The 115,343-nt window shown below is 60.8% G+C and carries 98 protein-coding genes and 4 tRNA genes (2 of these 102 running past the window's edge); 48 read left to right on the top strand and 54 right to left on the bottom strand.

Going from position 1 to position 115,343, the window contains the following annotated elements:
* From VCJ09_RS11160 to VCJ09_RS11150, 3 genes are all read right to left on the bottom strand, one after another.
* Positions 1–381 carry the 5' end (the start) of a ferrous iron transporter B gene (locus tag VCJ09_RS11160; RefSeq protein ID WP_324734364.1) on the bottom strand. The gene continues 1,299 nt to the left of window position 1, outside the view, so 381 of the gene's 1,680 nt are visible here — the first part of the coding sequence; the start codon lies at positions 379–381; its stop codon lies beyond the left edge, outside the window.
* A gap of 50 nt (positions 382–431) precedes the next feature.
* Positions 432–1,244 (bottom strand): crotonase/enoyl-CoA hydratase family protein, encoded by an 813-nt coding sequence (locus VCJ09_RS11155; RefSeq protein WP_079201876.1) that lies wholly within the window; start codon positions 1,242–1,244, stop codon positions 432–434.
* Positions 1,245–1,483: 239 nt separating this feature from the next.
* The gene (locus VCJ09_RS11150) at positions 1,484–3,754 is read right to left on the bottom strand and encodes an Orn/Lys/Arg family decarboxylase (protein WP_324734363.1); all 2,271 of its coding nucleotides are present in this window, start codon (positions 3,752–3,754) and stop codon (positions 1,484–1,486) included.
* A 368-nt stretch (positions 3,755–4,122) separates the two neighbouring features.
* Between VCJ09_RS11150 and VCJ09_RS11145 the strand changes: the two genes are divergently transcribed.
* The 6 genes from VCJ09_RS11145 to VCJ09_RS11120 all read left to right on the top strand — a co-directional run bounded on the left by VCJ09_RS11145 (position 4,123) and on the right by VCJ09_RS11120 (position 9,179).
* Positions 4,123–5,220, top strand: a complete 1,098-nt coding sequence (locus tag VCJ09_RS11145) for a saccharopine dehydrogenase family protein (protein WP_324734362.1) — start codon at positions 4,123–4,125, stop codon at positions 5,218–5,220.
* 389 nt (positions 5,221–5,609) lie between these two features.
* Positions 5,610–6,383, top strand: coding sequence for an ABC transporter ATP-binding protein (locus tag VCJ09_RS11140; protein ID WP_324734361.1), 774 nt, complete (start codon positions 5,610–5,612; stop codon positions 6,381–6,383).
* A gap of 14 nt (positions 6,384–6,397) precedes the next feature.
* Positions 6,398–7,150 carry an ABC transporter substrate-binding protein gene (locus VCJ09_RS11135; protein ID WP_324734360.1) on the top strand — a complete coding sequence of 251 codons (753 nt, stop codon included), beginning with the start codon at positions 6,398–6,400 and terminating at the stop codon, positions 7,148–7,150.
* Between the two features lie 58 nt (positions 7,151–7,208).
* Positions 7,209–7,904, top strand: a complete 696-nt coding sequence (locus VCJ09_RS11130; RefSeq protein WP_324734359.1) for an ABC transporter permease — start codon at positions 7,209–7,211, stop codon at positions 7,902–7,904.
* The gene (locus VCJ09_RS11125; RefSeq protein ID WP_324734358.1) at positions 7,901–8,590 is read left to right on the top strand and encodes an ABC transporter permease; all 690 of its coding nucleotides are present in this window, start codon (positions 7,901–7,903) and stop codon (positions 8,588–8,590) included. The genes VCJ09_RS11130 and VCJ09_RS11125 overlap by 4 nt, the downstream gene beginning before the upstream one ends.
* Positions 8,591–8,717: 127 nt before the next feature.
* Positions 8,718–9,179 carry an Lrp/AsnC family transcriptional regulator gene (locus VCJ09_RS11120; RefSeq protein WP_079201870.1) on the top strand — a complete coding sequence of 154 codons (462 nt, stop codon included), beginning with the start codon at positions 8,718–8,720 and terminating at the stop codon, positions 9,177–9,179.
* A gap of 384 nt (positions 9,180–9,563) precedes the next feature.
* On the opposite strand, the gene VCJ09_RS11115 is transcribed toward VCJ09_RS11120, so the two are convergent.
* From VCJ09_RS11115 to VCJ09_RS11095, 5 genes are all read right to left on the bottom strand, one after another.
* Positions 9,564–11,246, bottom strand: a complete 1,683-nt coding sequence (locus VCJ09_RS11115; RefSeq protein WP_324734357.1) for a thiamine pyrophosphate-binding protein — start codon at positions 11,244–11,246, stop codon at positions 9,564–9,566.
* Between the two features lie 78 nt (positions 11,247–11,324).
* On the bottom strand, positions 11,325–12,725 hold the full coding sequence (hglS, locus tag VCJ09_RS11110) for a 2-oxoadipate dioxygenase/decarboxylase HglS (protein ID WP_324734356.1): 1,401 nt from the start codon (positions 12,723–12,725) through the stop codon (positions 11,325–11,327).
* 161 nt (positions 12,726–12,886) lie between these two features.
* Positions 12,887–14,119, bottom strand: a complete 1,233-nt coding sequence (locus tag VCJ09_RS11105; protein ID WP_324734355.1) for a DUF3422 domain-containing protein — start codon at positions 14,117–14,119, stop codon at positions 12,887–12,889.
* A 110-nt stretch (positions 14,120–14,229) separates the two neighbouring features.
* Entirely contained in the window at positions 14,230–15,480 is a 1,251-nt protein-coding gene (locus VCJ09_RS11100) for a 2-aminoadipate transaminase (RefSeq protein ID WP_324734354.1), read from the bottom strand.
* Positions 15,481–15,664: 184 nt separating this feature from the next.
* The gene (locus VCJ09_RS11095) at positions 15,665–16,567 is read right to left on the bottom strand and encodes a LysR family transcriptional regulator (RefSeq protein ID WP_324734353.1); all 903 of its coding nucleotides are present in this window, start codon (positions 16,565–16,567) and stop codon (positions 15,665–15,667) included.
* Between the two features lie 145 nt (positions 16,568–16,712).
* Between VCJ09_RS11095 and amaB the strand changes: the two genes are divergently transcribed.
* Positions 16,713–18,203 carry an L-piperidine-6-carboxylate dehydrogenase gene (gene amaB / locus VCJ09_RS11090; RefSeq protein ID WP_324734352.1) on the top strand — a complete coding sequence of 497 codons (1,491 nt, stop codon included), beginning with the start codon at positions 16,713–16,715 and terminating at the stop codon, positions 18,201–18,203.
* Positions 18,204–18,334: 131 nt separating this feature from the next.
* Here the strand turns inward: amaB and dnaQ are convergent, their stop codons facing one another.
* The 3 genes from dnaQ to VCJ09_RS11075 form a co-directional block, all read right to left on the bottom strand.
* Positions 18,335–19,063 carry a DNA polymerase III subunit epsilon gene (gene dnaQ, locus VCJ09_RS11085; protein WP_324734351.1) on the bottom strand — a complete coding sequence of 243 codons (729 nt, stop codon included), beginning with the start codon at positions 19,061–19,063 and terminating at the stop codon, positions 18,335–18,337.
* On the bottom strand, positions 19,056–19,508 hold the full coding sequence (rnhA, locus tag VCJ09_RS11080) for a ribonuclease HI (protein ID WP_079204910.1): 453 nt from the start codon (positions 19,506–19,508) through the stop codon (positions 19,056–19,058). Before rnhA ends, dnaQ begins: the two co-directional genes overlap by 8 nt.
* A 187-nt stretch (positions 19,509–19,695) precedes the next feature.
* Positions 19,696–20,454 carry a class I SAM-dependent methyltransferase gene (locus VCJ09_RS11075; protein WP_324734350.1) on the bottom strand — a complete coding sequence of 253 codons (759 nt, stop codon included), beginning with the start codon at positions 20,452–20,454 and terminating at the stop codon, positions 19,696–19,698.
* Positions 20,455–20,530: 76 nt separating this feature from the next.
* Here VCJ09_RS11075 and gloB point away from each other — a divergent pair, with 76 nt between their 5' ends.
* Positions 20,531–21,304 carry a hydroxyacylglutathione hydrolase gene (gloB, locus tag VCJ09_RS11070; RefSeq protein ID WP_324734649.1) on the top strand — a complete coding sequence of 258 codons (774 nt, stop codon included), beginning with the start codon at positions 20,531–20,533 and terminating at the stop codon, positions 21,302–21,304.
* Between the two features lie 100 nt (positions 21,305–21,404).
* Positions 21,405–22,964, top strand: coding sequence for a lytic transglycosylase domain-containing protein (locus VCJ09_RS11065; RefSeq protein WP_324734349.1), 1,560 nt, complete (start codon positions 21,405–21,407; stop codon positions 22,962–22,964).
* Between the two features lie 9 nt (positions 22,965–22,973).
* Here the strand turns inward: VCJ09_RS11065 and VCJ09_RS11060 are convergent, their stop codons facing one another.
* Positions 22,974–24,419, bottom strand: coding sequence for an HDOD domain-containing protein (locus VCJ09_RS11060; RefSeq protein ID WP_324734348.1), 1,446 nt, complete (start codon positions 24,417–24,419; stop codon positions 22,974–22,976).
* Between the two features lie 146 nt (positions 24,420–24,565).
* On the opposite strand from VCJ09_RS11060, the gene VCJ09_RS11055 reads away from it, so the two are divergent.
* From VCJ09_RS11055 to fabI, 6 genes are read left to right on the top strand one after another with little or no spacing between them, the layout of a single operon-like run.
* A complete protein-coding gene (locus VCJ09_RS11055; protein ID WP_324734648.1) occupies positions 24,566–26,395 on the top strand; it encodes an extracellular solute-binding protein in 1,830 nt (609 codons plus the stop codon).
* Positions 26,392–28,236, top strand: coding sequence for an extracellular solute-binding protein (locus VCJ09_RS11050; protein WP_324734347.1), 1,845 nt, complete (start codon positions 26,392–26,394; stop codon positions 28,234–28,236). Before VCJ09_RS11055 ends, VCJ09_RS11050 begins: the two co-directional genes overlap by 4 nt.
* Before the next feature lies 1 nt (position 28,237).
* The gene (locus VCJ09_RS11045) at positions 28,238–29,311 is read left to right on the top strand and encodes a microcin C ABC transporter permease YejB (RefSeq protein ID WP_324734346.1); all 1,074 of its coding nucleotides are present in this window, start codon (positions 28,238–28,240) and stop codon (positions 29,309–29,311) included.
* A gap of 1 nt (position 29,312) precedes the next feature.
* Positions 29,313–30,332 (top strand): ABC transporter permease, encoded by a 1,020-nt coding sequence (locus tag VCJ09_RS11040; RefSeq protein ID WP_324734345.1) that lies wholly within the window; start codon positions 29,313–29,315, stop codon positions 30,330–30,332.
* Position 30,333: 1 nt separating this feature from the next.
* On the top strand, positions 30,334–31,947 hold the full coding sequence (locus VCJ09_RS11035; RefSeq protein ID WP_324734344.1) for an ABC transporter ATP-binding protein: 1,614 nt from the start codon (positions 30,334–30,336) through the stop codon (positions 31,945–31,947).
* A 31-nt stretch (positions 31,948–31,978) separates the two neighbouring features.
* Positions 31,979–32,773, top strand: coding sequence for an enoyl-ACP reductase FabI (gene fabI / locus VCJ09_RS11030; protein WP_079201859.1), 795 nt, complete (start codon positions 31,979–31,981; stop codon positions 32,771–32,773).
* 62 nt (positions 32,774–32,835) lie between these two features.
* Here the strand turns inward: fabI and VCJ09_RS11025 are convergent, their stop codons facing one another.
* The 10 genes from VCJ09_RS11025 to VCJ09_RS10980 all read right to left on the bottom strand — a co-directional run bounded on the left by VCJ09_RS11025 (position 32,836) and on the right by VCJ09_RS10980 (position 41,777).
* Positions 32,836–34,710, bottom strand: coding sequence for a SurA N-terminal domain-containing protein (locus VCJ09_RS11025; protein ID WP_324734343.1), 1,875 nt, complete (start codon positions 34,708–34,710; stop codon positions 32,836–32,838).
* 97 nt (positions 34,711–34,807) lie between these two features.
* Positions 34,808–34,884: transfer RNA gene (locus tag VCJ09_RS11020), tRNA-Asp, on the bottom strand.
* A gap of 49 nt (positions 34,885–34,933) precedes the next feature.
* Positions 34,934–35,206, bottom strand: a complete 273-nt coding sequence (locus tag VCJ09_RS11015) for an HU family DNA-binding protein (protein WP_079201857.1) — start codon at positions 35,204–35,206, stop codon at positions 34,934–34,936.
* A 136-nt stretch (positions 35,207–35,342) separates the two neighbouring features.
* Positions 35,343–37,739, bottom strand: coding sequence for an endopeptidase La (lon, locus tag VCJ09_RS11010; RefSeq protein ID WP_324734342.1), 2,397 nt, complete (start codon positions 37,737–37,739; stop codon positions 35,343–35,345).
* Positions 37,740–37,891: 152 nt separating this feature from the next.
* The gene (gene clpX / locus VCJ09_RS11005) at positions 37,892–39,172 is read right to left on the bottom strand and encodes an ATP-dependent Clp protease ATP-binding subunit ClpX (RefSeq protein WP_324734341.1); all 1,281 of its coding nucleotides are present in this window, start codon (positions 39,170–39,172) and stop codon (positions 37,892–37,894) included.
* Positions 39,173–39,281: 109 nt separating this feature from the next.
* The gene (clpP, locus tag VCJ09_RS11000) at positions 39,282–39,923 is read right to left on the bottom strand and encodes an ATP-dependent Clp endopeptidase proteolytic subunit ClpP (RefSeq protein WP_079201854.1); all 642 of its coding nucleotides are present in this window, start codon (positions 39,921–39,923) and stop codon (positions 39,282–39,284) included.
* A 92-nt stretch (positions 39,924–40,015) separates the two neighbouring features.
* Positions 40,016–41,326, bottom strand: coding sequence for a trigger factor (gene tig, locus VCJ09_RS10995; protein ID WP_324734340.1), 1,311 nt, complete (start codon positions 41,324–41,326; stop codon positions 40,016–40,018).
* Between the two features lie 126 nt (positions 41,327–41,452).
* Positions 41,453–41,537: transfer RNA gene (locus VCJ09_RS10990), tRNA-Leu, on the bottom strand.
* Positions 41,538–41,591: 54 nt separating this feature from the next.
* Positions 41,592–41,667: transfer RNA gene (locus VCJ09_RS10985), tRNA-His, on the bottom strand.
* Positions 41,668–41,700: 33 nt separating this feature from the next.
* A tRNA-Arg gene (locus VCJ09_RS10980) sits at positions 41,701–41,777 on the bottom strand.
* A 270-nt stretch (positions 41,778–42,047) separates the two neighbouring features.
* Between VCJ09_RS10980 and folD the strand changes: the two genes are divergently transcribed.
* The gene (folD, locus tag VCJ09_RS10975) at positions 42,048–42,902 is read left to right on the top strand and encodes a bifunctional methylenetetrahydrofolate dehydrogenase/methenyltetrahydrofolate cyclohydrolase FolD (protein ID WP_324734339.1); all 855 of its coding nucleotides are present in this window, start codon (positions 42,048–42,050) and stop codon (positions 42,900–42,902) included.
* A 61-nt stretch (positions 42,903–42,963) separates the two neighbouring features.
* Here folD and VCJ09_RS10970 read toward each other — a convergent pair whose 3' ends face one another.
* The 6 genes from VCJ09_RS10970 to VCJ09_RS10945 form a co-directional block, all read right to left on the bottom strand.
* Entirely contained in the window at positions 42,964–44,706 is a 1,743-nt protein-coding gene (locus VCJ09_RS10970; protein WP_324734338.1) for an ABC transporter substrate-binding protein, read from the bottom strand.
* An 83-nt stretch (positions 44,707–44,789) separates the two neighbouring features.
* Entirely contained in the window at positions 44,790–45,062 is a 273-nt protein-coding gene (locus tag VCJ09_RS10965; RefSeq protein ID WP_324734337.1) for a DUF2160 domain-containing protein, read from the bottom strand.
* Positions 45,063–45,074: 12 nt separating this feature from the next.
* The gene (locus VCJ09_RS10960; RefSeq protein ID WP_079201849.1) at positions 45,075–45,875 is read right to left on the bottom strand and encodes a carbohydrate ABC transporter permease; all 801 of its coding nucleotides are present in this window, start codon (positions 45,873–45,875) and stop codon (positions 45,075–45,077) included.
* 8 nt (positions 45,876–45,883) lie between these two features.
* Positions 45,884–46,747 carry a carbohydrate ABC transporter permease gene (locus VCJ09_RS10955; RefSeq protein ID WP_324734336.1) on the bottom strand — a complete coding sequence of 288 codons (864 nt, stop codon included), beginning with the start codon at positions 46,745–46,747 and terminating at the stop codon, positions 45,884–45,886.
* Positions 46,744–47,877 (bottom strand): ABC transporter ATP-binding protein, encoded by a 1,134-nt coding sequence (locus VCJ09_RS10950; protein WP_324734335.1) that lies wholly within the window; start codon positions 47,875–47,877, stop codon positions 46,744–46,746. The genes VCJ09_RS10955 and VCJ09_RS10950 overlap by 4 nt, the downstream gene beginning before the upstream one ends.
* Entirely contained in the window at positions 47,877–48,971 is a 1,095-nt protein-coding gene (locus VCJ09_RS10945; protein WP_324734334.1) for an ABC transporter ATP-binding protein, read from the bottom strand. Before VCJ09_RS10945 ends, VCJ09_RS10950 begins: the two co-directional genes overlap by 1 nt.
* Positions 48,972–49,246: 275 nt before the next feature.
* Here VCJ09_RS10945 and VCJ09_RS10940 point away from each other — a divergent pair, with 275 nt between their 5' ends.
* On the top strand, positions 49,247–51,103 hold the full coding sequence (locus VCJ09_RS10940; protein ID WP_324734333.1) for a sigma-54-dependent Fis family transcriptional regulator: 1,857 nt from the start codon (positions 49,247–49,249) through the stop codon (positions 51,101–51,103).
* A gap of 381 nt (positions 51,104–51,484) precedes the next feature.
* Complete coding sequence (locus VCJ09_RS10935; protein WP_407693025.1) at positions 51,485–52,306, top strand: polysaccharide deacetylase family protein; 822 nt, start codon at positions 51,485–51,487, stop codon at positions 52,304–52,306.
* Between the two features lie 424 nt (positions 52,307–52,730).
* Here VCJ09_RS10935 and cysS read toward each other — a convergent pair whose 3' ends face one another.
* Both cysS and VCJ09_RS10925 read right to left on the bottom strand, forming a co-directional pair.
* On the bottom strand, positions 52,731–54,113 hold the full coding sequence (gene cysS, locus VCJ09_RS10930) for a cysteine--tRNA ligase (RefSeq protein ID WP_324734332.1): 1,383 nt from the start codon (positions 54,111–54,113) through the stop codon (positions 52,731–52,733).
* Positions 54,114–54,176: 63 nt separating this feature from the next.
* Positions 54,177–55,841, bottom strand: a complete 1,665-nt coding sequence (locus VCJ09_RS10925; RefSeq protein WP_324734646.1) for a glutamine--tRNA ligase/YqeY domain fusion protein — start codon at positions 55,839–55,841, stop codon at positions 54,177–54,179.
* 186 nt (positions 55,842–56,027) lie between these two features.
* On the opposite strand from VCJ09_RS10925, the gene VCJ09_RS10920 reads away from it, so the two are divergent.
* Complete coding sequence (locus VCJ09_RS10920; RefSeq protein WP_324734331.1) at positions 56,028–56,522, top strand: peptidylprolyl isomerase; 495 nt, start codon at positions 56,028–56,030, stop codon at positions 56,520–56,522.
* Positions 56,519–57,241: a UDP-2,3-diacylglucosamine diphosphatase gene (gene lpxH, locus VCJ09_RS10915; protein WP_324734330.1), complete on the top strand. Its 723-nt coding sequence runs from the start codon at positions 56,519–56,521 to the stop codon at positions 57,239–57,241. The genes VCJ09_RS10920 and lpxH overlap by 4 nt, the downstream gene beginning before the upstream one ends.
* Before the next feature lie 17 nt (positions 57,242–57,258).
* On the opposite strand, the gene VCJ09_RS10910 is transcribed toward lpxH, so the two are convergent.
* Positions 57,259–58,137: a LysR substrate-binding domain-containing protein gene (locus tag VCJ09_RS10910; protein ID WP_324734329.1), complete on the bottom strand. Its 879-nt coding sequence runs from the start codon at positions 58,135–58,137 to the stop codon at positions 57,259–57,261.
* A gap of 126 nt (positions 58,138–58,263) precedes the next feature.
* Here VCJ09_RS10910 and VCJ09_RS10905 point away from each other — a divergent pair, with 126 nt between their 5' ends.
* Complete coding sequence (locus tag VCJ09_RS10905; RefSeq protein ID WP_324734328.1) at positions 58,264–59,472, top strand: MFS transporter; 1,209 nt, start codon at positions 58,264–58,266, stop codon at positions 59,470–59,472.
* A gap of 33 nt (positions 59,473–59,505) precedes the next feature.
* Here the strand turns inward: VCJ09_RS10905 and miaE are convergent, their stop codons facing one another.
* The gene (gene miaE, locus VCJ09_RS10900) at positions 59,506–60,108 is read right to left on the bottom strand and encodes a tRNA-(ms[2]io[6]A)-hydroxylase (protein ID WP_324734327.1); all 603 of its coding nucleotides are present in this window, start codon (positions 60,106–60,108) and stop codon (positions 59,506–59,508) included.
* A 177-nt stretch (positions 60,109–60,285) separates the two neighbouring features.
* Between miaE and VCJ09_RS10895 the strand changes: the two genes are divergently transcribed.
* Together VCJ09_RS10895 and VCJ09_RS10890 are read left to right on the top strand one after the other, a co-directional pair.
* Positions 60,286–61,149 (top strand): universal stress protein, encoded by an 864-nt coding sequence (locus tag VCJ09_RS10895; RefSeq protein WP_079201836.1) that lies wholly within the window; start codon positions 60,286–60,288, stop codon positions 61,147–61,149.
* 248 nt (positions 61,150–61,397) lie between these two features.
* Positions 61,398–62,342, top strand: coding sequence for a universal stress protein (locus VCJ09_RS10890; RefSeq protein ID WP_324734326.1), 945 nt, complete (start codon positions 61,398–61,400; stop codon positions 62,340–62,342).
* A gap of 13 nt (positions 62,343–62,355) precedes the next feature.
* Here the strand turns inward: VCJ09_RS10890 and VCJ09_RS10885 are convergent, their stop codons facing one another.
* Positions 62,356–62,832 carry a DUF1289 domain-containing protein gene (locus tag VCJ09_RS10885; RefSeq protein ID WP_324734325.1) on the bottom strand — a complete coding sequence of 159 codons (477 nt, stop codon included), beginning with the start codon at positions 62,830–62,832 and terminating at the stop codon, positions 62,356–62,358.
* Between the two features lie 550 nt (positions 62,833–63,382).
* Here VCJ09_RS10885 and acnB point away from each other — a divergent pair.
* From acnB to alaC, 6 genes are all read left to right on the top strand, one after another.
* A complete protein-coding gene (gene acnB, locus VCJ09_RS10880; protein WP_079201833.1) occupies positions 63,383–65,992 on the top strand; it encodes a bifunctional aconitate hydratase 2/2-methylisocitrate dehydratase in 2,610 nt (869 codons plus the stop codon).
* Between the two features lie 136 nt (positions 65,993–66,128).
* On the top strand, positions 66,129–66,338 hold the full coding sequence (locus VCJ09_RS10875; protein ID WP_324734324.1) for a YgdI/YgdR family lipoprotein: 210 nt from the start codon (positions 66,129–66,131) through the stop codon (positions 66,336–66,338).
* Between the two features lie 200 nt (positions 66,339–66,538).
* Positions 66,539–67,750 (top strand): CmpA/NrtA family ABC transporter substrate-binding protein, encoded by a 1,212-nt coding sequence (locus VCJ09_RS10870; protein ID WP_324734323.1) that lies wholly within the window; start codon positions 66,539–66,541, stop codon positions 67,748–67,750.
* Positions 67,751–67,770: 20 nt separating this feature from the next.
* Complete coding sequence (locus tag VCJ09_RS10865; RefSeq protein WP_079201830.1) at positions 67,771–68,349, top strand: ANTAR domain-containing response regulator; 579 nt, start codon at positions 67,771–67,773, stop codon at positions 68,347–68,349.
* Positions 68,350–68,532: 183 nt separating this feature from the next.
* On the top strand, positions 68,533–69,894 hold the full coding sequence (locus VCJ09_RS10860) for a pyridoxal phosphate-dependent decarboxylase family protein (protein ID WP_324734322.1): 1,362 nt from the start codon (positions 68,533–68,535) through the stop codon (positions 69,892–69,894).
* Between the two features lie 216 nt (positions 69,895–70,110).
* A complete protein-coding gene (alaC, locus tag VCJ09_RS10855; RefSeq protein WP_324734321.1) occupies positions 70,111–71,355 on the top strand; it encodes an alanine transaminase in 1,245 nt (414 codons plus the stop codon).
* A gap of 71 nt (positions 71,356–71,426) precedes the next feature.
* On the opposite strand, the gene VCJ09_RS10850 is transcribed toward alaC, so the two are convergent.
* Positions 71,427–71,819 carry a hypothetical protein gene (locus tag VCJ09_RS10850; RefSeq protein WP_324734320.1) on the bottom strand — a complete coding sequence of 131 codons (393 nt, stop codon included), beginning with the start codon at positions 71,817–71,819 and terminating at the stop codon, positions 71,427–71,429.
* Positions 71,820–72,032: 213 nt separating this feature from the next.
* Here VCJ09_RS10850 and VCJ09_RS10845 point away from each other — a divergent pair, with 213 nt between their 5' ends.
* Positions 72,033–72,350 (top strand): transcriptional regulator, encoded by a 318-nt coding sequence (locus VCJ09_RS10845; RefSeq protein WP_324734319.1) that lies wholly within the window; start codon positions 72,033–72,035, stop codon positions 72,348–72,350.
* A gap of 552 nt (positions 72,351–72,902) precedes the next feature.
* On the opposite strand, the gene VCJ09_RS10840 is transcribed toward VCJ09_RS10845, so the two are convergent.
* The 10 genes from VCJ09_RS10840 to VCJ09_RS10795 form a co-directional block, all read right to left on the bottom strand.
* A complete protein-coding gene (locus VCJ09_RS10840) occupies positions 72,903–73,373 on the bottom strand; it encodes a DUF411 domain-containing protein (protein ID WP_324734318.1) in 471 nt (156 codons plus the stop codon).
* Positions 73,363–74,301, bottom strand: a complete 939-nt coding sequence (locus VCJ09_RS10835; protein ID WP_324734317.1) for a c-type cytochrome — start codon at positions 74,299–74,301, stop codon at positions 73,363–73,365. Before VCJ09_RS10835 ends, VCJ09_RS10840 begins: the two co-directional genes overlap by 11 nt.
* Before the next feature lie 9 nt (positions 74,302–74,310).
* Positions 74,311–75,399, bottom strand: a complete 1,089-nt coding sequence (locus tag VCJ09_RS10830; RefSeq protein WP_324734316.1) for a copper resistance protein B — start codon at positions 75,397–75,399, stop codon at positions 74,311–74,313.
* Positions 75,389–75,703, bottom strand: coding sequence for a hypothetical protein (locus VCJ09_RS10825; protein WP_324734315.1), 315 nt, complete (start codon positions 75,701–75,703; stop codon positions 75,389–75,391). The genes VCJ09_RS10830 and VCJ09_RS10825 overlap by 11 nt, the downstream gene beginning before the upstream one ends.
* Before the next feature lie 15 nt (positions 75,704–75,718).
* Positions 75,719–77,602, bottom strand: coding sequence for a copper resistance system multicopper oxidase (locus tag VCJ09_RS10820; RefSeq protein ID WP_324734314.1), 1,884 nt, complete (start codon positions 77,600–77,602; stop codon positions 75,719–75,721).
* Between the two features lie 211 nt (positions 77,603–77,813).
* The gene (locus VCJ09_RS10815; RefSeq protein ID WP_324734313.1) at positions 77,814–78,020 is read right to left on the bottom strand and encodes a co-regulatory protein PtrA N-terminal domain-containing protein; all 207 of its coding nucleotides are present in this window, start codon (positions 78,018–78,020) and stop codon (positions 77,814–77,816) included.
* A gap of 367 nt (positions 78,021–78,387) precedes the next feature.
* Positions 78,388–79,203, bottom strand: a complete 816-nt coding sequence (locus VCJ09_RS10810) for a TlpA family protein disulfide reductase (protein ID WP_324734312.1) — start codon at positions 79,201–79,203, stop codon at positions 78,388–78,390.
* Between the two features lie 136 nt (positions 79,204–79,339).
* Positions 79,340–79,897, bottom strand: a complete 558-nt coding sequence (locus VCJ09_RS10805; protein WP_324734311.1) for a carboxymuconolactone decarboxylase family protein — start codon at positions 79,895–79,897, stop codon at positions 79,340–79,342.
* Between the two features lie 370 nt (positions 79,898–80,267).
* The gene (locus tag VCJ09_RS10800; RefSeq protein ID WP_324734310.1) at positions 80,268–82,634 is read right to left on the bottom strand and encodes a heavy metal translocating P-type ATPase; all 2,367 of its coding nucleotides are present in this window, start codon (positions 82,632–82,634) and stop codon (positions 80,268–80,270) included.
* Positions 82,635–82,637: 3 nt separating this feature from the next.
* Positions 82,638–82,898: a DUF2933 domain-containing protein gene (locus VCJ09_RS10795; protein WP_324734309.1), complete on the bottom strand. Its 261-nt coding sequence runs from the start codon at positions 82,896–82,898 to the stop codon at positions 82,638–82,640.
* Positions 82,899–83,639: 741 nt separating this feature from the next.
* On the opposite strand from VCJ09_RS10795, the gene VCJ09_RS10790 reads away from it, so the two are divergent.
* From VCJ09_RS10790 to VCJ09_RS10760, 7 genes are all read left to right on the top strand, one after another.
* On the top strand, positions 83,640–84,323 hold the full coding sequence (locus tag VCJ09_RS10790; RefSeq protein WP_324734308.1) for a heavy metal response regulator transcription factor: 684 nt from the start codon (positions 83,640–83,642) through the stop codon (positions 84,321–84,323).
* Positions 84,320–85,714, top strand: coding sequence for a heavy metal sensor histidine kinase (locus VCJ09_RS10785; protein ID WP_324734307.1), 1,395 nt, complete (start codon positions 84,320–84,322; stop codon positions 85,712–85,714). The genes VCJ09_RS10790 and VCJ09_RS10785 overlap by 4 nt, the downstream gene beginning before the upstream one ends.
* A 487-nt stretch (positions 85,715–86,201) precedes the next feature.
* Positions 86,202–87,590, top strand: a complete 1,389-nt coding sequence (locus VCJ09_RS10780) for a CmpA/NrtA family ABC transporter substrate-binding protein (RefSeq protein ID WP_324734306.1) — start codon at positions 86,202–86,204, stop codon at positions 87,588–87,590.
* A gap of 59 nt (positions 87,591–87,649) precedes the next feature.
* Positions 87,650–88,639, top strand: coding sequence for an ABC transporter permease (locus VCJ09_RS10775; RefSeq protein ID WP_324734305.1), 990 nt, complete (start codon positions 87,650–87,652; stop codon positions 88,637–88,639).
* A 22-nt stretch (positions 88,640–88,661) separates the two neighbouring features.
* On the top strand, positions 88,662–89,456 hold the full coding sequence (locus VCJ09_RS10770; protein WP_324734304.1) for an ABC transporter ATP-binding protein: 795 nt from the start codon (positions 88,662–88,664) through the stop codon (positions 89,454–89,456).
* A 241-nt stretch (positions 89,457–89,697) separates the two neighbouring features.
* Entirely contained in the window at positions 89,698–90,387 is a 690-nt protein-coding gene (locus tag VCJ09_RS10765; RefSeq protein WP_079201811.1) for a polysaccharide lyase family 7 protein, read from the top strand.
* A 119-nt stretch (positions 90,388–90,506) separates the two neighbouring features.
* Positions 90,507–90,950: a thioesterase family protein gene (locus VCJ09_RS10760; RefSeq protein WP_324734303.1), complete on the top strand. Its 444-nt coding sequence runs from the start codon at positions 90,507–90,509 to the stop codon at positions 90,948–90,950.
* Positions 90,951–90,998: 48 nt separating this feature from the next.
* On the opposite strand, the gene VCJ09_RS10755 is transcribed toward VCJ09_RS10760, so the two are convergent.
* Positions 90,999–92,156 (bottom strand): trans-sulfuration enzyme family protein, encoded by a 1,158-nt coding sequence (locus tag VCJ09_RS10755; protein ID WP_324734302.1) that lies wholly within the window; start codon positions 92,154–92,156, stop codon positions 90,999–91,001.
* 195 nt (positions 92,157–92,351) lie between these two features.
* Positions 92,352–93,716 (bottom strand): pyridoxal-phosphate dependent enzyme, encoded by a 1,365-nt coding sequence (locus tag VCJ09_RS10750; protein ID WP_324734301.1) that lies wholly within the window; start codon positions 93,714–93,716, stop codon positions 92,352–92,354.
* Positions 93,717–94,014: 298 nt separating this feature from the next.
* On the opposite strand from VCJ09_RS10750, the gene VCJ09_RS10745 reads away from it, so the two are divergent.
* The 5 genes from VCJ09_RS10745 (at position 94,015) to VCJ09_RS10725 (ending at position 99,090) form a co-directional block, all read left to right on the top strand.
* Complete coding sequence (locus VCJ09_RS10745) at positions 94,015–95,463, top strand: c-type cytochrome (RefSeq protein WP_324734300.1); 1,449 nt, start codon at positions 94,015–94,017, stop codon at positions 95,461–95,463.
* Positions 95,464–95,559: 96 nt separating this feature from the next.
* Positions 95,560–97,335: a cytochrome c oxidase subunit I gene (gene ctaD / locus VCJ09_RS10740; RefSeq protein WP_324734299.1), complete on the top strand. Its 1,776-nt coding sequence runs from the start codon at positions 95,560–95,562 to the stop codon at positions 97,333–97,335.
* Positions 97,332–98,021 (top strand): cytochrome c oxidase subunit 3, encoded by a 690-nt coding sequence (locus VCJ09_RS10735; protein WP_324734298.1) that lies wholly within the window; start codon positions 97,332–97,334, stop codon positions 98,019–98,021. The genes ctaD and VCJ09_RS10735 overlap by 4 nt, the downstream gene beginning before the upstream one ends.
* Positions 98,022–98,025: 4 nt before the next feature.
* Complete coding sequence (locus VCJ09_RS10730) at positions 98,026–98,733, top strand: heme-copper oxidase subunit III family protein (protein ID WP_324734297.1); 708 nt, start codon at positions 98,026–98,028, stop codon at positions 98,731–98,733.
* 21 nt (positions 98,734–98,754) lie between these two features.
* Entirely contained in the window at positions 98,755–99,090 is a 336-nt protein-coding gene (locus VCJ09_RS10725) for a cytochrome C oxidase subunit IV family protein (RefSeq protein WP_324734296.1), read from the top strand.
* 29 nt (positions 99,091–99,119) lie between these two features.
* On the opposite strand, the gene VCJ09_RS10720 is transcribed toward VCJ09_RS10725, so the two are convergent.
* On the bottom strand, positions 99,120–99,674 hold the full coding sequence (locus VCJ09_RS10720; protein ID WP_324734295.1) for a magnesium transporter: 555 nt from the start codon (positions 99,672–99,674) through the stop codon (positions 99,120–99,122).
* Positions 99,675–100,406: 732 nt separating this feature from the next.
* Between VCJ09_RS10720 and VCJ09_RS10715 the strand changes: the two genes are divergently transcribed.
* The 6 genes from VCJ09_RS10715 (at position 100,407) to cobA (ending at position 110,174) form a co-directional block, all read left to right on the top strand.
* Entirely contained in the window at positions 100,407–101,618 is a 1,212-nt protein-coding gene (locus VCJ09_RS10715; protein WP_324734294.1) for a nitrate/nitrite transporter, read from the top strand.
* A 193-nt stretch (positions 101,619–101,811) separates the two neighbouring features.
* Positions 101,812–103,479, top strand: coding sequence for a bifunctional protein-serine/threonine kinase/phosphatase (locus tag VCJ09_RS10710; protein WP_324734293.1), 1,668 nt, complete (start codon positions 101,812–101,814; stop codon positions 103,477–103,479).
* A gap of 273 nt (positions 103,480–103,752) precedes the next feature.
* On the top strand, positions 103,753–106,206 hold the full coding sequence (gene nirB / locus VCJ09_RS10705) for a nitrite reductase large subunit NirB (RefSeq protein ID WP_324734292.1): 2,454 nt from the start codon (positions 103,753–103,755) through the stop codon (positions 106,204–106,206).
* Positions 106,203–106,529, top strand: coding sequence for a nitrite reductase small subunit NirD (nirD, locus tag VCJ09_RS10700; RefSeq protein ID WP_324734291.1), 327 nt, complete (start codon positions 106,203–106,205; stop codon positions 106,527–106,529). Before nirB ends, nirD begins: the two co-directional genes overlap by 4 nt.
* A 64-nt stretch (positions 106,530–106,593) precedes the next feature.
* Complete coding sequence (locus VCJ09_RS10695; RefSeq protein WP_324734290.1) at positions 106,594–109,311, top strand: nitrate reductase; 2,718 nt, start codon at positions 106,594–106,596, stop codon at positions 109,309–109,311.
* Between the two features lie 125 nt (positions 109,312–109,436).
* A complete protein-coding gene (gene cobA / locus VCJ09_RS10690) occupies positions 109,437–110,174 on the top strand; it encodes a uroporphyrinogen-III C-methyltransferase (protein ID WP_324734289.1) in 738 nt (245 codons plus the stop codon).
* 231 nt (positions 110,175–110,405) lie between these two features.
* Here the strand turns inward: cobA and VCJ09_RS10685 are convergent, their stop codons facing one another.
* The 7 genes from VCJ09_RS10685 to VCJ09_RS10655 form a co-directional block, all read right to left on the bottom strand.
* A complete protein-coding gene (locus VCJ09_RS10685) occupies positions 110,406–111,374 on the bottom strand; it encodes an OmpA family protein (protein WP_324734288.1) in 969 nt (322 codons plus the stop codon).
* A gap of 105 nt (positions 111,375–111,479) precedes the next feature.
* Positions 111,480–112,070, bottom strand: a complete 591-nt coding sequence (sigX, locus tag VCJ09_RS10680; RefSeq protein WP_079201794.1) for an RNA polymerase sigma factor SigX — start codon at positions 112,068–112,070, stop codon at positions 111,480–111,482.
* 90 nt (positions 112,071–112,160) lie between these two features.
* The gene (locus VCJ09_RS10675) at positions 112,161–112,985 is read right to left on the bottom strand and encodes a mechanosensitive ion channel family protein (protein ID WP_079201793.1); all 825 of its coding nucleotides are present in this window, start codon (positions 112,983–112,985) and stop codon (positions 112,161–112,163) included.
* A 1-nt stretch (position 112,986) separates the two neighbouring features.
* A complete protein-coding gene (locus VCJ09_RS10670) occupies positions 112,987–113,244 on the bottom strand; it encodes a CrfX protein (RefSeq protein ID WP_079201792.1) in 258 nt (85 codons plus the stop codon).
* Positions 113,245–113,298: 54 nt separating this feature from the next.
* Positions 113,299–114,294, bottom strand: coding sequence for a zinc transporter ZntB (locus VCJ09_RS10665; RefSeq protein WP_324734287.1), 996 nt, complete (start codon positions 114,292–114,294; stop codon positions 113,299–113,301).
* 18 nt (positions 114,295–114,312) lie between these two features.
* Positions 114,313–114,801 carry a ribonuclease E activity regulator RraA gene (rraA, locus tag VCJ09_RS10660; protein ID WP_079201790.1) on the bottom strand — a complete coding sequence of 163 codons (489 nt, stop codon included), beginning with the start codon at positions 114,799–114,801 and terminating at the stop codon, positions 114,313–114,315.
* A gap of 224 nt (positions 114,802–115,025) precedes the next feature.
* Positions 115,026–115,343 carry the 3' end of an alpha/beta fold hydrolase gene (locus tag VCJ09_RS10655; protein ID WP_324734286.1) on the bottom strand. It continues 681 nt past the right edge of the window, so only the last 318 of its 999 coding nucleotides appear in the window; its start codon lies beyond the right edge, outside the window — the gene reads right to left on this strand; it ends in the stop codon at positions 115,026–115,028.

Here is a 115,343-nt window from a genome sequence, read left to right as displayed (position 1 = left end):
GCCCCCCGCTTGGCGCAGATCATTGATCGCCGGCAGCAGCAACTCGGGCATTTCCTGTCGGTGCACGTCGACGTTTTCCAGATAGCGGCGCAATACATGCAGCGCATTGCTCAGCGCCGAGAGCTGCACATCGCGCTCCTCGCCGGCGCCGGCGGGAATATCGGTGGCCTGCTCAAGCACTTCCTGAGCGAGCAACTCGGCACCGGTCAACTCGACCACATTGAGCGTGCCGCGGACTTGATGAAGGCTTTCCACCGCCTGTTGCAGCAAGCTGCCGTTAAGCCGCTCGGCAATGAAATGCTCGAGGCTCGACTCGGCCTCCTCCATGGTGGCGAACAGTTCTTTACGCACCAAACTCAGTGACGTGGCTCCAGAAACCATGCGCTAGTGCGCCTCCCGCGCCGGTAGAGAAGACAGTGGCATCGCTCGCATCAGTCGGCGAACTCCGGCTTCTGCTTGCTCATGTGTGCGGCCATGGCCACGCGCAAGTCAACCGATTGCAACATCGCGGCATTCCAGGTGGCGATGTACTCGAGGCCATCGTCAACCCGATGGTCGCGCATGTAGCGAAGCATTTCCTTGGTGCCGCGTACTGCGATCGGCGATTTCGCGGCGATTTCACGGGCAATGCCCATCACCCCGTCGAGCAAGGCGGGCATGTCAGCGAAAGTGCGATTGACCAGGCCGATGCTGCGCGCTTCTTCACCGTCGATGGTACGCCCGGTGAACGCCAGCTCACGCATCATGCCGTCGCCAATGATCCGCGGCAGGCGCTGCAAGGTGCCAACATCGGCGGCCATGCCAATATCGATTTCCTTGATCGAGAACTGCGCGTCGACCGTCGAGTAGCGCATGTCGCAGGCCGAGACCAGGTCGATGGCGCCGCCCAGACAATAACCCTGGATCGCCGCCAATACCGGCTTGCGACACTGGTCGACAGCATTGAACGAGGCTTGCAGCTCGAGGATTTTACGCCGCAGTTTTTCCGCGTTGCGGCCGACATCCGGGCCCATCTGGCTGCCGAGTTGGGCCAACATCATCAGGTCGATACCGGAGGAAAAATGCTTGCCGGCCCCCGACAGCACCACCACCCGCACCTCGTCCGTGGTGTCGATCCAGCGAAAGATCTCGATGATCTCCGTCCAGAAGTCGGCACTCATGGCGTTGATTTTTTCCGGGCGGTTGATCACCACGTGGGCGATCTTATCTGCCAACTCGACACTAAAGGCTTTGTAGTCGGACACGGCAGTCATCCTCAGCAACAAAAGGCGCGAACGCGCACAGAGACATTCTTGTGGTTACAACCGGGCAACTATAACAAGCACGGCATAAATGTCGATGCCGGCCTCTGTGACGCAGAACACGCCATTGGACTTAAGCAGCGTTTCGACTGTTGATGGTAACCACTTGATCTAGCGGAAATAGTCCGGCAAGGCCGCTGACGACTGACGCAGTCGCCCAGCCGCCCAGCCGTCAACGCGCCCTAGAGTTTGATGCAGTCCACCGTGTAGGCGTTGCCGTCCGGCCCTTCATTGCGTTGCAAGCCATGCACGTCGACGTCGAAGCCGGGGAAGCTACGGTCGAAGGTGCGGGCGAACTCCAGATAATCGATGATCGAGCGAGTCGCCGGGGTAAAGCGTTCGCCCGGCATGATCAGCGGAATACCCGGTGGATAGGGCACCAACATGACCGCGGCGATCCGTCCGTCGAGCTGATCGATAGGCACGGCTTCGACTTCGCCGCGTACCAGCTGGTTATAGGCATCGGCGGGTTTGAGCGCGACTTCCGGCAGCTCCGTGTACATCCGTTTCATCGCCTTGGCCGTGGCGTTTTCGCCGTAGCAACGGTGCAGCGCATCGCACAGGTCGCGCAGGCCCATACCGTGGTAGTGGGCGCCGCCCGCTTTGGCGATCGAGGGCAAGGCGACCGTTAACGCCAGGTTGACGTCATAACTGCGCTTGAACTCCAGCAACTCGGTGAGCAAGGTGCTCCACTTGCCCTTGGTAATGCCCATGGAGAACAGCACCAGGAAGGAATACAGGCCGGTTTTCTCGACCACCAGGCCGCGCTCCCAGAGGAATTTGCTGACCACCGCCGCCGGAATCCCGCACTCATCGAGCTTGCCGCCAGCGGTCAGGCCGGGGGTCACCAGGGTGACCTTGATCGGGTCGAGCAGCACGTAATCCTCGGCCACCTCGCCAAATCCATGCCACTCGGCTTGCGGCTGCAACAACCAGCTCTCGGTCGCCACCTCGTCGACGCCCTCGGCCTGGGGCGGCTGCCAGATGCTGAACCACCAATCGTCGGCGCTGAGATTCTGCCGCAGATTGGCCAGGGCACGGCGAAAGCTCAGCGCCTCGTCGAAGGTTTCCTGGATCAGCGAACGGCCCGCCGGGCCTTCCATCATCGCCGAGGCCACATCCAGCGAAGCGATGATGCCGTACTGCGGCGAGGTCGAGATATGCATCATGAAGGCTTCGTTGAAGCGGTCGCGATCGAGTTGACGCGCACCGCCATCCTGCACATGGATCATCGAGGCCTGACTGAACGCCGCCAACAGTTTGTGCGTGGAGTGAGTACTGAACACCAGCGGCGTATTGGCTGTGCGGGTCGTGCCCATGCCATAGCGCCCGGCATAGAACTCGTGGAACGCCGCATAGGCATACCAGGCCTCGTCGAAATGCAGCACCTCGACGCTGTCGCCCAGGGTCTGTTTGATCAGTTCGGCGTTGTAGCACAGGCCGTCGTAAGTCGAGTTGGTCACCACCACCAGCTTGACCATGGCCCCACTGCTGCTGGGCACGCGACCGCGTGCCAGCGGGCTGGCATCAATCTTCGCCTGGATCGACTCGCGACTGAACTCGGACAGTGGAATCGGCCCGATGATGCCCAATTCGTTGCGCTCCGGACACAGATACAGCGGAATTGCGCCGGTCATGATGATCGAATGGAGGATCGACTTGTGGCAATTGCGATCGACCAGTACCAGGTCGTCGCGCCCGACCATGCCGTGCCAGACGATCTTGTTGGCCGTCGAGGTGCCGTTGATCACGAAGTAGGTGTGATCGGCACCGAAGTTGCGTGCGGCGCGGGCCTCGGCCTCGGCCAAGGGGCCGGTGTGATCGAGCAGCGAACCCAGCTCCGGCACCGACACCGAGAGGTCGGAGCGCAGGGTGTTCTCGCCGAAGAACTGGTGGAACGCCTGGCCGACCGGACTCTTGCGGTAAGCCACGCCGCCGCCATGGCCGGGCGTGTGCCAGGAGTAGTTGGATTGCGCGGTGTGCTGCACCAGCGCCTTGAAGAATGGCGGCAGCAGGCAGTCCAGATAATTGCGTGCGGCGCGGGCAACCTGGCGGGCGAGGAACGGCACCGTGTCCTCGAACAGATAGAGGATACCGCGCAGCTGGTTGAGGTCGGCCATGGCTTCGGCCGGCGCGTTCTCGATAGTCACCTGCTCGCCAAGGGCGAAGATCGGCAACTGCGGCGCCCGTCGCCGGGCGATGCGGATCAACTCGACCATGTCCTGCAACAGGTGCTTGTTCTCCCCCGCGCCCTCGGCGGTCACCAGAATGCAGGCGAGGCCGTGATGGGTCGAAGCGACGATCCGCCCCTCGGCGGAGCTGGCGGTGGACAGGATGCTGAAACCGTCCTGCTCCAGTTCGTGGGCGATGGCACGCACCCGATCGCCGGCCACGGTGTCGGCCTTGATGTCGCGGTGCACGATCAGCACGGGAAACTTGAGGTCTTTATACATTGGGGTAATCCGGTGCTCACGGAGCGATTTGATAATTGCCGTCAGTAAACACCATGCAATGGCCTTTTAGGAAACCGCGCGACTCGGCGTCGGCAAGGCATCGCGCAGGCGAAGCACTAAAGAGCGCAGCGGTAGTTCGTCATTTAGCCGTGCCAATGATGGAGTAGCAGATCAAGTGGGCCGTTTCCTCAAATCCATGCTCACCCTCACTTGCCTCGCGACGCGCCGATGTAGATTCGACTAAACGCACTCGCAGCACGTCAAAACGTAGGATTTTTTCATCTTATCGATGGTTTATGAGTCTTATTGTCATACCAGGTGCTCTTTAGACTGAACCGGTCCGAAATAAACCCCTGGAGAAAATAACAATGAATGTCCTCCTGCTTGGCGCCGGCCACATCGGTTTCACCATCGCTCAACTGCTGCACAACACCGGCGACTACAAGGTGCTGGTGGCTGATCGCGAGGCCAGTTCGCTGAAGGCGATCAATGCCCTCGGCATCGCCACCCAGCTGCTCGATTCGGCCGATGCCGGCGCCCTCGAAGCACTGATGCACGGTTACGACGCGGTGCTCAATGCCCTGCCGTACCACATGGCCATTACCGTCGCCCAGGCGGCCAAGAACAGTGGCACCCACTACTTCGACCTGACCGAAGACGTCCACGCAACCAGGGCCATCATGGAGCTGGCCAAAGACGCCAAGACCGCCTTCATGCCGCAGTGCGGCCTGGCGCCTGGCTTCATCGGCATTGCCGCGCACTCCCTGGCCCGCGATTTCGACAGCGTGCGCGAGGTCAAGATGCGCGTCGGCGCCCTGCCGGAGTTCCCCACCAACGCCCTCAAGTACAACCTGACCTGGAGCGTCGACGGCCTGGTCAACGAGTACTGCCACCCTTGCGAAGCGATCCGCAACGGCAAACTGCAGATGGTCCAGCCCCTGGAAGGCCTGGAACACTTCTCCCTGGACGGCGTCGAGTACGAGGCGTTCAACACCTCCGGCGGTCTGGGCACCCTGTGTGAAACCCTGCAAGGCAAGGTCGAAGTACTGGACTACAAGACCGTGCGTTACCCGGGTCACCGCGACCTGATGAAGTTTCTCCTGGAAGACCTGCGCCTGGCCGGCCATCAGGAAAAGCTCAAGGACATCCTGCGCGGCGCCGTGCCGAGCACCATGCAGGACGTGGTGCTGGTGTTCGTCACCGTCAATGGCATGCAGGACGGCAAGCTGGTGCAGCAGGTGTTCAGCCGCAAGATCTTCGCCGCCGTGCAGAACGGCCGCCTGACCAGCGCGATCCAGATCACCACCGCCGCCGGCATCTGCGCCGCGCTGGACCTGTTCCGCGAGAAGCGCCTGCCGCAAGCGGGCTTCATCAGCCAGGAGCAGGTGTCGCTGGAAGACTTCCTCGCCAACCGCTTCGGTCTGGCCTACGAAGAACACAGCGACCAGACCCAGAAAGCCGCCTGAGTTGGCCCGGTGCGCGGCGGCCCGGCTGCTGCACCCCCCTGACACGCTTACCGCTGAACAACGCGCTGGGATTGCTCGACATCCCAGCCGTTGCAAGATCCGGCCCGCAGGCACCACGCCGCCGGGCCTGCTGCGGCTCGCTCAGACTGCGAGTTGAGTCATTTACGGAATGATGTGGTTAGTTGTTTTCGTTCGACGGATGCTCGCGCAAGCGCCCACCATTGAAGCTTGAAGCTGCCCAGGCGCGCGACTGCAATGCTTGCATTCGCTGACCTGCATCTGGTCAGCCTGACGCAATACTGAACGCCTGCGACGCATAGCGGGCAGCAGTGATCGGCGTGACCCGGCAGTATCCGCTACGCGAAAAAAGAATAATAAGAGGTGCTTCAATGACTGGCTCCCCAGCTGCACTGGAAATCCGCGACCTGCACAAAAGCTACGGCGACCATGAGGTGCTCAAGGGCATTTCCCTGACCGCCCGCGACGGCGACGTCATCTCCATTCTCGGCTCTTCCGGCTCGGGCAAGTCGACCTTCCTGCGCTGCATCAACCTGCTTGAATCGCCCCACCGCGGCCAGATCCTGGTCAACGGCGAAGAGTTGCGCCTGAAGAAAAGCCACGGCGGCGCCCTGGTCGCGGCCAGCAACCAGCAGATCAACCGGCTACGCAGCGAAATCGGCTTCGTCTTCCAGAGCTTTAACCTGTGGCCGCACATGAGCGTACTCGACAACATCACCGAGGCGCCGCGCCGGGTGCTCGGCCTGAGCCGGGCCGAGGCCACCGAACGGGCCGAGGCGCTGCTGGCCAAGGTCGGCATCGCCGACAAGCGCCACGTCTACCCTAATCAGCTGTCCGGCGGCCAGCAGCAGCGCGCGGCGATTGCCCGGACCCTGTGCATGGAGCCCAAGGTCATCCTGTTCGACGAGCCGACCTCGGCCCTCGACCCGGAAATGGTTCAGGAAGTCCTCAGCGTGATCCGCGCCCTGGCCGATGAAGGCCGCACCATGCTGCTGGTCACCCATGAGATGAACTTCGCCCGCCAAGTGTCGAGCGAAGTGGTGTTTCTCCACCAGGGGCTGGTGGAGGAACAAGGCACGCCGGCGCAGGTGTTCGATAACCCGCAGTCGGCACGTTGCAGGCAGTTCATGTCCAGCAATCATTAACGGAGCGTCATCGCATGCATAAATACAAGAAAATCTTGCTGACCACCGCCGCTACCCTGGCTTTCGCCAGCAGCGTAGTTGCCGCCGACAAACTGAAGATCGGTACCGAAGGCGCCTACCCGCCCTTCAACCTGATCGCCGCCGGCGGTCAGGTGGTCGGTTTCGACGTGGAAATCGCCCAGGCCCTCTGCGCCAAAATGGAAGCTGAGTGCGAAGTGGTCACCTCCGACTGGGACGGCATCATCCCGGCGCTGAACGCCAGGAAATTCGACGCCATCGTCGCCTCCATGTCGATCACCGAGGAGCGCCAGCAGGCGGTCGATTTCACCGCCCCCTACTACACCAACAAACTGCAGTTCATCGCGCCCAAAGGCGCCGAATTCAAGACCGACAAAATCAGCCTGAAGGGCAAGGTGATCGGCGCCCAGCGCGCCACCATCGCCGGTACCTGGCTGGAAGACAACCTCGGCGAGGTGGTCGATATCAAGCTCTACGACACCCAGGAAAACGCCTACCTCGATCTGACCTCGGGCCGCCTCGATGGCGTGCTGGCCGACACCTTCGTCAACTGGGAATGGCTCAAGAGCGACGCCGGCACGGGCTTCGAGTTCAAGGGCGAGCCGGTGTTCGACAACGACAAGATCGGCATCGCCGTGCGCAAGGGCGATCCGCTACGTAGCCGGCTGAATGCCGCACTGGCGGAAATCGTCGCCGACGGCACCTATCAGCAGATCAACACCAAGTACTTCCCCTTCAGCATCTACTGACCGGCCTGACAGGCACGGCGCCTGTCGCGCCATGCCTGTCCCTGTGGTGGTACGAATTATGACTCTCGATCTCTACGGCTTCGGCCCGGCGCTACTGGCCGGTGCCCTGATGACCATCAAGCTGGCGCTGTCGGCGCTCTCATTGGGTCTGGTGCTTGGCCTGCTCGGCGCCCTGGCCAAGACCTCGCCCTACCAATCACTGCAATGGCTCGGCGGCTGCTATTCGACCCTGGTGCGCGGGGTGCCCGAGCTGCTCTGGGTGCTGCTGATCTATTTCGGCACGGTCAGCCTGCTGCGCAGCTTGGCCGACCTGCTCGGCCTCGCCAGCCTGGAACTCAGCGCCTTTGCCGCCGGCACCATCGCCCTCGGCCTGTGCTTCGGCGCCTACGCCACCGAGGTGTTTCGCGGCGCCATCCTGGCCATCCCCAAGGGCCATCGTGAGGCCGGCCAGGCCCTCGGCCTGTCCAAGCCGCGAATTCTCTGGCGCCTGATCCTGCCGCAGATGTGGCGCATCGCCCTGCCGGGCCTGGGCAACCTGTTCATGATCCTGATGAAGGACACCGCCCTGATCTCGGTGATCGGACTGGAGGAAATCATGCGCCGCTCGCAGATCGCGGTGACCTCGAGCAAGGAGCCCTTCACCTTCTTCCTGGTGGCCGCCTTCATCTACCTGAGCCTCACCATCTTCGCCATGATCGGCCTGCACCTGCTCGAGAAGCGTGCCGGCCGCGGCTTTATCAGGAGCGCCGCATGAACTGGGAATTGATTATCAAGTGGCTGCCGAAGATCGCCGAAGGCGCCATGCTGACCCTGGAACTGGTGGCCATCGCGGTGATCGCCGGGCTGATCCTGGCGATCCCCCTGGGCATCGCCCGGGCATCGCGGCACTGGTGGCTGCGCGCCCTGCCCTATGGCTATATCTTCTTCTTCCGCGGCACGCCGCTGCTGGTGCAACTGTTCCTGGTCTACTACGGCCTGGCCCAGTTCGAGGCGGTGCGCGAGGGGCCGCTGTGGCCGCTGCTGCGCGATGCCTACTGGTGCGCGGTGGTCACCCTGACCCTGCACACGGCCGCCTATATCGCCGAGATCCTGCGCGGTTCGATCCAGGCCATTCCGCCTGGCGAGATCGAGGCGGCGCGGGCCCTGGGCATGTCCAACCTACGCACCCTGGTGCACATCATCCTGCCGCGCGCCGCGCGCATCGGCCTGCCGGCCTACAGCAACGAGGTGATCCTGATGCTCAAGGCCAGCGCCCTGGCCAGCACCATCACCCTGCTTGAGCTGACCGGCATGTCGCGCACCATCATCGCCCGCACCTACCAGCCGGTGGAGATCTTCTTCGCTGCCGGGCTGTTCTACCTCGTCGCCGCCTATGTGCTGGTGCAGGCTTTCCGTGTGCTCGAGCGGCGCCTGCGGGTGGACGCCTGTCAGGGCCGCTGAATCATCGCAGCGCCACCCGCCGTGGGTGGGGCTGCGCCAGCGCTTTACCTCGCCTCGCGTTGCCCGCAGACTTTGCCGGTTTGCCCTTGCTCCGGCCCCACCTCTGTTCCCCTAGGTACGACCCCGTATGGCTGAACTGAACACTGCCCGCCTGGATGATATCGACCGCCAGCTGATCGCCGCCCTGCAACTCAATGCCCGCGAGAGCGTGGCCATGCTCGCGCGCAAGCTGGGCATCGCCCGCACCACGGTGATCTCGCGGATCGCCCGGCTGGAGAAGAACAAGATCATCACCGGCTACGGCCTGCGTCTGGGCCAGCGGGTTCTCGATGGTGGCCTGCAGGCCTATGTCGGCATCACCCTGCAACCGCGTTCGGGCAAGGAGGTGCTGCGCCGGCTGACCCACATGGCCGAAGTCCAGCAACTCTGCACGGTCAGTGGCGAGTTCGATTTCGTTGCCTGGCTACGCACCGAGTCACCGGAGCGGCTCGACGAACTGCTCGATGAGATAGGGGCGGTGGATGGGGTGGAGAAGACCACCACCTCGATCATCCTGTCCTGCAAGCTGGATCGCGGGCAGAAGCTCTAGGGATGAGAACGGCGGGCGCCGAACACGCCCGCCTTAGCAAGCCGTTGAAAAACCACCTGCGCTGCCAATACTGCGTTAAAAATCGCTATGTCATCGTTATGTGTTGAAACGTGCAGGCCGGCTAGGCGTTGCGTGGGGGGCGATGATTCGTAGGGTGGGTTAGGCGCATGACTGCAGGCTATTGGCTGGTGCGTAGTCGGTTGCGCCGTAACCCACCAGAGGAGGTAAGCCGACAACCGCTTGGTGGGTTACGCGGCGCGCAATTTCCGCAGTTGATGTTCAGCTTCTGCTCAGCGCCACTAACCTGCGCGGCCCGACCCACCCTACAAAAGCTGCGTGCAACACGTAACAGGGACATAGCCTTAAAAATGGACTGTTAGCCATTCAGGACTGCGCCAGGGCCTGCTCGCGGATCTGACTGAGACTCTGCCGTGGGGTCAGCGCCTCCGGGTCGACGCGGATCTCGATCAGCGCCGGCAGGCCGGCCTGGGCGGCGCGCTCGAAGGCCGCCGGAAACTCCTCGGTGGCGGCCACCACCTCGCCATGCACGCCATAGGCCCGCGCCAGGGCGGCGAAGTCCGGATTATGCAGTGTGGTACCGGATACCCGTCCAGGATAGTGGCGCTCCTGGTGCATGCGGATGGTGCCGTACATGCCATTGTTGACCACTATGACGATCAGGTTGGCGCCGTACTGGGCCGCAGTGGCCAGTTCCTGGCCGTTCATCATGAAGCAGCCATCGCCGGCGAAAGCCACCACCATGCGCTGCGGGGCGGTCAGCTTGGCCGCGATGCCGGCCGGCACGCCATAGCCCATCGAGCCATTGGTCGGCCCCAACTGGGTGCGGAAACCGCGGTACTGATAGAAGCGCTGGACCCAGACCGCATAGTTACCGGCACCATTGGTCAGGATGGCGTCGCTCGGCAGGCGTTCGCGCAGCCAGGCCATGATCTCGCCGAGCTGCACCGGCCCCGGCGAGGGTGGACAGTCGAGGTTGGCCAGGTAGTGGGCATTCAGGCCGTGGGTCCAGTCGGCATGTACTGGATTGTTGCTGGACGCGAGCCTTGCGGACTGGGCCGCAAAGGCCGCCATGCCGCTGTTGATCGCCAGGGTTGGCTGGTAGACCCGGCCCAGTTCCTCGATACCGGCGTGCACATGCACCAGCTGCTGGCGCGGCACCGGGATCTCCAGCAGACTGTAGCCGCCGGAGGTGATCTCGCCCATACGCGCGCCGACCACCAGCAGCAGGTCGGCATCGCGCACCGCCTGGCTCAGCTGCGGTCCGGCCGCCAGGCCAAGGTCGCCAGCGTAGTTCGGGTGGCCATTGTCGAACAGGTCCTGACAACGGAACGAGGCCGCCACCGGCAACTGCCGTTGCTCGGCGAAGCGCTGGATGTCGGCGACCGCCGTCGCATTCCAGCCACCGCCACCGAGGACCAGCAAGGGCCGCTGGGCCGCATCGAGCAGCTCGGTCATGGTCTGTAGATCGGCAGCGGCCGGACTCGCCTCGATGCGCCGGCAGGGTCCGGCATCGGCCACCGTGACGCAATCGGTCAGCATGTCCTCCGGCAACGCCACCACCACCGGTCCGGGGCGGCCATTGATGGCGCGGTGGAAGGCCTGGCTGAGCAATTCCGGCAGGCGCCGGGCATCGTCGATCTGCACCACCCACTTGGCCATCTGGCCGAACATGCGCCGGTAGTCGATTTCCTGGAAGGCCTCGCGCTCCATCTGGTCGCGGGCCACCTGGCCGATGAACAGGATCATCGGGGTGGAATCCTGATAGGCCGTGTGCACGCCAACGGCCGCATTGGTCGCGCCGGGGCCGCGGGTGACGAAACAGATCCCCGGCTTGCCGGTCAGCTTGCCGTAGGCCTCGGCCATATAGGCGGCGCCGCCTTCCTGGCGGCAAACCACCAGGTCGATCTCCTCGCGGGCATCGTGCAGGGCATCGAGCACCGCCAAGTAGCTCTCGCCGGGCACGCAGAAGGCGCGCTCGACGCCATTGATGCGCAAGGCATCGACCAGAATCTGCCCGCCGCTGCGGGCACCCTCGTTGTTGTCCATGACGCGACTCCTCGAAAACGGCCAGGCTCGCGCCCGGCGGCAAGTGACTATTCAATCCACCAAGCCCGCGACCAGCAGTCAGTCGCCGAGCAGTTCCGCCAAGCCGAGCTGCTCGGCGCACTGGGCCAACGAGCGCTGCTGGGTCTCGGCATACAACGCCAGTTCGTCGTAGACCGCCGCGCCCAAGTCGCGCTCGAAGACGTCCTGATTGGCCGAATGCCCGTAGCTGTTTCGCCCTGCATCGCCGAGATTGGACTGGAAGATCCCCGCCGCGCTGACCGGCAGAAAGTCTTCGTAGACCAGCGGCTCGCAACAGAGATGCCCGGCGGCGAGCAGCGCTTCCAGGTCGCTCGCCAGCTCGCCACGAGCCTTGGCAGCCAGCCCGGCCGGACTGACGAAGTAGCGGAAATAGGCCAACTGCTGGCGGCGCAGGCTGGCGTAGTCGTCCGGGAACTCGGCGAACTGCGCGATCAGTACCGGCACATAGGCTTCGCCTGCCTGGCGGGCGTTATCCAGCAGGCGGTCATACAGCGCCCGGCCTTTAGCGGTCAGGGCGGCACCGCGTTGCTCGATCTCGCCGAAGCGGGCCGAATGACTACCCAACGTCCGATCACCATTGTCCTCGACGAACACCACCGGCTCGTGCAGGGCCTTGAAGCTGGTCTGACGCAGCAGGATCGGACAGCGCCGCGCGGGCGGGCCTTCGATGATGGCCTTGGGGTCGATGCCGCGGCGCAGCATCCCGGCCTGCACCGCGTCTATGTCGAGGGTGCGCGGGGTCAGGTGGTTGATATGCGGGCCCTTGAACGCCACCACATCGGCGATCAGCCGGTGTTGCTCGCTCAGCTGCTGGTAGAGCGCGGCACTGACTGTCGCCTCGCGGTGCCAGCGAAAGGTCTCCAGGGCCTGTTCGATGAACTCGGCCGCCTCGGCCTGCTCCAGGCCACCGGCCTGTTCGCAGCGCTCGATCAGCTCGATGGCGCGCGGGGTGAAGATACGCCGGCCCTCCAGCACGCTGGCGGCCAGCTCACGCAGCGCCGGGTTCTCGATCAGTTCCAGACGTAGCAAGGAGGTAAACACGCGGAAGGGACTGTGCTGCAAGGAGCCTTCGTGGATCGCCCGGAACGCGGTGGAATGCACCGGTACGCCCGCGCAGGACAGGTCATAGTAGCCAACCGGGAACATGCCCATCACCGCGAACAGGCGGCGTATGGTGGCCAGTTCGGCGGCGCAGCCCAAGCGGATGGCGCCGTGTCGTTCCAGGTCCAGGCGCTGGATTTCGCCGGTCAGCTGCAGCCGCTCGGCCAGCTCGGCGTCCTGTTCCAGGGCCTGCTGGTTGACCTGGCCCACCAGCGCCAGCAACTCGCCGTAGAGCGGCACTTCAGCCTTGTACAGGGCGGACATGGCGCGGGAAAACTGCACGCGGATCTCGTCCGGATGGACCCACGCTTCTCGGTTGGCGGCCGCGTGCACACTCATGGGGTTCGACTCCTTGCTTCGCCTGATCAGTCTGACCGGGATCTCCAGCGCAGAGACCTATTCCGGTGATTCATGCCAAACATACTGGCGAACCGAACAGCCCCTTTCAAACGACTAATCCTCTCCTGATCATTCCCTGAAAGAATCCTCCAGTCCATCCGTCAGTGCTGCGCCGCCTGTTTCAGGCGTCGCGCCAGCAGCACCAGGGTAAGCAGGAACAGCGGCGCCAACAGGGCGAACAGCACCTTGCTGGAAAACGGCGAACCCAGGGCCGCCAGCCCCTCCAGGGTCATCTTCAGCAGACCGATCAGGTAGTAGCTGATGGCGATCAGGGAGAAACCCTCGACCGCCTTCTGGATCTTCAGCTGGGTGCTGCTACGCGCATTGAGGCTCTCGAGGATCTTCGAGTTCTGCTCCTCGACTTCGACCTGGGCCTTGGCCTGCAGCAGCTCGCCGAGGTTGGCGATGCCGGCGGCCAGGCGATCGAGACGCTGCTCGGTGGCCGCGCAGTAACGCACGCTGGGCTTGAAGCGCCGTTCGATGAACACGCCGAGGCGCTGGTGACCGTCGGCATGGCTTTCACGCAACTCGGCAATGCGCTCGAAGACGATCTGGGCATAGGCCGCGGTGGCGCTGAAGCGCTGCCGGCAGCCAGCCGAGCAGCGCATCAGCCGGGCCGAGAGCGAGGTCAGACCGTCGAGCAGGGCCTTGGCCTCGCTGTTGTCGGCGGCGGCATTACGCTCGGCCAGGCCGATCAGCTCGCGGTCAAGGTCCTGCAGGATAGCGCTCAGCTCCTGGGCGGCCGGTAACCCCAGCGAGGCGAGCATCCGGTAGGTTTCGATTTCCACCAGGCGGCGGATCATCCGCCCCAGCCGGTAGGCATTCAGGCCGCGATTGACCAGCAGTAGGCGGTTGAAGCCCTGCGCCGACAAGCGAAAGTCGCTCCAGACCGTGGCATCGCCGCTGCCGATATGCGAGCCGGCCGGGTCCTTGAAGCCATAACTGGACGGTTGGCCATCGGCGTTCGGTTCATCCTCGACGAGGATCACCAGGGCATTGATGATCAGGTGGCGGTGGGTGTCGATCACAGCACGCAACGGCTGCGGCAGCTCGGCCCAGCGTGAGGTATCGGCCTGACGCGGCACCACCCAGGTCAGCGAGAGAAATTCGCTGTGGCGTTCCCACTTGAAGGCACAGCCGGCGATGCGCAGCAGGCCATGACGCTGCACGCCCCGCCCGGGGTTGTCCGCCAGTTCGTCGAGCTGGCGGACCAGACCGTCGAGCGACACCCCGTCATCCAGCATGGCGAAGTGGTAGACATGGGCCGGACCGGCGAAATAGATCGACGGTCGCGCATGCAGTTCAGCGTGCAGGCTTTCTCTCAGCGGGTGCATCAAGGGTCTCCTGGAAACTCACCGGCAGATCCTGACAAAGTCCCTGCCCTGAGTTTTCTAGACTGCCCCAGGCGCCACGAGGGCACATCCGCTGGCCGCGAGCGGCGCGCTCAGGCCAGCGCGTCCAGGCACCGCTCGAAGATGTCGAAGCCCTCCTCGAGACGCTCGCGCTCGCAGGTCAATGGCGCCAGCAAGCGGATGATGTGCCGCGCCTTGCCACTGGGCATGAGCAGCAGACCCTGCTCGCGAGCGGCGCCGAGCAGTGCGGCCAGGCGCTCGCTGCCGGGACCGCCCTCGGCGCTGCGTAACTCGATGCCGCGCATGGCGCCGACCCCGGTCAGGCGACCGATCATCGATGCCCAGGCCGCCTGCTGCCAGCTGCGGTAGCGCGTCTCGATGGTGCTGGCCTGCAACTCGCCCCAGGTCGCCAGGTTGGCATCGCTCATCTCTGCCAGGCTGGCCAGGGCCGCGGCACAGGCTATCGGGTTGCCGGAGTAGGTGCCGCCCAGGCCGCCCTTGGGCAGCGCATCCAACAGTTCGCGACGGCCGACCACGGCGCCCAGCGGCAGGCCGCCGGCGATGCTCTTGCCGAGCAGCAGCAGGTCAGGCTCGATGCCCAGGCGGCTAAAGGCGAAGCGTTGACCGGTGCGGCCGAAGCCGGACTGGATCTCGTCGATGATCAGGACGATGCCATGGGCATCGCAAAAACGCCGCAGGTCCTGGGCGAAAGCCACATCCAGCGCCTGGAAACCGCCCTCGCCCTGGATCGGTTCGACGATGAAGCAAGCCACCTCGGCGCGGTCGATCTCCACGCTGAACAGCCGTTCCATGGCAGCCAGCGCCTGCTCGCGGCTGACCCCGTTGTCGGCGCTGGGATAAGGCAGGTGATAGACCGGCCCCGGCAGGGTGCCGACCTTCTGCTTGTAGGGCGCGACTTTGCCGTTGAGGTTGAGGGTGGCCAGGGTGCGGCCGTGGAAGCCCCCATCGAAGGCGATCACCGCGCTGCGCCCGGTGGCGGCCCGGACCACTTTGAGGGCATTTTCCGCCGCCTCGGCGCCGCTGTTGGTGAGCATCCCCGACAGCGGATAGCTGACCGGCACGAAGCGCGCCAGCGCCTCCATCAGCTGCCCATAGCCTTCGTGCGGCACGGCATTGAATGCCGAATGGGTTAGCCGACCGGCCTGTTCGCGCACGGCCTCGACGATGCGCGGATGGCAGTGCCCCAGGTTGAGCACGCCGATGCCGCCGACGAAGTCGATATAGCGCTTGCCGCTCGTGTCCCAGACCTCGGCATTGCGCCCATGGCTGAGGCTGATCGGATGGACGATGGCCAGGGAGTTGCTGATCGGCGCCTGGCTCATGGGCGCGCCCGCGCTGCGAGCGACTGGCGCAGAGGGAACGGATAACAGCTGAGCGTCTGGCAGGCGGGCATGGGGGAATCCTCTGGGCCTAGTGGGATAGGCCGCTATGAAAGCGAGAGTTCAACCCGGCGCACAAACGAAAAAAAGCGCGGCTGTTATTCCTTAAATTCCGAGATCGCGTCGGTTAGCGCCCCTGCTCGAGCCTGACCTGCTCCTCGATCCACCTGACGAAGCTGCGGATCTTCGGCACCTCCGCCGCGTGCTCGGCGTAGGCCAGGAAGTGTGCGCCACTGCTGGCGACCGGATGATCCCAGGGAATCACCAGCTTGCCCTCGGCCAGCTCATCCTCCACCAGGAAACGCGGTACCAGCGCCACCCCGCAGCCGGACTGGGCGGCGCGGATGCACATATAGAAGGTCTCGAAGCGCGGGCCGTGGTAGCTGTGTTCGGTCTGCAGGCCCAGGCCCTGGAACCATTCATGCCAGGCCTCGGGACGCGACGCGCACTGCAGCAGGAGCATGTCGGTCAGCTTTAGGGGGCTTTCCAGCGGCGCGGCCGGGAGGATATCCGGGGCGCACACCGGCACCACCTCCTCGCCGAACAGTTCGATGCACTCGGCGCCCGGCCAGGTGCCCTGACCGAAGAAGAACACCACGTCGGCCCGCGACTGCAGCAGGTCAAAGGGTTCCAGCTCATTGCAGATATCCAGGTGAATACCCGGGTTGGCGGCGCCAAAACCCTTGAGGTGAGGGATCAGCCAGCGTGCGCCGAAGGTCGGTTGGGTGGCGACCTTGAGCACCTCGGTCTCGCCGCCGTAGGAGAGGATGTAGCGGGTCGACATCTCCACCTGCTTGAGAATCTTGTTGACCTCGGTGAGGTACAGCGAGCCGGCTGGGGTCAGCTGCAGGCGCCGGCGGATGCGGCGGAACAGCAGATGCTGGAGCATTTCCTCCAGCTGCGCGACCTGTTTGCTCACCGCGCTTTGGGTCAGGAACAGCTCCTCGGCGGCGCGGGTGAAGCTGAGATGCCGGGCCACGGCCTCGAAACACTGCAGGGCGGCCATCGACGGCATCAGGCGTTTGGACATGGGGTACTCACGAAGGCCCACTGGGGCAAATGAATGAATCCTAGGAATGACATGGCGAATAATGGTCGCTTGTTGTGTTCCAGACGGAAGATTAATACTGACCCGGATCGCAATTTTCAACCACTAGCACAAACAGGAGATAGCCATGGTTGACGGACTTCTGAGCCGCCTCGGGGTTAACGCCCACGCAGTAGAGAATGGCAACTACCCGGTTTATACCCCCATCGACGGCAGCCAGATCGGTTCGGTCAGCCTCGAGGACCGCGTCGCGGTACTGGCCAAGATCGAGCGCGCCGAGCAGGCGTTCCTGGCCTGGCGCAGCGTTCCCGCCCCCCGTCGCGGTGAGCTGATCCGCTTGTTCGGCGAGGTGTTGCGCAAGCACAAGGCCGATCTCGGCGAACTGGTGTCCTGGGAAGCCGGCAAGATCACCCAGGAAGGCCTGGGTGAAGTGCAGGAAATGATCGACATCTGCGATTTCGCCGTCGGCCTGTCGCGGCAACTCTACGGCCTGACCATCGCCTCCGAGCGCCCGGGCCACCACATGCGCGAGACCTGGCAGCCGCTTGGCGTGGTCGGCGTGATCAGTGCCTTCAACTTCCCGGTCGCGGTCTGGGCCTGGAATACCACCCTGGCCCTGGTCTGCGGCGATTCGGTGATCTGGAAGCCCTCGGAAAAGACCCCGCTCACCGCCCTCGCCTGCCAGGCCCTGTTCGAGCAGGCCCTGCAGGCCTTCGGCGACGCCCCGGAAGGTCTCAGCCAGTTGGTCATCGGTGACCGCGACGCCGGCGAAGCCCTGGTCGACGACCCGCGCGTGGCCTTGATCAGCGCCACCGGCAGCACCCGCATGGGCCGCGAAGTCGGTCCACGCGTGGCAGCCCGTTTCGGCCGCAGCATCCTCGAACTGGGTGGCAACAACGCCATGATCCTCGCCCCGAGTGCCGACCTGGACATGGCCGTGCGCGCCATCCTGTTCGGCGCCGTGGGCACCGCCGGTCAGCGCTGCACCAGCCTGCGTCGGCTGATCGCCCACGAGTCGGTCAAGGACGAAATCATCGCCCGCCTGAAAGTCGCCTACGCCAAGGTGCGCATCGGCCATCCGCTGGAGGGCAACCTGGTTGGTCCGCTGATTGATCAGCACGCCTATGAGGCCATGCAAGCCGCACTGAGCCAGGCCCGCGCGCAAGGCGGTCAGGTCTTCGGTGGCGAGCGCCAACTGGCCGAACAGTTCCCCAACGCCTACTACGTCGCACCGGCCATCGTCGAGATGCCGGGCCAAAGCGAAGTGGTACGCCACGAAACTTTCGCGCCGATCCTCTACGTGATCAGTTACAAGGACTTCGATCAGGCGCTGCGCCTGAACAACGAGGTGCCGCAGGGGCTGTCGTCCTGCATCTTCACCACCGACCTGCGCGAGGCCGAGCAGTTTCAGAGTGCCGCCGGCAGCGACTGCGGCATCGCCAACGTCAACATCGGCACCAGTGGTGCGGAAATCGGTGGCGCATTCGGTGGTGAGAAGGAAACCGGCGGTGGCCGCGAGTCCGGCTCCGACTCCTGGAAGGCCTACATGCGCCGCCAAACCAACACGGTCAACTACTCCCGCGAGTTACCGCTGGCCCAGGGCATCGTCTTCGACTGAGTAACCACGCAATAAAAAAGCAGCCCCTGCGCATTGCGTCGGGGCTGCTTTTTTATGTATTGATACGGCAAAACAACCTCTGTAGGAGCCAGCTTGTTGGCTCCTACAGATACGGCATCGGCCTATCTGCCCTATGGCTCCAACGTCGCCCACAACGCCGGAGCGCCAGCTGCTTTCTCGATCGCGGCCAGACGCGCGGTATGCGCCTCCAGCTCGGCCTGAGAAGCGCGAACCACCCGGGTAGGCTGGCGTTCGGCGGGCAAGCGGCGAGTCGCGCTAGGCTGCTGACGACCATTGCTGTCACCCTCTGAACCGTCGCCGGCGAGGGACAGATTGGTCTGCCCGCCGGTCATGGTCAGGTAGACATCGGCAAGGATCTCGGCATCGAGCAAGGCGCCGTGCAGGTCGCGCCCGGAGTTGTCGACGCCATAGCGCTTGCACAGGGCATCGAGGCTGTTGCGCTGCCCCGGATGACGTTCGCGGGCCATCAGCAGGGTATCGAGGATCGAGCAATGCTCGCTGATGTCGGTGCGACCCTGCTGCTTGATTAGGGCGAATTCGTTGTTGATGAAGCCAACGTCGAACGCCGCGTTGTGGATGATCAGCCGCGCGCCCTTGATGAATTCGAAGAACTCGTCGGCCACTTCCTTGAAGCGCGGCTTGTCCTGAACGAAATCGTTGGTGATGCCGTGCACCGCAATGGCGCCCTCGTCGATTTCGCGATCCGGCTGCAGATAGGCATGGAAATGCCGCCCGGTCAGGCGTCGGCCCATCAGTTCGACACAGCCGATCTCGATGATCCGGTGGCCATCGGTGACCGGCATGCCGGTGGTTTCAGTATCCAAAACTACGCTACGCACGTTGCAGCCCTCTCACTTCTTCGACGCCACGGTTGGCCAGCTGGTCGGCACGTTCGTTGCCGGGATCGCCGGTATGGCCACGCACCCACTGCCAGGTCACGGTGTGCCGATTGACCTGTTCGTCCAACTCGCGCCACAGATCGGCATTCTTCACCGGCTGCTTGGCGGCGGTTTTCCAGCCGCGTTTCTTCCAATTCGGCATCCAGTCCTGGATACCTTGCATGACGTACTGCGAGTCGGTCACCAGGCGCACATCGCAAGCCCGCTTCAACTCGGCCAGGGCGCGAATCGCCGCGGTCAGTTCCATGCGGTTATTAGTGGTCTCGGCCTCACCGCCCCAAAGCTCTTTTTCCACGCCCTTGAAAATCATCAACGCGCCCCAGCCACCGACGCCGGGATTGCCCTTGCAGGCACCATCGGTATAAATCTCAATTTGTTCATTCATGCAGAGCTTTTCTCTCAATAAATTCCGCTCGGCAGGCTCTAGCAGGCCGTTGAAAAACTACCTACGTTGCCGGTACGGCGTTAAAAACAGGCTCGGAATGCTCATTTACAGCTCGTAAACTCCGCGTCCTCGCCTGTTTTTGCCTTGTCTCGGCTGCCTCGCCTACGTTTCAACGGCCTGCTAGCACTTACCGCTTCGAATCGCGGCGACTGACCTTGGCCACCGGCATGGGCACCAGCTTGCCCATGGGGGCTCGCTGCGTTTGCCGTAACGGGCGCAACCCGATCACCAGCTTGCGCGCCACTAATATATAGAAGCCGCCTCCTGGCGATTGCCACGCGTCGCCCCAGGCTTCCAGCGGAGCCAGACGAGCCTGCCAGGCAGTGGAAGCAAGCGGCGGACGATAGCACCCGAAGCGGCGTTTCTCCAGCGCGAAGCCCAACAGGTGCAGCCAGTCACTGACTCGATTGGGTGCGATGCAGCGGGCCTGGCGCAAGGCATCACGGGCGAACAGGTGACGCACGCCCCAGGCGCTCATCGGGTTGATACCGACCACCAGCAGATGGCCACCTGGGCGAACGCTGTGGGCAGCCTCGCGCAACAGACCATGGGGCGACAGACTGAAGTCCAGGCCATGCTGCAGCAACACGACATCGGCGGCATACTCGGTCAGCGGCCAGGCCTGCTCCTCGCAGACGATTTCCACCCCGCTGAAAGGCGCGCCGAGCCGCACGCTGCGCTGGATCTGCGCGGCATTCGGCGAGGCTCGTGCGGAAGGGCCGTAATGCACCATGTAGCCGCCAAAAAAGCGCGCCAGCTCTTCCTCGAGCAAGCGCTGCTCGTCCTCCAGCAGCAACTGCCCATAAGGCCCATTGAACCAATGGCGCGCCGTGCCGATGAGCTTGAGCCAATCGGTATCGGCCTGTGCGAAAGGATGATCGGACATAAAGGATTACCTGCGTAGCCAGCACCGCCAATGAGTTCTAAGATGCACCTTTATGACCTGCTTAGCGACCCGCATGATGATAAAGATCGACGCCCTGCCCGCCTTCTCGGACAACTATATATGGTTGCTGCAAGACCTCGACCAGCGCCGCTGTGCGGTGGTCGACCCCGGTGATGCGGCGCCGGTGCTGGCCTGGCTGGATAGCCATCCGGACTGGCAATTGAGCGATATTCTGATCACCCACCATCACCCCGACCATGTGGGTGGTATCCAGCCGTTGAAAGCGGCCACTGGGGCACGCGTACTCGGCCCGGCGCAGGAAAATATCCCCGCGCGCGATCTGGCGTTGCGTGAAAGTGACGAGATCGAGGTCCTCGGTCAGCGCTTTCGCGTGATCGAGGTACCCGGTCATACCCTGGGACATATCGCCTATTACCAGGCAGAGCAGCACTGGCTGTTCTGTGGCGACACCCTGTTCGCCGCCGGCTGCGGTCGCCTGTTCGAAGGCACACCCGCGCAGATGCACGACTCGCTCAGCCGCCTGGCCGCCCTGCCCGAGCAAACCCAGGTGTACTGCACCCATGAATACACCTTGAGCAACCTGCGCTTTGCCCAGGCAGTCGAGCCAGACAATCCGCAGATCGCCCAACGCCTGCAGGAAGTAACCGCCTGGCGCGCCGAAGGCCGCATCAGCCTGCCCTCCAGCCTGGCCCTGGAATGCGCGACCAACCCCTTTTTGCGTAGCGCCGAAGAAGCGGTCAAGGCAAGGATTGACCAGCATGACGGCCCGCAAAAACGCTCGCCCAGCGAGGTTTTCGCGCGTCTGCGCGCATGGAAGGATAATTTCTAAAAAGTCGATAACCCAGCAAAAAAAGTGGTTAAAACTTGACCACCCCGGCATCGGTTTCTAGAATCCCCCGATCTTTTCCTCGGGAAGCCCCAGCCAACTAATGCCTTTACCTCCACGCAAGACCTTGAATTTAAAGGCATTGACACTAAGCGCCCAGGCGCTCGTGGTGGTGTTTTGTGTAACCCTGGCCGGCTGCCAGACCACGGGCAAAGGCCTCGCCAGTGATCACGGCAACGATACCGATCTTACCGTGGGCCTGGAGCGGGAGCCTGTATGGCTAACCGACAGCATCACCACGGCTGAGCCCGAGGATATTTGGCAGCGGGTCCGTGACGGTTATCAAATGCAGGATGATATTGGTATCAATCCTCGCATCGAACAGCAGCGCCTGTGGTTCGTCAGCAACCCCTCCTTTATCGAGAAATCCGGCGAGCGCAGCAGCCCCTATATCCATTACATCGTCGAACGCCTAGCCGAGCGCAATATGCCGATGGAGTTGGCGTTGCTGCCGATGATCGAAAGCGCCTACAACCCCTTCGCCTATTCCAGCGCCAATGCGGTCGGTTTATGGCAATTCATCCCCTCCACCGGCCGTTATTTCAACCTGCGCCAAACCAGTTGGTACGACGGCCGCCGCGATGTCATGGCCTCGACCAATGCCGCGATGGACTATCTGTCGCGCCTGCATGAAATGTTCAATGGCGACTGGCTGCTTGCCCTGGCTGCCTACAATGCCGGCGAAGGCCGCGTTAGCCGGGCCATCGAGCGCAATCAAAAACTCGGTCTGCCGACCGACTACTGGAATCTGCCACTGCCCAAAGAGACGCAGAATTACGTGCCCAAGTTGCTGGCCCTGTCACAGGTAGTGATGTCCCCACAAGCTTACGGCGTCGACCTCGAGCCGATTGCCAACGAGCCATATTTCGAGCAGGTCGTACTCAAGCGGCGCATGGACCTGTCCAGGGTCGCCGCCATGGCTGACCTGGATGAAGACGAGCTGTATCAGCTCAACCCCGCTTTTAAACAACGCATCACCCTGGACGGCCCGCCACATCTGCTGGTGCCGACCGCCAATGCGCAACTACTGACCGCCAACCTGGCGCTGATGAAACCACAGGACCTGGTCGACTGGCAGCAGTACAGCGTCCGCTCGGGCGACAGCCTCAGCGGTATCGCCAACCGCCACCACCTGACGGTCAGCATTCTTAAAGATATCAACAAGCTTTCCAACAACCACTTACGCATTGGCCAGGTGCTGAGCATACCCGCGCAACCCGGTGTCACGCCGAAAGAGCCGCTGTTTCAGACGGCCGCCGGTCGCACTGCCACGCTACGCACTTACCGGGTCAAAAATGGCGACAACCTCTGGCAAATCGCCAAGACCCATCAGGTTTCGGTCAAGGATGTAAAACGCTGGAACAAGATCACTGGCAATACCCTGCATGCCGGCCAGGCTCTGGCCTTATACGACGCTCAGGCGACAACGAAGACCAGCAACGGCCCGCGCGGCGACGTGACCTATTACAAAGTGCGCAAAGGCGATTCGTTATACGTGATAGCCAAACGCTTCAAGGTCGAGATGCAGCACCTGCAACGCTGGAACCCGCGTACGGGCAGCGCCATCAAGCCGGGGCAGACCCTGACCCTGCGTCTACCCTGAGCAACTAGGTCAATCGCGCTTGATCAGCGCCTCCAGACAGCGCTGGGTGAGCTGAGTAAAGCGCTGAAATGCGACAAACTGCTCATGCCTCAAGGCGCGTCCGGAAATCCGATTGTCAGCATAGAGCACGCCAATCTGACGACTGCCGGCCAATAATGGGGCGATAAAAAACATGCCCTGACCCAGCCGCTGACGAATTGGCTGGGTCACCAGTTCGTTGAGGCTGTAGCTGGCCGGTACGCCCATCCACAAAGCTTCTTTATTGCGCAGCACGTAGCTGAAGATATGCGGCTGCTCGCGCTGCTCGACAGGCAGGAGGAAATCGCTCATCCAGCCCTCGGTACCTTCGCCCACCACCCGCTTGGCCCGGAAGCAACTCTGCCCATCGGCCAGCACCAGCAACATTACCCGCTCCAGCCCTGCGCCCTGATGCAGGCCTTTGAGCAGGGTATCGAGAATCAAGCCGAGATCGCCGCGGCGAGACGCCAGCAAACCCAGATCCTGTAAGGCTTGTTGCAGCAACTGCAGATTGGGTTGCAACAGCCGCGCCTTGCGCTGCTCCTGCTGCAAACGGATTTGCTCGGGATCGGTATTGGGGATCAGGCGACAGAGCTGACTGGCGCCAAAGGTCGCGGCCACCTTGACCGCCTCATCGGCACTGGCCAATACCTGCTGCATGGCCTCTTGCGGGCTGACCCCGATAAAAGTCGCTATCTCGGCGACCACGGCCTCCATCGTCGGCGAGTCCCAACCATCCAACGCCGCCTCACTGATCCGTGCGCCCAGACTGACCGCACGTACCGCCGGGTCGTTATGGTTGACACTGTTATGCGCCAAACTGGCGATCTCGCCGATGTTCCAGCCTTTCACCAAGCCCTGCGTCAGTTGGCGGAAGCTGGTGCCAAGCACCGCACGCACCGCGTCCTCAACATCGACGCCAGGCTGAGCCAAGGCACAGGCCAGTTCGTCCGCCTGTTCACCGCCACACCCCCAGAAGGCCAGCTCACCCAGGTGATAGAGCAAAGCCGCGATGAAGACCTCCTCCGCATGCCTTGACAGCACATAACCGGCAATATTGCGTGCCTGTACGGCCGCGTGAAACGACCGCGCCAGCAACTCCTGCAACTGCTCGCGCGGAGCGCGGGTAAGCAAACCATCGATAAGGCTCACGGAGAGACTAATCAGGCGAACATTGTCAAAGCCGATCAGTACGATGGCCCGCGAGATCGTCTTGATGGGTTCTTGCGAAGGGTTGTAATAGGCGCTATTACCGACACGCAGCACCTTGGACGTCAGTGATGCATCGCGAAGCAGGACGTCCGCCAGTTGCTGCACAGACGAATGTTCGTGTTGCGCCAAGCGTTGTAGATCCTGCACTACAGCGCTCAGGGCAGGCAATTCGGCCTCATTCAGACGATCAAGCCATGACTGCAGACCGTGGCTACGTGTATCCAAGTTCAGGGCCTCGTTGTGATTAAGCCAAAGGTAGCAATAATGCCAGCATGCCTAGCCAATAGGCCCACCCTTTTTCCTGCGGATACAAGCTGTTACTGTACCGGACAAGAAGCCCCAAAGCCGCTCCGGATCGGATCTTTCACTTGATACGTCCCCTCCTCTCGCTAATCCTCAGCTTGGCCATCGGCCTGCCCGCATGGGCGACCGTCAGCGAAAGCCATGGCTATGCGCAATTTGGTGCGCTCAAATATCCCGCCAACTTTACCCATTTCGACTGGGTCAATCCCGAGGCGCCGAAAGGCGGAACGCTGCAATTCATGGGGGCTGGCACCTTCGACACCCTCAATGCCTATACCTTCAAGGGCACCAGCCCGATTTCCACCGCCAACTTCCTCCAATACGGCGTCACCGGGCTGAACGAAACGCTAATGGTGGGCACCGGTCATTACGACCCGTCCGGCGATGAACCGACCTCCAGCTACGGCCTTATCGCCAAGTCGGTCGAATACAGCGAAGATCGCAGCTGGGTGGTGTTCAACCTGCGCCCTCAGGCGCACTTCCATGACGGCAAGCCGATCACCGCCTATGACGTGGCGTTTTCCTATCGCCTGCTGCTCAAGCAGGGACACCCGCAGTACCGCACCAGCCTGCAGGAAGTGAAGCGGGTCGACATCCTCAATCGTCACCGCATCCGCTTTGTGTTCAAGCGCTCGGGCAACCCACTGCTGATTCTGCGCCTGGGCGAATTGCCGGTACTGCCGCAGCATTACTGGAAAGATCGCGACTTCAAGGCAACCACGTTCGAACCGCCGCTGGGCAGCGGCCCTTACCGTATTACCCAGGTCAACCCGGGGCGCAGCCTGACTTTCGAGCGGGTGAAGAATTGGTGGGGGGTGAAATTGCCGGTCAATCGTGGCAAATACAACTTCGATCGGGTCGAGGTCGAGTTCTATCGCGACAGCCATGTTGCCTTCGAAGCCTTCAAAGCGGGTGAATTCGACTTCTATATCGAGCAACAAGCGAAGAACTGGGCCAACGGCTACCACTTTCCGGCAGTGGACCGTGGCGAGGTGATTCGCGCCGAGATTCCGCACCAGATTCCCACGCAAACCCAGGCTTTGTTCATGAACAGCAGGCGCGCGGCATTCGCCGACCGCAAGGTACGTGAAGCCCTGGGACTGATGTTCGATTTCGAGTGGACCAACCGTGCGCTGTTCAATGGCTCCTATGTGCGCGCCAAGAGCTATTACCCAAACAGCGAGTTCTCCGCCACCGGCACGCCCGAAGGTGCCGAATGGCTGCTGCTGTCGCCCTACCGCAAGCAACTGCCGAAACGCCTGTTCAGCGAACCCTTCGCCATGCCGCAAACCGATGGTCGCGGTATCCCCCGGGATACCTTGCGCCGCGCCCTCGGTCTATTGGCCGAAGCTGGCTGGAAACCGTCTGGCCAGCATCTGTTGAACAACAAAGGCGAGCCGCTGCAACTTGAGATTTTGCTGGTCAACCCAAACCTCGAGCGCATCCTTCAGCCGTTCACCGAGAACCTTGCCAGCATCGGCATCCAGGCCAACCTGCGCACCGTCGATCGCGCCCAGTACAAACAGCGCCTGGATCAATTCGATTTCGACATGATTTTGCTGACCCTGCCACAAAACCTCAGCCCGGGCCTGGAGCAATCGTTGTACTTCCACTCCAGCCAGGCAACGGTCAAAGGCGGCAAGAACTACGCAGGCGTCAATCACCCGGTGGTCGACGCCTTGCTCGACAAACTCTTGGCGGCGCAAACCCGCGATGAACAGATCGCAGCCACCCGTGCACTCGACCGGGTGCTGCTGTGGCAGCACTACACCATCCCGAATTGGTACATCAACTATCACCGCCTGGCCTACCGCAACCGGTTTGCCTTCGTCACCACGCCGCCCTATACCCTGGGCCTGCGCACCTGGTGGCTGAAACCCACGGAGAATGCCCGATGACGCCGCCTCTGCGCTCATTTCTACTGCACGGCAGCGCTATCCTGCTGCTCGGCCTGGCCAGCTTGACCCAGGCCGCCGGCAAGCACGCCCTGACCCTGTATGACGAACCGCCGAAATACCCGGCCAACTACCAGCACTTCGACTATGTGAACCCAGAAGCCCCCAAAGGCGGCACCTTTCGTCAGGCCGGTTTTGGCGGCTTTGACAGCCTCAACCCCTTCATCAACAAGGGTGTGGCGGCCGATGATATCGGCATGATTTACGACACCCTGACACGCCACAGCCTGGACGAACCCTTCAGCGAGTACGGCCTGCTCGCTGAAAAAATCGAGAAAGCCCCAGACAACGCCTGGGTGCGCTTTTACCTGCGTCCCGAGGCCCGCTTCAACGACGGTCAAGCGGTGACCGCCGAGGATGTCAAGTTCACCTTCGAAACCCTGATGACCCATGGGGCGCCCACGTACCGCGGCTACTATGCCGATGTCGAGCGGGTCGAAGTCGAAGGCCCGCACCAGGTACGCTTCATCTTCAAGCATGCCGGCAACCGCGAACTGCCACTGATTCTCGGGCAACTGCCGGTACTGCCCAAGCACTGGTGGGCCGAACGCGACTTCAGCAAAGGCAATCTGGAGATTCCGCTGGGCAGCGGCCCCTATAAAGTTGCCGAGGTCAAAGCCGGGCGCTCTATTCGCTATGAGCGGGTCAAGGACTGGTGGGGCAAGGATCTGCCGGTCAACCGCGGTTTCTACAACTTCGACACCATGCGGATCGATTACTACCGCGACAACACGGTAGCCCTCGAAGCGCTGAAAGCCGGGCAATTCGACTACTGGCTGGAAACTAGCGCGAAAAACTGGGCCACCGCCTACGACACCCCCGCCGTCGCCAATGGCCAACTGATCAAGGAAGAGATCGAGAACCACAACCCCACCGGCATGCAGGGCTTCATCTTCAATACCCGCCGGCCACTGTTCCAGGACAAACGGGTGCGCGAGGCACTGGGCCTGCTGTTCGATTTCGAATGGACCAACCGCCAGCTATTCAATGGTGCCTACACCCGCACCCACAGCTATTTCGACAATTCCGAATTGGCCTCCAGCGGCTTACCCGAAACCGACGAGTTGAAGCTCCTCGAACCGCTGCGCAGCATGATCCCGACGCAGGTGTTCAGCGATGAATTCAGCGTTCCCGTCACCGACGGCAGCGGCATCATCCGCGAGCAGCAGAGGCGTGCCTACCAACTGTTGCAGGAAGCCGGCTGGCGCATCGAAGGCGACCAGATGCTCAACACCGAAGGCGAGCCGGTCAGCGTCGAGTTCCTCCTCGCCCAAACCGAGTTCGAACGGGTGCTGCTGCCACTCAAGCGCAACATGGCCGATCTCGGCATGGAGCTGGTAATTCGCCGGGTCGACGTCTCGCAATATATCAACCGCCTGCGCTCGCGGGATTTCGACCTGATCGTGGGTGGCTTCGGCCAGTCCAACTCGCCGGGTAACGAGCAGCGCGAGTACTGGCACTCCAGCAGCGCCGACAAGCCCGGCAGCCGCAACTTCATCGGCCTGAAAGACCCGGCCATCGACCAGCTGGTCGAAGGCCTGATCAACGCCAACTCACGACAAAGCCTGGTCGCCTACACTCGGGCCCTCGACCGCGTATTGTTGTGGGGCCATTACATCATCCCCAACTGGCACATCAAGACCTGGCGCGTGGCCTACGGCAACCGCTTCGAGCACCCGGCAATCACCCCAAAATACGATATCGGCCTAAATACCTGGTGGGCTCGCCCGCAACAGGAACCCGCCCCCACGGACAATGCCGAAGCGGCGAACACGGAGCAATAAGATGCTGGCGTATATCTTTCGTCGCCTGTTGCTGATCATTCCCACCCTGTTCGGCATCCTGCTGATCAACTTCATCATCATTCAGGCCGCTCCGGGCGGCCCGGTGGAACAGATGATCGCCAAGCTGGAGGGCTTCGAAGGCGCCACCAGCCGTATCGCTGGCGGCGGCGCCGAAGTTGCAATCGCCGGTTCCAACTATCGTGGCGCCCAGGGCCTCGACCCGGAACTGATAGCCGAGATAGAACGCCTGTACGGCTTCGACAAGCCGGCCCCCGAACGTTTCTGGATCATGCTGAAAAACTATGCCCGCTTCGACTTTGGCGAGAGCTTTTTCCGCGATGCCAAGGTGGTCGACCTGATCATCGAGAAGATGCCGGTATCGATCTCCCTGGGGCTGTGGAGCACCCTGATCATGTACCTGGTCTCCATCCCACTGGGCATCGCCAAAGCCACCCGTCATGGCAGCGCCTTCGATGTGTGGACCAGCTCGGCGATCATCGTCGGTTATGCGATTCCGGCCTTCCTCTTCGCCATTCTGTTGATCGTGGTGTTTGCCGGCGGAAGTTACCTCGACTGGTTTCCACTACGCGGCCTGACCTCGAACAATTTCGACGAGCTCAGCCTCACTGGCAAGATCCTCGACTATTTCTGGCACCTGGCGCTGCCCGTGACGGCCCTGGTAATCGGTAACTTCGCGACCCTGACCCTGCTGACCAAAAACAGCTTCCTCGACGAAATCAACAAACAGTATGTGACCACCGCCAGGGCCAAGGGCCTGAGCAATAATCGCGTGCTCTATGGTCATGTGTTCCGCAATGCCATGCTGATCATCATCGCCGGCTTCCCCTCCGCCTTTATCGGCATCTTCTTCACCGGTTCCTTGTTGATCGAGGTAATTTTTTCCCTCGACGGTCTTGGCCTGATGAGTTTCGAGGCGGCCATCAACCGCGACTACCCGGTGGTTTTCGGCACCCTGTTCGTCTTCACTTTGTTGGGATTGGCCGTGAAATTGATTGGTGACATCACCTATACCCTGGTCGATCCGCGCATCGACTTTGAAAGCCGGGAGGGTTGAGATGACGCTCTCTCCGCTTAATCAGCGACGCCTGCTACTGTTCAAGGCCCATAAGCGCGGCTGGTGGTCGTTGTGGATTTTTATCTTGTTATTCGGCCTGAGCCTCGGCGCCGAATTGATCGCCAACGACAAACCGCTGGTCGTGAACTATGACAGCGAGTGGTATTTCCCGGTGCTCAAACGCTACCCGGAAACCGTCTTTGGCGGCGAATTCCCCCTGCAGGCCAATTACAAGAGCCCCTATATCCAGGAGCTGATCGCCCAGAAAGACGGCTGGATGCTCTGGCCGCCGATTCCCTTCAGTTACTCCAGCATCAATTACGACTTGCAAGTGCCGGCACCGGCGCCGCCATCGCGCGACAACTGGCTAGGCACCGATGATCAGGGCCGCGACGTCATGGCCAGGGTGATCTATGGCTTTCGCATTTCGGTGCTGTTCGCCCTGATCTTGACCATCCTCAGCTCGATCATCGGCGTGTTCGCCGGCGCCTTGCAAGGCTTCTATGGCGGCTGGGTCGACCTGGTCGGACAGCGCTTCCTGGAGGTCTGGTCGGGACTGCCGGTGCTCTACCTGCTGATCATTCTCGCCAGCTTCGTGCAGCCGAACTTCTGGTGGTTGCTGGGCATCATGCTGCTGTTCTCCTGGATGAGTCTGGTCGATGTGGTGCGCGCCGAGTTCCTCCGCGGACGCAACCTGGAATACGTGCGCGCCGCCCGGGCGCTGGGCATGCAGAACGGCGCCATCATGTTCAACCACATCCTGCCCAATGCCATGGTCTCGACCATGACCTTCATGCCCTTCATTCTCACCGGCGCCATTGGCACCCTGACCGCGCTGGACTTCCTCGGCTTCGGCCTGCCGCCAGGCGCGCCCTCGCTGGGCGAACTGGTCGCCCAGGGCAAATCCAACCTGCAGGCGCCCTGGCTCGGCATCAGCGCCTTTACCGTACTGGCGCTGATGCTCAGCCTCCTGGTGTTTATCGGCGAAGCGGCACGCGATGCCTTCGACCCAAGGAAATAAGATGACCCAATCCGATGTCCTTATCGAAGTACGTGACCTGGCCGTCGAGTTCGTCAGTGGCGACTCGAAGCAGCGCGTGGTCGAAGGCGTCACCTTCGATATCCGCCGCGGCGAGACCCTGGCCCTGGTCGGAGAAAGCGGCTCAGGAAAATCGGTCACCGCCCACTCGATCCTGCGCCTGCTGCCCTACCCCCTGGCCCAGCATCCAAGCGGCAGCATTCACTATGCCGGGCAAGATCTGCTCAAGCTCAGCGAGAACAAGCTGCGCAACATCCGTGGCAACCGCATCGCCATGGTGTTTCAGGAGCCCATGACCTCGCTGAACCCGCTGCAATGCATCGAAAAGCAGATCAATGAAGTGCTCGCACTGCATAAAGGACTGTCGGGCAAAGCCGCCACCGCACGCACCCTGGAACTGCTCGGGCTGGTCGGCATCCCCGAGCCGCACAAGCGCCTCAAAGCCTACCCCCATGAACTCTCCGGCGGCCAACGGCAACGGGTGATGATCGCCATGGCCCTGGCCAACGAGCCGGAGTTGCTGATCGCCGATGAGCCGACCACCGCGCTGGACGTCACCGTGCAGCTGAAAATCCTCGAACTGCTCAAGGAACTGCAGGCACGCCTGGGCATGGCGCTGCTGCTGATCAGTCACGATCTCAACCTGGTTAGACGAATTGCCCATCGCGTATGTGTCATGCAGCAGGGAAAGATCGTCGAACAAGCGTCGTGTGAGCAACTGTTCCATGCACCGCAGCATCCCTATACCCAGGAGCTGCTCGGTGCCGAGCCAAGCGGCGAGCCGGTGGCCAACCCTGCCGGCGAGCCACTGTTGGAAGTCGATGATCTGCGCGTCTGGTTCCCGATCAAGAAAGGACTGCTGCGCCGTACCGTCGATTATGTGAAAGCGGTGGATGGCATCAATTTCAGCCTGCCCCAGGGTCAAACCCTGGGTATCGTTGGCGAGAGCGGTTCCGGCAAGTCCACCCTGGGCCTGGCAATCCTGCGGCTAATCGGCAGTCAGGGCGCCATTCGCTTTCAGGGCCAGACACTGAATGGATTGACGCAGCAGCAGGTTCGTCCGCTGCGCCGACAGATGCAGGTGGTGTTTCAGGACCCGTTCGGCAGCCTGAGTCCGCGGATGACGGTAGGCATGATTGTCGGTGAAGGCCTGCGCATTCATGGCATGGGCACAGCGGAGGAACAGGAACAGGCGATCATCGACGCACTTTTGGAGGTGGACCTGGATCCGGATACCCGGCACCGCTACCCCCACGAGTTTTCCGGTGGGCAACGGCAGCGGATTGCCATTGCTCGCGCACTGGTACTGAAACCGGCGCTGATACTGTTGGACGAGCCGACTTCGGCACTCGACCGTACCGTTCAGCGCCAAGTAGTCGAGTTACTGCGTTCATTACAGGCCAAGTACAACCTGACTTACCTGTTCATCAGCCACGATTTGGCGGTGGTCCGCGCGATCAGCCACCACCTGATAGTGGTCAAGGAGGGGCAAGCGGTCGAACAAGGCCCGGCAGCGGCGATCTTCGCCGCGCCACAGCATATTTATACCCAGCAGTTACTGGAAGCGGCCTTATTGGCTCCAGGCGCTGCTGACTAAATCCTTAAAAGCAGGAAGAGGAAGAGCACACATGGGTTTTCTAAGCGGTAAGCGCGTACTGATCGTTGGCGTTGCCAGCAAACTGTCCATCGCCTCGGGGATCGCCTCGGCCATGCACCGTGAGGGTGCCGAATTGGCCTTCACTTATCAGAATGAAAAACTCAAAGGTCGCGTCGAAGAGTTTGCCGCCGGCTGGGGCTCCGGTCCCGAGCTGTGCTTTCCCTGCGACGTAGCCAGCGATGAAGAAATCGCCGCGGCATTCGACGCCCTGAGCAAGCAATGGGATGGCCTGGACTGCATCGTCCACTCGGTTGGCTTCGCCCCCGGCGATCAACTCAATGGCGACTTCACCGACGTCACCACTCGCGAAGGCTTCCGCATTGCCCACGACATCAGTGCCTACAGCTTCGTCGCCCTGGCCAAGGCTGGCCGCGAGATGATGAAAGGCCGCAATGGCAGCCTGCTGACCCTCTCCTACCTGGGTGCCGAACGCACCATGCCCAACTACAACGTCATGGGTATGGCCAAGGCCAGCCTGGAAGCCGGCGTACGTTATCTGGCCGGCAGCCTCGGCCCAGAAGGCACTCGGGTCAACGCTATCTCTGCCGGCCCGATCCGCACCCTCGCCGCCTCGGGGATCAAGAGCTTTCGCAAGATGCTTGCCGCCAACGAGAAGCAGACCCCGCTGCGCCGCAATGTGACCATTACTGAAGTCGGCAACGCCGGCGCCTTCCTCTGCTCCGACCTGGCCTCGGGCGTCAGCGGTGAAATCATGTACGTCGACGGTGGCTTCAACACCACGGCCATGGGTGCAATGGAAGATTGATTGCCACACCATGAATAATAAAAAAGGCCGCTTATAGCGGCCTTTTTTATACTCGACAGAAATCAGAAACGCTCGATATCCGCCTTGCTTTCCAATTGCTTGCGAAATGCCGCGAAGTCCTGCTGCCCACTGCGCGAAGCGAGGAAACGGCTGTATGTGGCCTTTTCTTCATCCGCCAGCGGCGCTTCAGGCTCGCTCACGCCACTGAGGCGTACCACCACGAAATCACCATTGCTCAGCGTGACTCCGGCAAACGTCGACTGGCCGGCAGCGCTCGGCTTGGGCATGCGGAACAATGCCTGCAGTACCGCGGGCTCAACCCCCTCCTGACTGCGTGTCGCCGCTTCAACCACTTCCCAGGCCTGCTCCGAACCAGCCTGTTCAACCGGCGTCTTGCCATCATTCAAGGATGCCAGAAGAGCCTCGCCCTCAGTCTTGACAGCTTCAGTGGCACGAACCTTGGTCAGCTGCTCACGAATGCTTTCTTCAACCTGTTCGAGAGCCAGTTGCTCAGGCTTCCTGTGTTCCTTGACGCGCAACACAACCACGGTATTCGGGTCGAGCTCGATAGCGTTGCTGTTACTGCCATCCTCCAGCACCTCAGCACTGAATGCAGCCTGAATCACCTGACGGTTAGCGGCCAGGCCCTCGCCACCTTCACGCCCAAAGGCTTCGCTGGTTTTGATCTCCAGCCCCAGCTCCTGGGCAGGCTGTGCCAGATCCGACGCTTCGAAGGCGGCATCCTCAAGCTGCTTGCTGATCTCGACAAAGTGCTGTTCGAGTTTGCGTGTTTTCAGATCACGCACCAGCTTGTCTTGCAGGCTGGCAAAGCTCGGCACCTCTGGAGCCTGAACAGCCAGCAGCCTGATCAGGTGCCAGCCAAACTCGCTACGTACCGGCGCCGAAACCTGGCCTTCGCTCAAGGCATACAGCGCCTTTTCGAAAGCCGGATCGTAGACACCCGGGCCGGCATAACCGAGATCGCCACCATTGGCAGCGGACCCTGGATCATCGGAGAGCTCCTTGGCCAGTGCAGCAAAGTCTTCGCCTTGTTGCAGGCGTTTCTGCACTTCGTCAATCTTGGCTTTGGCCTGCTCATCGTCTAGCGAGTCACTTGCCTCGACCAGAATATGCGCGGCCTGACGCTGTTCGGCCAAATTGGCAATTTCGTTTTCGTAGGCGCTTTGCAGGTCTTCATCACTGACTTCAACCTGATCGAAGAATGCATCCTTGCTCAGTTCGACATATTCCAGCACAACCTGCTCAGGACTCATGAACTGACTGGCCTGTGAGTCGTAGTAGGCCTTGATGTCGTCATCACTGAGCTGAACCGCATTGCTATCGGCCTTCAGAGTCAAAATCGCGAAGTCACGGGTCTGTTTTTCCAGGCGCGCGAAAGCAGTTACTTCAGCATCGGTCACGAAGGCGCTGCCAGATAGGCCCGCGCGCAACTGGCCAATGAGCATTTCCTGCTCGAGCATCTGGCGGAACTGCATGCGCGTGTAGCCGAGCTGGCGGATTACCTGATCGAAACGAGCGGAATCGAACTTGCCATCGACCAGAAATTCGGGCGTTTGCAGAATCAGCTGATCGAGTGCCTGCGAGGAAAATGCGAATTTTGCATCGGTTGCGCCTTGCAGCAATAAAGTGCGCTCGATCAAGCCCTTCAAAGCAGCTTCGCGAAGCAACTTCTCGTCCAGCAAGGAAGCATCAAAATCACGCCCAAGCTTCTGCAACAACTGACGCCGTTGCATCTCGACGGCTTGGCCAAGGTCGTTGATCGTGATTTTTTCGCCGTTGACTTCAACGGCATTCTGGCTGTTGCTGGTACTGGTGAAAATGGCTTCGACACCGGTCAGCGCAAGCAGTACCACGATGAGACCGATGATGGTTTTGGCAATCCAACCTTGTGAATTGTCCCTGATGTTTTGCAGCATGCTTCCCCCAGAACGACTGTACAAATAAAGCAGTCGCGCAGTGTGGGTACAATCCGGATAGAAGAAAGGCGCATCCGAGGATGCGCCTTCTCGTAACTGGCGGAGCGGACGGGACTCGAACCCGCGACCCCCGGCGTGACAGGCCGGTATTCTAACCGACTGAACTACCGCTCCGCTGCCAGATCAGGGATTAAGCTGACCTGGGACAATGCCTGAAAGACGCTTAGTTGACGGCGTCTTTCAGTGCCTTACCGGCTTTGAAACCTGGAATCTTGGCGGCAGCGATGCTGATCGGATTGCCAGTTTGCGGATTGCGACCAGTGCGCGCAGCGCGCTCTTTGACAGCAAAGGTACCGAAACCAACCAGTACAACGGAATCACCAGCCTGCAGAGCGCCAGTGACAGATTCAATTACTGCATCCAGCGCACGGCCAGCAACAGCTTTCGGGATATCAGCAGATGCAGCGATGGCATCGATCAGTTCCGACTTGTTCACTCTAAGTCCCCTTAATTTCTGATGAGTTTGTTTCTTGATTTTTAGTGTAAGCAAAACGAGTGCTGGATGATCTTCCGACACAATAAGAGCCGCTTTATAACAAGGGCTCTAAAATTGTGTCAAGGAAGTCTCCCAACTAGTGCGTGCTAATTCGCTCCTTGGAATCAGTCTCGCGCTTGTCATCCTTTGTAACCAGCTCAGGAGCCGCATCAGGCAAGGGCTCCGGCGCGTATTGCAGCGCAATTTGCAGGACTTCGTCAATCCATTTAACTGGTTTAATCACCAAGTCTTGCTTAATGTTCTCCGGAATCTCTTTCAAATCACGCACATTCTCTTCCGGAATGATCACAGTTTTGATTCCACCCCGATGCGCAGCCAGAAGTTTTTCTTTCAAGCCACCAATGGCCAGCACTTGGCCACGCAGGGTGATTTCTCCGGTCATGGCCACATCTGCGCGCACCGGAATCTGAGTCAAGGCCGAGACCAGCGCCGTGCACATGCCTACACCCGCGCTAGGGCCGTCTTTCGGGGTTGCCCCCTCCGGCATATGGATATGGATGTCGCGCTTCTCGTAGAAGTCCAGAGGGACCCCCAGGCTCTTCGCCCGACTACGCACCACGGTCTGCGCTGCAGTAATGGACTCAAGCATCACATCGCCCAGCGAACCGGTCTTGATCAACTGCCCCTTGCCCGGCACCACTGCGGCTTCGATGGTCAGCAACTCGCCACCCACTTGAGTCCAGGCTAGCCCTGTCACCTGACCGATCTGATCTTGCAGTTCCGCCAAGCCATAACGATGCTTGTGCACACCGAGGAAATGCTCAAGCGAGTCTGCGGTCACCAGCACTTCAAAACGTTTTTCCAGGCTGTGCTCTTTCACCGCCTTGCGGCAGACCTTGGCAATCTGCCGCTCCAGGCTGCGTACACCGGCTTCGCGAGTGTAGTAACGAATGATGTCGCGAATGGCTTCGCGCTCAAAAGTGAGCTCGCCTTTTTTCAGGCCATTCGCCTGGATCTGCTTGGGCGCCAGGTACTTGATGGCGATGTTGATCTTCTCGTCTTCCGTATAGCCGGGCAGACGGATCACCTCCATGCGATCGAGCAAAGCTGCCGGAATATTCATGGAGTTGGCGGTACAGAGGAACATTACATCCGAGAGGTCGAAATCGACCTCTAGATAGTGATCATTGAAATTGTGGTTCTGCTCTGGATCGAGCACCTCAAGCAGCGCGGAGGCCGGATCGCCCCGCATATCCTGACCCATCTTGTCGATTTCATCGAGCAGGAACAGCGGATTACGTACGCCCACCTTGGTCATTTTCTGAATCAGGCGACCCGGCATCGAACCGATATAGGTACGGCGATGACCGCGAATCTCTGCCTCATCGCGCACACCGCCGAGCGCCATACGCACGAACTTGCGGTTGGTGGCGTGAGCGATGGACTCCGCCAACGAGGTCTTGCCCACACCCGGCGGCCCGACCAGGCAGAGTACCTGCCCCTTGATCTTCTTCACTCGCTTCTGCACAGCGAGGTACTCGAGGATACGGTCCTTGACCTCATCGAGCCCGTAGTGATCGGCATCCAGGATTGCTTCGGCGCGCGCCAGATCCAGGCGTACCTTGCTGCGCGCAGTCCACGGCACATTCACCAGCCAGTCGATATAGGAGCGCACCACCGTGGCTTCGGCCGACATAGGCGACATCTGCTTGAGCTTGTTCAATTCGGCCTGGGCCTTGCTATAGGCCTCTTTGCTCAACCCGCCGTTCTCGATGCGCTTTTTCAGCTCATCGAGCTCATTATGACCGTCCTCGCTGTCGCCAAGTTCTTTCTGAATGGCCTTCATCTGCTCATTCAGGTAGTACTCGCGCTGGCTGCGCTCCATCTGCTTCTTGACCCGGCCACGAATGCGCTTCTCGACCTGCAACAGATCAATCTCGACATCCAGCAGGGCGAGCACATGCTCGACTCGCGCCGACAAATCGGTGATCTCCAGGATTTCCTGTTTCTGTTCGATCTTCAGCGCCATGTGTGCAGCCATGGTGTCGACCAGGCGGCTCGGCTCATCGATACTGTTGAGCGAGGACAACACCTCTGGCGGAACCTTTTTCCCCAGCTGCACGTATTGCTCGAATTGACTGAGCAAACTGCGGACAAACACTTCGGACTCGCGCCCCGGCGCATCGACCTCGTCGATCAACTGCACTTCGGCGCGACAGTGGCCATCCACTTCAATAAACCGTTCGACTTCTCCGCGCTGCTCACCTTCGACCAGCACCTTTACGGTGCCATCGGGCAGTTTCAGCAATTGCAATACCGTCGCAACGGTACCGACACGGTAGAGCCCTTCTTCGCCGGGATCATCATCGGCAGGATTTTTCTGGGCAATCAGCAAAATCTGCTTCTCGCCGGTCATCGCGGCCTCCAAGGCCTCGATGGATTTCTCGCGTCCGACGAAAAGCGGGATGACCATGTGCGGATAGACCACGACATCGCGTAGCGGAAGGAGAGGCAATTCGATGGTTGTCTTCATGATTTTTCGCTCTACAGCGGCCCATTAGGCCTTAAATAGTTGGGATAACCCTTAACCCTAAGATGGGGGTAGCCCCAGCAAAAAACAAGCGTTTCGGCTGCAAAAGCAAAGGGGCCCGCGGGCCCCTTGCTTTCAACATGTAACAGACTGACTCAAGCGTCAGGTGCGACCTTGGCAACAGGTTCGTTGTTCTCGTAAATCAACAGGGGCTTGGATGTTCCATCGACAACACTCTCATCGATGACCACCTTGCTCACCTCCGACTGCGAGGGGATCTCGTACATGGTATCGAGCAGAATACCCTCGAGGATCGAGCGCAAGCCGCGAGCGCCAGTCTTACGCTCCAAGGCCTTGCGTGCAACGGACTGCAATGCGTCTGGACGGAACTCCAGATCGACACCTTCCATCTCGAAAAGCTTGGCATATTGCTTGGTCAGGGCATTCTTCGGCTCGGTCAGAATCTGCATAAGCGCAACTTCATCCAACTCGTCGAGGGTTGCAATAACTGGCAAACGACCAACAAATTCCGGGATCAAACCAAACTTGACCAAATCGTCCGGCTCAACCGCACGAAGCGATTCACCAATCTTCTTACCCAGATCCTTGCTGCGAACCTCGGCATTGAAACCGATCCCTCCCCTGGTTGAACGGCCCTGAATAACCTTTTCCAACCCAGAGAAAGCGCCGCCGCAGATAAACAGGATATTGCGCGTATCGACCTGCAGGAACTCCTGCTGCGGATGCTTGCGCCCACCTTGCGGAGGAACCGAGGCAACTGTGCCCTCGATCAATTTCAACAAGGCTTGCTGTACACCCTCACCCGACACATCGCGAGTGATCGAAGGGTTATCGGACTTACGCGAGATCTTGTCGATTTCGTCGATATAGACGATGCCCATCTGGGCCTTTTCCACATCGTAATCGCACTTCTGCAGCAGCTTCTGGATGATGTTCTCGACATCCTCCCCCACATAACCAGCTTCGGTCAGCGTGGTGGCGTCAGCGATGGTGAACGGAACATTAAGCAAGCGCGCCAAGGTTTCAGCCAGTAGGGTTTTACCCGAACCGGTTGGACCGATCAGCAGGATATTGCTCTTGCCCAGCTCGATATCATCCTTCTTTTCGCGCTGATTAAGCCGCTTGTAGTGGTTATAAACTGCCACTGCCAAGATTTTCTTCGCCCGCTCCTGACCAATCACATACTGATCGAGGATGGCGCTGATTTCCTTTGGCGCAGGCAGCTTGTGCGCGCTGCTTTCGGCCTGGGCTTCCTGCACCTCCTCACGGATGATGTCGTTGCACAGGTCGACGCACTCGTCGCAGATAAAGACCGAGGGGCCGGCAATCAATTTGCGCACTTCATGCTGGCTTTTGCCGCAGAAGGAGCAATAAAGCAGCTTGCCGTTGTCCTCGCCATTGCGGGTGTCAGTCATTCGATCAATCCAATACGATAGGCTTGAAAAACAAGATGGAGGCAAATGCGAGCATTTTCAAGCCCGCAATACGACCGACGGCATGCCGGCCGCGCACAATCAGCGCTGATTAGCTGGAAGCCAGGCGTTTATCGAGAACCTTGTCGATAAGGCCATAGGCAACCGCCGTTTCACCGCTCATGAAGTTATCGCGATCGGTGTCACGGGCAATCACATCCAGCGGCTGACCGGTGTGACCAGCCAGTACATTGTTCAGGCGATCACGGATGGTCAGGATTTCGCGGGCATGAATTTCGATATCCGACGCCTGCCCCTGGAAGCCACCCAGCGGCTGATGGATCATCATTCGCGAGTGCGGCAGGCAGAAGCGCTTGCCGGCAGCGCCAGCAGTCAGCAGCAAGGCACCCATGCTACACGCCTGGCCGATGCAGATAGTCGACACGTCCGGTCGAATGAACTGCATGGTGTCGTAGATCGACATGCCTGCGGTCACCGAACCACCCGGCGAGTTGATATACAGATGGATGTCCTTGTCCGGATTTTCCGCTTCAAGGAACAACAACTGCGCGGCTACCAGATTGGCCATATAGTCTTCGACCGGGCCAATCAGGAAGATCACGCGTTCCTTGAGCAGGCGCGAGTAGATGTCATAGGCGCGCTCACCGCGGGCCGTTTGCTCGATAACCATGGGCACCAAGCCGCCAGCGGCCTGAATGTCTGGCATTTGTTGCATAAAAGGATTGCGGGACATTTCTTGCACTCGCTCCCTAAACAGTCATGTATCAAATACGCATAAGCCAGCACGGTGGCTGGCTTATGGTGTGCTCGAACGAGGTAAAGAAATCAGGCGGCTTGCGGAGCTTCCACCGGCTTGACAGCTTCTTCGTAGGAGACCGATTTATCGGTCACATTAGCCTTCTGCAAAACAGTATCTACAACTTGCTCTTCCAGCACAACCGAACGGACTTCGTTCATTTGCTGGTCGTTTTTGTAGTACCAGGCCACGACCTGCTCAGGCTCTTGGTAAGCGGAGGCCATTTCCTGGATCATCTCGCGCACACGGGCATCGTCAGGCTTGAGTTCGAACTGCTTGACTACTTCGGCAACGATCAGACCCAGCACCACGCGACGCTTGGCTTGTTCTTCGAACAGCTCCGCCGGCAGTTGCTCGGGTTTGATGTTGCCACCGAACTGCTGCACAGCCTGCACGCGCAGACGATTGACTTCGTTGCCGATCAGGGACTTCGGCACTTCGATCGGATTGGCAGCCAGCAAACCGTCCATCACCTGGTTCTTCACCTTGGACTTGATGGCCTGACGCAGCTCGCGCTCCATATTCTTGCGCACTTCGGCGCGAAAGCCTTCCAGGCCGCCTTCCTTGACACCGAACTGGGCGAAGAATTCGTCGTTGAGCTCAGGTAACTGAGGAGCGGAAACGCTGTTCACAGTAACAGTGAACTCGGCAGTCTTCCCGGCCAGATCCAGGTTCTGGTAATCCTCCGGGAACACCGGATTGATTACCCGCACATCACCGGCCTTGGCACCAACCAGTGCATCTTCAAAGCCAGGGATCATGCGGCCGGAGCCAAGAACCAGCTGAGAACCAGTGGCAGAACCACCAGCGAAGGCTTCGCCGTCGATCTGCCCAGCGAAATCGATATTCAGCTGATCGCTATCTTCGGCAGCACGCTCAACCACTTCGAAGCGGGTGTTCTGCTTGCGCAGAATTTCCAGCATGTTGTCCAGATCGGCATCAGCCACATCGGCCTGAAGACGCTCGATCGCGATGGTCTCGAGACCAGCCACCACGAATTCCGGGAAGACTTCGAAAGTCGCCACGTACTCCAGGTCCTTGCCCTTCTCGAAGGTTTTCGGCTCGACGGCCGGAGAGCCTGCCGGATTGAGCTTCTGCTCGACCACGGCCTCGTAGAAGGTGGCCTGAATCAGATCGCCCAAGGCTTCCTGACGAGCGGAGTCTTCGTAGCGCTGGCGAATCACACTCATCGGTACTTTGCCAGGACGGAAGCCAGCAACTTTAGCCTTACGGGCAGTCTGTTGCAGACGCTTGTTGACTTCAGTCTCGATGCGCTCGACGGGAACGCCGACGGTCATGCGACGTTCAAGAGCAGAAGTGCTTTCAACAGAAACTTGCATGGGTATTCCTCGTTGCACAGACATAGGCCGGCCGTTTACCGGCCCCGAATCAAGGGCATGCATTCTAGAGGGTCAATTTGCAGAAGTCACCCTAGATGCTAGCGGCAAACGGGAGGGAGCTAAAGATGGTGCGGACGGAGAGACTCGAACTCTCACACCTTTCGGCGCTGGAACCTAAATCCAGTGTGTCTACCAATTCCACCACGTCCGCGTGGTAAGGCTTTCAAACAAAAACGCCAGGCTTTCGACCTGGCGCCTTTAAATATGGGGTGGACGATGGGGATCGAACCCACGACAACAGGAGTCACAATCCTGCGCTCTACCAACTGAGCTACGCCCACCATATTGCATTTACTTGCGCCAAAGCTGCCAAATGGCACGCCCGGCAGGACTCGAACCTGCGACCATCCGCTTAGAAGGCGGATGCTCTATCCAGCTGAGCTACGGGCGCCTATCCATCTGCAAGAGCAGACTTAAAGCTTTCGGCTGCAGCAGAAACCTTGCGGTCCCTGCGTTTGCCGTCTTACCCAGCGACTGGCTGTGCTCGACAAGCGGGGCGAATGTTATAGAGGCGCCGATAACACGTCAACAGGGAATGCTAAAAAAATTCAGCTATATAAAGGAGTTACGCGAAAACCCTCGCACGCGCCTTTGCCCTGGGGTTACGCCATGCGAGAATGCGCCTCCTTTTTGAATCCTTTCCAATGGTTAACCAAGCGCAATGACCGCACAACTGATCGATGGCAAAGCGATCGCCGCCAGCCTCCGCCAGCAGATCGCCAAACGGGTCGCCGAAAGGCGTCAGCAAGGTCTGCGAGCACCTGGCCTCGCGGTGATTCTGGTCGGCAGCGATCCTGCCTCTCAGGTCTACGTGTCGCACAAGCGCAAAGACTGCGAAGAAGTCGGCTTCGTTTCTCAGGCCTACGACCTTTCCGCCAACACCAGCCAAGGTGAGCTTCTGGCGCTGATCGAACGACTGAATGATGACCCGAGCATTGACGGCATCCTGGTACAGCTGCCGCTGCCAGAAAGCCTGGATGCATCGTTATTGCTCGAGCACATCCGCCCGGACAAAGATGTCGACGGCTTCCATCCTTACAACATCGGCCGCCTGGCCCAGCGCATGCCGCTGCTGCGCCCCTGCACACCAAAAGGCATCATGACCCTGCTGCACAGCACCGGCGTGGATCTGTATGGCCTGCATGCCGTGGTAGTCGGGGCATCCAATATCGTTGGCCGACCCATGGCCATGGAACTGCTGCTGGCCGGCTGCACCGTCACCATCACCCATCGCTTCACCAAGGATCTGGCCAGCCATGTGGCACAGGCCGACATCGTGGTAGTGGCAGCCGGCAAGCCTGGCCTGGTCAAGGGCGAGTGGGTCAAGCAAGGCGCCATCGTCATCGACGTTGGGATCAACCGCCAGGCGGACGGCAAACTAATCGGCGACGTGGAGTATGAAACCGCCCTGCCCCGCGCCGGCTGGATCACCCCGGTACCGGGCGGAGTTGGCCCCATGACCCGCGCCGGCCTGCTGGAAAACACCCTGCATGCGGCCGAGCACCTGCACAAGTAGCGCGCTCGACAATCATAAAAAACGGCACCCGAGGGTGCCGTTTTTTATGACCGGTTAACTATCAATCACGCGCCTGTTCCCAGGACTTGAGCAGCTCGTTGTAATTGATGGTTTCACCCTTGGGTTTTTCGTTCGCCAGTTTCGGCTTGGGGGCGCCAGGCTGATCCAACCAGTACTGCGGGTCTTTTGCCTCGTTCAGCTTAGGACCGCACTCACCCAGCACGCCGGCACGCTCCAGACGACCAAGCATGGTGTCCTGGGCTGCCGCTAGACCATCCAGCGCCTCTTGCGGCGACTTGTCACCACTGGCCGCCTCGGCAATAAACTGCCACCACAGCTGCGCCAAACGCGGATAGTCCGGTACGTTGGTACCGGTCGGTGTCCACTGCTTCCGTGCCGGGCTGCGATAGAATTCGACCAACCCACCCAGTTTCGGCGCGATATCGGTCATCGCCTGCGAGTTGATATCCGACTCGCGAATCGGCGTCAGACCAACCAGCGTCTTCTTCAGCGACACGGTTTTCGAGGTGACGAACTGGGCATACAACCAGGCCGCCAGACGCTGCTTGTCCGGAGTGGACTTGAGGAAGGTCCAGGAGCCGGCGTCCTGATAACCCAGCTTCATGCCCTCTTCCCAGTACGGACCTTTCGGCGAAGGCGCCATGCGCCACTTCGGCGTGCCATCTTCGTTGACCACCGGCAGGCCGACTTTGGTCATGTCGGAGGTAAAGGCGGTGTACCAGAAGATCTGCTGGGCGATGGCGCCCTGAGCAGGCACGGGACCGGCCTCGGAGAAAGTCATGCCCTGGGCTTCCGGCGGCGCGTATTGGCGCATCCAATCGACGTACTTGGTGGTCGCATAGACCGCCGCCGGGCCGTTGGTAGCACCACCGCGCGCGACACTGGAACCGACCGGACGGCAACCGTCTACCCGGATACCCCATTCGTCCACCGGTAGGCCGTTAGGCAGACCCTTGTCGCCGCCACCGGCCATGGAGAACCAGGCATCGGTGAAGCGCCAGCCCAGGGAGGGGTCTTTCTTGCCGTAATCCATATGGCCGTAGATGCGCTGGCCGTCGATTTCCTTGACCTTCTCGGAGAAGAACTCGGCGATGTCTTCATAGGCCGACCAGTTAACCGGCACACCCAGCTCGTAGCCGTAGATCTCCTTGAACTTGGCCTTCAGCTCCGGACGCTCGAACCAGTCGGCGCGGAACCAATAGAGGTTGGCGAACTGCTGGTCGGGCAGCTGATACAGCTTGCCATCCGGCGCGGTGGTGAAGTCCAGGCCGATAAAGTCCGGCAGGTCCAGAGTTGGCGAGGTGAAGTCCTTGCCATCACCGGCCATCATGTCGGTCAGCGGCACGGCCTTGCCGTAGCGGAAGTGGGTGCCGATCAGGTCCGAGTCGTTGATATAGCCATCGTAGATGTTCTTGTCCGACTGCATCTGGGTTTGCAGCTTCTCGACCACATCACCTTCTTGCATCAGGTCGTGCTTGAGCTTGATTCCGGTGATTTCACTGAAAGCCTTGGCCAGCACCTTGGACTCGTACTCGTGGGTGGCGATCGTCTCCGAGGCGACGCTGATCTCCATGCCACGGAACGGCTCCGCCGCCTTGATGAACCACTTCAGCTCTTCGAGCTGTTGTTGCGCGGTCAACGTCGAGGGACTGAACTCATCGGCAATCCATTTTTTTGCCGCCTCCTCATAGGCATCCGCCCAAGCGGCGCCGCTCAATCCGGACAACGTCAGCAAGGCAACCAGCGCCATGCTATGTCGAGTTTTGTTGTTATTGTCGAACATAGAGACCTCCATCTCAGGTTTTTGGGCGAGGTAAGTCGGTTACAGGTCACGAGTCCAGCGGTCGTGACCGACAGCAACCCGGCTTAGCCCCAACGCATCACTGCAAACAGCAAGAATAAGGACAGCACCGAGGCTATCCACACACTCCAATCGGTCGTGCCCACCACCAGCAGATGCAGGTAGGCGCTTCCCAGCAGACCGATAAACAGCCGATCACCACGGGTAGTACTGATCGGCAAGAAGCCTTTGCGCTCAATACAAGGGGAGCGCAGTTCCCACGCCGTCATCCCTGCCAGAATCGCGGCGATAGTGCCGAAGAACAATGCGGTGGGCAGAGTCCAAGCCATCCAATCCATAATTTTTGCTCCTTAGACCCGGCCCAGGGCAAAGCCCTTGGCCACGTGGTTGCGAACGAACCAGATCACCAGCATCCCCGGCAGGATAGTCAACACACCGGCAGCCGCCAGCACCCCCCAATCGATACCGGAAGCCGAGACTGTGCGGGTCATCACCGCGGCTATGGGTTTGGCGTTCACCGAGGTCAGGGTGCGTGCCAGCAACAGCTCGACCCAAGAGAACATGAAGCAGAAGAACGCGGTGACACCGATGCCAGAGCCAATCAACGGGATAAATATCTTGACGAAGAATTTCGGGAAGCTGTAGCCGTCGATATAGGCCGTTTCGTCGATCTCCTTCGGCACCCCGGACATAAAGCCTTCGAGAATCCACACCGCCAGCGGTACGTTGAACAGGCAGTGCGCCAGGGCCACGGCGATATGGGTATCGAACAGGCCAATCGAGGAGTACAGCTGGAAGAACGGCAGCAGAAAAACTGCCGGTGGCGCCATGCGGTTGGTCAACAGCCAGAAGAACAGGTGCTTATCGCCGAGGAAGCGGTAGCGCGAGAAGGCATAAGCCGCCGGCAGCGCCACCGTCAGGGATATCAGCGTATTCAAGGTCACGTAGTACAGCGAGTTGAGGTAGCCCTCATACCAACTGGGGTCGGTGAAAATCACCTTGTAGTTAGCCAGGGTGAAGCTGTGCGGCCACATGCTCAGGCCACCGAGAATCTCGGTGTTGCTCTTGAACGACATGTTCAGCAGCCAATAGATGGGCACCAGCAGGAACAGGATATACAGCCCCAGCACCACTTTTTTTCGTAGGGTCATGGTTGGCCTCAGCGCGTCTTGTCGTTATGGGTCATGGCGGTATAGAACAGCCAGGACACCAACAGAATGATCAGGAAGTACACCAGGGAGAACGCCGCCGCCGGGCCCAGATCGAATTGGCCGATGGCCATCTGGGTCAGGGTCTGGCTGAGGAAGGTGGTGGCATTGCCCGGGCCGCCACCGGTAAGCACGAACGGCTCGGTGTAGATCATGAAGCTGTCCATGAAACGCAGCATCACCGCGATCAGCAGCACACTTTTCAGCTTGGGCAGCTGAATGTGGCGGAACACCGCCCAGGCCGAGGCGCGGTCGATGCGCGCCGCCTGGTAATACACATCGGGGATCGCCCGCAGCCCGGAATAACAGAGCAGCGCCACCAGCGACGTCCAATGCCAGACATCCATGATCAGCACCGTGACCCAGGCGTCACTGGTGTTGGCGGCGTAGTTGTAGCTGATGCCCATGTTGTTCAGTGCCCAGCCCATCAGGCCGATGTCGGCGCGGCCGAAGATCTGCCAGATGGTGCCGACCACGTTCCATGGAATCAGCAACGGAATCGCCATGACGATCAGCACCAGCGACGCCCAACGACCCTTGGTCGGCATGGTCAAGGCGATGGCAATGCCCAGGGGGATTTCGATCAGCAGCACGCAACCGGAAAAAATGAACTGGCGCAGCAACGAGTCATGCAGGCGCGTGTCCTGCAGCACCTGCCGGTACCAATCGACCCCGACGAAATAGCGCGTCGAATGGTCGAAAATGTCCTGCACCGAGTAGTTGACCACCGTCATCATCGGCACGATGGCGCTGAACGCCACCAGCAGGAACACCGGCAATACCAACCACCAGGCCTTGTTGTTATAAACCTTCATGGCTGCACCTCCACTGATTGCGAGCGAGCTTGCGTTGGCAGCTCTTGCACCAGGTATTCGTCGGCATAGAGCATCAGCCACTGCGCTGGAAAGCTCAGATAGACCTGCTGTTGCGGCACCGGCTGATCCTCCTGCAGGCGCACTTTGAGCAGCTGTCCGTCCAGGCGCAGGGTGAGGATTTTATAGGTACCCAGATCTTCGAGATGTACCACCTCACCGCACAGCGCGTCTTCGTTCGGGCCTTCCCAGACATGCACGAACTCGGGGCGAATGCCGACTTTCAGGCTGCTCCAGTCCAGTTCGTCAAGGCGTTGAGTCAGCGCTGGCGACAAGGGCAGCACGGTATCGGCGAAACGCACACCGCCCTCGCAACGACTGACCTCGATCAGGTTCATCCCCGGGCTGCCGATGAAATAGCCGACGAAGGTGTGGCTGGGCCGCTCGAATAGCTCGCGCGGAGTGCCAAACTGGACGATCTGGCCGCCGTACATCACCGCGATCTTGTCGGCGAAGGTCGAGGCCTCCAACTGATCATGGGTGACGTAGACCATGGTGATATTGAACTGCTCGTGGATCTGCTTGAGCTTGCGCCGTAGTTTCCACTTCAGGTGTGGGTCGATCACCGTCAGCGGTTCGTCGAAGAGAATCGCCGAGACGTCATCGCGCACCAGGCCGCGGCCCATGGATACCTTCTGCTTCTCGTCGGCGGTCAGGTTGCTCGCTCGCTTGTGCAGCAGTGGATGCAGATCCAACACCTCGGCGATTTCGTTGACCTTGGCCAGAATCTTGGCCTTATGCATGCCCTGGTTACGCAACGGGAAGGCCAGGTTGTCGAACACCGTCATGGTGTCGTAAACCACCGGAAACTGGAAAACCTGGGCGATATTGCGCTGCTCGGGATGCAGATGGTTGACCACCTTGCCGTCGAACTGCACCTCGCCGTGGGAGGGGCTGAGCAAACCGGAGATGATATTGAGCAGGGTCGACTTGCCGCAGCCGGACGGCCCGAGCAAGGCATAAGCACCGCCCTGCTCCCAGACATGGTTCATCTCGCGGATCGCATAGTCAGCCGCACTCTTGGGCTCGTGGCTGTAGCTATGAGCCAGGTTGTGCAAACGTATCTCAGCCATCAGGCAGTCCTCGCTAAACGGCGGCTCGGCGCCTGGATCAACCGGCCATTGGCCTCGAAGACGAACAGTTTATGGGTCGGGATATAGATGAGGATCGGCGTATCGACGGCGTACTCGTGTACGCCCGGCAGGTGCAGCACCAGCACGAACTGCTCATTACGCACATGCAAGAAGGTTTCCGAGCCGCTGATTTCCGCCAGTTCGACGGTCACGGCCAATTCCAGATCGTCGTCGTTGGACGGCACCAGGCCGATATGGCTGGGGCGCACGCCGAAGCGGTATTCGCCTTCGGCGATGCTTTGCAAATCGGAGTTGAGCGGAAAATGCACAGCGTCGGCGAAGCTCACTTCAGTGCCACTGATGCGTCCTGGCATCAGGTTGATCGCCGGCTCCGAGAACAGCTCGGCGGCCAGCACAGTCTGCGGCTGGTGGTAGACCTCGGCGGCCTTGCCGCTTTGCACCACCCGCCCCTCGTGCAGGATGGTGGTGGTGCCGCCCAGGGCCAGGGCCTCGTTCGGTTCGGTGGTGGCATAGATGGCGATGGTATGCCGCGCTTCGAACAGCTCACGCATCTCCTGGCGCAGCTCTTCGCGCAGCTTGTAGTCGAGGTTGACCAGCGGTTCGTCGAACAGAATCAGCGAAGCATCCTTGACCAAGGCGCGAGCCATGGCCGTACGCTGCTGCTGGCCGCCGGACAGTTCCAGCGGGTGGCGCTGGAGCAAGGCCTCGATGCGCAGCATCTTCGCCGTGGCATGCACTTTTTCGAGAATCTCGGCTTTGCTCACCCCGGCTTGGCGCAGCGGCGAGGCGATATTCTCGAACACCGTCAGGGTCGGGTAATTGATGAACTGCTGGTAGACCATCGACACGTTGCGCTGGCGCACCGAGACATTGGTCATGTCCGCGCCATTCATCAGGATGCGCCCGCTGCTCGGCTTGTCCAGGCCCGCCATCAAACGCATCAGGCTGGTCTTGCCGGATAGGGTGCGGCCGAGCAACACATTGAAGGAACCGGGTTCGAAGCTCAGGCATACATCGTCGATGTGCACCTGCTGATCGACGATACGCGTGACATTCTCAAGCGTAAGTGACATGGGCCGTCCTATTTTCTTGTTATTTGCGTTCTAGCTGCCCAGTGACAAAGCGAGTTCCGTGCCAAGCGCCTACAAAGTCATATATGCAATTGATTTACATAGGATTATCTTAATATTTCCTCGGGTAATATTTTCCAGGTGAACAATATTGAACAGTCGATCATGAACAATTGAACAGTCGAAGCGTTGACTTTGAACAGCCATAGGCGACACTGAATGCACCTCGGCGCAGACCGAAATCCGATAAAAACAAGACCCACTGCGAGACCTTCGTTATGGCTGAAGCTGCCAGTGTCCTGCCCCACGAGACCATCATTCAGGACTCCTGGTCGCGTTGCCGCGACTTCGGCCTGACGCACCAGAGCACACCCATCTTCACTCAGCCCAGCCCCGGCGAAGTCTCTGCCCTGCTGGAAAGTCAGCACGCGCTGGTGCATACCACCCATAAAGAAGTGCTGCCCTACTACGGCAACATCCTCGCCAATTCCAATTGCCTGATCATGCTCGCCGACAATCAGGGCCAGGTGCTGCAGTCCTGGGGCGACCAGCGCTTTATCGAGCCCAGCCGCGCACCCGGTTTCGTCGCCGGGGCCAGCTGGCTGGAGCGCTACACCGGCACCAATGCCATAGGCACCGCCTTGAACTGCGCGCAACCGGTGCATATCCAGCACGATGAGCACTTCCTCAAGGTCAACCGTTTCATGACCGGCTCGGCCTCGCCGATTTTCGACGAGCAACGGCAAATGATTGCGGTACTGGACGTTTCCAGCGACAGCTACCTGCCGCCCTCCCATACCCTGGGAATGGTCAAGATGATGAGCCAGTCGGTGGAAAACCGCCTGATCCTCAACCTGTTCCAGCAGCGCTACTTTCAACTGACGTTCAACACCAGCCTGGACAACCTGGAAAGCCCCTGGGCTGGGCTACTGATCTTCGATGACCAGGGCCAGGTGGTGTCGGCCAACCGCCGCGCCGACAGCCTGCTCGGCGTCAGTCTGGCGCGGGTAAATATCGAAAGTCTGTTCGACGTGCCCCTGCTACACCTGTTCAACCAGCCCGAAGCCCTGCCCTTTTGCCTGCGCGCCGGTGGCCGTTTCCGCTTTCACGCTCAGGTCAAACGCCCGCAGCAACCTGCGCCGATCCAGGCCAGGGATTTCCGTCAGCCCAGCGAGCCTGAAGACGGCAGCAAAGGCTTTACCCTGGCCTCGATCAACCTCGGCGACCCACGCGTCGATAAAGCCGTACGCCAGGCCGAACGCCTGCTGGAAAAAGACATCCCGATTCTGGTGCATGGCGAAACCGGCGTCGGTAAGGAAGTTTTCGTCAAAGCCCTGCACCACGCCAGCTCCCGCGCCAAGCATGCGTTGATCGCGGTCAATTGCGCGGCCATTCCCGCCGAGCTGGTGGAGTCCGAACTGTTTGGCTACGAAAAAGGCGCCTTCACCGGCGCCAACCAGAAAGGCAGCGTCGGCCTGATCCGCAAGGCCCATCAAGGCACCCTGTTTCTCGATGAAATCGGCGACATGCCACTGCGGGTGCAAGCCCGCTTGCTCAGGGTATTGCAAGAACGCTGCGTGCAACCGCTAGGCAGCAGCGAACTCTACCCGGTGGACATCCGCCTGATCTCCGCAACCAACCGCTCGCTGCGCCAGGACGTCGACACCGGCCTATTCCGCCAAGACCTCTACTACCGCATCAGCGGCCTCAACCTGGAGCTGCCACCACTGCGCGAACGCACCGACAAAGCCGCCATGGTGCAACGCATCTGGGAATACCACCGCGAACCCCAGCAATGGGCCAGGCCCAGCCCTGAGGTGATGGAACTGTTCGAACGCCACCCCTGGCCGGGTAACCTGCGCCAACTCAGCAGCGTGCTGCAAATCGCCCTGGCCATGGCCGATGACCAGCCGATTCGACCGGAGCATCTACCTGATGATTTTTTTGCCGACTTGCAGGACATCGATGAGGGGACATCGGCAAGTGAGCAACCGGGGCTATTGGCCGCCTGTGATGATGACCTGGCCAGCCAGTTTCAGGCCTGCGGCGGCAATATTTCGCACCTGGCGAGGCGCTTGGGCGTGAGCCGCAATACGCTGTATAAGCGGTTGAGGGAGCAGGGACTGAAGCTTTAAAGCGCTGTCATTGATCGCCCCTTACACGGCAACGTTGTCACAGGCTCAACACCGACAGTAGGCGAGTTCTTGTGGCAAATAGTGGACAAATTGAACTGAAAATCGCCAAAGGGTGTCGATACGGGCATAGTCGCCAACAATCGAGCAGCGCCGTTTGCTCACCCTCCATCTCGCGCCGTTAGCCGGCACTTGCCGGCATCCACAGTAAAGCCCCGAACCACCCCGGCTGCTGTACCCTTCGCCCCCGGCCTTCACGAGTCAAACAACCCGATGAGTTTCCCATTGCGCCCAGCAGTCGCCGCTTTACGAGCATCGGCATCATTTTGCCGAGCCCCACGAAAGCCACGTACATGGGGCTGGGCGATAACGGCCCTGGTTCTGTTGAGTGCCTGCGTCAGCGCGCCGCCTCCCCAGCCATCACCCGAGATTGCGCCGATACGCTTTTTACTTAGCTTCGACGACGGCCCGAGTAGCAGCCTGGGGCTCAACCCGACCCGACAGATTCTCGACGCCCTGGCAGACAACCCCATCCAGCCCGGAATCAAGGCGCTGTTCTTTATCCAGACGCGCGCGCCCTACGCTGGCGGCAGCGCTCAAGGGCAGGCATTGCTGCGCCGCCAGCAGAAAGACGGTCACTTGCTGGGTTTTCACACCGCCACACCTAGGCATTCCAATCACCGTTTCCTCAGCCCGGCCGAACTGGAACAGTCGCTACGCGATGGCGTGGCCGACCTCAGCGCCGTCAGTGGCAAACCACCGCGCTTGGTCCGGCCGCCGTTCTGGAACTATAACCAGCGCACCTTTGCCGCCTACCAGGCGCATGGCCTGCATTTGCTGCTGACCGACCTGAGCGCCAACGACGGCAAGACCTGGGGCATCAACGGCAGCCTGCGCCGACGCAGCAACCTGCGCGACCAACTCGCACTGATAGCGACACAGATCCACACCGACCGCATGCCAGTGGTGGATGGGGTAATCCCGGTGGTCGTGACCTTCCATGACCTCAACACTTACACCGCGCGGCATATGCAGGAGTACCTGCAGATTCTGCTGGATGTAGCCGTAGACGTCGGGCTCGCCACTGACGCCAAACCCTTCTATGACCAGCGTACGGCCCTCGAACGCGCAGCCTTGAAGCGCACCCTGAGCGACCCGCTGCAGTACGCGCGCCTGCCTGGCGTATGGAATTGGCTATGGAACTGAGCCTGACTCCCAGTGACCTGCTGCAAGCCATTGTGATGACCTAGGCAGGGTGTGCATGCGCACGGGCAGCCCCTCCTTCGCATGTAGCAGCGTCAGCAGCTGGATCCTGCAAAAGCCTGCGTCCAGCCAGCGCCAGCGCACTGCTCTTGAGCAGCCGCAGATATTCAGGGCGTTGCTGGGTAGCGGCACGCCAGACCCATCCCCGACCAGCAAGAAACCCACACCCTCGCCAAGGTATGGGGTGTCTATCGCGCTTGCGTAGAACCCGGGCGACAAAAAGACGCTTCATTGCCCTTACCGGGAAAACCCGCTGTGATTTTCCGGAAGAAGGATGACTATCGCGTAGCTCAACCTGCGCGCCCCGCGCCATCCTGCGAAAATGAAAAAGGCCGCTCGAAAGCGGCCTGTCTAATCTGGCAAACGATTATTCCGCTAAGCGCCAGGTGGTCCCGCCCTTGCCGTCTTCCAGCACCACACCCATGGTGGCGAGCTGGTCGCGGATACGGTCGGATTCACCCCAGTTCTTCTCGGCGCGGGCTTGCAGCCGCGCGGCGATCAGCGTCTCGACCTCTGCGGCATCGACCTTGCCTGCGGCGCCGGCCTGGAGAAAAGCGTCCGGCTGCAGTTGCAGCACACCGAGCACGCCGGCCAGCTCCTTCAACCGCGCAGCCAGACCGGCAGCCGCCGGCTGATCGCTTTCGCGCAGGCGATTGATCTCACGCGCAAGTTCGAACAACACGGCGCAGGCTTCCGGGGAGTTGAAATCATCGTCCATGGCCGCACCGAAACGCTCGACGAAGGCTTCGCCGCCGGCTGCCGGCACCTCGGGCAAGCCGCGTAGTGCGTGGTAGAAACGCTCCAGAGCGCCCTTGGCTTCCTTGAGGCTGTCTTCCGAGTAGTTGATCGGACTGCGGTAGTGACTGGACACCAGCAGGTAACGAACCACTTCCGGGTGGTACTTTTCCAGCACCTCGCGAATGGTGAAGAAGTTGCCCAACGACTTGGACATCTTCTCGCCATCCACGCGCACCGCCCCGGCGTGCATCCAGGCGTTGGCGTACAGCTTGCCGGTGGCCGCCTCGCTCTGCGCGATCTCGTTCTCGTGGTGCGGGAACACCAGGTCCGGGCCGCCGCCGTGAATGTCGAAAGTCTCGCCCAGGCAGCAGGTGGACATCACCGAACACTCGATGTGCCAGCCCGGACGGCCCGCGCCCCAGGGCGACGGCCAGCTCGGTTCGCCGGGCTTGACGCCCTTCCACAGGACGAAGTCCAGCGGGTCCTGCTTGGCTTCGTCGACCTCGATGCGCGCACCGACTTTCAGGTCTTCGATCTTCTTGCGTGACAGCTTGCCGTAGCCGACGAATTTGCCGACCCGGTAATACACGTCGCCATTGCCCGGGGCATAGGCGAAGCCCTTGTCGATCAGGGTCTGGATCATCTGGTGCATGCCGGCGATATGCTCGGTGGCGCGCGGTTCCTGATCCGGGCGCAGCACGTTGAGCCGCGCTTCGTCTTCATGCATGGCGGCGATCATGCGCTCGACCAGGGCTTCGAACGGCTCGCCGCTCTCATGGGCGCGCCTGATGATCTTGTCGTCGATGTCGGTGATATTGCGCACGTAATTCACCTTATAACCGCGATGGCGCAGCCAGCGGGTGACTAGGTCGAACGCCACCATCACCCGCGCATGACCGATATGACAGAAGTCGTAAACCGTCATGCCGCACACGTACATGCGCACCTGGTTGTCCACCAGCGGTTTGAAAACGTCTTTGTTTTTGGTCAGCGTGTTGTAGATCGAGAGCATCGGGATTCCTTGGAAAACCACGGGCCAGCGCGCTGGCCCGGTTCAAATCAACGCACCTGAGCCTTAAGCCCAGGAATCGCGCAGGGTCACGGTACGGTTGAACACCGGGGCACCGGGCTTGCTGTCCTTGATGTCGGCGCAGAAGTAGCCTTCACGCTCGAACTGGAAGCGCTGCTCAGGCTGGGCCTGGGCCAGCGACGGCTCGGCACGACATCCCTTGAGTACCAGCAGCGACTCGGGATTGATGTTGTCGAGGAAGCTGCTGCCCTCTTCTGCTTTCTCCGGGGTCGGCGAGCGGAACAGGCGGTCGTACAAGCGCACTTCGCACTCGATGCTAGCAGCAGCCGGCACCCAATGGATCACGCCTTTGACCTTGCGCCCTTCGGGGTTCTTGCCCAGGGTATTTTCGTCGTAGCTGCAGCGCAGCTCGACGATATTACCCTCGGCATCCTTGATCGCCTCATCGGCGCGAATCACGTAGCTGCCACGCAGTCGGGCTTCGCCACCGGGGATCAGGCGCTTGAAACCGGCGGGCGGTACTTCTTCGAAGTCGCCGGCGTCGATATAGATCTCGCGGGCAAACGGCAGCTGACGTACACCCATGTCCTGCTTGGGATGGCGCGCCAGCTCGAGGTTTTCCACCTGACCTTCGGGGTAATTGGTGATCACTACCTTCAAGGGCCGCAATACGCACATGGCCCGCGAAGCGGAGGCATCGAGGTCTTCGCGAATAGCAAATTCGAGCATGCCGATATCCACCAAGCCGCCAGCGCGGTTGACGCCGAGCATGTCGCAGAAAGTCCGGATCGACCCCGGGGTGTAGCCGCGACGGCGGTACCCACTGAGGGTCGACATGCGCGGATCGTCCCAACCATGCACATGACCTTCATCGACCAACTGCTTGAGCCGGCGTTTGCTGGTGATGGTGTAGTTCAGGTTGAGACGGGCGAACTCGTACTGGCGCGGCTTGGCCGGCACCGGCAGGTTGTCGAGGAACCAATCGTAGAGCGGACGGTGGTCCTCGAATTCCAGGGTGCAGATCGAGTGGGTAACACCTTCGATGGCGTCCGACTGGCCATGGGTAAAGTCATAGTTCGGGTAGATGCACCACTTGTCGCCGGTCTGATGGTGATGAGCATGGCGAATGCGGTAGAGAATCGGGTCGCGCAGGTTCATGTTCGGCGAGGCCATATCGATCTTCGCGCGCAAGGCACGAGCGCCATCGGGGAACTCACCGGCCTTCATGCGGGCGAACAAATCGAGGTTTTCCTCCACCGAGCGCTCGCGGAACGGGCTGTTTTTGCCCGGCTCAGTCAGATTGCCGCGGTACTGGCGCGCCTCATCCGGCGACAGGTCACAGACGTAGGCCTTGCCGGCCTTGATCAGCTCGACGGCCCAGTCATGCAGCTGGTCGAAGTAGTTGGAGGCGTAACGCTCCTCGCCGGCCCACTGGAAGCCCAGCCACTGCAGGTCGCTCTTGATCGCGTCAATGTATTCCTGGTCTTCCTTGGCCGGGTTGGTGTCGTCGAAGCGCAGGTTGCACTCGCCGCCAAACTCCTTGGCCAGGCCGAAGTTCAGACAGATCGACTTGGCATGGCCGATATGCAGGTAGCCGTTGGGCTCCGGCGGAAAACGAGTGATGATCTTCGTATGCTTGCCGGCATCCAGATCGGCCTGGACGATGGGACGAAGAAAGTTCGAAGCGGCGACAATCTCTGGCTTGCTCATGGGGTCCTTGATCATGCAGGTTCGCGGCACAGGGTAGGCCGACTAAAACAAAGCGCTTATCATAGCCGAAGCTGTCAACCCCCTGACAGGCCCACGAGCCCGTTCTCTATCCACCGCACAGCGCTAACGCGGCGTCAGCAACGGATATTGAGCAAGCTTGTGGATTTCTCGACAGAGCGATTACCTATGATCAAGCTGCACACCAACCACGGCGTCATCACCCTCAAGCTGTTCGAAGATAAAGCGCCGGAAACCGTGGCCAACTTCAAGCAATACGTGAAGGAAGGTCATTACGACGGCACCATCTTCCACCGCGTGATCAGCAACTTTATGGTGCAAGGTGGCGGTTTCGAGCCAGGCATGAAGCAGAAAACCACCCGCGCGACCATCAAGAACGAAGCCAACAATGGCTTGCTCAACAAGATCGGCACCGTGGCCATGGCCCGCACCATGGAGCCGCATTCGGCCTCCGCGCAGTTCTTCATCAACGTCGGCGACAACAGCTTCCTCAACCACAGCGCACCAACCGTACAAGGCTGGGGCTATGCGGTATTCGCTGAAGTGGCCGAAGGCATGGACGTGGTCGAAAAGATCAAGGGTGTTGCCACCACCATGAAGTCTGGCCACCAGGACGTACCGGTCGACGATGTGATCATCGAGCGTGCCGAGATCGTTGAGTGATTCTACTGATCTCCGATCTGCATCTTGAACAGGAGCGCCCGGACATCAGCCGGGCGTTTCTGCATTTTCTAAAGAACCGCGCAAGCGAAGCCGAGGCGCTGTATATCCTTGGCGACTTCTTCGAGGTGTGGATCGGCGACGACGCCATCAGCCCCTTTCAGCGCAGCATTGCCCAAGCCCTGCGCCAACTCAGTGACAGTGGCACGCGCATCTACCTGATGCACGGCAATCGCGACTTCCTGATTGGCCAGGCCTTTTGCCGCGAGGCTGGCTGCACCCTGCTGCGCGACCCCTGCCTGGTCGAACTCGGCGGGGAGAAAGTCCTGCTGATGCACGGTGACAGCCTCTGCACCCAGGATGAGGCTTACATGCGCCTGCGCCGCTGGCTACGCAACCCGCTGTCGCTGTTTATCCTGCGCAACCTGCCGCTGGCCACCCGCCGCAAGCTGGCGCGCAAACTGCGCAATGAAAGCCGCGCGCAAACCCGCATGAAAGCCAGCGACATAGTCGATGTCACCCCGGCAGAAGTACCGCTGATCATGGCAGCCCATGGCGTGCGCACGCTGATTCACGGCCACACTCACCGCCCTGCGGTACACCCGTTGCAAGTGGCGGGGCAACCCGCCAGGCGGATTGTCCTGGGTGACTGGGACAGCCAAGGCTGGGCCTTGCAGGTCGACGACCAAAGCTGGCAGCTGGCACCCTTCTCTCTCAGCTGATCGGCGCCGCTGCGGGCTTAGCGCTGCAGCAGCGACGGCCGCTCCTGGCGTCGGTATTGCGGGCTTGCCTCAATGGTTTGCGCCAGGCGCCGAGTTGCCTCGTTGACCCGCTCAGCGACAAACAAGGTGATATCGGTGCCCGGCAATGGCGGCAACCCCTGCTCGATCACCCGCAGCCCCGACTCCAGAGTCGAGCGGGGGATGATCCCCACCCCAATACCGGCGCGCACCGCCGCCAGGACGCCAGCCCGGCTCTGGCTGATGAAGGCGACTCGGTAGGGAATCTGCGCCTCGCTCAGAACCTTGTGCGCAGAGTCGCGGTGGTAGCAACCCTCGACGAAAACCGCCAACGGCAGCGGGTCGCGCTCATGAGTCGAATGGGTCTCGCTGCACACCCAGACCAACTCGTCACGAAACAAGCGCTGGCCGCCATCCGACAAGGCCGGCATTTCCACCAGGGCCAGGTCCAACTTGCCCTCGGCCACCATCGTTGCCAGGTGATAGGGGCGGTGATCGCAGACCACTTCCAGGCTTGCCTCCGGGTAGCTCAGTACGAAGCTCTCTAGCAGCGGGACGAGGCTGCGGGTGGCGTACTGGTCATGGGTGCCGAAGCGCACCTGACCACCCACATCGGCATGCTGGAAGCTGCCGAGAATGCGGTCATGCAGGTTGAGCAACTGCTGGGCACAAGACTTCAACTGCTCCCCGGCCGGGGTCAGTCTGACGCCGTACTGACCGCGCTGCAGGAGTTCGGCCGCCACCAGGGCCTCCAGCCGAGTGAGCTGCATGCTGATGGTCGACGGCGCGCGATGCAGGCGCTGAGCCGCCGTGGTCAGATTCAGCGTCTCGGCGACCATGACGAAGGTACGCAGCAAGACAATTGGCAGGTCGCGCATGGCAGAGTTCAACCTTCTTGAAAGTAGTGATCAATATTTATCGTTTTTCCGAATTCTGGCAAGCGGATATCTTAGTCCGCATCCAGCCAGCCCCATGCGCCCCAGCGCCATCAAGGAGTTCGAATGATGCGAATGCCCACCACGTTCGGCATGAACCAGATCGTCAGCCACGGTTTCGGCATGTTCCTGTTTGCCGCCTTGATGCCGTTTATGCGCGAGTCCATCGAGATCAGTGCCTGGCAGCTGGCGACTATCGGCGCACTGACCCAATTGGCCTATCTTGGCGGCGCCATGCTCCTCGGCCTGCTCGGTCATCGCCTGGGCACCAGCCGCCTGGCCCTCATTACCGGCATGACCTCCAGCACCCTGCTGCTCACCATGTCGCAGTTGCGTGATCCCATGCTGATCACGCTTACCCTGACCTGCCTGGCTGCCAGCGCGGCGATCAGCTGGGGCTGCATCGTCGAGATCGTCAGCCGCTGCGCCCGTGCCGAGTCGCGCTCGACCTACCTGTCCTGCGCCTCCAGCGGCACAGCATGGGGCTATGCCCTCAACGGCCTGCTGATCCTTGTCGTGGTGCCACTGCTTGGCTGGCAGGCCAGCTGGCAAGTCGCCGGGCTGTTCGGCCTGCTGGTCGTGGCCCTGACCTGGCACATGCTGCGCGACCTCAAGCCGGCGCCCCTCAGTCCGACCGCCAGCGCCGGCCCGGTCGACTCGGTGATCCCCACTTCCCGGCTGTTCGCCACCATCATAGGTGAGCGCACCGCCCTGTTTGCCTGCCTGATCTGCCTGCTGGTGGGCTTCACCACCATGCCGTTTTCCTACTGGCTCAATAGCTACCTGGATGAACTCAGCATGCCGGCGGCGCTGGGCGGCTACACCTGGGCGACGGTTGGCGGCACCGGCATGGTGGCCGGCTTCCTCACCGGCAAATTGGCCGACCGCAAGGGCCATGGCACCGCGCTGATGGTGATCTTCAGCGGCTTCACCTTGGGCTTGCTGGCATTCGTCGCGGACCCGGGCAAGTTCGCCCTGGTCGCCGGCTTCGGCTATGGCCTGATGTACTTCCCAATGTGGGGCATCGTCGCCGGCTGGCTCAACCAGCACTATTCATCGACCGCGACCATGCAGATCAGCGGCATCTGCATGGTGACCTTCGGCCTGGGCGGCACCCTAGGCAACCTGCTGGCCGGTTATATCCGCGAAACAACCGGCTCGCTGCAGGACGTGTTCTTCGTGCTGACCGGTGCCTCCCTGCTACTTGTGGTCCTGGCCATCGTCATCCTGCGTGGCGACCGCCAGGCAGCGCTGACGGCGAAGCCGGCAGCCGCGTAGTCCTGCTGACTTCCGATAAAGGTGGCGCTTGCCCTAAGCGGCAGCGCCACTGTGAAAGCGAAACTCCTTGTCCGGCGTGAGTATCGCCTCGCGCTCCACCTCGGCGAAGAAAGCCACCCGCTCATCGATTGGCCCCGCCGCATAATCGCGCGCCATCTTCAGGTAACCCTGGTAATGCCGCGCCTCGGACTTGAGCAGCGAGCGATAGAACTGCCCCAGCTCCTCATCGAGATGCGGCGCCAGGCGAAAGAACCGCTCACAGGATCGCGCCTCGATAAAAGCCCCGACGATCAGGGTGTCCACCAGTTTGTGCGGTTCGCTGGTGCGCATATGCTTGTGCAAGCGCTGGGCATACAGGGCGGCACTGACCGGTCGATAGGCAATGCCGCGCTTCTTCATCAATGCTGCGACCTGCTCGAAATGCCGCAACTCTTCACGGGCCAAACGCGACAGGTTGTGCTGCAAATCGGCCTTCTCGATATAGCGGAAAAGCAGCGTCAGCGCGGTAGATGCGGCCTTCTTCTCGCAATTGGCGTGATCTATCAGCATCACGTCCTGATTCTGCAAGGCTTGGGCAATCCAGGCATCGGGGGTTGGGCACAACAGGAAGGCTTCGATTTCTGGTAACAGTTGCATAGGCTCACGACAGTGGGTGGTGGTAACCGGCGAATCTGGCCGGCCATTATACGAATGAAGCGGCGCGCGACCAGCCGGTCAGTTGATACCGGTCAACAACACAGCACTGTTGCTGCATCTATGCTGTGCCTATAGTTAATTGTTACGAGTCACAACCCACTTCGGACGGAGACGAACATGCAAGCCATTCGCAACATTTTAGTCGTCATGGAACCAGAGCGACCCGAAGGCTTGGCACTCAAGCGGGCCAAATTGATTGCTGGCGTGACGCAATCGCACCTGCACTTGCTGGTCTGCGGCAAGAAGCATGACCACTCGACTTATCTCAGTGACCTGTGCGCCACGCTCGATAAAGAGGGATACACCACCTCCAGCCAGCAGGCTTGGCATGAAAACCTGCACCAGACCATCATCAGCGTGCAGCAGGCCGAAGGGTGCGGCCTGGTGATCAAGCAGCACTTCCCCGACAACCCGCTGAAAAAAGCCCTGCTCACTCCAGACGACTGGAAACTGCTGCGTTATTGCCCGGCCCCGGTGCTGATGGTGAAAACCGACAAATCCTGGACTGGCGGCACCATACTCGCGGCTGTCGATGTCGGTAACGCCGACGGTGAACACCGTACCCTGCACAACAGCATCATCAACTACGGCTACGACATTGCCGCGCTGGCCAAGGCCAGCCTGCATGTAATCAGCGCCCATCCTGCGCCGATGCTGTCGGCCGCAGACCCGACCTTCCAGCTGAAAGAGACCATCGAGGCGCGTTATCGCGAGCAGTGCAAAGCCTTCCAGGCCGAATACGACATTGCCGAGGAACGCCTGCATATCGCCGAAGGCCCGGCCGATGCGCTTATTCCGCAAATCGCTCATCAACTGAATGCCGCCGTGACCGTGATCGGCACAGTGGCGCGCACCGGACTGTCCGGGGCGCTGATCGGCAACACTGCCGAGGTGATCCTCGACGCGCTGGATTGTGACGTCCTAGTGCTTAAGCCCGACGACATCATCGCCCACCTGGAAGAACTGGTGGCACAGCACTGACCCCCACCACCCAAGCCGCCTGCAGGCGGCTTGTAGCCTGCCGCCCACCTGCGCGAGTGCAACGGCAATAGCACCGCTTGGCGGCGGCCCTACAACCAGCCGACATACGGCAAGGAAAAAGTGCTGAGTATCTACCATGCTGCTTAGGTTGCACTCAGGCTCGCAGTACCTCCCACATTGCACGGCATCATGAGGTCGGCCTCAATCACAATCACTGTGGTGTAGATCGAATCGTCTGGGAGATAGCCATGCATAGCATTCGCCGCATCCTGGTGGTGCTCAATCCCGAGCAACCCGACAGCCTTCCATTGAGACGCGCCAAGCACATAGCCACGGGTATTCACGCAGAAATCCACTTAGTGCTTTGTGACAACCAGCGCGAGCATGCACCGTTCCTCCGGCACCTTAGCAAACAGCTCAGCGGTGAGGGCTTTGATGTCTCCACGCAACAGATCAACTGCGAGCATTCGCAACCAACAGACGCAATTCTCACCACCCTTCAAGCCCACTCTTGCGACTTGCTGATCAAGCAGCATTACCCCAATAGCCTGTGGACCAAGCACCTGATCATTCCTGAGGATTGGCGGCTGCTTCGTCAATCCCCGGTTCCGGTATTGCTGACTAAGACCGCGCGGCCCTGGAATGGCGGCAGAGTGCTGGCTGCCATGGATATAGAAAACTCCGAGAACGAGCATCGTGGTCTGCAAGGCAGCATCATGGGGCATGCAGTCGATCTCGCCGCATTGATCGGCGGCTCCATCCATGCGGTCAGTGCCTACCCGGCAACACTCTTTCCCGCAGCTGACTCCAGCGCGCCTCGCTACGACGGCCAGGCGGCCCACTGCTTCGAGGCAAGCCGCTGGTTCAAAGAGGAGTATCAGCTCCACGATTATCAGCTGCACATTGGCGAAGGGCCTGCCAAGGCGCTAATCCTGCAGATCGCCCATCAACTGGAGATCGCAGTCACCGTCATTGGCACCGTCGGACGTAATGGTCTTGCTGGAATGTTGATAGGCAATACGGCCGAAGCGATACTCGACCGCCTCGACAGCGACCTGCTGGTTCTGAAACCTCACGACCACGCAGTCCATTTACTGGCGCCTTATGAGGAACCCCAGCAAGCACCGAGCGAGCGAGGCCATTCACAGGGTTTAGCAGTGAACAACCAATTCTGTGAGCAGACTGCCCTTTGACTCTAGGCAGTCATCAGAAGCGCGGCTGCAAGCCCTCGCGCATGAACTTCGGCGCGATGTAGCGCTCGTAGTGCGCCTCGGAGAGCAGGAAAAATTCGCGATCGATGGCATCACGCAACTCGGGAAGGCTCCAGTCGCGAAACTCGGGCAGTAACACCATGCCGTAGGCTTCCAGCTGATTGATCGCTCGTGCGCCGCGGGCAATTAGCTGGTATGCCCAGCAATAAGGCGACTGCTGCGGTACGAAACGAATTTTCCGTTGCTCCAACTGGCTGCGCAGGCGCGCATCATCGAAGACTTCCAGCTTTGCCGTCATCACCTGCACCAACAACACCTCGAGGCGCAGCCAGACCGCGTATTTTTCCTCGTCGCTATAGCTGTTCCAGTTGATCACTTCATGGTGAAAGCGCTTGCAGCCACGGCACACCACGTCACCGTAGACAGTGGAGCAAAGGCCGACGCACGGGGTCTTGATGCGCTGATTGGACATGGTAAGGATGGATACATACTGGCGGAAAGGCAGGCATGTTAGCCCTTTGTCTAAGTCAGTTCACCCCTGTCGACAGACCCGATGAAAACCACCGTGCGCTTGCTTGCAGCATGGATAAACGAGCGGATAGTCACTTTAACCCTAGGGAAACTCGGCTTTTCACCGACGATCTCTACATCTCCCCTTTGCAGATAAGCAATTTACCTAGCCTGCTCGCCGCGGGGCTTTAGCTTAACTTTATCAACGCTTTCCAGTAGAATCGGCCCGCCTTTTATAGGCACCAATGTCCGTTGGAAGCTGTTTTCAAAGCGTCACGAGCACAGTCGATCCTGCAGGTACGATGTTGACGCAGGCCCTTGGAGCGCCCTTTCAAGTGTCTGCGCCAGCCCTCATCAAACCGTCCTGCCGGCGTAAAACTTTGAAAACAGCTTCTGCAAGAAACCTCTGAAACCTCGGCTGAGGGGCCCATAAAGCCACGAAGCGCCTGGTTCAGGGTTTTCTGGATCGCGTCCCGGACAACCCTTTGGGACCACTGATGAGGGTAATAACTGTGCTTGAAGCCTATCGCATACACGTAGCAGAGCGTGCCGCTCAGGGTATCGTGCCCCAGCCGCTGAACGCCGAACAAACCGCAGGCCTGATCGAGCTGCTGAAGAACCCGCCGGTTGGCGAAGACGCCTTTCTCCTCGACCTAATCACCAACCGCGTACCGCCAGGCGTGGACGAAGCAGCCTACGTCAAGGCCGGCTTCCTCTCTGCCGTCGCCAAAGGCGAAGCCTCTTCCCCGCTGATCGACAAGCAACACGCCGTCGAACTGCTCGGCACCATGCAGGGCGGCTACAACATTGCCACCCTGGTTGAGTTGCTCGACGACAGCGAACTGGCTGCTACAACTGCCGCCCAACTGAAGCACACCCTGCTGATGTTCGACGCCTTCCACGACGTCGCGGAAAAAGCCAAGAACGGCAACGCTCTCGCTCAAGGCGTACTGCAGTCCTGGGCCGATGGCGAGTGGTTCAAGAACCGCCCGACCCTGGCCGACAAGATCAGCCTGCGCGTATTCAAGGTCACCGGCGAAACCAACACCGACGACCTCTCCCCTGCGCCTGATGCCTGGTCGCGCCCGGATATCCCGCTGCACGCCCTGGCCATGCTGAAAATGGCTCGCGATGGCATTGTGCCGGACGAGCAAGGCGTCACTGGCCCGATGCAGCAAATCGAAACCATGCGTGGCGAAGGCTTCCCTATCGCTTATGTGGGTGACGTGGTCGGTACCGGCTCCTCGCGCAAATCCGCGACCAACTCGGTGCTGTGGTTCTTCGGCGACGACGTACCGAACGTGCCGAACAAGCGCGCTGGCGGTTTCTGCTTTGGCAACAAGATTGCTCCGATCTTCTACAACACTATGGAAGACGCTGGCGCTCTGCCGATCGAGTTCGACGTATCGAACATGCACATGGGCGACGTGATCGACCTGTACCCGCATGCGGGCAAAGTCTGCAAGCACGGTACTGACGAGGTTCTGACCAACTTCGAGATGAAGACCCCGGTACTGCTCGACGAAGTTCGCGCTGGCGGCCGTATTCCGCTGATCATCGGCCGTGGCCTGACCGAGAAAGCCCGCGCCGAGCTGGGCCTGGGCCCAACCGACCTGTTCAAACTGCCTGAACCACCGGCTGTCAGCACCAAGGGCTTTACCCTGGCGCAGAAGATGGTCGGCAAAGCCTGCGGTCTGGCTGAAGGTCAAGGCGTACGCCCTGGCACCTACTGCGAACCGAAGATGACCACCGTCGGCTCCCAGGACACCACCGGCCCGATGACCCGCGACGAGCTGAAAGACCTGGCTTGCCTGGGCTTCTCCGCCGACCTGGTCATGCAGTCGTTCTGCCACACCGCGGCTTACCCGAAGCCGATCGACGTGACCACCCACCACACCCTGCCGGACTTCATCCGCACCCGTGGCGGCGTGTCCCTGCGTCCAGGCGACGGCATCATCCACAGCTGGTTGAACCGCATGCTGCTGCCGGACACCGTCGGCACCGGTGGTGACTCGCACACCCGCTTCCCGATGGGCATCTCCTTCCCGGCCGGTTCTGGCCTGGTAGCCTTCGCCGCAGCCACCGGCGTCATGCCGCTGGACATGCCAGAGTCCATCCTGGTGCGCTTCAAAGGTAAGCTGCAACCGGGCATCACCCTGCGTGACCTGGTGCATGCCATTCCTTACGCAGCCATCCAGAAAGGCCTGCTGACCGTCGAGAAGAAAGGCAAGATCAACGCCTTCTCCGGCCGCATCCTCGAGATCGAAGGCCTGGACGAGCTGACTGTCGAGCAAGCGTTCGAACTGTCCGACGCCTCGGCCGAGCGTTCGGCTGCCGGTTGCACCATCAAGCTGCCGGAAAAAGCCATCGCCGAGTACCTGCGCTCGAACATCACCCTGCTGCGCTGGATGATCAGCGAAGGCTACGGCGATGCACGGACCATGGAACGCCGCGCTCAGGCGATGGAAGCCTGGTTGGCCGATCCTAAGCTGATGACTGCCGACAAGGATGCCGAGTATGCCGAGATCATCGAAATCGATCTGGCCGATATCAACGAGCCGGTCCTCTGCGCCCCGAACGACCCGGACGACGCCCGTCTGCTGTCCAGCGTTCAAGGCGAAAAGATCGACGAAGTGTTCATCGGCTCGTGCATGACCAACATTGGTCACTTCCGCGCAGCCGGCAAGTTGCTGGAAAAAGTCGAAGGCTCCTTGCCGACACGCCTGTGGCTGTCGCCGCCGACCAAGATGGACCAGCATCAGCTCACCGAAGAAGGCTACTACGAGATCTACGGCAAGGCCGGTGCGCGTCTGGAAATGCCAGGCTGCTCGCTGTGCATGGGTAACCAGGCACGCGTTGAAGCGAACTCCACCGTGGTGTCGACGTCGACCCGTAACTTCCCCAACCGTCTGGGCGATGGTGCCAACGTCTACCTGGCTTCGGCCGAGTTGGCTGCGGTTGCGGCGATCACCGGCAAACTGCCGACCGTCGAGGAGTACATGGTCTACGCGAAGGAAATCGACACCATGGCAGCCGATGTCTATCGCTACCTGAGTTTCGACCAGATCGCCGAGTTCCGTGAAGCTGCAGCGAACGCCAACATCCCGGTCGTTCAAGCCTAACGTAGCAACGCGTCAAGAAAAGCCCCGCCATCGTGCGGGGCTTTTTCTTTTCTGAAGCCCTTGCAGGTGATGCCCAGCAGCTGCCTTTTTCAAGCAGGGGTAACAGCGGCTTCACTCCCAGCATACGAAACCATTCATGAAAATCTGGCTTATCGCGGCTGTATGCGCTTTCGCCCTGGCCGGCTGCAGCAGCGAATACAGCATCACCACCACCAATGGCCAGCTGCTGACCAGCGAAGGTAATCCTCGCCTGGATAAAGACACCGGCATGAGCGAGTTCACCGACAGCGAAGGCCGCGAGCAGCAGATCCCGCAAAGCAACATCAAGCAGATGCTCGAACGTTGAGCGCGGTTTGCTCATAGCGGCCACAGCATTGCCGTACGCCAGCCACAGTTCCGCCAGCACATCTCGGGTACTGGCATATCACTTGCTTAATCCCAGGTAATAGAGCCCTTCCAACGGCTGAATAGACAATGGTGTCGCTCCAATCGCTGGGTCATGCAGCTTGGTGCGGCACCTTTTTGTGTTGATCTGGGAAAAGCGCCATGAGCGAGCATACACACAGCCGTATCGATACACAGGCATGGCCTGCCGGCAGCGAAGCTCCGGAAAAGCGCGTACTGAACGTAGGCTTTATGGCCCTGACTGATGCCGCGTCGGTGATTGTCGCCGCCACCCAGGGCTTCGCCGAGAAGTATGGGTTAACCATCAACCTGCAGCGCCAGGCGTCCTGGGCAAGCCTGCGCGACAAACTGCTCAGTGGTGAGCTCGATGCCGCGCACAGCCTCTATGGCCTGATTTATGGCGTGCAGCTCGGCCTTGGCGGCGCGCCGGCGACCGATATGGCGGTGTTGATGGGCCTGAACCAGAACGGCCAGAGCATCAACCTGTCACATGCACTGCAATTCGCTGGTGTGACCACAAGCGACGCACTAAATCTGCACGCGCACCAAAAAGGCGCAAGACTGACCTTCGCTCAGACGCTACCCACCGGCACCCACGCCATGTGGCTCTACTACTGGCTGGCCAGCCAGGGCATCCACCCTCTCAACGATGTCGACAGCGTGGTGGTGCCACCGCCACAGATGGTCGCTCATCTCAAAGCCCGGCGCATCGACGGTTTCTGCGCGGGCGAGCCTTGGTGCGCCCAGGCGGTCGATGAAAACCTCGGATTCACCCTGGCCACTACCCAGTCGATCTGGCCCGACCACCCGGAAAAGGTGCTCGGTTGTACCCGCGCCTTTGTCGAGCACTACCCCAATACCGCACGCGCCTTGGTGATGGCCGTGCTGGAGGCCAGCCGCTTCATCGACGAGAACGAAGAGAACAAGCGCAGTACTGCGCAATTGCTCAGCGGCAATGACTATGTGGATGCGCCACTGAGCGCCATTCAGCCGCGCTTCCTCGGCCAGTATCAGGATGGTCTTGGCCATGCCTGGCTGGACCCGCACCCGCTGCGCTTTCACGCCGACGGCGCAGTCAACATGCCCTACCTCTCCGACGGCATGTGGTTCATGACCCAGTTTCGCCGCTGGGGCCTGCTGCGCGACGACCCCGATTACCTCGGTATCGCCCGTCAGGTACAACAGCTTGACCTCTACCGCCAAGCGGCGGAGGCTTTGAATATCAGGGTACCGACCGAACAACGTAACGCTACGTTGCTCGATGGCAAGACTTGGGATGGCTCAGATCCGGCTGGCTATGCCCGCAGCTTTAACCTCCACGCCTTGGTCGATAGCGACGTTGTCGCCCTGTAATTGCCCGGAGAATCACCCCTATGCTGCGCATCCTATTGATCAACGACACCCCGAAGAAGGTCGGTCGCCTGAAAGCCGCGCTGATCGAAGCCGGCTTCGAAGTGATCGACGAGTCCGGCTTGACCATCGACCTGCCCGAACGCGTCGAGGCGGTACGCCCCGACGTGATCCTGATCGACACCGAATCCCCCAGTCGTGACGTGATGGAGCAAGTGGTACTGGTCAGCCGTGATCAACCGCGCCCGATCGTCATGTTCACCGACGAACACGACCCTGGCGTAATGCGCCAGGCCATTCAGTCTGGGGTCAGTGCCTATATCGTCGAAGGCATCCACGCTCAACGGCTGCAACCGATACTCGACGTGGCCATGGCCCGCTTCGAGAGCGATCAGGCGCTGCGCGCACAACTGCAGGCCCGCGACGCGCAGCTGGCCGAGCGCAAACGCATCGAGCTGGCCAAAGGCCTGCTGATGAAGATGAAAAGTTGCAACGAGGAAGAGGCCTACACCCTGATGCGCCGCCAGGCCATGAGTCGTCAGCAGAAACTGCTCCAAGTCGCCGAACAGATCATCGCCATGCACGACATGCTCGGTAACTGATAGCCGGGAAACCTTTCGCCCCCGCTGTACGCCTGCAGAACTGTACCGCTCGACGAGCCGCTGTTCGGCTCGCCGAGGCTTTCGCCACACCACTGTACGGCGGCAACACCGAGCGAGTGTGCCTGCTGTTAAGGGCTGCGGCTGGCTAAAGTAGATAAGACCTTTGCCTACTGCGAGCCGCCCATGAACAACCCTTGCGAAGAACGCCAGCTCCTGGTGGATGCCGACCAGCGCGCCCTCAACTACTTCGACGGCATTGCCGAGCGCCCGGCGTTTCCCTCCGCCTCAGCCATTGCCGGACTGCAGGCCTTCGAGCGGAGCCTGCCAGACCAGGGCTACCCCGCCGGCCAGGTGCTCCAGCAGCTGGATGAACTCGGCTCGCCCGCCACAGTCGCCTCCAACGGCCCGCGCTATTTCGGTTTCGTCATCGGTGCCACCCTGCCTGCCGCCGCCGCTGCGGAGCGCATGGTGCTGGCCTGGGATCAATGCGCCTCCTCCTTCGATAACTCACCGGTGGCCGACTGCCTGGAACGTATCGCCGGGCGCTGGGTCACCGAGCTGCTCGGCCTGCCCCGAGACAGCGCGGTGGGCTTTGGCACCAGCGCCACGGCCTGCACCCTGGCCTGCCTGAGCGCTGCCCGCCGCGCCTTGCTGGCACGCAATGGCTGGAACTTCGATGAAGACGGCCTGAACGGTGCGCCGACGGTGCAGGTGGTGGTGTCGGCTACCTGCCACGTCACGGTCATCAAGGCCCTGCGCATCCTCGGCTTCGGCGTCAAGCGCTTAAAGATCGCGGCCACCGACGCGCACGGCCGCATCGACCCTGGACAACTTCCCGCGCTGGACGAACTGAGCATCCTCTGCCTGCAGGCCGGCGAAGTGAATACCGGGGAGTTCGACCTCTTTACGGCGTTGATCCCCACCGCCAAGGTCGCCGGCGCCTGGGTGCATGTCGACGGCGCCTTCGGCCTCTGGGCGCGCGCCTCCTCATCGGCGCACCTCGCCGCAGGCGTCGAGCTGGCCGACAGTTGGACCACCGACGGGCACAAATGGCTGAACACCCCCTACGATGGCGCCATGGCCATCTGTCGCGACGCCGATGCCCTGGCCAGCGCGATGAACAGCGATGCGGTGTATGCCAGCGCGTCCAAGGATGCGCAAAAGAACCTCAACCTGGAATTCTCCCGCCGCGCCCGCGGCATCCCGATCTGGGCTGCGCTGTCCTCCATGGGTCGCGACGGCTTGCGCGAGATGATCGACCAGCATATCCGCCAGGCCGGCCAGCTGGCCGATGCATTGCGCGCCGCTGGCTATCAGGTGCTTAACCGGGTGGTACTCAATCAGGTGCTGGTGCGCGCCGACAGCGACGAACAGACCCTGGCGATTCGCCTGGCCGCCCAGCAATCTGGTCTCGTCTGGTTCGGCCCGACCGTCTGGCAAGGTCGCCCCGCCTTTCGCCTGAGCATCAGCTCTTGGCGCACCACCGACGCCGATATCGCGCTGCTGGCCGACCTGTTGCTGCGCCTGAAAAGGCAGTTTGCATAAGAGGGCTTGAACACAGTGACGCCCATCATCATCAGGATGCTGGGCGTCTATGCAGCGCGCCCATCCTGCAGCAGATTTCAGTTGCCAAAACAGTATCCAACGACGCATACAAGACACTCGACAACCCCCTGGCAGTCGGCTTATCTTCGTCACCTGGCCAGCGCACTGGCCAACGTCGCTCGGACGGTTCCGGGCGCTTACGTTTTCGAGGACAGCATGGCTGACCAAGCTCCGCGCCGCTTTGCGCGCATCGATCGACTCCCGCCCTACGTATTCAACATCACTGCCGAACTGAAGATGGCTGCCCGCCGCCGCGGCGAGGACATCATCGACTTCAGCATGGGTAATCCCGACGGACCAACACCGCCGCATATCGTCGAGAAGCTGGTACAGGTCGCCCAGCGCGAAGACACCCATGGCTACTCCACCTCGCGTGGTATCCCACGTCTGCGCCGCGCCATCTCGCGCTGGTACCAGGATCGCTACGCCGTCGAGATCGATCCGGAAAGCGAAGCCATCGTCACCATCGGTTCCAAAGAAGGCTTGGCGCACCTGATGCTCGCCACCCTGGATCATGGCGACACCGTACTGGTGCCCAACCCCAGCTACCCGATCCACATCTACGGTGCGGTGATCGCCGGTGCCCAGGTGCGTTCGGTGCCGCTGGTGCCCGGCGTGGACTTCTTCGCCGAACTGGAACGGGCGATTCGCGAGTCGATTCCCAAGCCGAAGATGATGATCCTCGGTTTTCCCTCCAACCCCACCGCCCAATGCGTGGAACTGGACTTCTTCGAGCGCGTGGTGGCCCTGGCCAAGCAGTACGACGTGTTGGTGATTCACGATCTGGCCTATGCCGATATCGTCTACGACGGCTGGAAGGCCCCGTCGATCATGCAGGTAGCGGGGGCCAAAGACATTGCCGTGGAGTTCTTCACCCTGTCGAAGAGCTACAACATGGCCGGTTGGCGTATTGGCTTCATGGTCGGCAACAAGGAACTGGTCAACGCCCTGGCGCGAATCAAGAGCTACCACGACTATGGCACCTTCACTCCGCTGCAAGTCGCCGCCATCGCGGCGCTGGAAGGCGATCAACAGTGCGTGCTCGATATCGCCGAACAGTATCGCCAGCGCCGCAATGTGCTGGTCAAAGGGCTGCATGAGATCGGCTGGATGGTGGTGAACCCGAAAGCCTCGATGTACGTCTGGGCCAAGATTCCCGAAGCCTACGCCAAGCTCGGCTCGCTGGAGTTCGCCAAGAAGCTGCTGCTGGATGCCAAGGTGTGCGTATCACCCGGCATCGGCTTTGGCGATTACGGCGATGACCATGTGCGCTTTGCCCTGATCGAGAACCAGGATCGCATTCGCCAAGCCGTACGCGGGATCAAGGCAATGTTCCGTGCCGATGGCTTGATTCAGGCCCCAGTGCCGAGCAAACCGCGCAAGGCACCTACAGACAGCTAAGCAATTCGCCTCTTTGCTGTCGCCCGCTAACGCATTTTAGCGGGCACGACAGCGGGTAGCCCGCCTGCGCATCAGCCCGAATAATCCAGCACTGTCCACACCCGAGCCAGCCCATTGCCAAGCATGCAGCCAGCGTCGTCTAGTTGCTGGTTGTTGTGCAGCGACATCAGGGTGGTGGCACCGTCCGCATCATCGGCGCGCTCGGTCAGCCATTGCACCCGGCCGCAGTTGGTCGTTTCGATCACATAGCTGGCGGCCACTGCAGAATGCCGGCTGGGCAGCTTGATCACATCCACCACGGTGCCGCGCTCCTCCACCCGCTTGCCATCGGAGATGAGTACCGCCCACGCCTGGCTGTTTTCAATCACCAGATAGGAGCCATTGGCCTTGGGTTGCTCGACCTGCGGCTGGGCGCAGCCTGCCAACAGCCCCAACAGCACAATTGTCATCAGCATCTGTTGCATTACTAGTTGCTCCTCTGCAGTCCCGACGGTCAGTGGCTGTGCAAGCGGCTGGCGAGGGTGATCGAGTGAATACCCGGGTGGGTCTTGGGATTACTATTGTCGAATACTGTTTATTTGTACAGTTCTTTTCGACTACCCTTGTCTCAGTCATCTCGTCAGGTCTGCTGGCTACGGGCACCTGGCCAAACCACAGCGTCAATCAGGAGCACTACGATGCTGGACGTCTTACAACTGAAACACAGCATGAACCGGATGCCCCTGGATAAAGTTCGCGCCACCGTCGCCGAACTGCACCTGGAGGGCATTGTCACTGAGGGGCGAACCCCTTTCACCCGCGTGCACTTCAACACCTGCTTCGCCGAAATCGAAGCCTTATTGCAACGCGCCGGCTATCACAAACAGCTGGACGTGGTGGGCTATCAAGGCCTTGCCTACGCGATGTTCGATCCTGCGCGCTGGGATGCTGTCGATGTGCTCAAGTGGCTCAAGGAGTTTGTCGAGGAGGCGCAGGTTAAACCTACCGTTCAATAAGTCGCGGGCGCAATGAAACGACCCGCTCGATTGCACGGGCTGCGCCCTCGACGTAGAGGCGAGGGGCGCAGGCCAAGTGGCGCCGCCATCTTGCCGCGTGTTAAGCACAGGTACAGAGCAAGTCTCCACCAACATCCTTCACGTTGCCGAACAGGCCGTCTGCCACTAAGCGGATTGCAACATGGCGAATCGATGCATGAATGATGAGACATCGAGGCGGTGTTTCAGAATTAGTGACAGTCGGCGGCAAAGGAACGAAGGGCTACTGTTGGTATTTGTACTTGGCCGCACTCTGCCTGAGAAGGGCAACGCCGAAGGACATCATCAGCACGCGAGCAACGCCTGCCACCACGCATACCTTGGGGGGAGGTAAAAACAAAGACACTCAAGACTGAGGGCCCATAGCCTGCAAGAAGCGGTTTACTGCTTCAACCTTGGAACCCAGCCAGCAGGCCCGATCCCCTGCACACAACCGCTTTCAGTCGCAGGCAGCTGTGGAGGAGGCTCGATCACCCTGCTCGGATGATCGAGCAGCAACTGACGGACTAAAGGTCAGTTTGCCGGATACTCCGCGACCACTTGATCGCTACCCGCCTTGCTCAAGCCGATGACCTGATAGGCCTGCTGTTTCCCGCCGACCTCCATGCCAGGAGAGCCTGCCGGCATACCCGGCACAGCGATCCCAAGCAGATCGGAGCGCTTGCTCAACGCCACAATCTGCGCCGCAGGGACGTGCCCTTCGACGAACTTGCCATCGATCACCGCGGTGTGACAGGCGGCCAGGCGCGGAACAACGCCGAGGCGCTGCTTGACTGCCGTCATGTTCGATTCGACATGATCGATGACCTTGAAGCCATTGGCCTCAAGGTGCGCGACCCATTTCTTGCAGCAACCGCAGTTGGCGTCGCGGTGCACATCGATGCTCAGAGGCTCAGCCGCTTGCGCCGCAGAGCCGCTGAACAATGCAGCCAGTGCGGCGACACGCAGTAGTCGCCCCCCGTACAGGCGTCCCTTAGTTGGCATGGACATGCTCCTTGCCATCGGCATGGGTGTGAGAATTGGCAGCCAGTTTGGACTTGGGCGCGGGCTTGTCAGCTGCTTGCTCCGCGTCATGGTGGCTCATCCCAGCCATCTCACCGGCATGGTGATCTTCGCCGGCGGCGTCATGCAGGCTTGCCCCGGCCGCTTCGCCAGCATGGTGGTCTTGAGCTGCCGAGTCATGGTGACCGGCCTCAGCCTTTTCGCCGGCATGGTGATCTTCGCTGGCTGCGTCATGCTGGCTTGCCCCAGCCGCCTCGCCAGCATGATGATCTTCGACTGCCGCGTCATGCTGACTCATCCCAGCCATCTCAGCGGCATTGTGGTCTTCGCCTGCCGCTTCTGCGCCGCCGTGCTGACCTTCATGGTTGTGCATGATGGTCTCACCGCCGCCATGCTGGTGACCGCTGCTGGAGGCGACCAGCGCTTGATACTGCTGCGCGTCGAGCGTCGGCAATTGCTGCATGAAGGCGACCATTCCCCAAATATACGGATCACCCATGCTCTTGCCCCACGCGGGCATGCCAGTGGCCTTGATGCCATGCTTGATGGTCCAGAAGGTCGCCGCCGGGTTGCCATTGAGGCCGATCTTGGTCAAGTTCGGCGGCGCGGGGTAGAGACTCTGGCTCAACTCGGTTTCGGCTGTGCCAGGCGCCAGGTGGCAGCCAATACACATCGAGTTGTAGTTACCGGCCCCGGCACGGATCAGCGCCTCATCATCCAAATCAGGCACCTGAATATCCCGCGAGCGCACCTCGATGGAGCGATCACGGGCCATGCTCAAAAAGGCATGCACAGCCGGCAAATGGGGATCATCGGCACCGACGTTAACCAGACCAAAGTAGGCAACGGCGGTGGCCGCAGTGCCAGCGACAACACTGGCTGCAAGCAAGGTTTTAATTGTTCTTTTCATCTCAGGTCCTCAAAACCACAGCCGAATACCGGCGACAAAGCGCGCCTCGCTCACATCACCGCCTTCTTCGCGCAGCAGGTCGGCGGTATTGCCGTAGGCGCGGTTCCAGGTCACCCCGATATAGGGCGCGAACTCGCGGCGGATTTCATAACGCAATCGCAGGCCCACCTCAGTATTTGCCAGCCCGGAGCCAATACCGCGCTCGGGGTCGTTCTTGCCATAGAAGTTCACTTCAGCAGTGGGCTGCAGGATCAGGCGGTTGGTCAGCAGGATGTCGTAGTCGCCTTCCAAACGCGCGGCAGTCTGGCCGTTCTCGCCGATAAAGGCCGTGGCTTCTGCTTCGAAGGCATAGAGCGCCATGCCCTGGAGACCGAAGGCCGCCCAGGTCTGTGGCGAGCTGGGTTTGAAGTCCTGGCGAATCCCGCCGACCACATCCCACCAAGGGCCGATGGCGTGGCCCCAGAGCGCCTGGATTTCTGCATCTTCGGTCACGCCATTGGTTCGCTCACCTTCGGAGCGCAGCCACAGGCGGTCGATATCGCCGCCGATCCAGCCGGAAGCGTCCCAACTGAGTACGCTGCCTTCATCGGCCGCCTGATACTCCAGCTGATCGAGCAGGAAGAACGAGTTAATCGCGTCATCATGCACGGCATGACCCTCCAGCGGCGGGAACGCAGCTTCACGATCGGCATCGGTCAGCACGGGAATCGGCGTGCGACTGGTGGTGCGCGGCGCGCCTTCTGCGCTGTCCTGGTCCATCTTGCTGTGATCCATGGCGCCGTGGTCCATCGAGCTCATTGAGCCCTGGTCCATCTGCTCATGATTCATTTTGCTGTGATCCATCGCGCCCATGTCACTGGACTGCATGGCGCCATGCCCCATTGCCGCATGGTCCATCGGGGCGCCTGCGCCGCCGTACTGCTTGGCCGGGGGCGTTTTCGTCGTCGATGCGGGTTGTGCCTCGACCGCCGTCGGCGCGGCCGCAGAGGAGTGCATCGAATGATCCATGGGCTCGGCAGCGCTGGCCATGCCGGCCGTCACTGTGCCGAGCGAGACTGCCAAGGCAATCAGGGTCGGGCGTGAAAACCTACTGGTCATGATGGTTATCCGCCGCAGCCGGGTTCGCGTTGTGCTCATGCTTCATGGTGCCATGCGCCATCTTGCTGTGATCCATCGCGGCATCCCCCATGGAGCCCTTGGCCATCGCGGCGTGATCCATTTTCTGGGCGTCAGCGGCATGGCCCATATGCGGGGAGGCGGCCTTGTCGGCAGCGGGCGCAGCGACGCGCGCATGCTCAGCATGATCGCCGGATGCAAGCGCGCCAGGCACCTGTACAACACTCAGTACAGCGAGGATTAAGGCGCTAGCGACCAGCGCTTTACGATTGAGAAATTTGCTCATCATTGGTCTCCCTAATTATTCATCCACACGGACTTCACGGAACATGCCCATTTCCATGTGCAATAGCAGGTGGCAGTGGTAGGCCCAACGACCTAGCGCGTCTGCCGTAACCCGGTAGCTGCGCTTCGAGCCTGGCGGCATGTCGATGGTGTGCTTGCGCACCATGAAATTGCCGTTCTCGTCTTCCAGGTCGCTCCACATGCCATGCAGGTGAATGGGGTGAGTCATCATGGTGTCGTTGACCAGGGTGATGCGCAGACGCTCGCCGTACTTGAGCCGCACAGGCTCGGAGCTGGAGAACTCGATGCCGTCGAACGACCAGGAGAACTTCTCCATGTGCCCGGTCAGGTGCAGTTCGATGGTACGGCCAGGCTCGCGTCCGTCCGGATCGGCGAAGGTGCTCTTGAGGTCGGCATAGGTCAGCACCCGACGACCGTTGTCGCGCAAGCCCATGCCCGGATCATTCAATTTATGGGTTGGCATCATGGTCTGCATGTCGACCAGCGGGTTGTTGGTCTCGGACGCCGGGTGCGCTTGCATCTGGCCGCTCATTCCAGCCATGCCAGCCATCTTGCTGTGGTCCATGCCGGCTTTGTCGCCCATACCGGCCATCTTGCTGTGATCCATGCCGGCCATGTCGCCCATACCGGCCATCTTGCTGTGGTCCATGCCGGCCATGTCGCCCATACCGGCCATCTTGCTGTGGTCCATGCCGGCCATGTCGTCCATGCCAGCCATCTTGCTGTGGTCCATGCCGGCCATGCCACCCATGCTGCCGTGGTCCATGCCCATGTCGCCCATGCCGATCAACGGCCGCGGATCGAGTTCAGGCACGGGTGCGCTCACCCCTTCACGCACGGCCAGGGTGCCGCGGGCATAGCCGGTGCGGTCCATGGACTGGGCGAAAATGGTGTAAGCCTCGGCGCTGGACGTTTCAACGATCACGTCATAGGTTTCCGCCACGGCGATGCGGAATTCGTCGACGCTGACCGGCTCCACGTACTGGCCGTCGGCGGCCACCACGGTCATCTTCAAGCCGGGGATGCGCACGTCGAAATAGCTCATGGCCGAGCCGTTGATGAAGCGCAGACGCAGCTTCTCGCCCGGTTTGAACAGGCCGGTCCAGTTGCCGTTGGGCGCCTGGCCGTTCATCAGGTAGGTGTAGGTGTAAGCGCTGACGTCGGCGAGATCGGTGGGGCTCATCTTCATCTCGGCCCACATCTTGCGGTCGGCCACGGTTGCAGCCCAACCCTGCTCACTGACGTCGTCGATGAAGTCACCGACAGTGCGCTTGTGGAAGTTGTAGTAGTCCGACTGCTTCTTCAGCTTGGTCATCAAGCGGTTCGGGTCTTCGTCGGTCCAATCGCTCAGCATCACCACGTAGTCGCGGTCGTACTGAAATGACTCCGGCTCCTTGGCATCGATCACGATCGGCCCGTAGACCCCGGCCTGCTCCTGCATGCCCGAGTGGCTGTGGTACCAGTAGGTGCCGTTCTGCTGCACCTTGAACGTGTATTCGTACATGCCATCGGGTGCGATGCCATGGAAACTCAGGCCGGGCACGCCATCCATGTTGGCCGGCAGGATGATCCCGTGCCAGTGGATCGAGGTGTCTTGGTCCAGGCGATTTCTAACCCGCAGGGTGACGGTATCGCCCTCGCGCCAGCGCAGCAGTGGCCCAGGCAAGCTGCCGTTGATGGTCATGGCGGTACGTGGCGAGCCGGTGATATTCACCGGGGTTTCGCCTATGAACAGCTCAAAATCGGTGCCACTGAGAACGTTCGGCTGGCCTGGGCTGACGACTGCCCAGGCTGGGGCTCGCCACAGGCCTAGACCTGCGAGTATGCCGCAGGCGGTCAGGCCCTTGACGAATGTTCGCCTCGAATTTTTGGATTGCATGCCGTTTATGTCCAATCGATCAAAGGAAATCAGTGCTGAATAGCCAGCGCGCAGACTTGCGGGTTAGGAGGCTCGCCCAGAAAGATGGCGCGCCCCACTCCGCCCCAGCCACAACTTGGTTAAATGCGCACGGCCAGCGAGCCTAGAAACTGCCACATTTAAACCGTCAGGGTGATTACATTTCTGTCAGCTTGGACACGCCCTGCAAAGATCAGCAGCTGACGTGGTCTGTCATCTTGGCTTTGCTTTTGCTCAAGGGCGCTTGACTCTTCTGCATCTGGGCAACTTGCTCGACTGGTGACGACGCTTGCTGAACCTGCTCAACGCGGGTAAGGGTGCGCTCGGCACCACCTTCGGCCATAGCCAAAGAGGAAAGGCTCAGAGCGGCGACTACGAAGAGAGTTTTCATGGCTTTCATATGGGTATCCTCAAGTACGATTTAGTTAGCCCATCGACGTCACATCTCGACGTGGCGCTTAGGGCGGAGCTTCAAACTCGAAGTAACCTTAACTGGCAGGCCCTGTCAGAAAGCTGAGGAGGGCATTACAGTTCTGTCAGATTGCTCTTCCCGTGCGCCACGCTCTCACGCGCTTACTTAAGTGCCATGGCCTTGGTGCGAGACAGGCAGCACGGTCCCCACGCCTCTAAAATTCGTTCAGACGGGCGCTGAATACAGCGGTCTAAATCGATGAGAGCAAAGCTGCACAAGTTCTCAGACGCTGATCTTGGCGGGATAGCCCGCAGACTCATGCCCACCAGCAATAAAGGGACCTACCTGACATGCCTCATGGCTGGGCACCCTGTTCCAGTTGCTCCAGGGCGCGAGCGAGGCTCGCGTGGGACAATTCACCGAGATGGCTGCCTACTTGGCGGCCATCGGCGTCGTAGAACAACGTAGTGGGCAGAGCCATGGAGCCGACGTGCTGGCCGAGCCGTCCGTCGCTGTCGAGCAGGACGTTTTGCAGGTCCAGCTTGCCGGCATCGAGGAAGCGGCGGATTTCACCCTCGCCCTCACCCTGATTGACGAACAGAAAGGTCAGTGCCTGTTCCCTGGCCTGAGCCTCGGCCAACACCGGCATTTCTCGCCGACAGGGTGGACACCAGGTCGCCCAGAGGTTGATCACTAGCGGTTTGCCCAGATAATCCTGCAGCGCTACTGGAGCGCCGCGACTATCGCGCAGTGCCAGTTCGGGCAGACGTGTGCCTTGCTCGAGGGCATGCCAAGCGAGATTTCCCAAGCCCCAACTCAGCATGCCGACCGCCAGCGCCACGCCAAGCGGCTTGCGCAATCCACGGTCGCGCCAGGCCTGCCAACTGCCCAGCAACAAGGCCGCGATCAAGCCGGGCCAGGCGATGAAGCCGCCGTCGCGAATGTCCACCACTCGCCAGAGCTCGCCCTGATAGTGCTCGAAATAACCCACCACGAAGGCCAGACGCGCCACTAACAGGGCGACCAGCAGCAACCGGAACACCTGTTGTTCGGGGTTGCGTGCGCTGGCCCGACCGACCCACCAGCCGGTCAGCGTCGCCAGCAGCAGGCTGCCAATCAGCAGTAGATGAGGGACCCCCAGGGTCAGCGGCCCCAGATTGACGGTTAGCATCAACGATACTCCCGGGTTGCCCAGTACAAGCTTGGCGGTGCCGAAGCGCGATGCCAGATTGAAGCCTGGTTTTGTGGTTGTTGAACAGCGCGGGCCTGATCGACTGACGCACCGCCGCAACTCAGAGCTTCTTGAGTTACTGGCGATGCTCATGCGGGGTTTTGCAGAACCCCTGAGCTGGCACATCGAGAGCGCTATTGAATTTGCTCGACAAGTTCTGGAATGCAATAAGCCCAGTCAACTCAACGATACCGTCCTGGTCAAAGAAACGGCTTAACTTCAGCATCAGCTCATCAGTGACCTGTCGATCCGAGTACGTGATGGCTTCAGCATATTCCAGCACCACCTTTTCCTTATCGTCAAACAGCTCACTCGTCCTCCACTGCGAGAGCTGCTCAACCTTTTCCGTAGATCCCGAGCGTTTGGCAAGCGTGGCTGAATTGAGATCAACACAGAAGTTGCACCAATTGATCTGCGATACTCGCACCGTAACCAATGAGCGCAAAATCGGGCTCAGTGGAGAGCTCTTTCTGTCCAGCACGCCATAAAGCACCGCCACCGCCCCGAACAACCTTGGAACGCGTGCCCACAGCAACGCTGGCTGCAGGATCGCGCCATATTTCCTTTTTTGATTCCAGAAAAATGGCCGCAAAATCCACGGATAGTCGCTCAATTTTTTCGCTGAAACTCTCACGCGGCACCTCAAATAAGCCAAGGCTTTAGTTCAGCAAAATGGTTGTGCGCTTATCGCAAAAACAACCCCTGCCTCCATGCCCATAAACACCCGGAAGCATCCGTTCAATCGCGTGAGCTCCCGCGCGCTCGGCTTGTTGGCCACTCTGAGAATGCCAGAAAATACAGAAGTATGAGGTTGACGATCGGCACGATCATCAGCAGCCCCAACCACTGTGAGTACCCCGCCTTCCGAAAGATGAAGCTAAACGGCAGGATAATTAGCACTGCAAATACCAGCATCATCAATGGCCCAAATGGCCACATCGTAGTGTCATGCATCATCCGTCTCCGATAGGTTGTTTATATATCTGTTGAGTTCAGTCCCATTTTCAGCCGATTACCACCCGCCGCAGACGCAGCGCATTGAACACCACCGAGGCCGAACTCACGCTCATGGCCAGCGCCGCGATCATCGGTGACAGCAAGAGGCCGGTCAGTGGATACAACAGTCCGGCGGCGAGCGGAATGCCCATCGCGTTGTACAGGAAGGCAAACCCCAGGTTCTGGCGCATATTCCTCACCGTGGCGACTGACAAGGCTCGCGCACGGAGAATGCCCATCAAGTCACCCTTGACCAGGGTCACCTGAGCACTGTTCATCGCCACATCGGTGCCGGTACCCATGGCGATGCCGACGTCGGATCGCGCCAGGGCCGGGGCATCGTTGATGCCATCCCCCGCCATTGCGACGCGTCGGCCCCGGGCCTGCAAGTCGGCCACCAAACGTTCCTTGTCCTGTGGTTTGACTTCGCCATGCACCTCGTCGATGCCCAGTTGCTTGGCTACAGCCCGTGCGGTGGTGAGGCCATCGCCAGTCGCCATGATGACGTTCACATGCTCGGCTTGCAGCTTGGACACGGCCTCTTGGGAGGTCGCTTTGATCGGGTCCGACACCGCCAGCAGCCCGGCCAGCACGCCATCGGCTGCTAGGTAGATGATGCTGATACCCTCGAGGCGAAGCTGTTCGGCGCGGTTTTTCAGCGGCGTGATATCCACCCCGGCATCCTCCATCAGAGCGGTATTGCCCAACTGTAGTGATGCGCCGTCTACCTGACCGCTCACCCCAATACCGGAGGCGGACTCGAATGAGTCCGGCTTGCTCAACTCAAGTCCTTGGGCACGGGCATGGTCGACGATGGCATGTGCCAGAGGGTGTTCGCTGCCTTGATCGAGACTGGCGGCCAGGCGTAACACCTCTACTGAATCGAACTGGGCAGTCGCCTCCGCGCTATGAAAAACCGGCCGTCCCTCGGTCAGGGTGCCGGTCTTGTCGACGATCAGCGTGTCGATCTTGCAGAGGTTCTCGATGGCGCTGGCATCCCGAAACAGCACACCGCTGCTGGCGGCCTTTCCGGTAGACACCATGATCGACATGGGTGTGGCCAGGCCAAGGGCGCAGGGACAGGCGATGATCAATACGGCCACCGCGTTGATCAGGCCGAACACCCAACCGGGCTCAGGCCCGAACAATCCCCAAGCGAAGAAGGTCAATACCGCGATCGCGATGACGCCCACCACGAAATACCCGGCGATCACATCGGCCATGCGCTGCATGGGTGCTTTCGAACGCTGTGCGCGCACCACCATCTGCACAATCTGCGACAGCGTGGTCTCGCTGCCGACCTTCTCCGCACTCATAACCAGACTGCCGTGCGTATTGAGGGTGGCACCGATGAGCGTATCGCCTGCCCTCTTCATCACCGGCACAGGCTCACCCGTCAGCATGGATTCATCGACGGCGCTCTCCCCCTCCAGCACGCTGCCATCGACCGGCACCTTCTCGCCCGGGCGGACCCGTAGATGGTCGCCCTGATGGACGTGGGTAAGAGGGATGTCCTCCTCCTGGCCATCCGCATTGATCCGCCGGGCAGTCTTCGGCGCCAGCCCAAGCAGTGACTTGATCGCCGCAGAGGTCTGCGAGCGCGCTTTGAGTTCGAGCATTTGCCCCAGAAGGGTCAGGGAAATGATGACCGCGGCGGCCTCGAAGTAGACGCCAATGCGCCCGTCCTGCATGAAGGTCTGCGGGAATAGCTGCGGGAACAGGGTTGCCACCACGCTGTACAGATAGGCCGCCGAGGTACCGAGGCCGATCAGGGTCCACATGTTCGGGCTGCGCTGACGCACGGAGGCCACGCCGCGAACAAAGAAAGGCCAGCCAGCCCATAGGGTCACGGGTGTGGCGATGATCAGCTCGACCCAGTTTTGCGTCGTCCCATGAAAAATCTGCAACGCATGACCGGCCATCGCCAGTACCGTCACGATCACCGTCAGCGGCAGCGTCCACCAGAAGCGCCGGGAAAAATCCTTGAGTTCTGGGTTTTCCTCCTCATCCAGTGCGGGCATGACCGGCTCCAGCGCCATGCCGCACTTGGGGCAGGTGCCCGGACCGGGCTGGCGGATTTCCGGATGCATGGGGCAGGTGTACTCAGCCGCCTCCGCTATCGGCTCAACCGTCTCATGAGGCGTATGCCCTGCATGCTCAGCCGCAGGCTGAAGCCCGACGTAGGACTGCGGCTGAGCACGAAACTTGTCCTGACACTTCTGGCTGCAGAATCGATAGGTCTGCCCTTCGTACTGTTCGCGTAGTTGACTGTCGCTGCTGACAGTCATGCCGCACACCGGATCCGTCAGTTCCCCCTGTTGCGCTTCACCAGGCTTGGAGTGAGCGGGATCGTGAGGGCTCGCAGAGCTGTGCATACGCTATTTCCTTGTATCGTCCATGGAGTCATCTGTTGCGTTACGGTGCGCCGCATGTCCGCCGTGCTTATGCCCAAACAGGTGCATCAAAGGGCACAGCAGCAGAATCAGGTAAGGCAGGTAGGGCAATGCCTGAGAGGCATGGTAGTAGTGCTCGCGCAGCAGATAGAACGCGCCGATAACCAGCAACATGATCAGTGCGACACCGGCCTTGCTGCGCCAGAAGGATGGCGAGGGATCAGTCGGGTTATGCCAATGGCTCATGACTGTATCTCCTTGGTTTACCCACTCGGGTTCTGCTCAGTTCTATACAGGTGAGGGTAGACAAAGCCCGTCCCGATGTATTGATACTCATCAAGCTGACGTCACTTGGCCTTAATCTGGCCACCCCTCCCAAACTGATAGTGAGCGGATCGTTGCAGGCGAATTCACCACGGCATTCCGGCCACCGCCCAGCCCCATGCTGCGGTGGCGCGATCTCGACTAGAACCTTGTTCGCAGCGCCTGCTGAGGCAACGCCGAGCGAGTGGCCTGTTCGGCTAGTTGCTTAACTCACGTGCGGAGGGCTGAGGCGCTGAGGCAAGGCAGTGCAACGGGTCATAGCGGGCTATGGCGAGGAGCGGCAACTCAGTCTCAGGGACTCAGAAAGCATAATTGACTCATTGAACTCGCCACACAGGCCTACTAGGCACTGCACCGAAAAATACGGCGCCCTAAAAGCGCCGTCAGGCCAAAGGAGCAATCAGGGAGGCCTCGAAAATGGAGAAGTCTATTGGTGAAGGTCGAGCATCATTAACCTGTGTGCATGCGGCAACGGGCTAAGTAGAGGGGTCGCAGCTGATCGTGCGGCGCCATTCGGGTCTGCTGGTGCTTGGTGCTCAGGGTCTTATCTTAAACACCTTTGCCTGACAGCGACCTGAAGCGCGGATTACATTTCTGTCAGCCGCTGGTTGGTTCGGGGTTTTCACTGCACACTCGGGCCGACATTCGCTTGAGCAAAAACCCATGAGACTTTTGGTCGCCGAGGATGAGCCGAAAACCGGCACCTACTTACAGCTGGGGCTCAGAGAGGCAGGGTTCAACGTCGATCGGGCTACCACCGGCACGGATGCGCTGCAGCATGCGTTGAGTGAGGCGTACGACTTATTGATCCTCGACGTCATGATGCCGGGTCTGGATGGCTGGGAAGTGCTGCGCAGGGTGCGCGCGGCGGGCAAGGATGTTCCGGTGCTATTTCTCACCGCCCGCGACCGGGTGGAAGACCGGGTCAAGGGTCTCGAGCTGGGCGCGGACGATTACCTGATCAAACCCTTCGCGTTTTCCGAGCTGCTCGCACGGGTCAGAACCCTCTTGCGTCGCGGCAACAACACGCCCACCCAGACCCACCTGAAAATTGCGGATCTTGATGTCGACCTCCTCAAACGCAGGGTCATTCGGGCGGGCACACGCATTGACCTGACCGCCAAGGAGTTCGCGCTCTTGGAATTGCTGCTGCGCCGGCGCGGCGAGGTGCTGCCGAAGTCGCTGATCGCCTCGCAAGTCTGGGACATGAACTTCGATAGCGACACCAACGTCATCGAGGTGGCCATCCGGCGTTTGCGCGCGAAAATCGATGATGACTTCGAGCCCAAGCTTATCCACACCGCTCGCGGCATGGGCTACGTGCTGGACGCCCCGGAGAGCAAATGAGGCGCCTATCCCTGACCTCACGCCTGAGCCTGATGTTCATGCTCGCAGTGACTGGCGTACTGATCGTTGCGGGGCTCAGCTTTAATCGTCTCAGCCAGCATCATTTCGAATCCCTTGATCGGCAAGAGCTGCTGGAAAAGGCCCACGCGGTCCAGAGCATTCTCGGAAAACTGCAGAGTCTCGATAACTTTGCGGCACTGAAACCCCAGCTGAGTGCCTTGCTCGGTGCCCACAGAGACCTGAAAGCGATCATCAAGGACAGCGCCGGGCGGGTGCTGTTCGCCGACCCTGGGCCGCTCGATCTTCCGGAGCGCTTCAGCGTCATCGCCAGCAACGTCATCTGGGAGTGGCAGGATCAGCAACAGGTGTTTCGTGGCCTGACCCAGCAGGTAACCGGCCCTGCCCAGGAGCCTCCCCTGACCCTGATGCTGGTGCTCGATGTAACCCCGCACATGGACTTCTTCGACGCGCTGGAGCGCTGGTTCGCAATTGGCCTGATCATCAGCGCGCTGGTCAGCGCCGCACTGGGCTGGGTGCTGGCCCGCAGTGGTTTAGGCCCTTTACGCCAGGTCACTGCGGTAGCGGCCGCCATGTCAGCCAAGTCGCTCAAAGAACGCATTCCCCTGGCGCCGGTGCCATTAGAACTGCAGCAACTGGTCTCGTCCTTCAACGCCATGCTGTCACGCCTGGACGAGGACTTTGTGCGGCTGTCCAATTTCTCCGCCGACATTGCGCACGAGCTGCGCACGCCCGTCAGCAACCTGATGACCCACACCGAGGTGGTGCTGTCGAGAAAGCGCAATATCGAGGACTACGAGGACAACCTGCACTCGAATCTGGATGATTTGAAACGCATGTCGCGGATGATCGATGACATGCTTTTTTTGGCCAAGGCGGACAATGGCTTGATCACTCCAGAACATAAGAAGATTGCCCTTGAGAAGGTAATCGACAAATTGTACGAGTATTACCGCCTGCTGGCAGACGAACATGCTATCGAGCTCAAGCTGATCGGCTCTGGCGAGGTTCAGGGTGACGTACTGATGCTCCGCCGCGCCATCTCCAACCTGCTGTCCAATGCCCTTCGCTATACGCCAGAGCACCATGCCATCACGGTGAATATCAGCCAGACCAGACAATCCACCCTGCTGACCGTGGAGAACCCCGGCGAGGCCATCTCGCCCGAACACCTGGAATGGTTGTTCGACCGGTTCTACCGCGCGGACCCTGCCCGCCGCGAAGGCAGCCCCAGCAATGCAGGACTGGGCCTGGCCATCACGCGCTCCATCGTCGAGGCGCACCAGGGCAAAATCTGGTGCACTTCATCCAATGGCCAGACCGCATTCCATATGGAGTTTCCTCGGTCAGAAGACTCGACAGCGGAGCAATGACAACAGACGCCCCCAAATACCAGGGGCGAGCTCATATCGAGCACGACACCGCTGAACGTTGACGCTCTTCCTGTGCGCGTGAAAAACGAACCAAAAGCGCTCATTGCTCCTTCAGCGCGCCCGCCATTGGCTCAAAATCCTGCAAACAGGCCGACCGCTTAAGCGTTTCGGCTTCAGCGAAGGCTGGGAACTCTACATATATTAAGCATTAATTAACAATCCTATCTAGCTGATATATATAGCTTATACATAACTATTCTAGAACCAGTCGAGGTGCCGAAACCGCGCCAGGCAAGCCGCCTTGCCCATCGCCGCAGCAAACCTGGCAAGCCCTTTGCAGATATCTCCCCAAGACCTAACACCCGTCTTCGGATCGCCAACGGCGGTGATCGAGACGAATAGACAAAGACGTCAAAGGCACCCTGCCCTAGCTGGCTGAGTTGTCCGTTGACGTCTTTTTTTCGTTTCCGAGAACTGAGGAATCACCATGCGTAAGGCCACCGCTCGCCGCTCCTTGATGAAAAAGACCCTGACTGGCCTGGGCTGCGTCGCCGTCATGCTGCTCACGCCACTGAGCATGCAGATCGCCCACGCCGCCAACCCGGAGAAGGACGAACTCAAGCTTGGTTTCATCAAGCTGACTGACATGGCACCACTGGCCATTGCTTACGAAAAAGGCTTCTTCGAGGACGAGGGGCTCTACGTCACCCTGGAAGCCCAGGCCAACTGGAAAGTCCTGCTGGACCGGGTGATCACCGGCGAACTGGACGGCGCGCACATGCTCGCCGGCCAACCCCTGGGCGCCACCATCGGCTTCGGCACCAAGGCCGACATCGTCACCGCCTTCTCCATGGACCTCAATGGCAATGGCATCACTATGTCCAACGCCGTCTGGGAGGAAATGAAGAAGCATGTGCCGATGGCAGACGGCAAACCGGTACATCCGATCAAGGCCGACGCGCTGCTGCCGGTGATCGAGCAGTACAAGGCCAAGGGCAAGCCCTTCAACCTGGGCATGGTGTTCCCGGTGTCCACCCACAACTATGAGTTGCGCTACTGGCTGGCCGCCGGTGGTATCAACCCAGGCTATTACGCACCGGCCAAGGGCGATATCACCGGCACGCTCAACGCCGACGCTCTGCTCTCGGTGACCCCGCCGCCGCAAATGCCGGCCACCCTCGAAGCCGGCACTATCAACGGCTACAGCGTGGGCGAACCCTGGAACCAGGCGGCCGTATTCAAGGGCATCGGCGTGCCGGTGATCACCGACTACGAAATCTGGAAGAACAACCCGGAGAAGGTGCTCGGCGTGTCGAAAGCCTGGGCCGATGCCAACCCGGAAACCCACAAGCGGCTGGTCAAGGCGCTGATCCGCGCCGGCATGTGGCTGGATGAAAACAACAACGCCAACCGTCAGGAAGCCGTGGAGATCCTCTCGCGTCCTGAGTACGTCGGCGCCGATGCCGAGGTGATCGCCAACTCGATGACCGGCACCTTCGAGTACGAGAAGGGTGACAAGCGCGAGGTCCCGGACTTCAACGTGTTCTTTCGCTATAACGCGACCTACCCCTACTACTCCGACGCCATCTGGTACCTGACTCAGATGCGTCGCTGGGGCCAGGTTGGCGAGGCCAAACCGGATAGTTGGTACTTCGATATCGCCAAACAGGTCTACCTGCCGGCGGTCTACCGCAGTGCCGCCAATGAGCTGATCGCGGAAGGCAAAGCCAAGGCCGCAGACTTCCCCGCGGCCGGCGAAGAAGGTTTCCGGCCCCCCACCAGCGAATTCATCGATGGCCTGACCTACGACGGGCGCAAACCGAACGAGTACATCAACCAGTTCAAGATTGGTCTGAAACCCGACTCAGTTCTGTAACGCAGCAATTGCCCTGGGGGCCGGACACGCCGGCCCCCCTCTGCTCCGAGGACAAGACGATGAGCAACCCCGCCGTCGCCCAGCCCATTCAAGACACCCTGAAATCCGCGCGCAGACTGGCGATCAAACGCTGGTTACCCAGCGTACTGATGCCCATGTTCGGCATCCTCGCCTTTCTGCTGTTCTGGCAGATGGTTGCCGGCAGCATTGATACCAGCCTGGGTAAATTCCCTGGGCCAACCCAGGTGGCCAGCCAGTTCGGCACGCTGATCGATGAACACCTGCGCGAACAGAGGCGCGCCGATGCCTTCTTCGAGCGTCAGGACGTACGCAACGCCGAGAAGCTGGCCAAGGACCCTGACGCGAATGTCAGCATTCGCCCTTACACCGGCAAGCCGACGTTCTTCAAACAGATCTTCACCAGCCTGTACACGGTGATGACCGGTTTTCTCATCGCCTCGCTGATCGCCATCCCGCTGGGAATTGTCTGCGGCCTGAGCAAGCCGATCTACAACGCGATCAACCCGCTGATCCAGATCTTCAAACCGGTGTCACCGCTGGCCTGGCTACCGCTGGTGACCATGGTGGTCAGCGCCGTCTACACCAGCAGCGACCCACTGTTTGCCAAATCCTTCGTCACTTCGGCGGTGACCGTGGCGCTGTGCTGCCTGTGGCCGACCGTGATCAACACCACCGTGGGGGTGGCCAATCTGGACAAGGACCTGCAAAACGTCAGCCGTGTGCTCAGCCTGTCACCCCTCAGCCATGTCCGCCGCATCGTCCTGCCGGCCGCGATCCCGATGATCTTCACCGGCCTGCGCTTGTCCCTGGCCACCGGTTGGATGGTGCTGATCGCCGCTGAAATGCTGGCGCAGAACCCAGGTCTGGGCAAATTCATCTGGGACGAGTTCCAAAACGGCAGCTCCAACTCGCTGGGCCGAATCATGGTCGCGGTGGTGGTCATCGGCCTGCTCGGCTTCGCCCTCGACCGTCTCATGCTCATGCTCCAGCGCTACGTGAGCTGGGACAAGAACGCCGACCTGCGCTAATCGCCACTTTCAGGAGCTCACCATGAACCATCCACACCTTGAACTGACCGGCGTCGGCATCAGCTTCCCCACCGACAAGGGCCTGTACTGCGCCCTGCAGAACGTCAATCTGAAAATCGACAAGGGCGAGTTCGTGTCCTTGATCGGCCATTCCGGCTGCGGCAAATCGACCGTGCTGAATATCGTCGCCGGCCTCTACCAGGCCAGCACCGGCGGGGTGATCCTCGACAGCCGCGAGGTCAACTCGCCAGGCCCGGAGCGTGCGGTGGTGTTCCAGAACCACAGCCTGCTGCCCTGGCTGAGCTGCTACCAGAACATCGAACTGGCCGTGCGCCAGGTGTTCCAGGGCAAGAAGTCGCGCAGTGACATGCGTGAATGGATTGAGCACAACCTCGAACTGGTGCACATGAACCACGCGCGCGACAAACGCCCCAGTGAGATTTCCGGCGGCATGAAGCAGCGCATCGGCATCGCCCGCGCACTGGCCATGCAGCCCAAGGTGCTATTGATGGATGAACCCTTCGGCGCCCTGGATGCCCTGACCCGCGCCCATCTGCAGGACTCGCTGATGGAGATCCACGCGGACCTCGGCAATACGGTGATCATGATCACCCACGATGTCGACGAGGCCGTGCTGCTGTCCGACCGTATCGTCATGATGAGCAACGGCCCGGCGGCCAGTGTCGGCGAGATCCTCCACGTAGCACTGCCGCGTCCGCGCGACCGCATTGCCTTGGCCCATGACCCGCGCTATCACGAATACCGCGCCGCGGTGCTCGAATTCCTCTACCAGAAGCAACAGCGCCCGGCTGCTTGAGCGGTGCCCCTGTGACCCCGCTGCAACCCACGCACCAGGGTGCGGGTTGCAGCGTTCTTGCCTGTATCCAGGCCAAACGACGCCGCCACTAACTGTCGATAAATCCTGCTAAGCCAGCCTCACAGGCCCGATCAATCCCCGACAGTCTGGTTGAGCAATTCCCGATCCAATTGAACTTACTGTGCTTGCGGCTACCGAACCGAGACCATTCGTAGTTTTTCAAGACCATTAAGGATCAGTCGTGCTTGATCTCACCACCTGGAATCTCTCGATTCCCACCGACCCATCCCCCACTACCATCGAAACCGGGCGCTTGAACAACGGTTATGACAGCCAATATTTTCGCCACAACGACGACGGCAGCGTCACGTTCTGGGTACCGGTTGATGGCTCGCATACCGCTGACGCCCGCTACCCGCGCAGCGAGCTGCGTGAAACCCAGGCCGACGGCATCCTGAGCAACTGGTACCACGCCAGTTCCGACAGCTACCTCAGTGCAGTTGTGTCGGTCAATCAGGTGCCGAGTAAGAACAAGGTCGTCATCGGCCAGATCCACAGCACGGACGAACCCGGCAGCGACAATGACCCACTGCTCAAGCTGCAATACCACTACCTGCGCGGCGTTGGCCGTCTCGAATTGTTGCTGCGCAACCGCCCCGGTGATTCCGAGGTACAGAACATCCTGCTGGCCGAGAACATCCAGCTCAACGAGCGTTTCAGCTACGATCTGCGCATCACGCCGAGCGGCAAGCTCGGCGTCAGCGTACAGAGCAGCGATGGTGACCATGGCTCGCTGTATCAGCAACTGAGCGGCTACTGGAGCGTGCAACAGTTGTACTTCAAGGCTGGTGCCTACATTCAGGACAACTATGGTCCGGCCAATGAGGGCGGCCGGGTAACCTTCTACCACTTGAATAGCCTGCATCGCTGATCTGCGGCCACGGGCGGCCTGACTGCCGGCGGCGCGTCATTCACCGGGCAAATCATGCAAAATCGGCACAAGCCCACGTACAATCGCGCCGCCCTATCCCGCCTGCACGAGACCTGCCCATGGCCCGCCTTCAACTCGAGTTCCCGGAAAACCAATTCTGCTACAGCACCCACCTGACCGTCCGCGTGACCGACATCAATGCGGCCAACCACCTGGGCAACGACTCGATGATCTCGATGATTTCAGAGGCACGGGCGCGTTTCTTGTTCGAATTCGGTATTCACGAAACCCACGCAGATGGCACCGGCATAATCGTCACTGACCTCGCCACCACCTACCGCACGGAAGCTCACGCGCGCGATCAATTGCTGTTCGAGGTCGGCGTGATGGATTTCAACAAATACGGCGGCGATATCACCTTCCGTATCACCCGCCCGGCAGATGGCGGCCTGGTGGCGATGGCCAAGTCCGGCTTTGTATTCTTCGACTACAGAGCAGGCCAGGTAGTGGCGATGCCCGAGTCGTTCAGCGTGCTGTTTCCCGCCGTCAATTGGCTCGAGTAACCGCCGGGCGGCACAGTGGATGCGGTAATACGGGCTAACCGGCTTTGCTTAACCCGCGATCGCGCTCAAAGCTTGTTGCAGATCGCGGCGCAGGTCCTCGACATGTTCAATACCCACCGACAGGCGCACCAGGTTATCGCTGATGCCAAGCTGCGCGCGGCGCTCTGCGGGAATCGAGGCGTGGGTCATTTTCGCCGGTTGGCTGATCAGGCTTTCCACCCCGCCCAGGCTTTCCGCCAGGGTGAACAGCCGGGTGGCTTCGAGAAAACGCCGGGTGCCTTCACCATCGCCGGCCAGGTACAGGCTGATCAGGCCGCCGCTGCCACGCATCTGCCGCACCGCCAGTTCGTGCTGGGGATGGCTGCTCAGGCCAGGGTAGAGCACCGACGTCACCTGTGGCTGCTGCTCCAGCCAGACGGCCAGCTCAGTGGCGTTGGCGACGTGGCGTTGCAGGCGCAGCGCCAGGGTGCGCATGCCGCGCAGGCAGAGGAAGCTGGAAAACGGATCGAGGATGCTGCCCACCGAGTTCTGCAGGAAGGCCAGTTGCTCGGCCAGTTCCGCGCGATCTGCGATAGCCACCAACCCGGCGATTACATCGGAATGGCCGTTGAGGTACTTGGTCGCCGAGTGCACGACTATATCGAAACCGTATTCGAGCGGCCGTTGCAGATAGGGCGAGGCGAAGGTGTTGTCGGCCACCGTGAGGATGCCGCGGGCGCGACCCAACTTGCCGACCTGGGCCAAGTCGCAGAGTTTCAGGGTGGGGTTGGTCGGCGTCTCGACCCAGATCATCTGCGTTTCTGGCCTGAGCGCGGCGGCCAGGGTGGCGGCGTCGGCGTCCGCCGGTACGTAGCTGACCTGCAGGCCGGCACTGGGCTTGCGCACCCGCTCAAACAGGCGATAAGTGCCGCCATAAAGGTCGTCCACCGCGACTATGTGACTGTTCGCCGGGAGCAGTTCCAGCACCGTGGCGCAGGCCGCCAGTCCGGATGCAAAGGCATAGCCGTGGGCGCCACCCTCCAGCTCGGCAATCGCCCGTTCCAGCGCCTGGCGCGTGGGGTTCTGGCTGCGCCCGTATTCGTAGCCGGCGTGCACCCCCGGCGACTGCTGGCGGAAGGTCGAGGTGGCGTAGATCGGCGGCATCACCGCGCCGGTCCAGTCCGGCTCGTAACCGGCGTGCACGGTGAGGGTTTCGAATTCGCTCATGGTCACTCCTGAATCTGTTCCTGACGGGTGGCGGCGAAAGGTTCGGGTCAAGTCCCATGGGTATCGCTGCGCTCAACCCATCCTACGATCCGTGTGTAGGAGCCAGCTTGCTGGCGATCCATTCACAATCGCCGAGAATCGCCAGCAAGCTGGCTTCTACAGGATGGCGTCCACAGCGTTTGATAACGGCGAGTCCTAACGCAGGGTGCGGCGCCAGAGGTTGAGTACATCGCTCTTGGTGATCAAACCGAGAAAACGGCCCTGCTCGACGATCAGCGCCACATGGCCCTCGTCGAAGGTCTGCAGCAGGCGCTCCAGCGACACGTCCGGGTCGAGGGTCTGCAGCTTGCTGACCATCGCCTCGCGCACCGGCAGCTGGAAATGCGTCGGCGCGTCCTTCACCGCCCGCAGCAGGTCCCACTCGTCAATCAGGCCGACCACGCGGTCGCAGTCCATCACCGGTACCTGGTCGATGTCGTGGAAGCGCATGCGCGCGTAGACCGCCGCCAGGGTTTCGTCGGGCTTGCAGGTGACGGTGCTGCCTTCCTCGTAACGGCGGACGATCAGGTCGCGCAGGTTGCCCTGTTTGGGCCGCTCGATCAGGCCCTGGTCGAGCATCCAGTAGTCGTTGAACATCTTCGACAGGTACTTGTTGCCGCTGTCGCAGACGAAGGTCAGCACCCGCTTGGCCGTGGTCTGCTCGCGGCAGTAGCGTAAGGCCGCGGCCAGCAGGGTGCCGGAGGAGGAGCCGGCCAGCACGCCTTCCTGCTGCAGCAGTAGGCGCGCGGTGTGCAGGCTCTCGGCGTCGCTGATGCGGTAGGCGCGCTTGACCAGGGCGAAGTCGGCGATGGCCGGGACGAAGTCCTCGCCGATGCCCTCCACCAGCCAGCTGCCGGCCTCGCCGAAGTGGCCGGACTCGACGAAGTCGGCCAGCACCGAGCCCTCGGGATCGGCCAGGACCATCTCGACCTGCGGCGCCACCTTTTGAAAGAAATGGGTCAAGCCGCCCAAGGTACCGCCCGAACCCACGCCGACCACCACCGCATCGACGCGCTGTTCCATCTGCCGCCAGATTTCCGGGCCGGTGCCGCTCTCATGCGCCCAGGCGTTGGCCGGGTTGTTGAACTGGTCGATGTAGAAGGCGCCCGGCATGTGCGCGGCGATGCTGCGCGCCAGATCCTGGTAGTACTCGGGATGGCCCTTGGCGACATCGGAGCGGGTCAGGCGCACCTCGGCGCCGAGCGCCTTGAGGTGGAAGATTTTCTCGCGACTCATCTTGTCCGGCACCACCAGCAGCATGTGGTAGCCCTTCTGCGCGGCAACCAAGGCCAGACCCAGGCCGGTGTTACCGGCGGTGGCTTCGATAATGGTGCCGCCCAGCTGCAACTGGCCGCTGAGTTCCGCGGCCTCGATCATGCTCAGGGCGATGCGGTCCTTGATCGAGCCGCCGGGGTTCTGGTTTTCCAGCTTGACGAACAGCTGACACGGGCCCGTGTCGAGGTGGGTGAGCGGCAAGACCGGGGTGTTGCCGATCATCTCGAGCAAGGGATTGGCGGACATCGTCTTGGCCCTCCGCGACACAGTCGATCGCACTGCCGAGTCGGAATTACGCCTTAACTTATAGGTGCTGCGCCGGCAGAGGGCCAATCCACCCGACCGACGACCCTCGCCAGGCACACCTGCTACCGACTTGGGCAGCGCGACTTTTCCTCCCCTATACTTCCCCCAGCACTTCCCGCCGGCCTGCTAACAGGGCCAGGCGCGACGCGGGAAGAATTGCTGGCCGAATTTATTCGACCTTGCTGTTTGCCAGGATGTTTGTGTAGCCAGTGCGCGACAGGAACAGGATGCAAAACACATGGTATTTGCAATTGTCTTGGTGCTAATCGTTGTGGCATCGGTACTGTTCCATGTACTGAGCCCTTGGCAGGCAACGGCGGCAGCCTCCAACTGGGGTTCGATAGACGCCGCACTGTTTATCACCCTGCTCATCACCGGCATATTCTTCATCGCCGTCACCCTGTTCATGGCGCTTGCGATCGTTCGCTACCGCCATAAAGAAGGGCGCAGAGCGGCCTATCAGCCCGAAAACAAGAAGCTGGAATGGTGGCTAATCGGCGTTACCAGCGTCGGCATCATCGGCCTGCTGGCGCCAGGCCTGGTGGTTTACCACGACTTCGTCCGGGTTCCGCAAGACGCTCACGAACTGGAAGTGGTCGCCCAGCAGTGGCAGTGGTCTTATCGCTTCCCGGGCCAGGACGGCAAGCTGGGCAAGTCGGGGATCAAATGGATCAACAGCGCCAACCCTTTCGGCCTCGACCCCAATGATCCTCTCGGCCAGGACGATGTGCTGATCCGCAACAATGAGGTGCGCCTGCCACTCGATCAACCGGTGAAAGTACTGCTGCGTTCCAAGGACGTGTTGCACAATTTCTATGTTCCACAGATCCGCAGCAAGATGGACATGGTCCCCGGCATGGTCTCCCACTTCTGGTTCACCCCGACCAAACTCGGCACCTATGAAGTGCTGTGCGCCGAGTACTGCGGCCTGGCCCATTACAATATGCGCGGCCATATGATCATCGAGGAACCCGCGGCCTTCGACCTGTGGCTGAGCAGCCAGCCGACCTTTGCCCAGACCCTGCGTACCGCCGCCAAACCCAGCCGGGAAACGCTGCTGGAGACAGGCCGCCAGTTGGTGCAAAACCATGGCTGCCTGGCCTGCCATAGCCTGGATGGCAGCGCCAGTCTCGGCCCCGGCTGGAAGGGTCTGTACGGGCGCACCGAGTTGCTGGCCGACGGCAGCAGCGTGCATGTCGATGAGGCTTACCTGATCGAGTCGATCTCCGCCCCCAAAGCCAAACTGGTCCAGGGCTACCCGCCGGTCATGGTGGCCTACACTTTCAACCAAGATGAATTGGATGCGCTGCTCGCCCTGATCAAATCATTGAGTGGCGCGCCGCCAGATGAACCCCCGGCGGCCGACGTCGACCTGGCGCTGCAGGGCCAACGCCTGGCCGAGACCCACGGTTGCCTGGTCTGCCACAGCGTCGATGGCAAGCTGGGCGTCGGGCCGACCTGGCAGGGTCTGTACGGCAAGACGCAGAGCCTGGTCGACGGCACGTCGGTGGTGGTCGACGAGGCCTATCTGCAGGCATCCATTCGCGATCCCGCTGCGGTGATCGCCAAGGGCTTTGCCCCGGTCATGCCGACTATCGACCTGACGGATGACGAGCTGGACGCCTTGATCGCGTTCATCAAGTCCATCGCCGGAAAAACTGACGGCACAGCGGAAGCAGTGCCCTAGCCGGCTGTCGGACTTTCCCTCGCGACGGTGGATGGTCAAGTCCGACAGCCGGCCAACCGCCAACATCCACTCAACCCTCACCCGGAGGATGACGTGATGGCCTATGCGGAACAGGTGGAAACAGAAGAGCTACATGAACCCAAGAGCTTTCTGACCCGTTATATCTGGAGTCAGGACCACAAGGTCATAGCCATTCAATATTCCTTGACGGCTATCTTCGTCGGCCTGATCGCCCTGGTGTTGTCCGGCCTGATGCGCATGCAGCTGGGCTTCCCCGGCAGCATCGAATTCATGGACGCCAGCGCCTATTACCAGGCGATGACCATGCACGGCATGATCATGGTCATCTACCTGCTCACCGCCCTGTTCCTCGGCGGCTTCGGCAACTACCTGATCCCGCTGATGGTCGGGGCCCGGGACATGGTCTTCCCCTACGTCAACATGCTCAGCTACTGGTTCTACCTGCTCTCGGTAGTGGTCCTGCTCGCCAGTTTCTTCGCCCCCGGCGGCCCCACTGGCGCGGGCTGGACGCTCTACCCACCGCAGTCAATCACCCAGGGCACCCCGGGCACCGAATGGGGCATCGTATTGATGTTGGTGTCCCTGGCGATTTTCATCGTTGCCGCCACCATGGGCGGTTTGAACTACGTGACCACGGTGCTGCAGGCGCGCACCCATGGCATGACCCTGATGCGTATGCCGCTCACGGTCTGGGGCATCTTCATGGCCTCGATCCTGGCCTTGCTGGCCTTCCCGGCGTTGTTAGTCAGCGCGGTGATGATGCTGTTCGACAAACTGCTGGGCACCAGTTTCTTCATGCCGGCGATCATCTCGCTGGGCCAGACGCTGGAGCACCAGGGCGGCAGTCCGATTCTGTTCCAGCACCTGTTCTGGTTCTTCGGCCATCCGGAGGTCTACATCGTCGCCCTGCCCGCCTTCGGCCTGGTCTCCGACCTGATCAGCACCCATGCGCGCAAGAATATCTTCGGCTACCGCATGATGGTCTGGGCCATAGTCGCGATTGGTGTGCTCAGCTTCGTGGTCTGGGCGCACCACATGTATGTCAGCGGCATGAACCCCTACTTCGGCTTTTTCTTCGCCACCACCACCCTGATCATCGCGGTGCCGACCGCGCTGAAGGTCTACAACTGGGTGCTGACCCTGTGGCAGGGCGACATCCACCTGACCGTGCCCATGCTGTTCGCCCTGGCCTTTATCGTGACCTTCCTGGTCGGTGGCCTGACCGGGTTGTTCCTCGGCAACGTGATCGTCGACATCCCGCTGTCGGACACCTATTTCGTCGTCGCCCACTTCCACATGGTCATGGGCGTTGCGCCGATCCTGGTGGTGTTCGGCGCCATCTACCACTGGTACCCGAAAATAACCGGGCGGATGCTGAATGACCGCCTGGGCAAACTGCACTTCTGGATCACCTTCCTCGGCACCTACGCCATCTACTTCCCCATGCACTACCTGGGTTTCCTCGGCATGCCGCGGCGCTATTACGCCTATGAGGACTACGCGTTCATTCCGCAGTCGGCGCAGGACCTGAATGCCTTCATCACCGTGGCCGCCCTGATCGTCGGCGTTGCCCAGCTGCTGTTGCTGTTCAACCTGTTCTGGAGCCTGTTCAACGGCAAGCCCGCTGGCGGCAATCCCTGGCAGGCCACCAGCCTGGAATGGCAAACCCCGCAAACCCCGCCAGTACACGGCAACTGGGGCGCCAAGCTGCCGGTCGTGCACCGCTGGGCCTATGACTACAGCGTGCCTGGGATCGAGCAGGACTTTGTCCCGCAGACGGTGTCCGCCGAGCAATTGCAACGGATGCGCCAGCGCGGCGCCGAGACCACCCCAACGGATGAACGACCATGAACCGGCAGCTGCTGAGGAACACCGATAGCATCGAGCCCAGTGGCGGCTGGAACCCAGACGCTGGGATGCCCAGCCCTGCCGCGATGGATAGTGCACGCACCGCAAGAGTCGGCCTGCGCCTGTTGCTCGCAGTGGTCAGTTCGTTGTTCCTGCTCTTCCTGATCGCCTTCATCATTCGCTCGCAGGTGGCTGACTGGCAGCCGCTGACCGAGCCGTTGGCGCCCCTGGCCGACAGCGGCGCACTCTGGCTGAATACCGCCGCGCTGGCAGGCGCCAGCATCGCCCTGCAGTGGGCCCGCGTAGCCGCTCGCCGGGGTAACGCGCAGGCGACGTTGGTCGGCTTCGCCCTGGGCGGCGTGTTGGCGATCACCTTTCTGCTCGGGCAACTCTGGGTCTGGCAGCGGTTCGCCGCCTGGGGCTATTTCGTCGCCAGCAACCCGGCCAACAGCTTCTTCTACCTGCTCACTGGCCTGCACGGCCTGCACCTGCTGGGCGGCCTGGTGGCATGGGGCAGAACCCTGGGTAAATGCCTGCGGCACGTGCCCCTGGCGCGGCTCGCCAGCAGCGTCGAACTCTGCGCCATCTACTGGCATTACCTGCTGGGGCTGTGGCTGCTGCTCTTCGCCCTGCTGACCAGCACACCGCAAACCTATGAGGCCATTGCCGCATTCTGCGGCCTGAGGTGAAGCCATGGCAGCGCACTCAGCAACACCCGAAGATCGCCCAGCGCTTGCACCCGATGCATCTGCCGCGGGCTGGCAGGGCATCGCCGGCGACTGGTCGTCGGATAAGGATGCGTTCAAGCAGGTGCCTTGGGGGAAGGCGATGATGTGGATCTTCCTGCTCAGCGACACCTTTATCTTCACCTGCTTCCTGACCGGCTATATGGCGGTGCGCATGACCACCACAGAGCCCTGGCCAAATACCAGCGAAGTCTTCGCCCTGACCATCGCCGGCAATCACATTCCGCTGATCCTGATCGCCATCATGACCTTCGTGCTGATCAGCAGCAGCGGCACCATGGCCATGGCAGTCAACTACGCCTACCGCCGCAACCGCGGCAAGACCGCCGCCCTGATTCTGGCCACCGCCTTCTGCGGCGCGGCCTTCGTCAGCATGCAGGCGTTCGAATGGAGCAAGCTGATAGCCGAAGGCGTACGTCCCTGGGGCAACCCCATGGGCGCGGCGCAATTTGGCGCGAGCTTTTTCATGATCACCGGGTTCCACGGCCTGCACGTGTCGATCGGCGTGCTCTACCTGTGCATCATCGCGTGGAAGGTGTTACGCGGGGACTACGAGCGCTCCGGCAACTATCAGAACGTCGAGATAGCCGGGCTGTACTGGCACTTCGTCGATCTGGTGTGGGTGTTTATCTTCGCTTTCTTCTATCTGTGGTAGCACTGCAGAGGAGCACTGGCCATGACGCACACTGGACAACAACATCCGATCAGCCTGTACCTGAAGATCTGGGGGCTGCTATTCGTCCTCAGCACCTTCTCCTACTTGGTCGACTACTTCCACTTCAGCGGGTATCTCAGGTGGGCGCTGATCATCACCTTCATGCTGCTGAAGGCCGGCTTGATCGTCGCCATTTTCATGCACATGGCCTGGGAGCGCCTGGCCATGGTCTACGCCATTCTCGTGCCGCCCCTGTGCCTGCTGGTGTTGGTGGGGCTCATGGCCAGCGAGGCGGACTATATCTTTCTCAGTCGAGTGCTTTTCTTTGGCCAAGACATAACCGCGCAGTCACCTTGATGACCCGCGGTTGCTGTAATCACGGCTAGCTAGATCGTTCGTTTGAACTGATGCCATCTGTGCTGCCAGGCCACGATCCAGTGCGGGGCTGCCGAACCTATGCCGGCGACCTGCAGCGCAGGATGATGGTTGACCACCTGCTCCAGCACGGCTTCCTGCTCCGGCTCGACATCGACGAAAAAGACGTGTTTGCCTTCTTGTAGATTTTCCCTGAAGCGACGGAATTGGGTATTGGGCACCTGGATACCGAAAAAGCCACCTTCCCAGGTACAGAAACCCAGCAGCACGATCGCCAGGAAGATAAAGGGCACCCAGCCCGCAGCGGTTGCGGTCCACCCCAACAGATAGGCGCCACCGAGCACCAGTATGGCAAGGACCACACCGACGGCTGCACCGATCTCCCCGGAGTGAACAACATCCTGCTTCATAAAGGAGGGCACATCGTGCAGGTGATGTTGCTCAACATCGGCATCCTTTTCACTGAGCACATGAATCTGCTCGGTGCTGATGCCCTTGGCCTCCAACTCCTGCTCGACGGCTTCAAGATCGTCGAGATTGTCACTGGTGTAATAGTGCCGATTCATGACGCACCTCCCATCTAGCGTAACGGCCGCCGCCACTGCAAAATCGCGATCACCCGACAATCACAGACTGAGCCCTGCAGAGGTAGACGACATGGCCCTACTTGTCTTGTTCGATCAACTTCAAGTATAGGCGCCGCGATACAAACAACAAATAAACGAAAGTCAAGGCCAATAATAAAAACCCCCGCAAACACTCTGCATAGAGCCCAGATCACGGATTCCGACCATCACTGCCGCGAACGGACTTTCTGACCAATGGATCCGTGCTGACGTGTTCAGAGCACCGGCCGCGGCCCCGCCGACCTCAGCGCATGACCTCGCCCCATCTCGGCGCACAAACAAGCATCACGCTCCTTTTTGCATCACAGAAAGGGCCGCGTGCTACCTGCATATCCCCCGCAACCGTTGAGTTTCTGTGTTGGCTCAGCTCTTGCTTAGGCATAGCCATAGGCAGCCAATGGCGGCTGTCCTCATAAACGACAAAGACGTCGCCTCACCCTCGCCCAAGCGCGAACGGTGACGCGGCGTTTTTTAGTTTCTGCCCCAACGCTTGGGAATGGTGGCTCCTCTGCGATCCAGAGGTTCCGCTTGTCACTCTCTCAACCCAGCTGTGGCCTCGGCCGCAGGGCCTTGCACCACAAGTGCATAGCCTCCCCGGCCCGTTGCGTCGCCGTGTCCACGACCACGACGCACCGCAACAGACCGGGACCCTTTCTGCTGACGAGGTATTCGATGAATAACAGTTTCTGGAAAGCCGGCCATACACCGACGCTGTTCGCCGCCTTCCTCTATTTCGACTTGAGCTTCATGGTCTGGTACCTCCTCGGCCCCCTGGCCGTGCAAATTGCTACCGACCTCGATCTGACTGCGCAACAACGCGGCCTGATGGTCGCCACACCAATCCTGGCAGGCGCCGTGCTGCGCCTGCTCATGGGCTTTCTGGCCGACCGCCTATCGCCCAAGACTGCCGGGTTGCTCGGTCAGGTGGCGGTCATCACGGCCTTGTTCTGCGCCTGGCAGATCGGTATTGAAAGCTACGAGCAAGCCTTGTTGTTCGGCCTGTTCCTCGGCTTTGCCGGTGCCGCCTTTGCCGTCGCCCTGCCGCTGGCCTCGCAGTGGTATCCACCTGAGCACCAGGGCAAAGCCATGGGCATCGCCGGCGCGGGCAACTCCGGCACCGTACTGGCGGCGCTGTTCGCCCCGGGCCTGGCGGCCTTGTTCGGCTGGCAGAACGTGTTCGGCTGGGCGCTGATTCCGTTGCTGATCACCTTGGTGATCTTTGCCCTGATGGCGAAGAACTCGCCTGAGCGGCCCAAGCCGAAGGCCGCGGCCGACTACCTGCACGCGTTGGGCGACCGCGATAGCTGGTGGTTCATGTTCTTCTACAGTGTCACCTTCGGCGGTTTCATTGGCCTGGCCAGTGCTCTGCCTGGTTATTTCAGCGATCAGTACGGCCTCAATCCAGTCACCGCCGGCTACTATACGGCCGCCTGCGTCTGCGCCGGCAGCCTGATGCGCCCGCTTGGTGGCGCTCTGGCCGACCGCATCGGTGGCATCCGTTCGCTGCTGATGATGTACACCCTGGCCTCGCTGAGCATCGCCGCCGTTGGCTTTAACCTGTCGAGTTCAACCGCGGCGCTGGCCCTGTTTGTCACTGCAATGCTCGGCCTGGGCGCAGGTAATGGTGCGGTGTTCCAGCTGGTGCCACAGCGCTTTCGGCGGGAGATTGGCGTCATGACCGGCTTGATCGGTATGGCCGGCGGCATCGGCGGTTTCCTCCTAGCCGCAGGCCTGGGGGCGATCAAGCAACAGACCGGCGACTATCAGTTGGCCCTGTGGTTTTTTGCCAGCCTCGGTGTATTGGCCTGGTTCGGCCTATATAGCGTCAAACGCCGTTGGCGCACCACCTGGGGCTCGGCCGCCGTCACTGCGGCAAGAGTGTAGGCTGCTAACGTAGGGCGGGTGCAACCCGCCCTACGGATGAACGAATCAACGGAGGATTGAGGCAAAGGCGGGGCTGACCGGCAGAGTTGAATCGCACTGGTCAGGAACGAAGGGTGAAGCCGGCAACGGCCAACCCTGCAGCCATGCCCCGGCCCCGCCTTTGCCTCAACCCTTCCTCGCCAGGAACGCCGCCATGGCCCTGCAACTCATCTTCGGCGAAGCCAGCGCTACCGGTCCGCGCCCAGAAAACCAGGACGCCATTCGCGTGGTGACCCCAGCTCCGGCCCTGGCGGCGAGCAAGGGTTACCTGTTCGCCCTGGCCGACGGTGTCAGCCAATGCGCCGACGGCGGCCTGGCCGCTCGGGCGACCCTGCAAGCGCTGGCGCTGGACTACTACGCCACCCCGGAAACCTGGGCAGTGGCGCAATCGCTGGATCGTCTACTGGTTGCGCACAATCGCTGGTTACAAGCCAATGGTGGTGGCCAGCCGTTGCTGACCACCCTCACCGCCCTGGTGCTGCGCGGCCGGCGCTTCACCCTGGCGCATGTCGGCGACTGCCGAGCCTATCGCTGGCACGCAGGCCAACTCCAGCGCATCACTGAAGACCACGTCTGGGAACAACAGGGCATGCAGCATGTGCTCAAACGTGCCATGGGCCTGGACCAACATCTGGTAGTCGACTACCTGGACGGTGAGTTGCGCGAGGGCGAGAGCTTCCTGATGGTCAGTGATGGCGTCTGGGCGACACTCGGCGACCCGGGTATCCAGCGCATCCTGCACGATGAGCGAGACCCTGCCGCCGCGACCCGCGCGCTGGTCAGTGCCGCTCACCTGGCCGGTAGTCAGGACAATGCCAGCGCCTTGCTGGTGAGGGTCGAGGGCCTGCCGGAAAACGCCTTGGCCGATACCCTAGCCCAACTCGAGCATTGGCCCTTGCCGCCGAAACTGCGCGCAGGCCAGGACTTCGAAGGCTGGCAGGTCGAGCGCTTGCTGGCCGAGTCGCGCCAGTCGCTGATCTACCGCGTACGCGATGGCCAGGCGCGCCGCTGGCTGTTGAAGACCCTGCCCGCCAGTCGCGTCGACGACCCGCAAGCAGGCCCTGCCCTGCTGCTCGAGGAATGGTTCTTGCGCCGAGTGGCCGGACGCTACTTCGCCGAAGTCCATCCTCTGCCGCAACGCCAGCACCTGTACTACCTGCAGCGCGAATACGCCGGGCAGACCCTGGCCGAACAGCTGCGCCTGTCCGGCCCTCTCGGCCTGCCCGACTGGCTGGATCTCGCCCCGCGCCTGGTAAGGGCCCTGGGCATGCTGCATCGGCGCAATATTCTGCACCGCGACATCAAGCCGGAAAACCTGTTGTGGGGTGACGACGGCGAACTGCGCGTGCTGGATTTCGGTCTGGCTTACTGCCCTGGCCTGTCTCGCGATGAGCCCAATGACCTGCCTGGCACCCCCAGCTACATTGCTCCGGAGGCCTTTACCGGCGTCGCACCCAGCGCCCAACAAGATCTCTATGCAGCAGGCGTGACCCTCTACCACCTGCTTACCGGCCACTATCCCTATGGCGAGATCGAGGCTTTCCAGCACCCCCGCTTCGGCAGCGCAACGCCGGCCAGCCGCTATCGCCCCGACTTGCCGAGCTGGATCGACGAGAGCCTCAGTCGCGCGGTCAGCGCGGAGCCGAAGCAACGTTACGAGACCGCCGAGGAGTGGCTACTGGCTCTGGAACAGGGTGAGCGCCAGTCACTGAGCAGCAGGCCGCGTCCATTGCTCGAACGCGAACCGGTGAAAGTCTGGTGCACCGTGGCCCTGGTGTCCTTACTCGCGAATCTGACCCTGCTGGTACTGCTGCTGAAGTAACCCTGCAAACGCACCAGAACGGCGCAACACGCCTTATACAGGTGCGATTAAACGCCAATACGGCAGCAAAAAACTGCTCCGACTCGCTAATATTCAGGCCCTTGCCAAGTTGGCACACGCCCTGCATTGATATTTGCAAATTTAAATAAAGTGCGTCCTTCAACGGTGAAGGACGCACTTCCCGAGAGAACGGGACTTGGACAAAGGCGTCCTCGCTAGGTGACTAGCGGGACGCCTTTTTTGTTTTCCGGTTATGCGTGACGGTGAGGAACCATGAAAAAACTCAAGCTGGTAATGATCGGTAATGGCATGGCCGGAGTGCGTACCCTCGAAGAGCTGATCAAGCTCGTCCCTGACCTCTACGACATCACGGTGTTCGGCGCCGAACCGCACCCGAACTACAACCGCATCCTGCTTTCCCCGGTATTGGCCGGCGAGCAGACCTTCGAAGAGATCGTGCTCAACGACCTCAGCTGGTACGCGGACAACGGCATCAAACTTCTGCTCGGGCGCAAAGCGGTGAAGATCGACCGCAAGGCCCGTGTGGTAGTCGCCGATGACGGCAGCGAGGCCGAATACGACCGCCTGCTAATTGCCACCGGCTCCAACCCGTTCATCTTGCCGATACCGGGCAAGGACCTGCAGGGCGTGATCGGCTACCGCGATATCGCCGACACCCAGATGATGATGGACACCGCCAAGACCCATAAGCATGCAGTGGTCATCGGCGGCGGCCTGCTCGGCCTGGAAGCGGCTAACGGCCTCAAGTTGCGCGGCATGGTCGTCACCGTGGTGCATATCGGCGACTGGCTGCTGGAACGCCAGCTCGACGTCACCGCCGGCCGCCTGCTGCAAAAATCCCTGGAAGACCGTGGCCTGAAGTTCCTCCTGCCCAAACACACCGCCGAGCTGTTGGACAACGGTGAGGGCCGGGTCTGTGCGGTCAAATTCAAGGACGGTGAGGTCATCCCCGCCGACCTGGTGGTAATGGCCGCCGGTATCCGCCCCAACAGCGCCCTGGCGGAACAATCCGGGATCGCCTGCAACCGCGGCATTCTGGTCAACGACACCCTGCAGACCTATGATCCGCGCGTCTATGCGATCGGCGAATGCGCCAGCCACCGCGGTATCGCCTATGGCCTGGTGGCACCGCTGTTCGAGCAAGCCAAGGTCTGCGCCAACCACCTGGCTCAGCTCGGCTTCTCGCGCTACCAGGGCTCGGTGACTTCGACCAAACTGAAAGTCACCGGCATCGACCTGTTCTCCGCCGGCGAGTTCATGGGCGCCGAAGGCACCGAGACCATCACCCTGTCCGACCCGATCGGCGGCGTGTACAAGAAGCTGGTGATCAAGGACGACGTGCTGGTCGGCGCCTGCCTGTATGGCGACACCGCCGACGGTGGCTGGTACTTCCGTCAGATCCGCGAGAACCACAACGTCAGCGAGATCCGCGATCACCTGATGTTCGGTGAAAACGCCATTGGCGACGCCGGCCACCAGGGTCAGAGCAGCGCCGCCAACATGCCGGACGACATGGAAGTGTGCGGCTGCAACGGCGTGTGCAAAGGCACCATCGTCAAAGCCATCCAGGAAAACGGCCTGTTCAGCGTCGACGACGTGAAGAAGCACACCAAAGCCGCCAGCTCCTGCGGCTCCTGTGCCGGCCTGGTCGAGCAGATCCTGATCAATACCGTGGGCGGCGCGGCTGACGTCAAACCGAAGAGCGAGAAAGCCATCTGCGGTTGCAGCGATCTCAACCACGGGCAGATCCGCAAGGCCATCCGCCAAGAGCACCTGACTAGCATCCCAGCCACCATGGCCTTCCTCAACTGGAGCACGCCGAACGGCTGCGCCACCTGCCGCCCAGCGCTGAACTACTACCTGATCTCCACCTGGCCGGGTGAGGCCAAGGACGATCCGCAGTCGCGCTTCATCAATGAGCGGGCCCACGCCAATATCCAGAAAGACGGCACCTATTCGGTGGTGCCACGCATGTGGGGTGGCGTGACCAATTCAGCCGAATTGCGGCGCATCGCCGATGTCGCCGACAAGTACAACGTGCCCATGCTCAAGGTCACCGGCGGTCAGCGTATCGACCTGCTGGGGATCAAGAAAGATGACCTGCCAGGTGTGTGGAAGGATCTCGACATGCCATCCGGTCACGCCTACGGCAAATCCATCCGCACCGTGAAGACCTGTGTTGGCAGTGAATTCTGCCGCTTCGGCACGCAGAACTCGACGCAGATGGGCATCGATCTGGAACACGCGCTGTTCAACATGTGGTCGCCGCACAAGGTCAAGCTGGCGGTTTCCGGTTGCCCGCGCAACTGCGCCGAATCCGGCATCAAGGACGTTGGCATCATCGGCGTCGACTCCGGTTGGGAGCTGTATATCGGTGGTAACGGCGGGATCAAGACCGAAGCCGGCGAGTTCTTCGTCAAGCTCAAAACGGCCGAAGAAGTCATGCAATACAGCCTGGCGTTCCTCCAGCTCTACCGCGAAGAAGCCTTCTACCTCGAGCGCACCGTGCACTACATGCAGCGCGTCGGCATGGAGCACATCAAGAAGGGCGTGCTGGAAGATGCCGAAAAGCGCAAGGCGCTGCACGACCGCCTGCTGTTCTCGCTGTCCTTCGAGCAGGATCCTTGGAAAGAACAGCTGGCCAAACCGCAACTGAAGAAAGAATTCGAGCGCATCGCCCTGCGCGATCTGGAGGTGCAAGCATGAGCTGGCTGGATATCTGCGCCCTGGAAGAAATCAACCCGCTGGGCTCGCGCATAGTCGATGGACCCAAGGGCAATATCGCCATTTTCCGCACGTCCAACGATGAAGTGTTCGCCCTCGATGACCGCTGCCCGCACAAGGGCGGACCCCTGTCCCAGGGCCTGGTCTACGGCAAGCGCGTGGCCTGCCCGCTGCATAACTGGCAGATCGAACTCGACTCCGGCGAAGCGGTAGCACCGGATGTCGGCTGCGCGCACCGGCATGCAGCCAAAGTCGAGAACGGCCGGGTGCTGCTGACCCTGAATACCGCCACCGAATGTGCCTGATAGGTCATTGGTAGGTCTGGCCCGCTCGGCCCGCCTTTGAAGATTACCGCAGAGAGATGACGCCATGACCCATCCCCATCAGATCACCGCCTCCACCTGCTGCTATTGCGGCGTGGGTTGTGGCGTGCTGATCGAACACGATGACGAGAAGATTCTCGGTGTCCAAGGCGATCCCGAGCACCCGGCCAATTTCGGCAAGCTGTGCAGCAAGGGTTCAACCCTGCACCTGACCGGAGACCTCGATGCCCGCGGTCTCTATCCCGAACTGCGCCTGGGCAAGGGCCTGGCGCGCTCGCGCACGGACTGGGACAGCGCCCTGGATCACGCTGCCAACGTCTTCGCCGAGACCATCCGCGAACATGGCCCGGACAGTGTCGCCTTTTACATCTCCGGGCAACTGCTGACCGAGGACTACTACGCCTTCAACAAATTGGCCCGCGCGTTGGTCGGCACCAACAATATCGACAGCAACTCACGCCTGTGCATGTCTTCCGCGGTGGTCGGCTACAAACGCAGCCTCGGCGCCGATTCGCCGCCGTGCAACTACCAAGACATCGAGCAGAGCGACTGCGTGCTGATCGCCGGCAGCAACATGGCCTACGCCCATCCGGTCCTGTTCCGCCGCCTGGAAGAAGCCAAGGCCAAGCGCCCGGACATGCGCGTGATCGTCATCGACCCGCGGCGCACCGACACCTGCGAACTGGCCGACCTGCACCTGGCGATCCAGCCGGGCAGCGACGTCGCCCTGTTCCACGGCATCCTGCATATTCTTATGTGGGAAGGCTGGATCGACCGCGCCTTTATCGATGCCCACACCCAGGGTTTCGACGCATTGAAAACCCTGGTGCGCGACTACAGCCCGCAGATGGTCAGCGAGCTGTGCGGCATCAGCCAAGAAGACCTGCAACAGTGCGCACGCATGATCGGCAGCGCGCCGAGCTTCCTCTCGCTCTGGTGCATGGGCCTTAACCAGTCGAGCAGCGGCAGCGCGAAGAACAGCGCCCTGATCAACCTGCACCTGGCCACCGGCCAGATCGGCAAGCCCGGCGCGGGCCCCTTCTCCCTTACCGGCCAACCGAATGCCATGGGCGGTCGCGAAACCGGCAGCCTGTCCAACCTGCTACCCGGCCATCGCGATGCCGCCAACGCCAAGCACCGCGCCGAGGTCGCTGACTACTGGGGCAGCGACGCCCTACCAGAAAGCACCGGCCTGACCGCCATCGAGCTGTTCGAGGCGGTACGAGTCGGCAAGGTCAAAGCCTTGTGGATCGCCTGCACCAATCCGGCGCAGTCCATGCCGGATCAAAACAAGGTGCATGAAGCCCTCGCCGCCTGTCCTTTTGTCGTTGTGCAAGAAGCCTTCTTCACCACCGAGACCTGCCACTACGCCGACCTGCTGCTGCCCGCCGCCAGTTGGGGCGAGAAGGAAGGCACGGTGACCAACTCCGAGCGCCGCGTCAGCCATGTGCGCCGCGCCGTGCCAGCCCCCGTAGAGGCGCGGCCGGATTGGGCGATCACCATGGATTTCGCCCGCCGTTTGGAAAAGCTGCTCCGCCCCGGCCTGCCCAGCCTGTTTGCCCTCGATTGCAGCGAAGCGCTATTCGAGGAATACAAATACCTGACCCAGCATCGCGACCTCGACCTCAGCGGCCTAAGCTACGCCATCCTGGACAACCAAGGTCCCCAGCAATGGCCGTTCCCGGCCGGTGCAACCCAGGGAACAATGCGCCTGTACGGCGACGGCCGGTTCCCTACGGAGAATGGCCGTGCGCGCTTTCATGCCGACCCCTACCGGGCACCCAAGGAACAACGCGACGCGCGTTTCCCGCTGACCCTCAATACCGGCCGCCTGCGCGATCAGTGGCACGGCATGAGCCGCACCGGCACGGCTGCCCGTCTATTTGGCCATGTCGAGGAGGCAGCGCTGAGCTTGCACCCGGACGAACTGCGCCGCCTGCGCCTGCAAGCCGGCGACCTGGTCAAGGTGCGCAGCCGCCGCGGCAGCCTGATCGTGCCGGTACAGGCCGACGAGGCGGTTCGCTCCGGCCAGGCCTATCTGCCCATGCACTGGGGCAACCGCTTTCTCAAGGGTTTGGGCACCAACGTGCTGACCCTGCCGGCCTACGACCCGCTGTCCAAGCAGCCCGAGCTCAAGCACGCCGGCATCCAGGTGGAAAAGGTCGATCTGCCCTGGCAGTTGTTCGCCCTGGTCGAGGGTGACGTACAGAAGCGCTTCGAGGCATTGCGTCCGCTGTTCGAGTCCTTTGCCTACGCCAACCTCAGCCTAACTGGCCGCGAACGCCCGGCCCTGGTCATCCGTGCGGCAAGCGCGGTAGCCCCCGAGGCCGAACTGCTGACCCAGATCGATCAATTGCTGGGCCTGCACGAAGGGCCGGTACTGGCCTACGACGACCCTCGCCGGGCAGTGGGCAAGCGTGTACGCATCGAGGACGGCCTCATCATAGCCATCCGCCTGGCCGGTGAAACCGCGGCCCGCGATTGGCTGAAGAGCCTGTGGAGCGAAGGCCAGGCCGATGCCGACCTGCGCCGCTGGCTACTGGCGCCGCTGTCCACCCCGCCGGGTGCGGCTGCGGGCAAGAAACCCAGCAAGACCCTGTGCAACTGCCTGAACGTCAGTGAAAACGCAGTCTGCGTTGGCATCGCCCGCGGCCTCGACCTCGACGGACTGAAGCAGGAACTGAAATGCGGAACCAGTTGTGGTTCTTGCGTACCGGAAATCAAACGGCTATTGGCCACCCAGCCTGTAGTGCTGAATGCATAACCCTAGGGTGGATGGCCACCCCGTGGAAGGCCACCCCGTGGAAATCCGCGAGGTGCTTACTGCCAAGGCAACTACCACGGTGGGTAACGCTTCGCGGTTACCCACCCTACGACGAGGATTTTGATATGAGCGCAAAAGTCTGGCTGGTAGGTGCAGGCCCGGGCGACCCGGATCTGTTGACGCTCAAGGCAGTGAAAGCATTGCGTCAGGCGGAGATCGTGATGATCGACGACCTGGTCAATCCGGCGGTGCTGGAACACTGCCCAAGCGCACGCATAGTCCCGGTGGGCAAGCGCGGCGGCTGCCGTTCGACACCGCAAGCCTTTATCCATCGCCTGATGCTGCGCTATGCGCGCCAGGGTAAGTGCGTGGTACGCCTGAAGGGCGGGGATCCGTGCATTTTCGGCCGCGGCAGCGAAGAGGTCGACTGGTTGCAGCAGCACGGTATCGACGTGGAGATGGTCAACGGCATCACCGCTGGCCTGGCTGGCGCCACCAACTGTGGCATTCCCCTGACCCTACGCGGTGTTGCCCGCGGCGTGACCCTGGTTACGGCCCACACCCAGGACGACAGCACGCTGAACTGGCAAGCCCTGGCTCAGGGTGGCACCACCCTGGTGGTGTATATGGGCGTGGCCAAGCTGGCGGACATCCGCGATAGCCTACTGACCGGCGGCATGTGCGCCGACATGCCGGTGGCGATGATCGAAAATGCCTCACTGCCACACCAGCGAGAATGTCGCAGCTCACTGGTGGCGATGCAGCAAGATGCTCTGGCTTTCCAGCTGAAAAGCCCGGCGATCCTGGTGATTGGTGAAGTCGCAGCCGGACATCAAGCACAAGCCATGGCCGCGACTGCCTGATCCCTGCGGAGTTGTTCTTACCCCACCAAATGAGGTGAGCCGACAACCGCTTGGTGGGTTACTCGGCGCGCAATTTCCGCAATTGATTTTCAGCCTCTGCTCAGCGCCACTAACCTGCGCGGCCCGACCCACCCTACAAAAGCTGCGTGCAACACAAAACTGGGACATAGCTTTTTTATAGACAAAGAAAAACCCGGCCGAAGCCGGGTTTTTCCTAACAGCTAAGACCAGTTACTGGACTTGAGCTTCTACTTGAGCTTCAACGCGACGGTTGATGGCACGGCCCGACTCAGTTGCGTTGTCGGCAACCGGCTGAGTTTCGCCATAACCAGCGGCGTTTACGCGCTGACCTTCAACACCGTACTGGTTGACCAGAACTTCACGCACAGCGCTCGCACGCTTTTCGGACAACTTCTGGTTGTAGGTATCAGTACCGACGGAGTCAGTGTGACCTTCAACAGTGGTGTTGGTCTGCGGGTACTGATTCATGAAATCAGCCAGGTTCTTGATATCGCCATAGCTTTCTTCTTTGACTTGAGCCTTGTCGAAGTCGAATTTCACGTCCAGTTCAACGCGCACAACCTGGGCTGGTTCTTCAGCAACCGGAGCCGGCTCTGCCATCGGCTCTGGAGCGGCCTCTGCAACCTGGGCAACCGGCTTGCCGCCACCACCGAAGTTCATGCCAACGCCGATGCTTGGAGCCCACTCGGTGTCGCCCTGGTCGATGTTGTACTGAGCTTCAACGCCAGCACGAGCATAGAGATTCTCGGTGATGAAGTACTTGGCACCGCCGCCAATGTTGGCAAAGGTGGAGCCGTTACGACCGCCGCGACCGCTTTGACCGATGCTCTGATCCGAGAAACCGGCAGAGACGTAAGGACGCAGCGCGTCACCGGTATTGTTGAAGTGGTACAGAGCATCAAGGGCGGTATTCGAGCCTTTGATGTTACGACCGTCTTCGCCACGAGCGTTGTGTACTTCGTCATAGCCCAGACGCAATTCAACGTCGTCGGTCAGGTAGTAACCGATGCTGCCGCCGAACAGATTGCCGTTGTTCTTGAAGTCACGGGCGCTGTCGAAGATTTCCTTCTTAGCAAAACCCTCCACTTCGACCGCGCCTTGGCCCTGCGCCAGAACGCTAAGGGAAGAACTAGCGAGCATCGAGCCGATGACAACGCCTAAAGTGTTTTTAAATTTCATCCGTAAATCCCCATCATTGGTGGCCAGTAAGTTGTCTGACAAACAAGACAACCAAGGAGCGATTCTAACAGAATCGCTCCGAATGTTAGAGCGTTCTACATATATTTAAGTTTCAAGATTGCCTGAAAATTTTTCTCGCAACCGGTCGAGGGCGCGCTTGTAGCGCATTTTAGTGGCGCTCAGGCCCATGTGCATGATGTCGGCAATCTCTTGAAACTCCAGCTCTGCGACAAAACGCAGAACCAGGATTTCCCGGTCAATTGGATTGACATGCACAAGCCAGCGATCCAGCCCACCACGGCTCTCAACTGTAGGCATCTTTTCTTCAGATGCCTCTTCCAATGGATCCAGACTTAATGCATCCACCAGGCGACGTTTGCGCCGTTCTTTACGGTACTGGGTAATACACTCGTTATAGGTAATGCTGTACAGCCAGGTTTTAAACTTCGATTTACCTTCGAAATTCTTCAAACCATAAAGAACCTTGAGCATAACCTCTTGACAAACATCATCGGCGTCACGCTCGCTCCCCAGATAACGTGCGCATACGTTAAACAATGTGCGCTGGTAACGACGCATCAGCTCTTCATAAGCACGGGTAACGTGAAAAAGCTCGCCATGCGCACGCGCAACGAGTTCCTCATCGGAGAGTTCGCGGGGGTCATAGCGCAAGGACATCGGTTGGGCTTTATTCAAAACAAGTCAGGCCGACAGTCGGGACGGAAGCTGCCAACGCCTAATGCATCAGGCGCTGGGTTGGCGGCATACTTTAGCAGGATTGGCGCGTTAGCGACTGCTTACCCGCTGCTCGAGCAGGGTGCGATTAGCCACCGAGACCAACTCGCCCGCGTCGGTTAGCAGGATAGTCTTGACCGTGCCAATTTCCTCGATCTGCCCTTCGACCTCACCAACCTGAACTTGTTGCCCTACCTGGTACAACTCGCGCACATAAATTCCGGCCAGAATCTGCCCGGCGATTTCCCGGCTACCCAAGCCCAGCGCCAGAGCGGCAGCCAGCCCCACCGAAATCAACACGATGGCAATGACGTTGTTCAGCAGGTCGGTTTTGATCTCCAACTGGCCGATGGCCACCGAAATACTGATGATGATCACCAGCCCCTGGCCGATACGGGCCAGGCCGTGGGCATAATCCAGGCCTACACCCTCGGCGGCACCGCGCACCACGCCACTGACCAATTGCGCCAACAGTACGCCGGCGACCAGCACCAGTGCGGCACCAAATACCTTGGGCAGATAGGACGCCAATACATCGAGCGTGGCCGAGACTCGTTCCAGACCGAGCGATTCCGCCGCCGAGACGAGAAAAATCAACAGTACGAACCAGTAGATGATCTTGCCTATGAAGGTCGAAACCGGCACCTGGATACCGGCGCGGCTCAATAGCTTGGTCAGCCCGGTACCCGCCATCAGACGATCCAGGCCGATCTTGCCGAGCAACTTCGACAGCAAGGTATCGAGCAGCTTGGCCACGACAAAGCCGAGCAGCACCAGGATCAACGCCACGAACAGGTTCGGGATAAAAACGGCGACTTTGGTCCAGAGCGCAGTCATCGCGGTTACCAGGCTTTGAGTCCAGGGATCTAGTTCCATTTCAGTCAGCCTTATTAGTAGAAGCAGAATTAGTAGACGCGCTAGAGTCGCGACGGGTAACCGGGGCGACATGGGCCGAGCCGCTATTCAGGGCGATCATCAAGGCGCCGAGCCAATGGCCCATGAGCGCGAACAGATCGCCCGCGCCGACCTGGCGATTGGCAGTCTTCAATACGCGATGCAGACAAGCGTCGTCGTCGTGATCGGACGCGCCGGACTTGAGCATATCGCGCAGGGATTCTTCAAATGGATCGGGCATGACGCACCTCACAGGACGTCTCGGCTAGACGAGACCAACTCGGGGCAAGTCACATCAGGCCCAGCGCAAACGGCGTAGCAGCCACCACTGAGCAAGGGCGACCACCAGCATGATCAAGCAGGCGATAAGGAAGCCATAGGCGTTCTCAGAGCCGGGTATGCCGCCGACATTGATGCCCAGCAGACCGGTAAGGAAGCTCATCGGCAGGAAGACCCCGGTGATGATGGCAAAGCGGTACATGATGCGGTTCATCCGCTGATCCATACGGCGGTTTTCCGCCTCCAGCAGCAGACTGACCCGCTCGCGACTGAGCTCCAGCTCTTCCAGGTAGCGGGTCAGACGGTTGTGCAGTTCGTTCCAATAACCAGGATCGTCGACAAGGAACCAGGTCTGCTGCTTGCGTGTCAGCTGCGCGTAGATTTCACTCTGTGGCGCGAGAAAGCGGCGCAGGCTGGCAGCACGCCGCCGCACTTGCAGCAACTGCGCGTGATCCGGTACCGCGTGCTCATCGGCATCGACCAGTTCCTCCTGCTCGTCGACCCGCTCGGACAAGTCGGCGACCAGGGCGTCGACCTTGTCCGTCAGGTAATCCGCCAGGGTCAGGATCAGCTCTGACGAGGTTTTCGGTCCGCGCCCGGCCGCAAGGTCGGCGATCACGTCCTCGGTCGCGCGCAACGGTCGCAGGCGCAGAGAAATGACCCGGCGAGCAGCGGCGAAGATGCGTACTGACACCATGTCCTCCGGCTCCGCGCCCGGGTTGAGATTGATCCCACGGAGAAACAGCAACAACTCGTCATCCGGCAGTGCCAGCAGGCGTGGCCGGGTGTTCTCCTCTAGCAGCAGGTCGCAGGCAAATTCGCTCAAGCCGCTTTCGCCGCGCAGCCAGTGCTGGGTCTGCGAGTGACTGCGATCCCAGTGCAGCCACAGGCTTTCCTGCTCGGCCAGTTCGAGGCCGGCCAGTTGCCCTTGAGTGATCGCGCGCGCGCCGCCTGCGCCATCCAGGACAAAAGCATGCACCAAGCCCCATTGCGCGCTGTCTTCCTCGTGCATGCCTACTCCTGGCATCACTTATTCCGGCATTTTCAGTGCAGCGGGCGAAATAATGATGCCGTTGTTGTCGGCATACAGGTACTCGCCCGGGCGGAAAGTCACACCAGCAAAGGTCACCGCCACATTCAGGTCGCCGATACCACGCTTGTCGGTCTTCATCGGATGGCTGGCCAACGCCTGTATACCGAGGTCGGTCTGCGCCAGGACATCGACATCGCGTACACAGCCATAGATCACCAGGCCTTCCCAGCCATTCTTCGCGGCTTTTTCTGCGAGCATGTCGCCAAGCAGAGCGCGGCGCATGGAGGCGCCACCGTCGACCACCATCACCTTGCCCTTGCCTGGCTGCTCAACCTGCTCCTTGACCAGCGAGTTGTCTTCAAAGCACTTGATGGTGACGATCTCGCCACCGAAGGAATCGCGGCCGCCGAAATTGCTGAACATCGGCTCGACGACCTGCACCAACTCCGGGTAGGCGTCACACAAATCTGGGGTGATGTAATGCATGGGAAAACTCCTGGTTAACTAGACAGTGAAAATCAGTTCGATGCCGCACGATCAGCGCATACGTCACAGGCAGTGGCACCAGGCCCGCCAGCACCTGACTTATGCCAGTGGCCCCGCGCAAGAGTGCCCTCATGTGGATAGCAGTTCTCCCGAACAACGAGCAGCGCAACTGCGCCAAGCCCAGAAAACCACCGAGCAACCACTTGGCCGCATATTAGCGGGTATCACTGCGCAGGCGAAACGCCCTCTTCCTGCTCAAGCGCGGCCCTTTTAATATCCCGAGCCTTGCCCAGCCAACCCGCCACCAGCGGCCATACCTCGCGTTGCGCCTCTTTGCTGACCAGCATCTCGACATGGCCGAAATCGCTGGCGAAACCGTTTTCCTTACCCAGACAAAGGAACTCGTTGAGCGGTGAACCGAACTGCTCAAGCAACTTGCGGCAGGCCCACGGCGGATCCTGCCGGTCACCCGCTGCCGCTACCGCCAATACCGGAACCCGCACCTCGGCCAGGCCGGCCCACCAATCACGCTCGGCATCGCC

The sequence above is a fragment of the Pseudomonas paeninsulae genome (assembly GCF_035621475.1).
Lineage (GTDB): Bacteria > Pseudomonadota > Gammaproteobacteria > Pseudomonadales > Pseudomonadaceae > Aquipseudomonas > Aquipseudomonas paeninsulae.
Note: the sequence above shows the minus strand (reverse complement) of the source record. Positions and strands in the feature narration are given on the sequence as shown.

Coding starts and splice junctions, on each gene's coding strand:
- clpX (WP_324734341.1), bottom strand. CDS start 39,172: ATGACTGACACCCGCAATGGCGAGGACAACGGCAAGCTGCTTTATTGC.
- fabI (WP_079201859.1), top strand. CDS start 31,979: ATGGGTTTTCTAAGCGGTAAGCGCGTACTGATCGTTGGCGTTGCCAGC.
- VCJ09_RS10720 (WP_324734295.1), bottom strand. CDS start 99,674: ATGAATCGGCACTATTACACCAGTGACAATCTCGACGATCTTGAAGCC.
- VCJ09_RS10870 (WP_324734323.1), top strand. CDS start 66,539: ATGAGCGAGCATACACACAGCCGTATCGATACACAGGCATGGCCTGCC.
- VCJ09_RS11130 (WP_324734359.1), top strand. CDS start 7,209: ATGACTCTCGATCTCTACGGCTTCGGCCCGGCGCTACTGGCCGGTGCC.
- nirD (WP_324734291.1), top strand. CDS start 106,203: ATGAGCTGGCTGGATATCTGCGCCCTGGAAGAAATCAACCCGCTGGGC.
- clpP (WP_079201854.1), bottom strand. CDS start 39,923: ATGTCCCGCAATCCTTTTATGCAACAAATGCCAGACATTCAGGCCGCT.
- VCJ09_RS10840 (WP_324734318.1), bottom strand. CDS start 73,373: ATGCCAACTAAGGGACGCCTGTACGGGGGGCGACTACTGCGTGTCGCC.
- miaE (WP_324734327.1), bottom strand. CDS start 60,108: ATGCAACTGTTACCAGAAATCGAAGCCTTCCTGTTGTGCCCAACCCCC.
- VCJ09_RS10825 (WP_324734315.1), bottom strand. CDS start 75,703: ATGAGCAAATTTCTCAATCGTAAAGCGCTGGTCGCTAGCGCCTTAATC.
- VCJ09_RS10925 (WP_324734646.1), bottom strand. CDS start 55,841: ATGAGCAAGCCAGAGATTGTCGCCGCTTCGAACTTTCTTCGTCCCATC.
- lon (WP_324734342.1), bottom strand. CDS start 37,739: ATGAAGACAACCATCGAATTGCCTCTCCTTCCGCTACGCGATGTCGTG.
- VCJ09_RS10810 (WP_324734312.1), bottom strand. CDS start 79,203: ATGCTAACCGTCAATCTGGGGCCGCTGACCCTGGGGGTCCCTCATCTA.
- VCJ09_RS10795 (WP_324734309.1), bottom strand. CDS start 82,898: ATGAGCCATTGGCATAACCCGACTGATCCCTCGCCATCCTTCTGGCGC.
- VCJ09_RS10735 (WP_324734298.1), top strand. CDS start 97,332: ATGAACCGGCAGCTGCTGAGGAACACCGATAGCATCGAGCCCAGTGGC.
- rraA (WP_079201790.1), bottom strand. CDS start 114,801: ATGCATTACATCACCCCAGATTTGTGTGACGCCTACCCGGAGTTGGTG.
- cobA (WP_324734289.1), top strand. CDS start 109,437: ATGAGCGCAAAAGTCTGGCTGGTAGGTGCAGGCCCGGGCGACCCGGAT.
- VCJ09_RS10790 (WP_324734308.1), top strand. CDS start 83,640: ATGAGACTTTTGGTCGCCGAGGATGAGCCGAAAACCGGCACCTACTTA.
- VCJ09_RS10970 (WP_324734338.1), bottom strand. CDS start 44,706: ATGTTCGACAATAACAACAAAACTCGACATAGCATGGCGCTGGTTGCC.
- VCJ09_RS11100 (WP_324734354.1), bottom strand. CDS start 15,480: ATGAGCCAGGCGCCGATCAGCAACTCCCTGGCCATCGTCCATCCGATC.
- VCJ09_RS10730 (WP_324734297.1), top strand. CDS start 98,026: ATGGCAGCGCACTCAGCAACACCCGAAGATCGCCCAGCGCTTGCACCC.
- VCJ09_RS10865 (WP_079201830.1), top strand. CDS start 67,771: ATGCTGCGCATCCTATTGATCAACGACACCCCGAAGAAGGTCGGTCGC.
- VCJ09_RS10920 (WP_324734331.1), top strand. CDS start 56,028: ATGATCAAGCTGCACACCAACCACGGCGTCATCACCCTCAAGCTGTTC.
- VCJ09_RS10780 (WP_324734306.1), top strand. CDS start 86,202: ATGCGTAAGGCCACCGCTCGCCGCTCCTTGATGAAAAAGACCCTGACT.
- VCJ09_RS10770 (WP_324734304.1), top strand. CDS start 88,662: ATGAACCATCCACACCTTGAACTGACCGGCGTCGGCATCAGCTTCCCC.
- VCJ09_RS11075 (WP_324734350.1), bottom strand. CDS start 20,454: ATGTCCGATCATCCTTTCGCACAGGCCGATACCGATTGGCTCAAGCTC.
- VCJ09_RS10885 (WP_324734325.1), bottom strand. CDS start 62,832: ATGTCCAATCAGCGCATCAAGACCCCGTGCGTCGGCCTTTGCTCCACT.
- VCJ09_RS10910 (WP_324734329.1), bottom strand. CDS start 58,137: ATGCGCGACCTGCCAATTGTCTTGCTGCGTACCTTCGTCATGGTCGCC.
- VCJ09_RS10965 (WP_324734337.1), bottom strand. CDS start 45,062: ATGGATTGGATGGCTTGGACTCTGCCCACCGCATTGTTCTTCGGCACT.
- tig (WP_324734340.1), bottom strand. CDS start 41,326: ATGCAAGTTTCTGTTGAAAGCACTTCTGCTCTTGAACGTCGCATGACC.
- VCJ09_RS10670 (WP_079201792.1), bottom strand. CDS start 113,244: ATGCCCGATCCATTTGAAGAATCCCTGCGCGATATGCTCAAGTCCGGC.
- amaB (WP_324734352.1), top strand. CDS start 16,713: ATGGTTGACGGACTTCTGAGCCGCCTCGGGGTTAACGCCCACGCAGTA.
- VCJ09_RS10905 (WP_324734328.1), top strand. CDS start 58,264: ATGCGAATGCCCACCACGTTCGGCATGAACCAGATCGTCAGCCACGGT.
- VCJ09_RS11040 (WP_324734345.1), top strand. CDS start 29,313: ATGACGCTCTCTCCGCTTAATCAGCGACGCCTGCTACTGTTCAAGGCC.
- cysS (WP_324734332.1), bottom strand. CDS start 54,113: ATGCTCTCGATCTACAACACGCTGACCAAAAACAAAGACGTTTTCAAA.
- VCJ09_RS10845 (WP_324734319.1), top strand. CDS start 72,033: ATGCTGGACGTCTTACAACTGAAACACAGCATGAACCGGATGCCCCTG.
- VCJ09_RS10835 (WP_324734317.1), bottom strand. CDS start 74,301: ATGAAAAGAACAATTAAAACCTTGCTTGCAGCCAGTGTTGTCGCTGGC.
- VCJ09_RS10775 (WP_324734305.1), top strand. CDS start 87,650: ATGAGCAACCCCGCCGTCGCCCAGCCCATTCAAGACACCCTGAAATCC.
- VCJ09_RS10850 (WP_324734320.1), bottom strand. CDS start 71,819: ATGCAACAGATGCTGATGACAATTGTGCTGTTGGGGCTGTTGGCAGGC.
- gloB (WP_324734649.1), top strand. CDS start 20,531: ATGATAAAGATCGACGCCCTGCCCGCCTTCTCGGACAACTATATATGG.
- VCJ09_RS10945 (WP_324734334.1), bottom strand. CDS start 48,971: ATGTCACTTACGCTTGAGAATGTCACGCGTATCGTCGATCAGCAGGTG.
- VCJ09_RS10685 (WP_324734288.1), bottom strand. CDS start 111,374: ATGAAATTTAAAAACACTTTAGGCGTTGTCATCGGCTCGATGCTCGCT.
- nirB (WP_324734292.1), top strand. CDS start 103,753: ATGAAAAAACTCAAGCTGGTAATGATCGGTAATGGCATGGCCGGAGTG.
- VCJ09_RS10760 (WP_324734303.1), top strand. CDS start 90,507: ATGGCCCGCCTTCAACTCGAGTTCCCGGAAAACCAATTCTGCTACAGC.
- VCJ09_RS11025 (WP_324734343.1), bottom strand. CDS start 34,710: ATGCTGCAAAACATCAGGGACAATTCACAAGGTTGGATTGCCAAAACC.
- VCJ09_RS10955 (WP_324734336.1), bottom strand. CDS start 46,747: ATGAAGGTTTATAACAACAAGGCCTGGTGGTTGGTATTGCCGGTGTTC.
- VCJ09_RS10665 (WP_324734287.1), bottom strand. CDS start 114,294: ATGCACGAGGAAGACAGCGCGCAATGGGGCTTGGTGCATGCTTTTGTC.
- VCJ09_RS10815 (WP_324734313.1), bottom strand. CDS start 78,020: ATGAAAGCCATGAAAACTCTCTTCGTAGTCGCCGCTCTGAGCCTTTCC.
- VCJ09_RS10675 (WP_079201793.1), bottom strand. CDS start 112,985: ATGGAACTAGATCCCTGGACTCAAAGCCTGGTAACCGCGATGACTGCG.
- ctaD (WP_324734299.1), top strand. CDS start 95,560: ATGGCCTATGCGGAACAGGTGGAAACAGAAGAGCTACATGAACCCAAG.
- VCJ09_RS10875 (WP_324734324.1), top strand. CDS start 66,129: ATGAAAATCTGGCTTATCGCGGCTGTATGCGCTTTCGCCCTGGCCGGC.
- VCJ09_RS10820 (WP_324734314.1), bottom strand. CDS start 77,602: ATGCAATCCAAAAATTCGAGGCGAACATTCGTCAAGGGCCTGACCGCC.
- VCJ09_RS11135 (WP_324734360.1), top strand. CDS start 6,398: ATGCATAAATACAAGAAAATCTTGCTGACCACCGCCGCTACCCTGGCT.
- VCJ09_RS10750 (WP_324734301.1), bottom strand. CDS start 93,716: ATGTCCGCCAATCCCTTGCTCGAGATGATCGGCAACACCCCGGTCTTG.
- VCJ09_RS10960 (WP_079201849.1), bottom strand. CDS start 45,875: ATGACCCTACGAAAAAAAGTGGTGCTGGGGCTGTATATCCTGTTCCTG.
- VCJ09_RS10890 (WP_324734326.1), top strand. CDS start 61,398: ATGCATAGCATTCGCCGCATCCTGGTGGTGCTCAATCCCGAGCAACCC.
- VCJ09_RS11065 (WP_324734349.1), top strand. CDS start 21,405: ATGCCTTTACCTCCACGCAAGACCTTGAATTTAAAGGCATTGACACTA.
- folD (WP_324734339.1), top strand. CDS start 42,048: ATGACCGCACAACTGATCGATGGCAAAGCGATCGCCGCCAGCCTCCGC.
- VCJ09_RS11125 (WP_324734358.1), top strand. CDS start 7,901: ATGAACTGGGAATTGATTATCAAGTGGCTGCCGAAGATCGCCGAAGGC.
- VCJ09_RS10940 (WP_324734333.1), top strand. CDS start 49,247: ATGGCTGAAGCTGCCAGTGTCCTGCCCCACGAGACCATCATTCAGGAC.
- VCJ09_RS10695 (WP_324734290.1), top strand. CDS start 106,594: ATGACCCATCCCCATCAGATCACCGCCTCCACCTGCTGCTATTGCGGC.
- VCJ09_RS11045 (WP_324734346.1), top strand. CDS start 28,238: ATGCTGGCGTATATCTTTCGTCGCCTGTTGCTGATCATTCCCACCCTG.
- VCJ09_RS10895 (WP_079201836.1), top strand. CDS start 60,286: ATGCAAGCCATTCGCAACATTTTAGTCGTCATGGAACCAGAGCGACCC.
- VCJ09_RS11105 (WP_324734355.1), bottom strand. CDS start 14,119: ATGCACCCGCTGAGAGAAAGCCTGCACGCTGAACTGCATGCGCGACCG.
- VCJ09_RS11050 (WP_324734347.1), top strand. CDS start 26,392: ATGACGCCGCCTCTGCGCTCATTTCTACTGCACGGCAGCGCTATCCTG.
- VCJ09_RS10715 (WP_324734294.1), top strand. CDS start 100,407: ATGAATAACAGTTTCTGGAAAGCCGGCCATACACCGACGCTGTTCGCC.
- VCJ09_RS10710 (WP_324734293.1), top strand. CDS start 101,812: ATGGCCCTGCAACTCATCTTCGGCGAAGCCAGCGCTACCGGTCCGCGC.
- VCJ09_RS10785 (WP_324734307.1), top strand. CDS start 84,320: ATGAGGCGCCTATCCCTGACCTCACGCCTGAGCCTGATGTTCATGCTC.
- VCJ09_RS11120 (WP_079201870.1), top strand. CDS start 8,718: ATGGCTGAACTGAACACTGCCCGCCTGGATGATATCGACCGCCAGCTG.
- VCJ09_RS10800 (WP_324734310.1), bottom strand. CDS start 82,634: ATGCACAGCTCTGCGAGCCCTCACGATCCCGCTCACTCCAAGCCTGGT.
- alaC (WP_324734321.1), top strand. CDS start 70,111: ATGGCTGACCAAGCTCCGCGCCGCTTTGCGCGCATCGATCGACTCCCG.
- VCJ09_RS10745 (WP_324734300.1), top strand. CDS start 94,015: ATGGTATTTGCAATTGTCTTGGTGCTAATCGTTGTGGCATCGGTACTG.
- VCJ09_RS10950 (WP_324734335.1), bottom strand. CDS start 47,877: ATGGCTGAGATACGTTTGCACAACCTGGCTCATAGCTACAGCCACGAG.
- rnhA (WP_079204910.1), bottom strand. CDS start 19,508: ATGAATGAACAAATTGAGATTTATACCGATGGTGCCTGCAAGGGCAAT.
- VCJ09_RS11145 (WP_324734362.1), top strand. CDS start 4,123: ATGAATGTCCTCCTGCTTGGCGCCGGCCACATCGGTTTCACCATCGCT.
- VCJ09_RS11095 (WP_324734353.1), bottom strand. CDS start 16,567: ATGTCCAAACGCCTGATGCCGTCGATGGCCGCCCTGCAGTGTTTCGAG.
- VCJ09_RS11140 (WP_324734361.1), top strand. CDS start 5,610: ATGACTGGCTCCCCAGCTGCACTGGAAATCCGCGACCTGCACAAAAGC.
- VCJ09_RS11115 (WP_324734357.1), bottom strand. CDS start 11,246: ATGGACAACAACGAGGGTGCCCGCAGCGGCGGGCAGATTCTGGTCGAT.
- VCJ09_RS10860 (WP_324734322.1), top strand. CDS start 68,533: ATGAACAACCCTTGCGAAGAACGCCAGCTCCTGGTGGATGCCGACCAG.
- VCJ09_RS10830 (WP_324734316.1), bottom strand. CDS start 75,399: ATGACCAGTAGGTTTTCACGCCCGACCCTGATTGCCTTGGCAGTCTCG.
- hglS (WP_324734356.1), bottom strand. CDS start 12,725: ATGAGTGTGCACGCGGCCGCCAACCGAGAAGCGTGGGTCCATCCGGAC.
- VCJ09_RS11035 (WP_324734344.1), top strand. CDS start 30,334: ATGACCCAATCCGATGTCCTTATCGAAGTACGTGACCTGGCCGTCGAG.
- VCJ09_RS10755 (WP_324734302.1), bottom strand. CDS start 92,156: ATGAGCGAATTCGAAACCCTCACCGTGCACGCCGGTTACGAGCCGGAC.
- VCJ09_RS11150 (WP_324734363.1), bottom strand. CDS start 3,754: ATGTATAAAGACCTCAAGTTTCCCGTGCTGATCGTGCACCGCGACATC.
- VCJ09_RS10725 (WP_324734296.1), top strand. CDS start 98,755: ATGACGCACACTGGACAACAACATCCGATCAGCCTGTACCTGAAGATC.